Annotated in this window: 90 protein-coding genes (1 of these 90 running past the window's edge); 33 read left to right on the top strand and 57 right to left on the bottom strand. The window is 34.4% G+C overall.

Annotation, left to right across the window (positions count from 1 at the left end; genetic code table 11):
• The 3 genes from J7574_RS09295 to J7574_RS09285 all read left to right on the top strand — a co-directional run.
• Positions 1-319 carry the 3' portion of an NAD(P)-dependent alcohol dehydrogenase gene (locus J7574_RS09295; RefSeq protein ID WP_290967339.1) on the top strand. It extends 707 nt beyond the left edge of the window, so only the last 319 of its 1,026 coding nucleotides appear in the window; its start codon lies beyond the left edge, outside the window; the stop codon is at positions 317-319.
• Positions 320-724: 405 nt separating this feature from the next.
• A complete protein-coding gene (gene ilvN / locus J7574_RS09290) occupies positions 725-1,231 on the top strand; it encodes an acetolactate synthase small subunit (protein ID WP_290967337.1) in 507 nt (168 codons plus the stop codon).
• A 78-nt stretch (positions 1,232-1,309) separates the two neighbouring features.
• A complete protein-coding gene (locus J7574_RS09285) occupies positions 1,310-3,094 on the top strand; it encodes a mechanosensitive ion channel family protein (RefSeq protein ID WP_290967335.1) in 1,785 nt (594 codons plus the stop codon).
• Between the two features lie 71 nt (positions 3,095-3,165).
• Here the strand turns inward: J7574_RS09285 and J7574_RS09280 are convergent, their stop codons facing one another.
• From J7574_RS09280 to J7574_RS09245, 8 genes are all read right to left on the bottom strand, one after another.
• Positions 3,166-4,515 (bottom strand): hypothetical protein, encoded by a 1,350-nt coding sequence (locus J7574_RS09280; RefSeq protein WP_290967333.1) that lies wholly within the window; start codon positions 4,513-4,515, stop codon positions 3,166-3,168.
• Positions 4,516-4,597: 82 nt separating this feature from the next.
• On the bottom strand, positions 4,598-5,671 hold the full coding sequence (locus J7574_RS09275; RefSeq protein ID WP_290967331.1) for a response regulator transcription factor: 1,074 nt from the start codon (positions 5,669-5,671) through the stop codon (positions 4,598-4,600).
• Positions 5,672-5,836: 165 nt separating this feature from the next.
• Positions 5,837-9,052: a TonB-dependent receptor gene (locus J7574_RS09270; protein WP_290967329.1), complete on the bottom strand. Its 3,216-nt coding sequence runs from the start codon at positions 9,050-9,052 to the stop codon at positions 5,837-5,839.
• Between the two features lie 299 nt (positions 9,053-9,351).
• Positions 9,352-10,719: a HAMP domain-containing sensor histidine kinase gene (locus J7574_RS09265; RefSeq protein WP_290967327.1), complete on the bottom strand. Its 1,368-nt coding sequence runs from the start codon at positions 10,717-10,719 to the stop codon at positions 9,352-9,354.
• On the bottom strand, positions 10,709-11,401 hold the full coding sequence (locus tag J7574_RS09260) for a response regulator transcription factor (RefSeq protein ID WP_290967325.1): 693 nt from the start codon (positions 11,399-11,401) through the stop codon (positions 10,709-10,711). Before J7574_RS09260 ends, J7574_RS09265 begins: the two co-directional genes overlap by 11 nt.
• An 87-nt stretch (positions 11,402-11,488) precedes the next feature.
• A complete protein-coding gene (locus tag J7574_RS09255) occupies positions 11,489-12,616 on the bottom strand; it encodes a hypothetical protein (protein ID WP_290967323.1) in 1,128 nt (375 codons plus the stop codon).
• Between the two features lie 37 nt (positions 12,617-12,653).
• The gene (locus tag J7574_RS09250; protein WP_290967322.1) at positions 12,654-13,781 is read right to left on the bottom strand and encodes a serine hydrolase; all 1,128 of its coding nucleotides are present in this window, start codon (positions 13,779-13,781) and stop codon (positions 12,654-12,656) included.
• A gap of 43 nt (positions 13,782-13,824) precedes the next feature.
• Positions 13,825-14,610, bottom strand: a complete 786-nt coding sequence (locus J7574_RS09245; RefSeq protein WP_290967320.1) for a polysaccharide deacetylase family protein — start codon at positions 14,608-14,610, stop codon at positions 13,825-13,827.
• A gap of 189 nt (positions 14,611-14,799) precedes the next feature.
• Between J7574_RS09245 and mprF the strand changes: the two genes are divergently transcribed.
• Genes mprF through J7574_RS09230 form a run of 3 tightly spaced genes read left to right on the top strand, consistent with a single transcriptional unit; the run spans position 14,800 to position 19,544 of the window.
• Positions 14,800-17,427: a bifunctional lysylphosphatidylglycerol flippase/synthetase MprF gene (gene mprF, locus J7574_RS09240; RefSeq protein ID WP_290967318.1), complete on the top strand. Its 2,628-nt coding sequence runs from the start codon at positions 14,800-14,802 to the stop codon at positions 17,425-17,427.
• Positions 17,428-17,437: 10 nt separating this feature from the next.
• Positions 17,438-18,085 carry a DUF998 domain-containing protein gene (locus J7574_RS09235; protein ID WP_290967316.1) on the top strand — a complete coding sequence of 216 codons (648 nt, stop codon included), beginning with the start codon at positions 17,438-17,440 and terminating at the stop codon, positions 18,083-18,085.
• A 25-nt stretch (positions 18,086-18,110) separates the two neighbouring features.
• Positions 18,111-19,544 carry an AcvB/VirJ family lysyl-phosphatidylglycerol hydrolase gene (locus J7574_RS09230; protein ID WP_290967314.1) on the top strand — a complete coding sequence of 478 codons (1,434 nt, stop codon included), beginning with the start codon at positions 18,111-18,113 and terminating at the stop codon, positions 19,542-19,544.
• Here J7574_RS09230 and J7574_RS09225 read toward each other — a convergent pair whose 3' ends face one another.
• The 7 genes from J7574_RS09225 to J7574_RS09195 are packed head-to-tail and all read right to left on the bottom strand — an operon-like array spanning position 19,545 to position 24,898.
• Entirely contained in the window at positions 19,545-20,042 is a 498-nt protein-coding gene (locus J7574_RS09225) for a 4'-phosphopantetheinyl transferase superfamily protein (RefSeq protein WP_290967312.1), read from the bottom strand. It abuts the gene before it with no gap.
• The gene (locus tag J7574_RS09220; protein ID WP_290967311.1) at positions 20,039-20,293 is read right to left on the bottom strand and encodes an acyl carrier protein; all 255 of its coding nucleotides are present in this window, start codon (positions 20,291-20,293) and stop codon (positions 20,039-20,041) included. Before J7574_RS09220 ends, J7574_RS09225 begins: the two co-directional genes overlap by 4 nt.
• Position 20,294: 1 nt before the next feature.
• The gene (locus J7574_RS09215) at positions 20,295-21,563 is read right to left on the bottom strand and encodes a beta-ketoacyl synthase (RefSeq protein WP_290967309.1); all 1,269 of its coding nucleotides are present in this window, start codon (positions 21,561-21,563) and stop codon (positions 20,295-20,297) included.
• Positions 21,560-21,997, bottom strand: a complete 438-nt coding sequence (locus tag J7574_RS09210; RefSeq protein WP_290967307.1) for a hydroxymyristoyl-ACP dehydratase — start codon at positions 21,995-21,997, stop codon at positions 21,560-21,562. Before J7574_RS09210 ends, J7574_RS09215 begins: the two co-directional genes overlap by 4 nt.
• A gap of 11 nt (positions 21,998-22,008) precedes the next feature.
• The gene (locus tag J7574_RS09205; protein ID WP_290967305.1) at positions 22,009-23,061 is read right to left on the bottom strand and encodes a type III polyketide synthase; all 1,053 of its coding nucleotides are present in this window, start codon (positions 23,059-23,061) and stop codon (positions 22,009-22,011) included.
• Positions 23,058-23,771, bottom strand: coding sequence for a methyltransferase domain-containing protein (locus tag J7574_RS09200; RefSeq protein ID WP_290967303.1), 714 nt, complete (start codon positions 23,769-23,771; stop codon positions 23,058-23,060). The genes J7574_RS09205 and J7574_RS09200 overlap by 4 nt, the downstream gene beginning before the upstream one ends.
• On the bottom strand, positions 23,771-24,898 hold the full coding sequence (locus J7574_RS09195; protein WP_290967301.1) for an NAD(P)/FAD-dependent oxidoreductase: 1,128 nt from the start codon (positions 24,896-24,898) through the stop codon (positions 23,771-23,773). The genes J7574_RS09200 and J7574_RS09195 overlap by 1 nt, the downstream gene beginning before the upstream one ends.
• Before the next feature lie 169 nt (positions 24,899-25,067).
• Here J7574_RS09195 and J7574_RS09190 point away from each other — a divergent pair, with 169 nt between their 5' ends.
• Entirely contained in the window at positions 25,068-25,424 is a 357-nt protein-coding gene (locus tag J7574_RS09190) for a hypothetical protein (protein ID WP_290967298.1), read from the top strand.
• Positions 25,425-25,856: 432 nt separating this feature from the next.
• On the opposite strand, the gene J7574_RS09185 is transcribed toward J7574_RS09190, so the two are convergent.
• The 5 genes from J7574_RS09185 to J7574_RS09165 all read right to left on the bottom strand — a co-directional run bounded on the left by J7574_RS09185 (position 25,857) and on the right by J7574_RS09165 (position 33,096).
• Positions 25,857-26,549, bottom strand: coding sequence for a CPBP family intramembrane glutamic endopeptidase (locus J7574_RS09185; RefSeq protein ID WP_290967296.1), 693 nt, complete (start codon positions 26,547-26,549; stop codon positions 25,857-25,859).
• A 73-nt stretch (positions 26,550-26,622) separates the two neighbouring features.
• Positions 26,623-27,213, bottom strand: a complete 591-nt coding sequence (locus tag J7574_RS09180) for a cyclic nucleotide-binding domain-containing protein (RefSeq protein WP_290967295.1) — start codon at positions 27,211-27,213, stop codon at positions 26,623-26,625.
• Between the two features lie 497 nt (positions 27,214-27,710).
• Positions 27,711-29,234 carry a glycosyl hydrolase family 32 gene (locus J7574_RS09175; protein ID WP_290967293.1) on the bottom strand — a complete coding sequence of 508 codons (1,524 nt, stop codon included), beginning with the start codon at positions 29,232-29,234 and terminating at the stop codon, positions 27,711-27,713.
• A 345-nt stretch (positions 29,235-29,579) separates the two neighbouring features.
• Positions 29,580-31,757 (bottom strand): HAD-IIB family hydrolase, encoded by a 2,178-nt coding sequence (locus J7574_RS09170; protein WP_290967291.1) that lies wholly within the window; start codon positions 31,755-31,757, stop codon positions 29,580-29,582.
• 439 nt (positions 31,758-32,196) lie between these two features.
• A complete protein-coding gene (locus J7574_RS09165; RefSeq protein ID WP_290967289.1) occupies positions 32,197-33,096 on the bottom strand; it encodes a carbohydrate kinase in 900 nt (299 codons plus the stop codon).
• 431 nt (positions 33,097-33,527) lie between these two features.
• Between J7574_RS09165 and J7574_RS09160 the strand changes: the two genes are divergently transcribed.
• The 4 genes from J7574_RS09160 (at position 33,528) to J7574_RS09145 (ending at position 39,979) form a co-directional block, all read left to right on the top strand.
• Entirely contained in the window at positions 33,528-35,921 is a 2,394-nt protein-coding gene (locus J7574_RS09160) for an arylsulfatase (protein ID WP_290967288.1), read from the top strand.
• A gap of 237 nt (positions 35,922-36,158) precedes the next feature.
• Entirely contained in the window at positions 36,159-38,540 is a 2,382-nt protein-coding gene (locus tag J7574_RS09155; RefSeq protein WP_290967286.1) for a TonB-dependent receptor, read from the top strand.
• Between the two features lie 57 nt (positions 38,541-38,597).
• A complete protein-coding gene (locus J7574_RS09150) occupies positions 38,598-39,698 on the top strand; it encodes a PepSY domain-containing protein (RefSeq protein WP_290967284.1) in 1,101 nt (366 codons plus the stop codon).
• A gap of 41 nt (positions 39,699-39,739) precedes the next feature.
• Complete coding sequence (locus tag J7574_RS09145) at positions 39,740-39,979, top strand: hypothetical protein (RefSeq protein ID WP_290967282.1); 240 nt, start codon at positions 39,740-39,742, stop codon at positions 39,977-39,979.
• Between the two features lie 151 nt (positions 39,980-40,130).
• Here the strand turns inward: J7574_RS09145 and J7574_RS09140 are convergent, their stop codons facing one another.
• Both J7574_RS09140 and J7574_RS09135 read right to left on the bottom strand, forming a co-directional pair.
• On the bottom strand, positions 40,131-40,940 hold the full coding sequence (locus tag J7574_RS09140; RefSeq protein WP_290967280.1) for an SDR family NAD(P)-dependent oxidoreductase: 810 nt from the start codon (positions 40,938-40,940) through the stop codon (positions 40,131-40,133).
• A 61-nt stretch (positions 40,941-41,001) separates the two neighbouring features.
• Entirely contained in the window at positions 41,002-41,589 is a 588-nt protein-coding gene (locus J7574_RS09135) for a TetR/AcrR family transcriptional regulator (protein ID WP_290967278.1), read from the bottom strand.
• A 163-nt stretch (positions 41,590-41,752) separates the two neighbouring features.
• Here J7574_RS09135 and J7574_RS09130 point away from each other — a divergent pair, with 163 nt between their 5' ends.
• The gene (locus tag J7574_RS09130) at positions 41,753-42,136 is read left to right on the top strand and encodes a hypothetical protein (protein ID WP_290967276.1); all 384 of its coding nucleotides are present in this window, start codon (positions 41,753-41,755) and stop codon (positions 42,134-42,136) included.
• 27 nt (positions 42,137-42,163) lie between these two features.
• Here the strand turns inward: J7574_RS09130 and J7574_RS09125 are convergent, their stop codons facing one another.
• Positions 42,164-44,551 carry a TonB-dependent receptor gene (locus J7574_RS09125; protein WP_290967274.1) on the bottom strand — a complete coding sequence of 796 codons (2,388 nt, stop codon included), beginning with the start codon at positions 44,549-44,551 and terminating at the stop codon, positions 42,164-42,166.
• Between the two features lie 141 nt (positions 44,552-44,692).
• On the opposite strand from J7574_RS09125, the gene J7574_RS09120 reads away from it, so the two are divergent.
• The 3 genes from J7574_RS09120 (at position 44,693) to J7574_RS09110 (ending at position 47,590) form a co-directional block, all read left to right on the top strand.
• Entirely contained in the window at positions 44,693-45,718 is a 1,026-nt protein-coding gene (locus J7574_RS09120; protein ID WP_290967272.1) for a sensor histidine kinase, read from the top strand.
• Positions 45,715-46,413, top strand: coding sequence for a LytTR family DNA-binding domain-containing protein (locus J7574_RS09115; RefSeq protein ID WP_290967270.1), 699 nt, complete (start codon positions 45,715-45,717; stop codon positions 46,411-46,413). Before J7574_RS09120 ends, J7574_RS09115 begins: the two co-directional genes overlap by 4 nt.
• 133 nt (positions 46,414-46,546) lie before the next feature.
• A complete protein-coding gene (locus J7574_RS09110) occupies positions 46,547-47,590 on the top strand; it encodes a hypothetical protein (protein WP_290967269.1) in 1,044 nt (347 codons plus the stop codon).
• A gap of 15 nt (positions 47,591-47,605) precedes the next feature.
• Here the strand turns inward: J7574_RS09110 and J7574_RS09105 are convergent, their stop codons facing one another.
• The 6 genes from J7574_RS09105 to J7574_RS09080 all read right to left on the bottom strand — a co-directional run bounded on the left by J7574_RS09105 (position 47,606) and on the right by J7574_RS09080 (position 60,153).
• Positions 47,606-47,893, bottom strand: coding sequence for a hypothetical protein (locus tag J7574_RS09105; RefSeq protein WP_290967267.1), 288 nt, complete (start codon positions 47,891-47,893; stop codon positions 47,606-47,608).
• 846 nt (positions 47,894-48,739) lie between these two features.
• Complete coding sequence (gene ric, locus J7574_RS09100; RefSeq protein ID WP_290967265.1) at positions 48,740-49,471, bottom strand: iron-sulfur cluster repair di-iron protein; 732 nt, start codon at positions 49,469-49,471, stop codon at positions 48,740-48,742.
• A 30-nt stretch (positions 49,472-49,501) separates the two neighbouring features.
• A complete protein-coding gene (gene nadB, locus J7574_RS09095) occupies positions 49,502-51,016 on the bottom strand; it encodes an L-aspartate oxidase (protein WP_290967264.1) in 1,515 nt (504 codons plus the stop codon).
• A gap of 26 nt (positions 51,017-51,042) precedes the next feature.
• A complete protein-coding gene (nadA, locus tag J7574_RS09090; protein ID WP_290967262.1) occupies positions 51,043-51,975 on the bottom strand; it encodes a quinolinate synthase NadA in 933 nt (310 codons plus the stop codon).
• 274 nt (positions 51,976-52,249) lie between these two features.
• Positions 52,250-53,572: an OmpA family protein gene (locus J7574_RS09085; protein WP_290967260.1), complete on the bottom strand. Its 1,323-nt coding sequence runs from the start codon at positions 53,570-53,572 to the stop codon at positions 52,250-52,252.
• 29 nt (positions 53,573-53,601) lie between these two features.
• Positions 53,602-60,153 carry an MBG domain-containing protein gene (locus tag J7574_RS09080; RefSeq protein ID WP_290967259.1) on the bottom strand — a complete coding sequence of 2,184 codons (6,552 nt, stop codon included), beginning with the start codon at positions 60,151-60,153 and terminating at the stop codon, positions 53,602-53,604.
• 83 nt (positions 60,154-60,236) lie between these two features.
• On the opposite strand from J7574_RS09080, the gene J7574_RS09075 reads away from it, so the two are divergent.
• Positions 60,237-61,247, top strand: coding sequence for a hypothetical protein (locus J7574_RS09075; RefSeq protein WP_290967257.1), 1,011 nt, complete (start codon positions 60,237-60,239; stop codon positions 61,245-61,247).
• Positions 61,248-61,251: 4 nt separating this feature from the next.
• On the opposite strand, the gene J7574_RS09070 is transcribed toward J7574_RS09075, so the two are convergent.
• The 3 genes from J7574_RS09070 to J7574_RS09060 form a co-directional block, all read right to left on the bottom strand.
• On the bottom strand, positions 61,252-61,809 hold the full coding sequence (locus tag J7574_RS09070; protein ID WP_290967255.1) for a phage tail protein: 558 nt from the start codon (positions 61,807-61,809) through the stop codon (positions 61,252-61,254).
• A 271-nt stretch (positions 61,810-62,080) separates the two neighbouring features.
• Positions 62,081-64,435 (bottom strand): mechanosensitive ion channel domain-containing protein, encoded by a 2,355-nt coding sequence (locus tag J7574_RS09065; RefSeq protein ID WP_290967254.1) that lies wholly within the window; start codon positions 64,433-64,435, stop codon positions 62,081-62,083.
• Between the two features lie 106 nt (positions 64,436-64,541).
• Positions 64,542-64,790 carry a redox-active disulfide protein 2 gene (locus J7574_RS09060; RefSeq protein WP_290967252.1) on the bottom strand — a complete coding sequence of 83 codons (249 nt, stop codon included), beginning with the start codon at positions 64,788-64,790 and terminating at the stop codon, positions 64,542-64,544.
• Positions 64,791-64,881: 91 nt separating this feature from the next.
• Between J7574_RS09060 and J7574_RS09055 the strand changes: the two genes are divergently transcribed.
• A complete protein-coding gene (locus tag J7574_RS09055) occupies positions 64,882-65,175 on the top strand; it encodes a helix-turn-helix domain-containing protein (RefSeq protein ID WP_290967249.1) in 294 nt (97 codons plus the stop codon).
• Here the strand turns inward: J7574_RS09055 and J7574_RS09050 are convergent.
• Genes J7574_RS09050 through J7574_RS09030 form a run of 5 tightly spaced genes read right to left on the bottom strand, consistent with a single transcriptional unit; the run spans position 65,170 to position 69,461 of the window.
• The gene (locus J7574_RS09050) at positions 65,170-66,810 is read right to left on the bottom strand and encodes an ATP-binding protein (RefSeq protein ID WP_290967247.1); all 1,641 of its coding nucleotides are present in this window, start codon (positions 66,808-66,810) and stop codon (positions 65,170-65,172) included. The genes J7574_RS09055 and J7574_RS09050 overlap by 6 nt on opposite strands.
• 2 nt (positions 66,811-66,812) lie before the next feature.
• The gene (locus tag J7574_RS09045) at positions 66,813-67,826 is read right to left on the bottom strand and encodes a SpoIIE family protein phosphatase (RefSeq protein WP_290967245.1); all 1,014 of its coding nucleotides are present in this window, start codon (positions 67,824-67,826) and stop codon (positions 66,813-66,815) included.
• Positions 67,819-68,235 carry an anti-sigma regulatory factor gene (locus tag J7574_RS09040; RefSeq protein ID WP_290967243.1) on the bottom strand — a complete coding sequence of 139 codons (417 nt, stop codon included), beginning with the start codon at positions 68,233-68,235 and terminating at the stop codon, positions 67,819-67,821. The genes J7574_RS09045 and J7574_RS09040 overlap by 8 nt, the downstream gene beginning before the upstream one ends.
• Positions 68,216-68,614 (bottom strand): STAS domain-containing protein, encoded by a 399-nt coding sequence (locus J7574_RS09035; protein ID WP_290967241.1) that lies wholly within the window; start codon positions 68,612-68,614, stop codon positions 68,216-68,218. Before J7574_RS09035 ends, J7574_RS09040 begins: the two co-directional genes overlap by 20 nt.
• Positions 68,615-68,630: 16 nt before the next feature.
• On the bottom strand, positions 68,631-69,461 hold the full coding sequence (locus tag J7574_RS09030) for an STAS domain-containing protein (protein ID WP_290967239.1): 831 nt from the start codon (positions 69,459-69,461) through the stop codon (positions 68,631-68,633).
• A gap of 560 nt (positions 69,462-70,021) precedes the next feature.
• On the opposite strand from J7574_RS09030, the gene J7574_RS09025 reads away from it, so the two are divergent.
• The 7 genes from J7574_RS09025 to J7574_RS08995 all read left to right on the top strand — a co-directional run bounded on the left by J7574_RS09025 (position 70,022) and on the right by J7574_RS08995 (position 84,749).
• On the top strand, positions 70,022-71,359 hold the full coding sequence (locus tag J7574_RS09025) for a hypothetical protein (RefSeq protein ID WP_290967237.1): 1,338 nt from the start codon (positions 70,022-70,024) through the stop codon (positions 71,357-71,359).
• Positions 71,360-71,529: 170 nt separating this feature from the next.
• On the top strand, positions 71,530-71,667 hold the full coding sequence (locus J7574_RS09020; protein ID WP_290967235.1) for a hypothetical protein: 138 nt from the start codon (positions 71,530-71,532) through the stop codon (positions 71,665-71,667).
• Positions 71,668-71,757: 90 nt separating this feature from the next.
• On the top strand, positions 71,758-77,892 hold the full coding sequence (locus J7574_RS09015; protein ID WP_290967233.1) for a M4 family metallopeptidase: 6,135 nt from the start codon (positions 71,758-71,760) through the stop codon (positions 77,890-77,892).
• Between the two features lie 58 nt (positions 77,893-77,950).
• Positions 77,951-78,589: a porin family protein gene (locus tag J7574_RS09010; RefSeq protein ID WP_290967232.1), complete on the top strand. Its 639-nt coding sequence runs from the start codon at positions 77,951-77,953 to the stop codon at positions 78,587-78,589.
• Positions 78,590-78,855: 266 nt separating this feature from the next.
• Positions 78,856-79,158 (top strand): hypothetical protein, encoded by a 303-nt coding sequence (locus J7574_RS09005; protein WP_290967230.1) that lies wholly within the window; start codon positions 78,856-78,858, stop codon positions 79,156-79,158.
• Positions 79,159-79,243: 85 nt separating this feature from the next.
• A complete protein-coding gene (locus J7574_RS09000) occupies positions 79,244-83,620 on the top strand; it encodes a CusA/CzcA family heavy metal efflux RND transporter (RefSeq protein ID WP_290967228.1) in 4,377 nt (1,458 codons plus the stop codon).
• Position 83,621: 1 nt separating this feature from the next.
• Positions 83,622-84,749 (top strand): efflux RND transporter periplasmic adaptor subunit, encoded by a 1,128-nt coding sequence (locus tag J7574_RS08995; protein WP_290967226.1) that lies wholly within the window; start codon positions 83,622-83,624, stop codon positions 84,747-84,749.
• A gap of 554 nt (positions 84,750-85,303) precedes the next feature.
• Here J7574_RS08995 and pdeM read toward each other — a convergent pair.
• The 6 genes from pdeM to J7574_RS08965 form a co-directional block, all read right to left on the bottom strand.
• The gene (pdeM, locus tag J7574_RS08990; protein WP_290967224.1) at positions 85,304-85,942 is read right to left on the bottom strand and encodes a ligase-associated DNA damage response endonuclease PdeM; all 639 of its coding nucleotides are present in this window, start codon (positions 85,940-85,942) and stop codon (positions 85,304-85,306) included.
• 6 nt (positions 85,943-85,948) lie between these two features.
• A complete protein-coding gene (locus J7574_RS08985; RefSeq protein WP_290967222.1) occupies positions 85,949-88,408 on the bottom strand; it encodes a ligase-associated DNA damage response DEXH box helicase in 2,460 nt (819 codons plus the stop codon).
• On the bottom strand, positions 88,409-90,010 hold the full coding sequence (locus J7574_RS08980) for an ATP-dependent DNA ligase (RefSeq protein ID WP_290967220.1): 1,602 nt from the start codon (positions 90,008-90,010) through the stop codon (positions 88,409-88,411).
• Positions 90,011-90,111: 101 nt separating this feature from the next.
• Positions 90,112-91,116, bottom strand: coding sequence for a ligase-associated DNA damage response exonuclease (locus tag J7574_RS08975; protein WP_290967219.1), 1,005 nt, complete (start codon positions 91,114-91,116; stop codon positions 90,112-90,114).
• A gap of 43 nt (positions 91,117-91,159) precedes the next feature.
• A complete protein-coding gene (locus J7574_RS08970; protein ID WP_290967216.1) occupies positions 91,160-91,546 on the bottom strand; it encodes a DUF202 domain-containing protein in 387 nt (128 codons plus the stop codon).
• Positions 91,547-91,567: 21 nt separating this feature from the next.
• On the bottom strand, positions 91,568-91,882 hold the full coding sequence (locus tag J7574_RS08965; protein ID WP_290967215.1) for a hypothetical protein: 315 nt from the start codon (positions 91,880-91,882) through the stop codon (positions 91,568-91,570).
• 225 nt (positions 91,883-92,107) lie between these two features.
• Here J7574_RS08965 and J7574_RS08960 point away from each other — a divergent pair, with 225 nt between their 5' ends.
• A complete protein-coding gene (locus J7574_RS08960; protein ID WP_290967213.1) occupies positions 92,108-92,236 on the top strand; it encodes a hypothetical protein in 129 nt (42 codons plus the stop codon).
• 86 nt (positions 92,237-92,322) lie between these two features.
• Here J7574_RS08960 and J7574_RS08955 read toward each other — a convergent pair whose 3' ends face one another.
• From J7574_RS08955 to J7574_RS08925, 7 genes are all read right to left on the bottom strand, one after another.
• On the bottom strand, positions 92,323-92,952 hold the full coding sequence (locus tag J7574_RS08955) for a DsbA family oxidoreductase (RefSeq protein ID WP_290967211.1): 630 nt from the start codon (positions 92,950-92,952) through the stop codon (positions 92,323-92,325).
• Between the two features lie 357 nt (positions 92,953-93,309).
• Positions 93,310-94,428, bottom strand: a complete 1,119-nt coding sequence (gene dnaN / locus J7574_RS08950; RefSeq protein WP_111283020.1) for a DNA polymerase III subunit beta — start codon at positions 94,426-94,428, stop codon at positions 93,310-93,312.
• Between the two features lie 107 nt (positions 94,429-94,535).
• Positions 94,536-96,221 (bottom strand): gliding motility-associated ABC transporter substrate-binding protein GldG, encoded by a 1,686-nt coding sequence (gene gldG, locus J7574_RS08945; RefSeq protein ID WP_290967207.1) that lies wholly within the window; start codon positions 96,219-96,221, stop codon positions 94,536-94,538.
• Positions 96,221-96,946 (bottom strand): gliding motility-associated ABC transporter permease subunit GldF, encoded by a 726-nt coding sequence (gene gldF / locus J7574_RS08940; protein ID WP_290967205.1) that lies wholly within the window; start codon positions 96,944-96,946, stop codon positions 96,221-96,223. Before gldF ends, gldG begins: the two co-directional genes overlap by 1 nt.
• 176 nt (positions 96,947-97,122) lie before the next feature.
• Positions 97,123-97,419, bottom strand: a complete 297-nt coding sequence (locus tag J7574_RS08935) for a putative quinol monooxygenase (RefSeq protein ID WP_290967203.1) — start codon at positions 97,417-97,419, stop codon at positions 97,123-97,125.
• 119 nt (positions 97,420-97,538) lie between these two features.
• Positions 97,539-98,024 carry a hypothetical protein gene (locus tag J7574_RS08930; RefSeq protein ID WP_290967201.1) on the bottom strand — a complete coding sequence of 162 codons (486 nt, stop codon included), beginning with the start codon at positions 98,022-98,024 and terminating at the stop codon, positions 97,539-97,541.
• 4 nt (positions 98,025-98,028) lie between these two features.
• A complete protein-coding gene (locus tag J7574_RS08925) occupies positions 98,029-98,856 on the bottom strand; it encodes an SAM-dependent chlorinase/fluorinase (protein ID WP_290967199.1) in 828 nt (275 codons plus the stop codon).
• Positions 98,857-99,118: 262 nt separating this feature from the next.
• Between J7574_RS08925 and J7574_RS08920 the strand changes: the two genes are divergently transcribed.
• The 6 genes from J7574_RS08920 (at position 99,119) to J7574_RS08895 (ending at position 104,172) form a co-directional block, all read left to right on the top strand.
• Positions 99,119-100,069, top strand: coding sequence for a PhoH family protein (locus J7574_RS08920; protein ID WP_144212431.1), 951 nt, complete (start codon positions 99,119-99,121; stop codon positions 100,067-100,069).
• Between the two features lie 145 nt (positions 100,070-100,214).
• Complete coding sequence (locus tag J7574_RS08915; protein ID WP_290967195.1) at positions 100,215-100,907, top strand: hypothetical protein; 693 nt, start codon at positions 100,215-100,217, stop codon at positions 100,905-100,907.
• Positions 100,908-101,030: 123 nt separating this feature from the next.
• Positions 101,031-101,861 carry a Cof-type HAD-IIB family hydrolase gene (locus J7574_RS08910; RefSeq protein ID WP_290967193.1) on the top strand — a complete coding sequence of 277 codons (831 nt, stop codon included), beginning with the start codon at positions 101,031-101,033 and terminating at the stop codon, positions 101,859-101,861.
• A gap of 112 nt (positions 101,862-101,973) precedes the next feature.
• The gene (locus J7574_RS08905; RefSeq protein WP_290967191.1) at positions 101,974-102,567 is read left to right on the top strand and encodes a hypothetical protein; all 594 of its coding nucleotides are present in this window, start codon (positions 101,974-101,976) and stop codon (positions 102,565-102,567) included.
• Between the two features lie 95 nt (positions 102,568-102,662).
• On the top strand, positions 102,663-103,616 hold the full coding sequence (locus tag J7574_RS08900; RefSeq protein WP_290967189.1) for a phosphoribosylaminoimidazolesuccinocarboxamide synthase: 954 nt from the start codon (positions 102,663-102,665) through the stop codon (positions 103,614-103,616).
• 175 nt (positions 103,617-103,791) lie between these two features.
• Positions 103,792-104,172 carry an ankyrin repeat domain-containing protein gene (locus J7574_RS08895; RefSeq protein ID WP_290967187.1) on the top strand — a complete coding sequence of 127 codons (381 nt, stop codon included), beginning with the start codon at positions 103,792-103,794 and terminating at the stop codon, positions 104,170-104,172.
• Between the two features lie 60 nt (positions 104,173-104,232).
• On the opposite strand, the gene J7574_RS08890 is transcribed toward J7574_RS08895, so the two are convergent.
• The gene (locus J7574_RS08890; protein WP_290967186.1) at positions 104,233-104,775 is read right to left on the bottom strand and encodes an SRPBCC family protein; all 543 of its coding nucleotides are present in this window, start codon (positions 104,773-104,775) and stop codon (positions 104,233-104,235) included.
• Between the two features lie 384 nt (positions 104,776-105,159).
• On the opposite strand from J7574_RS08890, the gene J7574_RS08885 reads away from it, so the two are divergent.
• A complete protein-coding gene (locus J7574_RS08885) occupies positions 105,160-105,540 on the top strand; it encodes an ankyrin repeat domain-containing protein (protein ID WP_290967185.1) in 381 nt (126 codons plus the stop codon).
• 166 nt (positions 105,541-105,706) lie between these two features.
• Here the strand turns inward: J7574_RS08885 and J7574_RS08880 are convergent, their stop codons facing one another.
• The 6 genes from J7574_RS08880 to J7574_RS08855 all read right to left on the bottom strand — a co-directional run bounded on the left by J7574_RS08880 (position 105,707) and on the right by J7574_RS08855 (position 114,431).
• Positions 105,707-108,805 (bottom strand): CusA/CzcA family heavy metal efflux RND transporter, encoded by a 3,099-nt coding sequence (locus J7574_RS08880; RefSeq protein WP_290967182.1) that lies wholly within the window; start codon positions 108,803-108,805, stop codon positions 105,707-105,709.
• A gap of 3 nt (positions 108,806-108,808) precedes the next feature.
• On the bottom strand, positions 108,809-109,894 hold the full coding sequence (locus J7574_RS08875; RefSeq protein ID WP_290967180.1) for an efflux RND transporter periplasmic adaptor subunit: 1,086 nt from the start codon (positions 109,892-109,894) through the stop codon (positions 108,809-108,811).
• A 12-nt stretch (positions 109,895-109,906) separates the two neighbouring features.
• Positions 109,907-111,154, bottom strand: a complete 1,248-nt coding sequence (locus tag J7574_RS08870; RefSeq protein ID WP_290967179.1) for a TolC family protein — start codon at positions 111,152-111,154, stop codon at positions 109,907-109,909.
• A gap of 84 nt (positions 111,155-111,238) precedes the next feature.
• A complete protein-coding gene (locus tag J7574_RS08865) occupies positions 111,239-112,600 on the bottom strand; it encodes a HAMP domain-containing sensor histidine kinase (RefSeq protein WP_290967178.1) in 1,362 nt (453 codons plus the stop codon).
• A complete protein-coding gene (locus J7574_RS08860) occupies positions 112,597-113,277 on the bottom strand; it encodes a response regulator transcription factor (RefSeq protein WP_290967176.1) in 681 nt (226 codons plus the stop codon). The genes J7574_RS08865 and J7574_RS08860 overlap by 4 nt, the downstream gene beginning before the upstream one ends.
• A 65-nt stretch (positions 113,278-113,342) precedes the next feature.
• Positions 113,343-114,431 (bottom strand): M42 family metallopeptidase, encoded by a 1,089-nt coding sequence (locus J7574_RS08855; RefSeq protein WP_290967174.1) that lies wholly within the window; start codon positions 114,429-114,431, stop codon positions 113,343-113,345.
• 81 nt (positions 114,432-114,512) lie between these two features.
• On the opposite strand from J7574_RS08855, the gene J7574_RS08850 reads away from it, so the two are divergent.
• Positions 114,513-115,193 (top strand): DUF4294 domain-containing protein, encoded by a 681-nt coding sequence (locus J7574_RS08850; protein WP_290967173.1) that lies wholly within the window; start codon positions 114,513-114,515, stop codon positions 115,191-115,193.
• Positions 115,194-115,343 lie beyond the last annotated feature (150 nt).

The following is a 115,343-nucleotide window of genomic DNA, read 5'->3' as shown; positions in this document are numbered from 1 at the left end:
AGCCAAAGTGGTTATAGATTTTGTTGGAGCAACCTCTACAATAGATTTAGGCACAAAAGTAGTAAGTCTTGACGGAGACCTGACAATTGTTGGTCTTGGTGGCGGACATTATCAATACAGTATGAATGTTTTGCCATTTGGAGTAAGCATGACCAACCCTTATTGGGGATCAAGAACCGAATTGATGGAAGTGGTGGGTCTGGCGAGACAAAAGAAAATTCATATCGAAATTGAAAAACATAAACTAGACGATGCCAACGAAGTTTATGATAGAATGAGACAAGGAAAAATAAAAGGCAGAGCCGTTTTGATTCCTTAAAATTTAAAAACAAAGAAATCTGTCGCAATAGAGATGGATTTTTTGTTTATTGTTTGCAGTTTAAAAAATATCAATATATTTGCGCATCCAATCCAACAAATGAGAAATACAATTAACATCGCTGCTATTATTATCATGATTATCATTCGATAGTGGTGAAGGGATGTTATATAAATAAGTAAAAAAAATACAATTTAGAAAACCTCCCCGCAACGGGAGGTTTTTTTGTTTATATCAGTTATGAAAAATTCAGTTCAGAATAGCATTATTATTTCTATTATCATTATTCGTATCACATGACGAGTCAGGATTCTATTGTCTATTCAACAAAGCCTTTCTCAGCCCAAATGTGAAAGGCTTTTTTTATTTCCTCTCTTAAAAAAAAGTACCCTATAAAATCAAACAATGAAAAACGAATTTACCCTTACCATCTATTCTGAAGATCAATTAAGATTAATCAATAAACTAAGCTCGATGTTTATAAGAAAACAAGTAGCTATTTTGAGTCTTAATATGTCTCTTTGCGAAATTGAAAATATGTACAGGCATACCATTGTAGTAAATGAAACGCTTGACACAGTTACCAATTTAAGTGCACAGATTGAGAAAATTATTGAAGTTTATAAATGCTTTTATTCTACTAAGGAGCAAATTGTTTCCAGAGAGGTAGCATTATTTAAAATTCCAACAGTTGTGTTTATGGCTAATACGACAATAGAAAGTTTGCTTCAAGAAAACAGCATCAAAATTTCAGAAATTCAAAAAGAATATACCATCTTGGAAGCTACAGGAACAGATGAAGAAATAATAAGTTTGACGGAAAAATTAAACAATTTCGGATTGATTGAATATGTAAAAAGCTCTAGAATTGCGCTGATGCAATCTCCTGAAGGTTTCTGTGCAGAGAATTAAAAAAATCTGATAAGAAGCAAGTGCTATTTCTTCTATATTTCTTATTTTTAATAGTCTAAGTTACTAAAGCAAAAAAGTATGATTTTAGGTACTAAACGTTTATTGTCTTTTTTACTGTTTATGGCAGTATTAATGATAGCACCTTGTAAGATGCAAGCTCAGCTTTTAGGTGCGGCAAAAACTCCCACCGAAGAGCCTGTAAAAACTCCTGATGATTCATTAGGAAGAAGGACTCCGCAGGGAACTGTCAACGGTTTTATAAAAGCAATTGGCGATCAGAATTATCTTCGTGCTAGTCAGTATTTTATGCTAAGTAAACGCTCGTATCGTAAAACATCCGAAAGAATACAAATTGCTAAGACATTTCAGCAGCTTTTGGATCAGGGGGGAAGTTTTTCGCCATCATCCATTCTTAGCAATAAAGAGTTAGGGCGTATAGACGATAATCTGGCAACTGGAGTAGATTTGGTTGGAAATATATCTACAGATAAAATAAATATACAGCTTTATCTAGAAAACCAGTCAGATGATAGCGAGCCTGCTTTATGGCTTTTTTCTGCAGAAACCATAGAAGCAATTTTATCAGCAGATGTTAGCGGTGATCAAACTTTTTTAGACAGAGTCTTGCCAAAAGCCTTAAAAGAAAGAAAACTAGGAAATGTTCCTATTGGACATTGGGGAGTAGTAGTTATAATGGCGGTTGTTACTTACTTGCTTTCCAGATTATTGATTTTTGTTTTTATATTTCTGCTTCAAAAAATATGGAAAAAGGCTGATAGTGAGAAGGGCAATGCCGTTATAGACGCTTTTACGCTTCCTATTCAAATGTATCTCACCGTTATTTTATTTGTGGCTTCTACCCAGCGAATGGGAATTTCTATAATTGTCCGTCAGAGGTTTAGCATTATAATCATTACAATTGGAGTTTTAGCTTTTTTAATTCTGCTTTGGCGAATGACCGATTTTGTAAGTATGTTTACCAGAAGCAGAATGAACAATCGTGGGCGCGCTTCTGCTGTATCTGCCGTATTGTTTTTAAGCCGTACCATGAAAGCGGCCATCGTCGTAATCGGAATTATTGCCATTTTAGGAATTATAGGAGTAGATGTTACTGCTGGACTTGCCGCACTAGGAATAGGAGGGATTGCGTTGGCGCTTGGAGCTCAAAAAACAATCGAAAATTTTGTGGGAAGCGTTAGTCTTATCGCCGATCAGCCCTTACGTGTTGGCGATTATTGCCGTGTAGATGATATCAAAGGAACTGTAGAATCTATCGGGATGCGTTCTACAACGCTTCGAACTCCAGCGCGCAGTATTGTTACAATTCCGAATGGCCAATTGTCTGCCAGTAAAATAGAAAATTATGCACATCGCGACCGTTTTATATTCAATCCGATTTTGGGTTTTAGAATGGAAACCACTCCAGATCAATTGCGTTATTTGCTTGTAGAAATAAAATCGTTGCTGTTTGCACATCCTGCCGTTTTAAATACACCTCCAATAGTTCGTTTTACAGGTATTACGGCCGATGCTTTAAAAGTAGAAATTACCGCTTATATCGAAGCAATAAATTTTGAAACCTCACAAGAAGTGCAAGAAGACCTTTTGTTGCGAATGTTGGACATTATAGAAAAAAGCGGAACTTCTCTGGCTTATCCTTCGCAAACGCTTTATATGACTAGAGATACTCCAATTTCTGACGAAAAAGCTAAAGAAGCTGCTAAAACAGTTAAGAAATGGAAAGAAAATAACGAATTGCAATTGCCTAAGTTTGATCCAAAACGAGTAGAAGAACTTAAAGACAGTATTGAATATCCACCTAAAGGCAGTTTTAATCCTGATGAAGAAAATACGATGTTCTAAATTTAAGAATCCTTTGATGAAATATATAACCAAATTTCAGCCCATTGTTTTTTCAATGGGCTGATTTTGTTTTAAAGCTCTTTTACAATTTCCATATTTCCATCGTTTTGTTTTACAACTTTCCAATCTGGATTTAATTCTATTTCGTAAAATTCGCTTGTAATTTTTTTGCCTTCAATTTTGGTTGGAAGCGGAAATACAAAATAAGTTTTTCCGTCTTTATCGAAACTTAAAATCCCAGCTTTGCCCAATTGGTTTTTTCCTTCAACTGTCGCAAAATTGCCAAAGTTTTTTCCTGATTTGTCTCGTCCTTTAATACTCGAATAAATAATTCCTTTATTGTTTAAAGTCAAAGTTCCGTTCATATTGAAAGTTCGGCCATAGTGCTCAATATCGGCAAGTGCGACTTTTAAAGTGGATTTGTTGAGGAACAAATCGGTGTAATAGGAAATTAGTTTCTTTTGTTCTGATTCTCGCTCCATTTCTTGCTTATTTATTTCATTGAAATTGTTTCTAGATTTGGCCGATTTTAAGCTGTTTTTACTAATAGTTAATTTTGATTTTAAAATCATAACTTCATATATTTTAGCGAAATTATATGTTTTATCTAAACCTTTTCTCCAAGATATATTTAAGTAGTCAAATAGCAATCCGTAGGCTGGGCCAGTGGCATAAGGGAAAGGTCTCGTATAAGTTTTGGCTTCTTCTCTTTGGTTAATTTCTTCTATAGCTTTTTCGTATTTATTCTCATAAGAAGACAGCGCAAAACCGGTATAATTGGCTAAGCCTTCTAAAGTTTCAATTTCAAGTTCATCGTTGAGATATTTTGCGTATTGTTTTTGCCTTTCTTTTCTAAAAGTTATTGCGTCTTTCAGATAACTTTTTACTTCGTCTGTTTTTCTTTTTTCACCAATCGATTTTAGAGCATTTTTTAAAGCTTGATATTCCAATCGCAATAAAATACGAGCGTTGGTTTCATCCAGATATTCAATCGGATTTCCTTTCAATTTTCTGGATTTCATTTGCAGCAGATGAAATAATTCATGAATTACAGTAGCACTCTTATCGTCGAGATAATTGTTCAAAACCGTTGCATATTCTCCACCTTCATACTTTTGTGTAGTATTTACAAATACCAATGAATTAGGCTCCATTGTTTTGTAATGCAAAGTATCGTTTTCCGTTTTGCTGTTGGGTAATTTTATAAAACTATAAATAGCATTATCAAAATCCATTACAATAATGCTGTCGTTCCAGATTGGTTTTCCCCAAAGTTTTCCGTTGTCTTTTTCTAAAAGAGCTTTGGCTTCTAAAAGTTTAGATTGAATGTTCTGCCTGTTTTTTAATGACTTTTCTGTTTCTTGTGCAAAGGCAAATTGCAGAATAGTGGTAAAGAGGAGCAATAAAAATTTCTTTTTCATTTCCGATTGATGTTTAAGATTTCGGAAACAAAATTAGAATGGGGATTCTTGAAAATCAGCTATAAAGAGGCTGAAATTGGGACTAATTCCAAGGATGATTTTTTAATTTCTCAACCAATTCGTGTCGGTTTGCGACATCCAGTTTAGCATAAAGATTTCGGATATGCGTTTTTACCGTGCTTAGCGAAATAAAAAGTTCGCTGGCAATTTCTTTATTTGATTTCTCTGCTAAAATCAGTTTGGTGATTTTCTCTTCCTGATTGGTTAGAGTTAAATTGGAAAGTTCTTGCGGATTAGCTTTAGGTTGAAGCGATTTCAGTTTTTTAAATTGAAAAATTGAAATTAAAGCCAAAGCCAAAAGGAGAAAACCCAGAAAATAATTTAGCTTTTTATGAAAGGCATATTTTTGCTGTAAAATAACATTGGATATTTTTGAAATTTCGTCTTGGTATTGTAAAAAATAGGAGGTTTCGCCGTAATAATCTTTTAGCGAATTTGAAATGGCATCGTAATAATCCAAATCCTTTTCAAAATCGGTTTTAATATCAAAATCGCTTTTCTTGATGTCTGAGAACGCTAAAAGTTTCAATAACGGGTTCTTAATATTCTTTTCGCTATACGATTTCACTTTTTCAGCAAAATCATTTACGGCCTGCTGCTGTGCTTCTTTGTTTTTTATTTGACTCTTATTTTTTTCTAATTGTTCTTCAAACGATTTTAGTTTTTTCCATTCTTTATCAGTCAGATTGCTGTTGGTTGATTTGCCAAACCAATTGCTTCCAGATTTAGAAAAGGAAATTGTATCGTTGTTGGAGAAAATAAAATTATGGTAATTGCTTTTCTCATTATCCGTGACCAATTGCAGACCTTTGATATTGTTTATGTTCGAGTGAATGCGATAAAGTTTGTCCTTTTCAGATAAGAGTTGTCCTTTAAATTCAAAATACCCAGAACTGTCTGTTTGGGTCGAAAAAAGAATCTGATTTTCGGTAATCATGGTTTCTTCATCGTACTTCAGCAAACTTAAATAAACAGTTTTGTTTTTCTGTTCGGCATCAATGTATCCTGAAATCTTGTATTGCGCGAAACAAGTCGGAATTGAAGAACCGATAATGATTAGCAAGAATAAAATTTGGATTGTTTTTTCTTTTCGCATTTTAAATCAAATACTTGAAAACTTATAAAGGATTAAAAATACAAAAAAGATTAATGCTTAAGAATGCTATTATTTTGAAACTTATTGCACTAAATAAAAAGAAAAATCTCCCAGTTTCCTAAAGTAGAAACGGGGAGATAATCAAAAATAAAAAAAACACAATTTTTAGAACGAGTATCTCAAGCCAAGCTGTCCTTGGAATCTTGAAGCTAATTGATCTACAGTATAAGGTGCAGAAGTTGGTTTTTGGAAAGTATAAGTAGGGTCGCCTGTTGCCACTCCACCTAAGTTTCCTGATTTTGTTAAACCAAGACTTGCTGTTGAATTGTAAGTGTTTGGAACGAAATAACTTCTTCCCCAATCTTTGTTGATAAGGTTTCCGATATTAGCCATGCTGAAAGAAACTTGAAAAGTTCCCACTTTAGCAACCTTAATTTCGTCCATTAATTTTAAATCGGCTTGAATGTTCCAAGGAGTAGTATCTCCATTTCTTTGTGTGAAAGTTCCTCTACGGCTTTTTAAATAATCATTTCCGTTAATGAAAGCTTCGTAATCTGCTACTTGCTGTGCTGCTGTTGCAGATGGAACTCCTGCTGCATTTACTCCAATATATTTAGCTGCTTCTGCTGCATCTTTAAAGATGTAAGCTAAACCTGCCGCTTGTCCAGTTCCTGCAATAGTTGAGTTAACAAATCCCCATGAAAAAGGATTTCCAGATTGAGCATTAAAGTACACATTTGCAGATAACGTATTATTTGGAGCAAGTTTTACGCCATAACCAACATTAGAAACAATTCTATGTTTGATGTTAAAGTTTGAAGTTGCTAATTGCGGGTTATTTGGAGTCAAAGATTGGTTCATCTGGAAGTTACTTTCCATAGAGTTACGAATTCCGTTTGTGATATCGCGAGAATCTCCATACGTATAAGCCACCATAAAGTTGAAACCAAAATCGTAAGTTTTAGAAATCATTTCTGTAATGCTGTAACGGTATCCTTTATTGGTGTTTGATAACAAATAAGCATTAGAAAAAGCTGGATTTATGTTGGTAGCATAAATTGGCATTTCGTGTTTAGTATCGTAAGAGAAATAAGTAGGATTATCTGTTTTATTTACTTGTTGGAATTCTAAATCACGAATTACTTTTGTGTACATGCCTTCAACTGTAAATTTGTATCCGTCAACTGTTTTGTCAAAAGCCAATGAGTTTCTTAAAACAGCTGGCATTTTAAATTTATTGTCAATTAAATCGGCCTGCACTTTTGGAGTAGCATCATGATAACCGTTTAGACCTCCTGGAGCTAAAGGATCTCCAGCAGCCGCAACCTGAGCAGCAGTTAGATTGTTTTTATCATAACTTCCGTATCCAACACCATCATTGTAATAGGCATAACCTAACCAAGCAAATGGAATTCTTCCTGTAAATACTCCCGATCCACCTCTAATTACAAATGTTTTATCTTCGTCTACATTGTAAGTAAATCCAATTCTTGGAGAAACCAATGCCGAACTAAAGAAGTTGTTTTTAATTTGGTTTAACGGAGTATAGGTATATGTTGTACCGTAGTTTGGATCTGCAGGAGAGTTTTGCACCTGTTGGCTTAATTTTGGTTTATTAGGCAAGTCGGTATAATCTACACGAACACCAGGAACAACTTTCAGTTTATCTCCAACTCTAATTTCGTCTTGAACGTAAGCGCTATACATGTTTATTTTGAATTTAGCATACGGATTATTGAAGATTTCGTCTCTAGTAGAACCATCAAAAGGATACGTTCCGCGAACACGAGTAGGAAGTTTATTGTAGAAATCTGCAAGAGATTTGTACGAAACTCTTCCGTTAAGTGCATTTACAAAACCATAGTTGATGTCGTAAAATTCATTGTGTGTACCAAATAATAAAGTATGGTTTCCTGTTTTATAAGTAAGGTTGTCTGTAATCTCAGCAGTGTTTTGCTTCATGTTGAAAACAGTTGCTTCACGATCGTTTCCTAAGAAAATAGTTCCTCCATTGTAACCAATTTCTGTTTGAGGAAACATGATATTGTTTGATTTCGGATCGCGATAATCTTTTATAGCAGAATAGCTTGCAATAAAGGAGTTTGACCACTGGCTATTAAAATGTGTCTTTAATTCTAAAACTGTACTGATCGCTTGGTTTTTCTGTGTAAAATCCATACTTGCAAATCTGAAGTTTGCAGCATCGCGCTCTAAGTTTGTGGCTTGAGAAACTACTGTATTGTTTCGTAACGAAAGCGAGTTTTTCTCGTTGATCTTCCAATCAATCTTATTGAAGAATTTTTGGCTTTTAGAAAAGTTATTGTAAGAACCGTAAGTTCCTGGATCAAATCCGTAGTTTGATTTCACGAATTGCGAAATCTGTTCTGCCGTTGGATTATCTACTAAAGAAGTCAGTTTTCCGTTAGCATCTGTTGAGCCTGCATTGTAAAAAACAGGATCTGTTCTTTCTGCATATTCCATATTAGTAAAGAAGAACAGTTTATCTTTAATAATGGGCAATCCTAATCTAAAGCCTACTTGGTAATCGCCAAACGAACTTGGCATTTTAGAACCGTCGCCAGCATTGTTGGGCCCTGTGATCGCGGCACTTCTTCCGTAGCTGTAAATAGATCCGCTCACTGTATTTGTACCGCTTCTTGTCACGGCATTTACACTTCCTCCTAAAAAGTTTCCTAATTTAATATCGTAAGGAGCAATGTAAACCTGAATATCTTGAATCGCATCTAAACTGATAGAATTAGAGCGTGTACTGCTTCCTGGCATTCCAGAAGTTCCAGATTGTCCTCCTAAAGACGGACTAAATCCGATTGCATCATTATTGATAGAACCGTCAATGGTAACGTTGTTGTATCTGAAATTGGTTCCGGCAAAAGAGTTGTTTGAGCTTTGAGGAACAAGCTTGGTAACATCCTGAATTCCTCTATTGATTAAAGGAAGCGCGTTTACTTGTTTTTCATTAATACTTGTGCCATTGTTTTTAGAGGAAGGTTTAGAACTTGTAATTACTACTTCTTCCAAAACATTATTATCTGCTTTTCCAACTACAATTGTTGGCAGATCATTTTCACCAAGATTTAAATAAATTTGAGCATTAGAGTAATCTTTGGTGTCGTTGCTTTTTATTTCTAATTCGTACGGACCACCAGCATTTAAGTTTTCGAAGCTAAAACGACCTTGTTTGTCTGTTTTGCCTTTATAAACTGCATTTGTAGGCAGATGTGTTAGGGTAACTTCCGCATCTATAACTGCAGCTGTTCCATCATTGACTTTTGCAGACAAAGATGAAGTTGTAATCTGGGCAAAAATACTTCCTGCGGTAAGGAGCATTAAAGCCGAAAAAAAGAGTTTTAGTTTTGTCATGTTGTTTATTATTTTTTTACAGGACAAATAAAATCTCTTTGTTTCGATTCGATTTAAGGCTTATGTTAACGAAAAATCAAAAAACAATTCTTTGTTAATTTAAGATAATGAAGATGTTATTTGATGAAAAAACGGCTATCGCTTTAAAATCAGGCAGTTTGTGTCATGTCCCATAAAATAAAGGATTAGAGATGGATTTAAACAACATTAGAGATAGATTAGAGTATTATGTAAATGTTATCGATTTGAAAAAATCAGTTTTTGAGAACAAGGAAAAGTGCTTATTTTTTGCTTAAAAATTAAGGAAATAGGAGAGAGAAAACAGTGCCTTTTTCGAGTTCCGAATCGACTTTTAAAGTAATGTTATGGCGCTTAAGAATCTGCATGGTAATAAAAAGTCCTAATCCTTGCCCTTGGATATGTCTTGTGCGATCGCTTCTAAAAAACAAATCGAAAATAGACTCGATATCTTTCTCAGCAATTCCAGAACCTTGGTCTATTATTTTTAGCAGCAATTTTCCTTGTTCTTCATGCGCTACGACATTAACTTTTGAAGGAAAAGAAAATTTAATCGCATTGTCTATAATATTATACAAAGCAATAAAAAGCATGTGTCGGTTGGCATTTACAGACAATAAATCTTCATTATTGGCAATGGCATCCAAATTAAGCGCAACTTTTACTTCGGGATATTCTATAGATTTCTTTTCTAATATATTCCATAAAATTTCATCTATTCGCACCATTTCCATCTGATCGGGTTCTGAAAGTTCTAGACCTGACAGAATAAGCAATCCGTCTAGAGTCGACTTCAAATGAAAAGTATCTTTTCTGAGTGATTTTAAAACTTCTTCATATTGTTCGTTGGTTCTAGGGTGCTGTAACGAAACGTCGATATCGCCAATTATAAAAGTAAGAGGCGTTTTTAATTCGTGAGAAGCATTTTTAAGAAAGTTTCTTTGTATGGCAACACCATTCTCAAGACGCTCCAAAAGATAATTAAAAGTTGTAATGAGTTCTTTTATTTCATCTTTTCCGCTTGCAGTTGGCATTTCAAGTCTTGAGTGAAGATTTTCTGTCGTAATGGTATTTACTTTTGAAATGACATCTGCAAAAGGTCTGAAAGTTTGTCTCGCCAAGAAACGCCCCAAAAGATAATTAAGAGCAATTCCTGCCAAGTAAAAAATAAAGAATACAAGACCGAGCATTTCGAGCTGCTGAATTCCAACATCGTCAACTCCAGAAACCACTATAATAAAGGTTCCTTGATTGTCTTTGTAATACAAGCCGCTAAATTGTCTTTTGTCTATGGTAAAGTGTAGAATTCGATCGTGAGAAATAGCATTTAATTGTCGATCATTTAAGACAACTGGAACATCATCGCGTAAATACAGTTTCTTGGTTTTGGCATTGTAAATACGAATGGACTGATTGGCAATTTTATTGAACTGCGTTTCGATTTCTTTATAACTGATACTGTCTATTTTTCTAATTTCGTCTTTTTCAAAATAGAAAAAAGCAGTAATTAAAGCATTGTCTTCCAGTTTTTCATAATACAAATCTTGTCGGTGGCTTTTAAAGAGCAAAAAAGATCCAATAAGAACAAGGCCTAAAATAAAGGCAAACAGGAGAGTAGAATTTCTGGCAAGTTTACTCTTAAGATTCATGAGATTTATCTTTAAGCATATATCCTGTACCTTTTACAGTGTGTATAAGCGGAAAAGGGAAATTCTTGTCGATTTTATTTCTTAAATAATTAATGTAAACATCAACGGTATTGATGCTCATATCAAGGTCCATGTGCCAAACGGCTTCTGCAATAGCAATTCTGGATAAAGCTGTTTCTCGGTTTTTCATAAAAAAGATCAGCAACTTTAATTCGCGGGCAGAAAGATTCAACTCTTTACCGTCTCTGCTAGCGCTTTGTTCTTTCATATTGATTTTGATTCCAGCATACGACTGAAAATCTAAAATACCGCTGCTAAATTCAGAACGACGAAGCTGCGCATTTATTCTAGCCAAAAGTTCTTCAAACAAAAAAGGTTTTGCCAAGTAGTCATCGGCTCCGGCTTTTAATCCTCGTACTTTTTCTTGCGGCGTATCGAGTGCACTTAAAATAAGGATTGGAACAATTATTTTTCGATTTCTTAAAACTTCGCAGACTTCAAAACCAGAAATATCAGAAAGCATAATGTCGAGAATAATAATGTCATACGTGTTTTCCATTACTTCATTAATGGCATCAAAACCTTTGCTGACATTTTTTACTTGATACAATTGCTCTTCAAGACCTCTTGTAATAAAAGAAGCAACTCTCGGATCGTCTTCGACCAATAATACTTTATTCATTTTGATAAATGAGTTTTAAAAGAGATAAAAGTAATTAAAAGTAACTGTATTCTCTGAAAAAAAGGTACTCTAAGTATATACTTTCTTTTACGAACCTTCAGTATAAGGATCGTTCCATAAAGAATTGGGTTTTAAGTAAACTTTGTTTTCCTGAAAATCCAGAATTGTATTAAACCTTTTTAAAACTTCGTTGCCCAAAATATGGGTTTTAAATTGGGCAGGATTGTCTGTGGCTAACAACTGTACAGGCACGTCATTCAGGCATAAATTTCCTAAATAAAGCTTTTCGTTTTTAACCGTCAGCACTGGAATTTCTTCTCCCTTTCCGTTCTTTAAAATGGCTTTTTTCACGATAGGCAAGCTCTCTTTTGGATAATGCTGTTCTTGCACAATTTCCTTATCAAGCATTACCGTACGCTGATAGCCATTATCAAAAAGGAAACGACCTTTGTAAGCGGTATTTTTTATCTGAAGTTCGCCTCGAATGCAAAACAAAGTGCGAACATATTCCATATCAAGTTTTGTATACTCTTTGTTTCGTTTTGATACTTTAGAATGTATTATAAATATCTTTTTATCATAATCGATTTCTACAATTTTGCCATCAAACAGATTCCAGCCAAAACGCCCGACAGTTCCCTGTCCCGATAATTCTACTGGAAAAATCTCCTGATTCTTCCAAAGCTGATTTCCCAATTTAAAACTATGTCCTTTCAAACTGCTTAATTTTAATCGATTAAGTTCGTTGTTGGTTAAAAGAAAATCGCTGGTTCCCGAATCAAATTTTAAGTCGAGTGTTTCTTTATCGTTTAAGGTAACTTTAAAAATAATGTTATTGTATTCTGAAAGCACAAAAGGAATGGTATCGTGTATTTCAGGTTGGAGTTTTGAAAAGTTTTGTAATGAAGGACATTGCATACGCGTGTAGCAACTGTCGGTTTTATTTAAAAGTACTGTAAAATCAAACTTTTTTCCAGGTTTTAATTTTATGCTGATAGAATCTTCATTGGTATAAAAAGCAACGGTTTTCTCTTTCGGGCTTTTATTGGTGACGTATAAATCTGGTTTTGCCTTCGGATCTAAATACCATTTCGTTTTTTCTTCGTTATCTTCTTTTATGTAACAGATTTTCGAAGAAGCTTTGATTACACGGTTTTTTACTTGAGCTTGACAAACTGTTACCGCAGCCAGTATAAAAATGAGAGATGCCTTCATGATTAGAAAAATATTGATAGACGAAAAGTAATTAATTTTAATTAAACAAGATCGTTTCTGCCAATTTTATAAGTTCATTTTGTGTTTTCATATCAGAATCGTTGGCAAACAGAATAATTCCCGAATGTGATTCTGGAGCAAAAACGACATAAGAGTTAAAGCCTAAACTTCCACCCGTATGTGAAATCCTCACAGCGCCATTTTCTGGTTTTATTATTTTCCAGTTTAAACCAATTGCTCCTTTAGTAAGATCTCCAAAAGTAGGCTGATGCGTTAGTTTTGCATCTGCATTTTTTTCATTCAAATGATATTTAATGTATTGTAGCATATCTGAAGTCGAAGAAGCAATAGACGCCGCAACCTGCATGTCTTCCCAATCTATAAAGGGCATTTTTCTTCCTTTTGCATCATATCCAAATGCCATGGAAGCGGGGATTTTTGCATCGCCCAATAAAACGGTATTTTTCATTTTAAGCGGAGCTGTAAATTCTTTTTTGATCAATGTTCCAAATTTTTCTCCATACACTGTTTCCATAATATGCCCCAACAATTGCGCCGCGGTATTGCAATGTTTTGAAATTGCGCCAGGAACGGTATCTAGTTTTACATTATGCAAATCGGTATAAAACTGCTTTCTGCTGTATTTTCTGTGTACAGCATCTAAGATATAAGCAATAGAATCTGGATTGGCTTTCGCAAAAATCTCTCTGCTGTCAGGCATCCAGTTGGGTAGGGCAGAAGTGAGGTTGGCAAGATTTAATAAGGTTATTGGCGTTCCTTTGTATTGAAGATTTGAATAATCTTCTTTCAGATATTTTCGAATATCATCTGTCAGCTTTACTTTTTTGTTCAAAACAGCTCTTGCTAATAACGTTGAAGAAAACGTTTTACTGTTAGAAGCCAATTCGTAAAGTGTGTTTGATGTTGGAAGAACTTGCTTTTCTTTTTGAGTAGAACCATAATTATAGAAATATTCTTTCCCGTTTTTTATAATTCCGATAGAAAGGCCAACTCTAGAATTTTCTGCCATAAACGGAAGAGCGGATTTATTGACTAAAGAATCTAATTTGGTTTTAAGCTGATTATCATTAGGAATTGCATTTTTTTGAGAATAAGCCATTGCATTACATAGAATTAGGCTTATTGTAATTAGAATTTGTTTCATTTTAAAAAGCTGTTTTTATGTTGATGGTGATTCTTTATTCGGACTATAGCTTCGGCGGAACCAAATTATCTAAATCTGAAAGTTTATAGAATTTAAGGTCGTTCAGTTTCATGTATTTGCAGATGAATTCTAGAGTTTCAATTTTCACCTGATAATTTTGAGTGATTTCTTTTACGGGTTTATGACCGCAAAGAAGCAGAATCTTATTGTGCTTTTTGGCATAATCTAACAATTCAAGCAGATACGGAATACTAAAATGAATGTGGCTATTGTCTATATCAAAAGCAAAAACAATTTTAGAATTGTTAAAATAGCTGTTTTGTTTTTCTGGAATTTGACCGCCAAATGCTCTTCCTCTAATAATTTTAAACAAAGGAGATAAGGCTTGATCTAATGAATCTGATCTTTCTCCATACGGATAAGCAAAAGAAGTAACGTTGAATCCTTTTTTCTTCATAGAAACAATCATTGGATCGATTTCCTGCTTTAAGTATTCTTTGACGTTGTATTTCTTGGTAAACTTAACCGCATTGTAATGATGATAGCCATGTCCGGCAATCTCGTGACCGTATTTTTGCATTTCTAAAAGCGTTTTAATTTCAGGTGCGCCAATAGAATCGATTCGGCAGACATTAAAAGTGGCTTTCCAATTGTATTTTCTTAAAGCCTTGTCAGCTTCAGACCATTCGTCTACATAAGCGTCATCAAAAGATAAAAGAACACCGGCTTTATATGCTGGTTTAGCAACTGGTTTTGGTTTTTTATTTTCGCAAGAAAATAAAGTGAAGAATAGTAAAAGCAATACCGATTTTGTAAAAAGTGTCTTCATAGAATTTAGATTACTAGCGTATAAAGTATAGAATGTAATTACATTCAAATATAAAGAAACTTCTTAATAATTGGTTCGCTAATGTTTTAAAAAAGATTTCTCTAAAATTATAACCAATAGATAATTATCGTAAATTTATACGACCACAAGACCTTTATTTTCGTTACTAAATTATTCGGTAGTATCCATATGAAAGTACAATCCATTTCTAATAGATTTCTTGTTTTTTTTAAGAATAAAAAAGGAATCTCTTTTATACGCGAAAATGATAAAATTATAAGACAATCTATTTTTACCATTTTCTTTCTCGGAATCGGAATATGGTTTATCAAACATGAAAATTCGGAATTAAAAGAAGTCAAAAACGTTATTGCAGATGCCAGTAGTTTTTGGGTTTTGTCTGGTATTCTTCTGGCGGCAATTTATATCGCTTTGCAAGCCTTGGTGTATTACGCTTCTTTTCAGGCAGTGCAAAGCAAAATTGATTTTACAGATGCCGTTGTGCTCTTTTTAAAACGAAATTTTGTTAGTGTTTTCCTGCCCGCTGGCGGAATTTCTTCTTTAGCTTTTTTTACAAAACCTATAGAAAAGAAAGGCGTAAAAACCACTCAAATTCATTTTGCATCAATCGTTTATGGTTTTGTCGGAATCCTTTCTGTCATTATAGTCGCGATTCCTGCTTTAATCTATTCCTTTTTTCAAGGCACCACAGGCTCTGGCGAATGCTATGCATTGGCAGCTATTTTAGGATTAAGCATTGTGCTATATCTCGTTTATGTTTCGGTTTTAGAACAAGGATTTGTCTATAAAGCCATCATTCGGTTTTTTCCTTCTGCCGAAGTATTTGTGGAGGACTTGAGAAATAACAGAATCATAAAAAATAAATTCCTTCTCGTTGTTGCATATTCTACCATTATTGAGTTTGTCGGAATAGCGCATTTGTATGTGGCAATGATTGCTTTAGGATTTACTCCGTCGTTAACCGCAGCAATAATGGGTTATATTGTATCGGTGATATTTTTGGTGGTTTCGCCTTTTCTTCGCGGACTTGGAGCTATAGAAATATCTATGAGTTTTATTTTGATACAATTTGGCTTTCAAAATGTCAACGCCATAGCCATCACTTTTTTGTATCGATTTTTTGAATTTTGGATTCCGCTTTTGGCAGGAGGAGCTTTATTTTTATTTAGCGCCAACAAATTATTAATGCGCATTATTCCTTCCTTTCTGATTTTCATTTTAGGACTTATCAATATAATCTCTGTTTTAACGCCTGCAATTTCAGAACGTTTGCATGTTTTAGAAGATTTAATTCCGATTTCGGCCATCAAAGTTTCCAATTATTTTGTCATCACCGCTGGACTTTTTATGCTTGTCAATGCGGCTTTTATGCTCAAAGGATTGCGAACTGCTTGGTGGTTTTCGGTTTTCTTGACTGGGATTTCGGTTATCGGGCACCTTACCAAAGCAATTGATTATGAAGAAGCTGTAATTGCCTTTATCGTTTTAATCAGTTTAATTGTAACTCGAAAAGAATATTATATCAAAAGCAATTCGCATTTGCAGAGTTTGGGTTTAAAAACCGTTTTAATCAGTATTTCAGCTGTTTTAGTGTATGGTATTCTCGGTTTTTATTTCTTAGACAAAAAACATTTTAATATCGATTTTAATTGGCTTCAATCGGTGCGATATACGTTGCAGAATTATTTTTTAGTAGGAAGTTCAGATTTAGTGCCTTTAGATCATTTTGCAAGACGTTTTATTTTATCTATAAATATTTGCGGCTTTTTATCTTTAGGGTTTTTAATTTATGCATTAATTCGTCCGTATACCATTAAAAAAGAAGCCGTTGAAGATGATTTCGCTCTAGCGAATGCTATTCTGAAACAGTACGGATCTTCTGCATTAGATTATTTTAAAACTTATGAAGATAAGACGATTTTCATAACCAATAATCAAAAAAGCTTTTTAGCCTATCGAGTTGCCGATAATTTTGCTGTTGTACTAGAAAATCCAGTTGCAGAATCGCTTACCGAAATGAAACAATGCATCATAGAATTTGACGATTACTGTTATGAAAACGGATTGAGAAGCCTTTATTATCGAGTCTCAGAAGAAAATCTAGATTTGTTTACTTCGCTGCAAAAAAAGAGTTTGTTTATTGGCCAAGAAGGAGTTGTAGATTTATCGGAATTTACGCTTGAAGGCGGAGCTAAAAAATCGTTGCGAAATGCGATAAGCAAAGTCAGAGAAAAAGGATTTAAAACCACTATTTATGCACCGCCCATAAAAGATGGATTGCTTCAAAAAATTAAAGCCGTAAGCGATGAATGGCTCCAAGAAACAGGAAGAAGTGAAATCATTTTTTCTCAAGGAAAATTTGATTGGGACGAACTCAAACAGCAAACGATTATTACCGTTGATAATGCCGAAGAAAAAGTGGTCGCTTTTCTAAACGTGATTCCCGATTATGCCGAGAACGAAGGAACTTACGATTTAATTCGTAAAACCAGCGATGCGCCAAACGGTATAATGGATTTTATTCTCATTGAACTTTTTACGCATTTGAAATCACAGGGCTATACTTCTGTAAACCTCGGCCTAGCGGCCATGAGCGGAATTGAGGAAGCGAATACTTTTCCAGAAAAATCAATGAAGTTTGCTTACGAAAGAATCAAATTCTTCTCCCATTATAAAGGTTTGCGAGATTTTAAAGAAAAATTTTCTCCTGTTTGGCACAACAAATACTTAGTGTATTCTCATGATTACGATTTGCTGCAAGCTCCAATCGTTTTGAACAAAGTTGTAAAACCATAATTGGGGCAATATGAAAGCAGTACAATTAAATTGGGCAAAAATAATGGCAGTGCTTTGCATTATGGCTTGTGTCTCCGATTTTATTGTTGTGTTTGTATTAGGAAGCCATTATGAAGGATACAGCCAGCTAAAAAGCACTATGAGTTCTTTAGGAGCCAGCATTAGTCCGGTTTCGAACATAATCTCAACTTGGTGGATCTGTATTGGAATCGTATTTATCTGCTTTGGAATTGTTTTTAGAAAAGCATTTAACAGCGATTCTAAAAACATAAAATTAGGCTCGCTATTCATCATCCTTTACGGTTTAGGAGAAGGAATTGGTTCTGGTTTGTTTAAAGCCGATAGAATTGACGGAAAAATGACAGCTTCTTTTGTAGTGCACGATATCTTTGGAGGTATCGGTCTTCTTGCCGCATTGTTGCTTCCATTGGTATTGCGAAAGGAAATTGCAACCAAAAGCAAGCGTGCGTTTTATATTTTTTCTTGGACTGTTTTTCTTTTAGGATGCATTACGACATTGCTTTTTTCATTTCGTTTTTCTTCAGATCAAAACAATTTCATTCCTCTTTACAAAGGCTTGTGGCAAAGGCTCTTTATGCTAAACCTCTATGCTTATTTGGTTGCACTTTCTATAATCATGTATACTAAAGAAACGTAATTTTTAATGTAATGCTAAAAATATTATGATGAATAAAACAGCGCTAATTTCTCTTCTGTTTTTTGTTTTTGGGCAAAGTGTTTTTGCTTCGGTAACAGACACCATAAAAGTGGGCTCTTTTGGAAAAGTTACCATTTATACGCCAAAAACAGCTCCAAATGCAGTTGTACTATTTATTTCAGGCGACGGAGGATGGAACAGTGGAGTGGTAGATATGGCAAAAAATATAGTAGATCAAGGTGCTTTGGTAGCGGGGATTGATATTCGGCATTATTTTAAAAGCATTAAAAAAGAAAAAGCAAAATGTTATTATCCCGCAGGTGATTTTGAAGAACTGAGTTTGATTTTGCAAAAGAAACTAAAACTTAAACAATATTTTAAACCCATATTGGTAGGATATTCTTCTGGAGCTACTTTAGTTTATGGCATGTTGGCGCAAGCTCCTGCCAACACTTTTAGTGGCGCTATTGGTTTAGGATTTTGTCCCGACATAGAAACAGACCGAACTTTATGTGATGGTTCTGGACTGACCTCTCATGTTTTAAAAGAAGGAAAAGCCTATTATCTTGAAAAAACAGAAAAGCTAACAGCGCCTTTTATTGCACTGCAAGGCACAACGGATCAGGTTTGCAATTATGCCGATACTAAAAAATTCATGGATGGACTTAAGATGGGAAAACTAATTGTGCTTCCGAAAGTGGGACACGGATTTTCGGTTACAAAAAACTGGCTGCCACAATTTATAGAAGCTTACAAAGAAATTAGAAATACGCCAAATTATGCGAAACAAAAATCAGAGCAAAATAGTTTATTGAAAGAACAGCATTTAGCGCCTCTTCCTTTTGAAATGCCTTTAACTTTGATTCCGACAAAAAATAAAGAAGAAAATCTTCCTATTGCTTTTGTAATTTCAGGCGATGGCGGATGGACGAGTTTTGATCAATCAGTGGGTGAAGCTTTGGCCGAAAAAGGAATTGCCGTTATCGGACTCGATGCCCAGAAATATTTTTGGAATGCCAAAACGCCATTAGACACTTCCATTTCGATTTCAAAAGCTGTCGAACATTATTTACAGCAATGGAACAAAAAGTCGTTTATTTTGGTTGGTTATTCGTTTGGCGCATCTGTTGTTCCGTTTGCGGCGGCTAGTTTTCCAGAAACTTTAAAAGAAAAACTAAAAGGAGTTTATTCGTTATCGCCAGATGTAAAAGCCGATTTTGAAATTCACATTGCCGATATGCTGAGTTTAGAAAGTTCAAATGACAACTACGATGTAATTTCAGAAATGAAGAAAATAAAAGCCTATAATCCAGTTTGTTTTTTTGGAAGCGAAGAAGATCAAGAAACCAGAAAACGTTTTGCAGAAGCAGATATAAAAACCATAGAAATTCCAGGTTCACACCATTTTAACGATGATTATGCTAAAATAGCAGAAAGTATTTTGAAGGAAATGAAGTAATCAATACTTTAAAATTACCTGTTTCTCAAAACATCCATGATGGCTGATTGAAATTTCTCGAAGCATATTGGATGTTTTGAAAAACGGAATACCGTTTTCGTCTTTTACAATTTCTTGGTTTTCTACTTCAATTACTTTATTGATATTCTCGAAGTTGTCTACTGCAATAGTATGAATACTTTCTAATGAAAATATACTTTTGGTATAATATTTATTTTCATTACAAATTACTTTACCAAATGCGAAATTACAATCGATAGAATCTAAGGAACAAGAAAGTTTCTTGGGACTGAATTCCCTTATTTTAGTCTGACGATTATAGATTTTATACGCAGCTTCTTTCATGCTCCATAAAAGCCAAACCATGGTTTCGGGTTCGGGATATTCTTTTATGAGGAGCTGTTCATGAGCTGTAAAAAGCTTTTCTACAAAACCTTTCCGTTGCCAATTGCTTTCTTTGCGTGACTGCGCAAGATCTATAATGTCATTGCCAATCATTTTTCGGCGAGTTTGGTTTCAATAATTTCCACAGCTGTTTTTACGTCAAGCATACGTTCCATGTCGGCATTGTCAATTACGACGTTGAAGTTTTCTTCAATATCGAGAACAATATCAACCAAATTTGCCGAATTGATATTCAAATCTTTAATAAAATCGGTTTCTTCGGTGAGATTGTCGTAAGCTTCTGTATTGGTTACAAAAGGCTTAATAATTACTTTTAGTCTTGCGATAAGTTCTTGTCTGTCCATTTTAGTTTTCGAATTTTTTAAATAGTATACATGCATTTACATCGCCAAAACCAAAACTGGCTTTTGCAATTATTTTGGGATTGGTTTTAATAGTTTCCAAAAGCACTTTTGACGGATCAATAAGCGCCGCAATTTCAGGATGAAGATCTTCACAGTTTTTATTTCCAAACAGAAAACCTTCATGAAGCTGTAGTATTGTTGCAATACTTTCTATACTTCCAGAAGCGCTTAAACAATGTCCAGTTAAGCTTTTCAACGAATTAATATACGGAAAATCAGAACCGTTTCTTCCCAATGCTTTTGTCCAGTTTTCAATTTCAAGACTATCTTTTGTCGTAGCTGTTAAATGGCCGTTTATAGCATCAATTTCATTCGGATCGATTCCTGCATTTTCTATAGCGGTTTTAATGCATCTCTGCACAGCTGTGCTGTTTGGAGCTGTCATAGTTCCGCCATCTCGCTGTCCGCCCGAATTGATATTTCCGCCAAGAATTTCAGCATAAATTGTAGCATTGCGTGCTAGAGCAGTTTCTAAATCTTCTATAACAAAAGCTCCGGCACCACTTCCGGGAACAAACCCCGAGGCCGAAGCGCTCATGGGTCTTGAACCTGCTTCGGGACTGTCATTAAATTTGGATGAACAGACACGAAGCGCATCAAAACCTCCCCAAATATAAGGGCCGCTGTCAGAAGTGCTTCCTGCCAGAATTCGTTTCGCCTGTCCTGATTGTATTCGGTCGTAAGCCATTAAAATGGATTCTGCACCAGTCGTGCAAGCAGAAGAATTTGTTGTAACCTGATTTCCCAGTCCGATTTTGCCGCCGAGATACGCGCTCACACCACTATTCATAGTTTGGGCGACAACGGTACTTCCTAATCTTCGAACTTGCAGTTCATCAATTTTATAAATGCTTTCGCGAAATTTATCAATTCCAGAGGTTCCAGAACCGAAAATGGCTCCGCTGTCCCAGTCTGGATTTTCATTTATTGGTAAGCCAGCGTTATGCCAAGCTTCCATACCCGCAATAACACCATATAAAATTCCTGTGCTATTGAATCCGCGGAGTTCGAGTTCTGTAAAATACTGCGCTTTTAATTCTTCAGATATTTGTGGCTGACCTGCAATTTGACAAGAAAACTGCAATTCTTCCAGCTGAGCGTCATGCCGAATGCCCGAAATGCCTTTTTGCAAGGCATCATTAAACGCAGGAATTCCAATGCCATTTGGCGCAGCAACTCCCATACCTGTTATTACTACTCGTTTTTTCATAATCTCTTGGTTATCATTCCGGCTAAAACACCTCGGCAAACTTCTTGTCCAACTTCATTTTTCATGACTGCATTGCATTTTAATTTTCCGAAACGGAAAAATAGTTTCTCCGAAGTTACGGTAACTTTTTCATTTGGATAAACAGGTTTTAAAAATTCCATATCGGCAGATGTAAAGGCAATTACGATGTTTTCTCCCAATTCATTTCCCAACAGAAATATTCCCAAACAAACCATTCCAATCTGCGCCATGGTTTCGGTTAAAATAACGCCTGGCGTAACGGGATTGTCTTTAAAATGCCCTTTGTAAAAATCAAGATTTTCTTTGAAGGTGTACGTTCCTGTTACGCCATTTTCATCTGCGTGAAGCAATTCATCTACAAACAAAAAAGGTTCCCTATACGGAAGCTGTGCGATAATATCAGTTAGTTTCATAAGCTCTTAGATTACCATTGCAATAAAACTCTTTGTGCCGAAAATCCTGGACCAAAACTTAGCATCAAACCTTTTTCTCCTTTTTTCGGATTTCGATTCATAATATTTTCTAAAACATACAAAACTGTTGCACTTGACATGTTTCCATATTGTTTTAGAATTTCTTTAGTATCGTCAATATTTTTCTCCAATCCAGCGAAAAGTGCTTCAACCGTGGTTACGATTTTTTTCCCTCCAGGGTGAAAAATCATATGATCGATATCTTTAATTTCCAGATTATTCTGTTTTAAAAAAGGATGGATAATAGCTCCAAAATGAGAAGCAATCGTATCTGGAACTTCAATATCCAGAACCATTTGCAGTCCGCCATTGGTTAATTTAAACCCCATCATGTGCTCGGCATCATAAAAATGATACATCTGTTCGTCTAGAATTTCAGGACCAGCATCTTCTTCTTTTGATGATAATAGACAGCATGCAGCTCCATCGCCAAAAATAGCGGCACTGACAATATTTGGCATTGAGAAATCATCTAATTGAAAAGTCGCAGTTGGCGATTCTACCGCAATTACAGCCGCACGTTTTCCTGGATTTGATTTCAGGAAATTTTTCGCATAAATAATTCCAGATATTCCAGCAGCACAGCCCATTTCAGTTACAGGAAGACGTACAATATCTTGTCTTAATTTCATTTTGTTAATCAAATAAGCATCAAGCGAAGGAATCATAATTCCCGTGCAGCTTACGGTGATAATATAATCCAAACTCTGCGGATCCCAACCTGTTTTTTCTAATGCTTTTTCGAGAACCTGATGGCCAAGAACAATCATTTCTCGACTATAAATATCATTTTTTTCTTCGAATGAAGTGGCAGTAAAAACCTCCGTCGGTTCCATAATAGAATAACGTTTGTCTACAGAAGCGCCTTCAAATATTTTTTTTACTTTTTTGACAAAACGTTCTTCCTGACCTTTAAGCCATAGATCTAAAAACGGAAGTATTTCTTCTGTTGTTCTAGAATATTGCGGAAGCTGCTTGACAGCTGTAACTATCTTTACACTCATATTTTAATTATTATCCACTGGTAGCGAAAAGCCCATTTCCAGTTTATGGAATAGTTTTTTAGATTTAGTTTTTTGGAGAAATGCTCTAATTCGTTCTTTTTGAATCCTTTTAAAATAGAAATCAAACCATCGTTGCGCGACATTTTATTGAGATTGAAAACAACGCTTACCAATTCAAATAATCGATAAGCAATTTTGCTTCGATGAAGATCGTTTACGACAATTCCAATTGAAGCATTTTTGTTTAGAACATTCATTAATTCATCAATCTGATGGGTTGTAAAATGATGCAGCGTAAGTGTGCACAAAACAATATCATATTGCAACTCTTTGAAATCTTCGCTAAAAATATCCATCGTGAGATATTCTATATTCGGATAATCTTTTGAGAGTTTCTTGGCATATTCAATTGTAAAAGCATTGGCGTCAATACCGATCAGTTTAAAATTCAGTTTTTGCTTTTTGCCATATTTAGAAAGCATTCGCAACATATCGCCATTTCCGCAGCCAATATCAGCAATAGTAATAGTTTTAGAAATATCGATTTTTTTTAAAAGTTCTTTTATACCATGCAGCGTCAGTTTGTTTCCTCCAAGCAATTGGTTTATAGAAGCAATCTGATCCAACGCGCCAATCAATTCTTCGCTTTGAAGCGAAAAATCATCCATTATTTCAATTTCTTCAGTTCTATATTTGGTATTTACACTCATTATTCAATTGTTATTGGTCGGCCATGCGTTTGTTTTATGACAACCGAAAGTATTGCAGGAATCGATGCTGCAACGGTTGTCATGACATGAGTCAAATTTTTATGCGTTAAGGCTTTGGCTAAGATTCTCCCAAAGAATAATCGTTTGCTAAAATGCTTTTTCCATTCCTTCGTATATTTCTTTTCAAATTCGCTTCTGGTTTCAATCTTTCCATAATAAAAATCCAGAACTAATTCAGAAGCAATTTTGGCACTATGAATCGCCATTGCCATTCCGTTGCCACAAATGGGATGAATTAGTCCTGCAGTATCTCCAATCATTAAAATATGATTTTCTACCGGTTCTTTTTTATCGAATGAAATTTGACTGATCGTTAAAGGTTTTTCAAATAGGGAAGTGCTGTTTTCAAAAATGGCTTTTAGTTTTTTGTTTTTATAAAGCACCGCTTTTTGATACTCCTCGATGTTTTTGTATTTTTTAAAAGTTTCAAAATCGGCGAGATAGCAAATGTTTATCACATCGTTTTCTACTTTTGAAACACCGCAATAACCGCCTTGAAAATTATACAAAGCGACAAGACTTTCATCAAAATTTCCTTTGTAATGCCCTTTTACAGCAAGCCAAGGTGATTTTTTAGAAATAAAAGCTCTTGACAAAACTTGATCAATATTCGATCTTTTGCCGTAAGCGCCCAAAACTATTTTTGCAGAAAGCATTTCTTCTGAAGTTGTTACGGTAAAAATGTCATTTTGAAAAGAAGTGTTGGTAACGGTTTCTGTTATAATTGTACAGCCATTTTCGACTGCTTTTTCGAACAGAAAATTATCCAATTCATAACGGCTGATTCCGAAACCGCCGAGCGGAAGTTTTGTTTTTGCCGTTTGACCGTTTTGTGCTGTGAATTCAAAATTTGAAATGCTTGTTGGCTGAAGTTTTCTAACATCGATATCCAGCCAGAATAAATAGGGCAGGATTTCATTGGAGATGTATTCGCCGCAGACTTTATGTTTCGGATAGGTATTTTTTTCGATAAGAATAACCTTCAATCCTTTTTTGGATAAGTGCAAAGCGCTTGCCAAGCCAGCAAGACCTCCTCCAATAATAAGTACGTCAGGATTTGTTCTCATACTACCAATTTAGTTATAAAATCTCAAACCAAGTTTACTTAATTCGATAAGAAATTAACAAAATTTCAACTTTTATTTTAAAACGTTAAAAGAGTTTTTACTGGAAAAGAGAAAGAAATTCATTTAATAGATAATTTTTACTTTTGCCGTAAAATAGAACATTCAATAAATGACGATAGAAGATTTAGTAGGGACTTATTCCATTTCAGGAAGCAATCAGGACGAAAGCAATGAGATAAGTTACAAAGGCGTTTTGACTTTAACCTTAGATCACAATAACCGAATAAAAGCAGATTGGCTTATCAATTCGCATAAACAGAAAGGAACGGGTTTCTTTAAAGATAATATCTTGGTAATTAATTTCAGTTACAAAGGTGACGACCATAAAACCTACAAAGGCGTAGTGGTTTACAGATGCATCACAAAAGATGTCTTAGATGGATTTTGGTCGGAGAAACATGGAAATCCATTGTATTTGGGAAGCGAACATTGTTTGAGGATGGAAACTACAGAACGATTAAATTAAAATAGTTTTTGTATAAAATAATTTTAAACACATAGAAACATAGATTTTTTCGCTCTAAAAAAGGGTATAGAAAGAAACTAGTTTCTAACACATAGTTTTGTGTCAAGCTAACTTTGTCAAAGTTTATTTTCTGCGACTGATTAAAGAATTTTCACAGATTAAAAATACTCTTTGAAAAAATTTACTCTCGCAGATTAAGCAGATTTTAAAGATTTTTTCTGCTCAATCGGCCTAATCTGCGGGAAAAAAATAATCTCGCAGATTGGATCTATTATATTTTGACAAAAAAATTTCGCGCTAATTGTTGGCATAACTTTGTCAAAGTTCGAAACTTTGACAAAGTTTAACGCATAGTGTGCTATGTGAAATATTATAAGTGAAACGCCTTTACACACAATCTAGAAACTATGTTTCTATGTGTTTTAAAAAAAATTAAACTGGGTTTGCTACAGTTTTATATTTTCTGTTGTAAAGAATAATAAAACCAACCCATATTACTAATAAAATTAGGATTAAAGTAAGTTCTGTGTCGTGAAGTCCATTACGAAAGAAATTGTTTAGAGAATGCACTCCAGCAACCGCTAAAAGCGATCCAGTTGAAGTATATACTTTTCCAATTCCCCAAGTTCCAAAGAAAATGATTCCGAAGAAAATGATGTTACTTGTTGTCATTTCGAAGTTTAAATGCCATGCAAACCAAAGAACTGCAATAATCAAGATTGAAGTAAATTTAGGAAGCGATTTTAATTGTTCTTGCAAAAAGCCTCGCCATCCAATTTCTTCTAAAAGTCCGTAAGCTAAAACCGTAAACATCAATAAAACTGGAAATTTACCAATTGTAAAATAATAAACACTTGCAATTAAAACAGCTGGAAGAATCCAATAAACAGCAAATGGAACAAGTGCATTTTTATAAATTCCTTTTAATGACATTGGATTGTTTAGTGAAAATATTTTGATTGTAGCCAAAGCGCCCAAAGCAGGACCAACTCCACGAAGCAAAATCACTAAATATGGATTTTCTACTGAAGATAATAAATTAGTTTTAGTAGCTGCATATCTACAGATTACAGCAATTATGTAATAAACTATTATAGCGCCAAAGTTGATTTTATTTTTCATCATTTTAAATTTGTTTGGTTTAGTGAAGCAAACTTAGCGAGCCAAAATGAGAATAAAATTGACTTTGGGTAAGAAATCATTTTTCCATGACTCTTTTTCGAATACGGCTTAAACTTTCAGCCGTTAATCCCAAATAGGAAGCTATGATTTTAAGAGGCGTTCTTTGAAAAATTTCGGGACGTGCTTCTATCAGTTTTAAATAACGTTCTTGCGGAGAAAGCGTCAAAAGATTAATCTGTTCTTGCTGTTTGCGTACATACAGCATTTCAGAAATGGCTTTTCCAATTCGTAAACCTGTTTCTGACCTTTGATACAATTCGTTTAAATCCTGATGTGAAATAGACCAAAGAGTCAAATCCTCCAAAGCTTCTGTTTTAATAACGGACGGCTGTTGGTTTAGAAAAGACATGTAATCGCTGATAAAACTATTTTCGTAAAGAAGATTGATGCAAATATCTCTTTTGCCATCCCAAACAAATAATCCTGCCGATCCTTTTATGATGATATTGAGATATTTTTCGACTCCGTGATAATCTTTTATGATTTCAGATTTGTCAAATTTACGGACTTTTATTTTCTCCGAAAATCCTTTCCAGATATTTATATCGGCAGTAAAATAATTTTGAAAAACTCGTTTTACATCTTCTGGTGACGGACTTTGTGGCATTTTATAAAATTATAGGTTCGGAACGCCAATATAAGTTTTATCTTTCAAAGTAAAAACAACTCTATTTGCTATTCCAATTTTTTAAACACATAGAAATATAGATTTTTTTGATCTAAAAAAGGTATAGAAAGAAACTAGTTTCTAACACATAGCTTTGCGTCAAGCTAACTTTGTCAAAGTTCGAAACTTTGACAAAGTTTATTTAAAAATGCTTTTGAGAAAAATTTACTCTCGCAGATTAAGCAGATTTTAAAGATTTTTTCTGCTCAATCTGCTCAATCTGCGGGAAAAATAATTTCGCAGATTGAGCTGATCATATTTTGATTTAAAAGTTTTGCGCTAATTGTTGGCATAACTTTGTCAAAGTTCGAAACTTTGACAAAGTTTAACGCATAGTATGCTATGTGAAATATTATAAGTGAAACGCCTTTTAAGAGTTAGTAAAACTATGTTTCTATGTGTTTAAATAATTTTAAATAACATATTAAAAGACTAATTTAGTTTTTTGCGTCAATCTGAACAATCCTACTGTAATCATTCAAATATTTTTCAGGATCTGAAGCTGCGTATTCATTTTCTGGTTCTGGAATGACATGAATTTTAGAATCGCTTATCGAGATTACAGCCGAACAAACGTAAATACCGACTTTTCCTTCGCTGTATTTAAAATCTAATAAAGTCAGTTTTACAATGTCATTGATAGAGAGTTCGTAATAATTTCCGTAGCGGATGATTTTAAAGTAAATCTGTTTTTCTTCACTAATCTCAAATTGATTGGTTTGAATGTTTTCAAAGATGAAATTATTTTTCACGTCTTTTTCGTTAAAACCCCAAGCTCTGAACTGTACGAAGCCATTCATGAAATCAATAGAAATATAATACCCTGTTCCTTCTTTATCGCATTCGATTACAAATCCTGTTTTTCCCATTCCTTCAACTGCAAGTGTTCCTTCCCAAACAAAATCCATTGAGGGTTTTTCGAAGCAGTAAATTTCGTAACCGCTTCTACAGCCAAAACGCCATTTGTTTTCATTTTCTAAAACAAAGTCAGCTGTTGGATTTCCTAGAATCGGCAAGGGGTGAGGCAAATCTTTCTGGTGTATCGTTTTTTGATACAGTTTTTCCCAGTAATAATAACTTTTCAGCAATAGTCTTCCGCTTTTATCGACATCTAATTCTTTTGGTGGCGGAATCACGCGATGCGTATTGACATTTCCGTCTGCGAAATAAAAATTGTAAACTAGAAAGTGTTTGCCTTCTTTGACCACTCTTGCCGCATAGTTTCCTTGAGGCATTAAAACATTGTTGTGAAAAGCACAGTATTCGCCTCTAAATTCGGGTGCCGACCAATAACGGACTTTAATATCTTCTCTAATTGATCCTAAAAGATAATGTGTTCCTTTAATTTCAATTACGCACGGACACTCGACATCATCATACACATACGGGATATGCAATGGCTTTTGCAAAACATAACCTTCTTTTTCTCTTTTTGCAACACCAATACAGCCTCTGCGGTATGTTGGTCCAGAGGCGCTTCGGGCACAGATTAACAGATAATCTTCGCCTTTGTATTGGTATTTAAAAGGATCTCTAAAACTAATCCATTGGCGTGGATTATTGTTTTTGCCTTCATAATGCGGTGCTTCGCTTTTAAAAGGAAGTCCGTACAAATTTTCTTTTTTCCAAGTAAGCAAATCCGTCGAAACCGCTCTTCCTACTTTTTGTTCAATTCCTTTATCTTGGCGTTTTAAGCCAGTATAATACATTTCATAACCCTCACCATCCGATTTTTTGCTGACATGCATGGTCCATAACATATCATCGTCCCATTCTCCTGGATCGCCTACAAAAAGAGCATTTTTTACTCGTTTCCACGAAAGGCCATCTTTTGAAACTGCGTGCGCTATATAATCGTGATTTGGAATAATTAAATGAAATAAATGATGAATTCCTTTTTCATCAATAAATACATCAACATCTCCAATTTCCCAATTGCTAAATCCTGAACCTGAATACATTTTATTATTTATTTTAAACTGTTAGTATATTTTTTTTGCCGCGAATTACACCAATTTTCCCAAATTCTAATTTGATGAACTTTGGCAAAGTTTTAAACTTTGCCAAAGTTGTTGTTCAGCTATGTTTTTTATTTTGAATGAAATGTCTTTCCCTCACAAATAAGCCTATGCTTCTATGTGTTTATTTTTTTTGCCACGAATTGCACCAATTTTCTCGAATTCTAATTTGAGGAACTTTGTCAAAGTTTGAAACTTTGACAAAGTTGTAGTGATATTTCTGTATTAATTTTTTGCCTGTATTAGAAATTTGTGAGAATTCGTGCAATTCGTGGCTTTTACTTTCTTTTATTTTATGATTTTATAATATTTCAATCCTTCCAAAATTCCTTCTGAAGCAGAAGTTTTCGCAACGTAAATACTTTTTGTCGTTTCATAAGCCAAAAGTTCTGCGCTTCGGTTTCCCACAATAATTCCTTTTACAGGACCTCGAAACATATCAACATCATTTCCAGAATCTCCAGCGGCAATTACGTTTCCTAGTGGAATAGACCATTTTCTGCATAAAAACTTGATGGCATTTCCTTTAGAGGCTCTTTTCGGAATAAAATCTAAAAACTGGCCATGACTCGGAATAATATTGACTTTGTACCAGCCTGTTCCTAAAACGGCAATTAATTCGTCGTGATTGTATTGTTCTTTGTCATAGTAATAAGAAATTTTATACGGGTTTTGAGCTTCTTCTTCCTGAAGTCTTATCCATTTTACGGCTTTTAATCTATTGACAATATCCTCTCTTTTCCATCTTCCAGAAAGAAATTTTGCCCAACCTTTATCTAAAATGTAATCCTTTCCGTTGGTATAATAAATTTCAGTTCCGACTGAACAAATAATAAAGTCGGGTAGGGGAAACTCTTCTTCATCAATTACTTTTTTAACTAAATCCAAGTTTCGTCCAGAAGCCATTGCAAAAGCCATTTTATCGGTACGATTGGTTAAATGCGTTTTTAATTCTTTTAAACCGGGATTCGCCAATTTTGGTTCAATCAAAGTTCCATCGATGTCGGAAACCAATAAATGATCAATTTTTCGTTTTAAACGGCTAACATTAATATTGGGATAATGCTGTTTTTTGATTCCAGTTGCAGAAACGGATAGATTTTCTTGAATTAAATCCACATAATGATTGACATGGCTAACCCAACTGTAATATTTCTGAATATTGATGGCTCCGTTATTAGAGTAATATTTCCATTGATTTTCGTCGGTTAGAATATTTCGGAGCGCTTTTTTAATCTGGCTTTCTTCTTGCGGATTTACCAATTCTCCGTTTTGGCAAATTGGAATAATTTCTGAAGGTCCGCCGTTTTTAGTCACAACCACAGGAAGTCCTGAACTAGCTGATTCGATAACGGTTAAGCCGAAGTTTTCATGCAGCGCTAAATTCACAAAAACACCTCTTTTTTCTGCGGCATAACGATAAATAATGGAAACCTCATTTTCAACATCATGTTTCTTCGGAATTGCCATTTTTCCGTACAAATCATATTTGTCCATTAAAAGAAGCAAATCGGTTAAAACGTTCTTTTCAGATTCAGGCATTTTAGCAATGTCTTTTCTGATACCCGCAAAAATGACCAGATTGGCCATGCTTTGCAGCTCTTTGTCTTTTCCGTAAACTTCAATTAAAGTATTCAAGTTTTTGTGGCGGTCAGGCCGTGAAAGTGCCAGAATAATAGGCTTGTGTGGATTGGTTAAGAATTTTGAAATGGTTTCGGCAACCCAATATTTTCGTTGCGCTTCTTCCATATGTTTATCCGAATCGTTTTCTTGATAGTAATAAGGAACAAATTTTCTGGTGTCGATTCCAGGTGAAATGGCGTGGTATTTTCCTAGTTCGAAATTTTTGTACACTTTGTAAGTTTCAATTTCCTGCTCGGTAGAAGTAACAATAAATTCCGCGAGTTCTAAGGTTTTTTCTTCGGCGGCAATTCTGGCTTTAAATTTGAACTTTTTTTCGAGTTCTTCTTCGATTTCCCCACTTTCGATTAGTTTCTTCTTTTTGTAAAATCCTAAAGAATGTCCTGTGTGGGCAAAAGGAATATTTAAAACGGCTGATAATTCGGCTGCTGCATATCCCGCATCCGCATAATGGGAGTGAATCCAATCGGGAAAAATATTGTGCTGTTTGATGTGCTGCATCGTACCATTTACAAAAGTATCTAATCCTTCCCACAGCTGTTCTTTTGCTTTATACTTTTTCCCCAGAAACGGAATTCGCCTTATGTCCAGTTTATCATTGATGATTTCGATAGGAACTGCGTATTCTGCTGAAAGTGCAGGATCATCAATTAATCTGGTAAAAAGATGAACGTGTTCTACATCTTCGTGTTGTGATAAAAATTCTGCTAATTCGTATATGTATTTGGTCTGACCTCCATTGTCGGCATCTCGTCCAATTTCGAGACCAGAACCTTTTAAAAGTCCGTGTATATTGATAAGTGCAATTCGTAATTTTTTCATCATTCTTCATTAATAATATTGAAAATGCAATTTACATTGCCTGTATCGATTAAGAAGAAATAATTACACTTTAAATTTACATAGTTCCCATGTTTGTTAGGGATGTAGAATGTTTTAATTGTAAAAAAGCTTGATTGTTGCTTTAAAACCTGTCAGGTTTCTGATTTACAACGAGATTTTTTTGTAGTCTCAAAGGATTCATTCCGCTAGGAATGTTTCGTCGGTAAAAAATCGGATTGAGTTATGCTGTGTCCTGTAGGGACACTTGATTTTGCGTACAGATTTCCTTTATTGATCAAACGTTCCTACGGAACGTATATCTGTAAACGAATATTTTTTTACCGACGAGATATTCCTAGCGGAATATTAAACCCGACAGGTTTTTAAAACCTGTCGGGTTTCTAAACGCTATCTTACCGACAAAATGTTTCGATCATGCCCTTCAATTTCTATTGATTAGATTTTCAATATCAAAAATTGAAATTTGAGGATTTCCGCCTGCTGATCCTGCGACCAAAGCTCCGGTTGCGCAGGCAAAATTTAAAGCGGCTTGCGGTTCTTTTCCATTTAAAAGCGAAGTGACCAAAGCGCCCAAGAAAGAATCTCCAGCACCAACAGTATCTTCAACTTTTACGGTGTAGCCTTCGTTTTCATAAAGATGTTTGTCCCATAAAAGTAAAGCGCCATCTTTTCCTCTGGTCACACAAATTGCAGTGGCATTGGTGAGAGAGCAGATGAAGTTCATGTTTTCTTCTAAAGTGTTATAAGGAGAATCTAGAGCTGCACTGATTTCTATTAGCTCTTCATCGTTAAATTTTATAAAATTGGCTGATTGCATTAAGTGCTGTAGAATTTCGTAATCATAATGCGGTTTTCGAAGATTGACATCAAAAACTTTATAAGTATGTGTGTTGAGCAGTTCGTTTAAGGCTTCTCTTGAAACCACATCTCTGCAAACCAAGCTTCCGTAGATTAAGACATCTGAATTAACAACAAGTTCTCGTGCTTCTTCATTTAAAATAATTTTATCCCAAGCCGCAGGATAAAGAATTTCGTAAGTTGCCGATTTGCTTTCGTCTAATGTCACATTTACTAATCCTGTTGGAAAATCATCAGATTTTAGAATGGTATTGGTTTCAAGACCCAATTTATTGACTTCATTTATAATGGCTTCTCCATCAGCATCATTTCCTACGCAGCTAATCATATTAGAATCAATGCCTAAGGCTTTCATTCGAAGGGCTACATTTAAAGGCGCTCCGCCAATTTTTTTCTGATTGTCAAAAATATCCCAAAGTACTTCTCCGAAAGCTACAGCTTTTAGTTTTTTGTCGTGGCTCATTTAATTTGCTCTTATTTTTATAACATTAAGTCTAATGATTGGAGTTCATCAGTTTCTATAAAAATAGAAAACATAAACCGTCTTTGCAACCTCATCTTAAATTAAGCTATTTGAAAACGCATCAAAATTACTAGAACTATTTTATAGAAGTAAAGAAAATAAAGTATGAAAATAATATCGTTTTAATATAAAAGATGTATTTACTTATTTTAAAATTAATATATGTAAGTTTTTTATTATTTTAATTCCTATATTTAAAAATTATTTCGTGTTTGTTGTAAGTTCAGATTTAATTGGATTTGATGGATTTTTATTTGTCATAAAAACAAAATGGTTTCATTTTATAATTTGCAACCATTTATCATGAGCTCTATTTACGCATAATTTTATTTTCATTGTAATTTAACAGTATCTAAATAATTCCCATTTATATGAAAAAACTACTCGTAAGTTTCAGCTTGCTACTTTTACTTGCTACAGGTTGTAAAAAGGAAAGTGACGCCACTAATGAATCTGGTAATTTAGCATCAAACGATGGTTTGGATAGAACTTCTCTACCCATCAAAGAACCAGATGCTCCTACGTATGACGAACTCGATGTTCGAGACGCCAAACCTCCAAAACCTTTTAAAGCCGACGCGCCAAAAGGAGCTCCAAACGTTTTGGTTATTCTAATTGATGATATGGGATTTGGTATGCCAAGTGCCTTTGGTGGACCGGTAAATATGCCTACAGCAGAAAAACTGGCAGCGACTGGTTTACGATACAACCGTTTCCATACTACAGGTTTATGTTCTCCTAGCCGAATTGCTCTCTTAACTGGACGCAATCATCATTCTAATAATATGGGAACAATAGCAGAAACCGCTACTGCTTATCCTGGAAATTCAGGTTTACGCCCGCAGAACATAACACCTTTGGCGGAAATATTAAAGCTAAATGGATATAATACAGCTCAGTTCGGAAAATGTCACGAAACTGCCGCTTGGGAAATTAGCGAATCGGGTCCGTTTGATCGTTGGCCTACAGGTGCTGGTTTCGAGAAATTTTATGGTTTTATGGGAGCAGAAACCAATCAGTGGTATCCTGGACTTTATGATGGAACCACTCGTATTGATCCTCCGAAAGATCCTAATTACCATTTAATGCCTGATTTGGCTAATCATGCTATTGATTATATAAAGGCGCAGAAAGCGTTAACTCCTGACAAACCCTTTTTTATTTATTTTGCTCCTGGTGCAACACATACGCCGCATCATGTTCCTAAAGAATGGATTGCTAAGTACAAAGGCAAGTTTGATATGGGATGGGATAAAATGCGTGAACAAACTTTAGAAAGACAGAAAAAGTTGGGTCTTGTGCCTCAAAATACCAAATTAGCAGCCAAACATCCAGATATTAAAGATTGGGACAAACTTACGGATGTGGAAAAGAAAGTGTATGCCAGACAAATGGAAATTTATGCAGCATTTGGCGAGTATGCCGATTATTATATTGGAAAAGTGTATGAGGCTTTAGAAGAAATGAATATCGCCGATAATACAATCGTATATTATATTTTGGGTGATAATGGAGACAGCCCAGAAGGTGGATTAGGCGGTGGTAGTGAATTGGCGTTTTTAAATGGTTCGCCAACCACAGTGCAAGAATACTATAAAGATCTAGATTTGCAGGGAAGTCCGTTTAGTGTACCGCATTATTCAGCAGCTTGGGCTGTTGCTGGTGATGCACCTTTTGCGTGGACAAAAGAAATTGCAGCCAATTTTGGAGGTACCCGAAACGGAATGATTGTACATTGGCCAAAAGGAATTAAGGAAAAAGGTGGTTTGAGAACCCAGTTTACTCACGTAATAGATATTGCGCCGACTGTTCTGGAAGCAAGCGGCCTTCCTCAGCCTAAAACTGTCAATGGTATTCAGCAGCATCCTATTGAAGGAACTAGTATGGTTTATTCTTTTAATGATGCTAAAGCGAAAGAAAAACACGATACGCAGTATTTTGAACTTACAGGTTCTAGAGCTATTTATCATGACGGATGGGTAGCCGCAGCGCTTCATAAAGTGCCTTGGGATTTTGGTAAACCCGTGGCTTTAAAAGATGATGTTTGGCAGTTATATAATACAAATGAAGATTTTAGCGAGTCGACTGATCTTTCTAAAAAGTATCCTGAGAAACTGAAAGAACTTCAAGATTTATTTATGTCTGAAGCCAAAAAATACCATGTATTGCCAATCGATGACCGCTCTTTTGAAAGGTTAAATGCTAAAATTGCGGGAAGACCAGATCTTATGGCAGGAAGAACTTCTTTGACACTTTACAATGGAGCGCCTGGAATGGTGGAAAATGCTTTTATAAATGTCAAGAATACTTCGTTTACCATAACAGCAAATGTCGATAAATCAAATACAGCTAATGGTGTGATTATTTGCCAAGGCGGTAGGTTTGGCGGATGGTCTCTGTATGTTAAAAACGGTAAACCAATATTTCATTATAATTGGCTTGGTAAAGAAAGATTTACCATTGCTTCCAAAGAAGCGATACCTGCTGGAAATGCGGTTATAAAACTGAAATTTGATTATAGCGGAGGCGGTTTAGGAAAAAGCGGAATCGCTACTATATTTATCAATGATAAGCAAGTAGGGCAAGGCAATGTTGCCAAAACGCATCCTGTTATTTTCTGTACAGATGAAACAGCCGATGTTGGGCGCGATGATGCCACTCCAGTTACAGAAGATTACAAAGCTTGGGATAACAAGTTTACAGGTCAGCTCAAAAAAGTTACTATTGATTTGCAAGCTAAGGAAGACAGCAAACAATCAATTTAAATATTTTTGTGAATATAGAAAAGGGCGGGGTTTAGAAAACTCCGCCCTTTTTTGTATAAATTAAAGAAAGAAGAATTTCCTTTTATGTTTTAAATTATTCTCCGTTTTGCTAAAATTTGCTAATTCTATTTATGTGTATTAATTATTTTTTAAGAAAGTTTTAATCTTTTTCTAAGAAGTCCGTTCTCATTTATATATTTGTAATCAGTCTAAATAAAAATAAATTACAAATTTTATATGAAAACAACTTTTACGACACTTAAAAACAATGTTTTATATCAAGTGTTTGTTGCCTTTTTGATGGTTTTCTCCTGTTCAGAAACGGCTTTTTCTCAATCAACTGTTGGTACAATTTCTGGTAAGACTGTTCTTAAAGACGGAAATTCTTTACAAGGTGCAACAGTAAAAATTTCAGAATTAAATAAAACGACAACAACTGATTCTGATGGTGCTTACCAATTAAAAAATATTCCTTTCGGAACTTATTTGGTTGAAATAAAATTAAATGGTTACGAATCTTCTCCAGCTTCAGTTATCATTGATCAGAATAACACAGAAGTTACTCTTGATTTTGAAATGGCATATACTTCGCAAAAATTAGAGGAGGTAATTGTAAGTTCTGGAGGAAACCGATTTGCAAGAAAAGAAAGTGAAGAGGTTTCTAAAATGAAACTGAAAAACATGGAGAATCCGCAGGTGTACACTATCGTGAGCAAGGAGTTGATGAAAGAGCAAGTAATTACAGATTACAACAGCGCTTTCAAAAATGTTCCAGGTGCAGGTATTGCCGAAGTAAGAAACCAAGGAAGAACAACCAATATTTCTAGAGGATTTGCAACGCCACAATTAGTAAGAAACGGTGTTGGAAGTTTTACCTATAATACCATTGATCCATCAAATTTAGAGCGTATCGAGGTGATAAAAGGTCCATCGGCAACGTTGTTTGGAAGTACAATTTCTTCTTTTGGTGGATTGTTTAATAGAGTGACCAAAAAGCCTTTTAATTTCTTTAAAGGTGAAGTTTCTTATTCGGCAGGTGATTGGGACTTGAATCGTTTAACAGCTGATATCAACACGCCTCTTAACGAAGATAAAACGGCTCTTTTTAGAATTAATACGGCTTTGCATAGCGAAAGAAGTTTTCAGGATGCAGGTTTTAACAAAAGCTTTTTCATTGCGCCAAGTTTTTCTTATGAAGTTAGCGATAGATTGACTTTATTAATTGATGCTGAATTTAGTGTTTCTAAAGGAACATCTCCAATGAGATTAGCGCCTTATACAAAAGCAGATGCGACTGCCCACAGCGTTAAAGAATTAGGAATTCCGTACAATCTTTCTTTTGCCAATAATACAGTAAATTATACCGGTCAGCAGTATAATATTTTTGCACAGTTGAAATATAAAATTTCTGATGAATGGACTTCACAAACTATCGTTTCACGCACAAGATCTTCGTCTGAGGGATATGTTGTGGCTTTGACTATGTTAAGCAATGAGACTTTACGACAACAAGTAACAAATCAAAATTATCCTTATTATGGAACTGATATTCAGCAGAACTTCAACGGAGATTTTAAAATTGGAAAATTACGCAATAGAGTAGTAGCGGGTTTAGATTTTTACAGCCTTCGCGCAGTACGTAACGATGCAAATGTAAACATGCCAGCGCTTAATTTCAGAAAGCCTGGAGATGCTTACAACAATTTTACAATCAATAAAATAGAGCCTTTATTTGCAACAGCAACGTACACTAATATGGTTTCTAATAATGAAAGAACCTACAGCGCTTATGTTTCTGATGTATTGAATGTTACTGATAAATTATTGGTAATGGCCGGTCTTAGAGCCGATCGTTATATCAATAAAGGCGTATACTATCCAAGCCGTGATTCTATTGCAGGAAATTACAATCAGACGGCATTTTCTCCTAGATTGGGAGCGGTTTATCAAGTGGTTAGGGATAAAGTTTCTGTTTTCGCAAATTACATGAACGGATTTAATAATGTGGGAGGATCCGATTTTTATGGAAATACTTTCAAACCAAATCAAGCGAATCAGTTAGAAGGCGGAGTTAAATTTGACTTTAATAAAATTAGCGCGACTTTCAGCTATTATGATATTAAAGTAACCAATGTTACTCGTGATGATCCAGATCACGTAAACTTTCAAATTCAAGACGGAACTCAATTAAGCAAAGGTTTTGAAGCTGAGTTAATTGCAAATCCGATTAAAGGTTTAAATATCGTTGCAGGTTATACTTACAATGATAGTGAATATACAAAAGCAAACCCAAGCATTAATGGTCTAAGACCTACAACTGCTGGTTCGCCCACAACTGCCAATCTTTGGGCAAGTTATAGATTGACAGAAGGTGCTGCATCTGGCCTAGGATTTGGTTTTGGTGGAATTTACGGAAGCGAATACTATCAAACGAATACGGCAACTTTTAAATTTACAATTCCTTCTTATACTGTTTTGGATGCTTCTGTATTTTACGACAGACCAAAATTTAGATTAGGTTTAAAAGTGGATAATGTTACCAATGAAAAATATTGGTCTTATCGTTTAGCCGCTCAAAACCCGACAAGAGTTACAGGAAATATTACCTTCAAATTCTAAGGATTTCAATTCGTCAATTACAATGATATTATCTACATTTGGATTTTATTGCAAATTATGACCAAAGGTTTTAAACATACAATTAGACAAATACATTTGTGGCTCGGTTTAGCATCGGGCCTCATTGTTTTTATAGTGAGCATTACTGGATTTCTTTATGTTTTTGAAGAAGAAATTCGTGATTTTTCACAGAAAGAATATCTACATGTTCCAGTTCAAGAAAAGCCATTTATAGGATTAAAAACTATAATTGAAAATTATGAACGTCTGGAACCAAAACAGAAAATTACGGCTTTAAAAATTGAGAAATCAGAACCAAACGCCACTGTTCAAATTTCGACCAAAAAGAAAAAGACGTATTATTTCAATCCCTACGATGGAACTTTAGTAAACCAGCAAGGTTCAGATTGGCTAAATACTGTACTAGAAATACATCGTACTTTACTATTAGGTGAGTTCGGCGAATTTATTCAAGGCTGGTCGGTTGTGATTTTCATCATTATGCTGATTACGGGATTAATTTTATGGTTTCCAAAACATAGACGGCAACTTAAACAGTCTTTAAAGATAAAATGGAGCGGTTCTTTTAAAAGAGTCAATTTTGATTTGCATCAAGTTTTAGGATTTTACGCTTCTATTTTCTTGCTTTTAATTGCTTTTTCGGGTACGTATTTTAAATATGACGCTGTAAAAAAAGGCGTAAACATAGTTACAGGAAGTAAGGTTAGAAAAGGAGATGAAGTGGTTTCTAACGCCAAAATAGATTCGACTACAATTCCTGTTCGTTACAATACTATCTACCAAACCGCTAATACAAAATATCCTGGAGCAACCTCAGTTTCATTTTCGATAAGAAAAACGGGCGAATTGCGATTAAGAATGACCTATCCAAATGATTGGGCAAGAAATCAGAACACGATTTTCTTTGACGGAAAAACAGGGCAGATGCTGAGAACCAAATTATACAAAGACAACAACGCAGCAGATGTTTATGAAGCAAGCAATCACGATCTGCATACAGGAATTTTCTTTGGACTTACAGGAAAAATAATCTGGAGTTTGGTCAGTTTAATTGGAGCTTCTTTGCCAATTACCGGATTTATTATTTGGTGGAAGAAAGGGAAGAAGAAGGCTAAGACTAAAAAGATTAAGACATAAAATTATAAGGTCCTAATAGATAAGTTAAAGGTTTAAAAATTATGGAAGAAATATTTATTAAAAAGTATTGGTCTGAAGATGATATAATATTTTTTATTCATTTTAGTAATTCGGTCGCAGTTAGACAAATTGAAATATCTGACGGCAACAAAATTCTCTTATCTCAAGATAATCCTTTTTTTAATGAATCTATGCTTTATGATCAGAGCATTGAAGATCTAGAATTAAGCGAAACTGATTTTATTTCAAAAGAAGAGTTTGAAAAAGTTTGGAAAGTTTAAACATTCTTTTCTTATCAAATAAAGATTTGTCCAAAACTGTGATGGATAAAAATCTAAATATATTTGGTTGTTTTGATTCGATATTAAAGCAAATAAAATAAGAAAGGCAACCATATTAGATTGCCTTTCTTATTCTAAACTCGAAAATTAATTAACCATGTGCTTCAACAGAAACATCATTCCATTTTTCCCAGTTTTCTAATTTTTGCTCGTAGCTTTGTTTTACAAATGGAAGCGCAACTTTTCCTAATAGCAATCGCAATGGTGGATTTTCATTTTCTACCAAATTGACAACTGCTGGAGCTGTTGCTTCTACTTTTCCAAATATGTTTTCTCTTTCAGCCAAAGCTTTCTTGATTTCGTCATAATAAGGTAGACTTTCGCTGGTAATTCCGGTGTGCCAAATGTTAGACTCGTATCCGTTTGGTTCTAATAGAGTAACTTTGATTCCGAATTGTTTTACTTCTGATGCTAAAGTTTCGCTCAAACCTTCAACGGCAAATTTAGAAGCACTGTAAAGTCCCATTGCAGTTGGTAAAGTAGCCAATCCTAAAATAGAAGAAACTTGAATGATATGACCGCTTTTTTGTTCTCTCATGATTGGAAGAGCAGCTTGAGTTAACCATAAAGTTCCGAAGAAATTCGTTTCAAATTGTTCTCTCGCTTCTTGTTCGCTTGCTTCTTCTACGGCACCAGTAAGTGCATAACCTGCATTATTGATTAAGACGTCGATTGTTCCAAAATGCTGTTTTACTTTTTGAATTGTTTCAAGAGATTCTTGACGGTTATTTACATCTAATTTTAAAGGTAAAATTGAGTTTCCGTATTTTTCTTTTAAATCGTTTAAAGTTTCAAGATTTCTAGCTGTAGCAGCTACGTTGTATCCTTTAGCTAAAAATGCTTCTGTCCAAGCTCTTCCAAATCCTTTTGAAGCTCCTGTAATTAAAATTGTTTTTGACATGGTAATTGTTTTTATAATTAATTAATTTATGACCAATTGGTCATTTTTGTGGTAAAAAAAATTATATCCTTTTTTCGGATATATTTTTTCTAAGTGTTTGCACTATTGTTTTCATGTTGTCATTATTTCCAGACATTCTCGACATCAAATGTCCGCCTTCTAACATAGCGAAAAGAACAGTCGAAAATGCTGCAGCATCCCATTTTGGATCAAATTCTCCGTCAGCAATTCCTTTTTCTATAATCGAAGTCAAAAGTTGTTGTCCGCGCTTAATGGCGATGTTTACTTTTTCTTTTACAATCGGATTCGTGTCATCAGCTTCTGTTCCGAAATTCAATAACGGACAACCACCAGTAAGCGGTGGATTTATCGGATTACTGAAAAAATCGATGTAAGCATAAAGCTGTTCTTCGGCGCTTTTTCCTTGAGAAAGCTCCATTTGAAGTTTACTGCTCAATACTTTCATATTGTGATCTACAGCAGCACAAGCCAAAACATCTTTATTGTCAAAATGAACATACATACTTCCTTTAGACAATTTGGTTGCCTCCATAATATCGCTCATAGAAGTAGCTGCAATTCCTTTTGTGTTAAAAATAGGAGCGGCTTTCTCTATAATAAATTGTCTGGTTTCTTCACCTTTTGTCATGATAGATTGTATTTACGATGCAAATATATGACCGATTGGTCATATATGCAAATTTTAATTGTTTTTTTTAATTTAGAATACAGAAATCTTTTGAATAGCGTTATAAATAAGGAAGTCATTTCTCTATATTTGTTTAGTAATTCTCATAATTAAAAGCGAAGAAATGAAAAAGTTTGAATTGTACTGGAGAGAAGTTAATATTGGATCGATTGTCGAGACCAACTGGGATATGAGGAGTTCTGGAGATATTTCATTTAAATTTGATTATTTGGCCAAACCATCTGATAATGAACATTTGGCTGACTTTATAAAATTTTCTATAGAAGATAGTATTTTATTAGGTGAAGGAGTTGATGATGATGATCTTATTCTTGCTCAAGAAGAAAAAGAAAAAAAGTTTCTAGATTTAATAGTTGATACTGCTGCAGATTGGTATATTCTCAATGAGAAAGGTGAGAAAAACATAATTCTTTGTCCAATATTTCATGAAGATGATGAAATAACTTGGATGATGGACATAGAAGCTACAGAATCCTTAAGTTCTTAAGGATTCTGTAGTTTTAGTTTTGTCTAATTAATTCGCGCGATTCCTTTCGTCTTCATTTCCAAAGTTTCGTTCTTTAGATTTTACACTTTGGTTTCCGAATTTGTAACTCAAAGCAATTCTGAAAGCTCTCGAATCATTATAATTTCTCATGGTATTTTTAATTCCGTTTGAGTAATAAGAAATTAAAGGTTTTTGCGCATTCAATAAATCTTCTCCAGTTAAAGTGATTGAAAGGTTCTTTTTTAAAGCCAGAAACTTTACAGAAGCATCCAAAATGTTTAAAGTCGAAATATTAAAAACCTGATAGCGTCCTGGCAATTGCAAACCATAATTTAAACCAAAAAAAAGAGTTTTCGACTCGTTTACTGTAAAATCATTATTGCTGTAAAGATAGCCGTTGTAACCATCTACAGAAGTGATTAGATTGGTTTTTGATTTTACATTTTGATAGTTTAAATTAAATCCCATAAAGCTGTTCCACCAAGCATATTTGTTGAAATTGTAATACGTTGAAAGTCCAATTTGGTAAGTATCTGCGTAATTAATTGGTGTACTTTTCGTGATATTCGCTTCTGGATCTATAATTGCTAATTCTTGTCCGAAATCTGAAACTTGAGAAAAATAAACTGTATTTACCCATTTTTGATTTCTGATATAGGAAAACTCAAAATTGTTTATAATTGAGGGCTTCAGAAACGGATTTCCTTCAGAATAATAAAACGGACTATTTCTAATGATAAACGGATTCAAATAATCAAAATCTGGACGACGGATTCTTCTGCTGTAGTTTAAAGAATACGAATTGTTATCGTTTGCATTATAAGTCACATAAGCTGTTGGGAACCATTTGATATAATTATTTTTATTGGTTTGATTTAGGTTTTCAGAATAACCTTCAGTTTGCGTAGCTTCGGTTCTTAAACCGATTTGCGTTTCCCATTTTTCGTTCAGTTTTTTATTCGCAGAAAAATATAAAGCTTCGTTGTATTCTTTGTAAGTGAATATATTTGAATAATTTGCGTCAAGAATTGGAGTTCCAGTTTCGTTATCAAAAACGTTTAGATTGTTTTTGGTATTGGTATAAAATCCTTTTCCGCCAAAACTAATATTCGCCCAAGAATAAGGAAACGAAAAATCAATTTTTGCCGAGTAATTTTTCAACTGGTTTAAGTTAGAATTGATTGCTGCGAAATAAGTTCCTGGAATATCTTCTTTTTTATCATCCATTTCATTTCCTGAAAATGCTCGAGAATCGTCTTTTTGATAATTGAAGTAATCCAAATCTACGGTAATATTTTTGCCTTCATTATTCAAACTAAAAACGTTATTCCAGTTTACAGAATTCATTTGCGGTTTGTTTTCCGAATTCACATCAGACAAAATATAAGAATTGATTTCTCCCGTAGTATTGTAACGAGTCGTCAACGGATTATTGGCTGCATTTCTATCATTAAAACTCCCTAAATATTTTATACCAGAAGTCCATTTTTCGGTCAGTTTATAATCGGCACCAAAACCAATGCTCAATAAATTGGTTTTTGATTTGGTTGTAATATTTTGTTTCCAAAGTTCATTTGGATAATAAATTCGATTCTCAGAAGTCGTACGAAATTGATCTATTCCTTTATTGATTGAAGCTTGAAGCGAAAGTTTGTTGTAATTGTAAATAAACAATCCGTTTATGTTTCCGCTTGCATAACTTCTTTGAACATAAGTAGTTCCAAGATTTGCAGTCCAAGAATTCGCTTTAGCAGTTTTCAATTTGATATTGATTAATCCGCTATTTCCTTCCGCTTCATATTTTGCTGGAGGCGTTGTAATCACTTCAATGCTTTTAATATTGTCAGCAGGAATCGATCTTAAAAAAGCAACCAAATCTTCTTGCTTCATTTTATTCAAGCGATCATCAATCATTACTAAAACTTCTCCTTTTCCAACAATAGAAATCGTTTCGTTCTGAACTCTAACGGTTGGAGTTGATTTTAAAGCATCCAAAGCCGATCCGCCAGTCGTCGCAACAGAATTTTCTACGTTAAAAACCAAACGATCTACTTTTTGTTCTACGAGTTTTTTTCTTGATTTAACCGTAATGCCATCAAGCTGAATCTGTTCTTTTACTTCCAAGCTTCCTAAATCCATATTTTGATCGATAAAAATTGGTTTATTGCTGAATTCAGTTCCAAACTGTTCTATTATCAATTGGTAGTTTCCTTTTTCGGCATTTAATGTAAAATTTCCCAAACTATCTGTTGAAGTTTGTTTATACAAGGTTTTATCTACTTTTAATAAAGTTGCTGTGGCAAATTCCAGTGCTATTTTATTTTGATTGATAATTTTTCCTTTTACAGAAAATTGTTGGGCAAATACGTTAATTTGAAATAGAAATAAGACTGATACTAAAATGATTCTGTTCATGGTTTAAAAATTAATTACAGGACAAAACTGTTAGAATTAAAAGCTAAAAACCACTTTTATCGACAAACCCCTTCGATTAATCTGCAAACCCGTTGAAATGCTTTTTCTTGAATGTATATCTTTGTTTTAAAATCAAACCGAATGTACAAAGGCACCATTACCAAAAAGCTCGAAGGCGTAATTCATCTTATTTATTGGCTTCTAATTTCTTATTTCACTTTCGTGAAAAATCCGATAGGAGCAAAGTCTTTTTCTGTTCCAGATTTATTCATTTGCACTTATTTTATTGTTTTTATACTTACTTTTTATTTTCATTATTTGATTGTAATGAAACAGGTTTTTAAAGCTTTTACATGGAAAAAACTTTTGGCAGGGGCTTTTGTTTCTTATTTGATTTTTACTTTTTTAAGATGGATAATTGAGCAGGTTATAACTAAAGTTTTATTTAATCGCGTAAATTATACTACAACTGATTTTGCTAATTATATGCTCGATAATCTTCATTACAGCAGTATGAGTGTTATCTTGAGTTCGTTTCTTTGGTTTGTGATTTATTCAATCCGCCTTTTAGAATACAACAAGCTCATTTTGGAAGAAAACAAGAATACAGAAATCAAATTTTTGAAAGCTCAGATTAATCCGCATTTTGTATTTAATACTTTAAATAATATTTACTCAATGGTTTATTTTCAGTCGGATAAGTCGTTGACGGCAATTGATAAATTGAGTCAGATTATGCGTTTTACGACTTACGAATCGCAGAAAGAAAAGATTAAATTAACTGACGAAGTTGATTATATAAAAGCGTATATTGAACTCGAAGAATTAAGACATCAGGAGAATTTTTCTGTTGATTTTAATGTTGAAATCAAAAATGAATTTGAAGAAATTCCGCCTTTTATTTTATCACCTTTGGTTGAAAATGCTTTAAAACATGGAGAAGTTTCGAATGCCGAACCGATAAATATCGAATTGAAAGTTTCAGAAAGCCAATTGAATTTTAAAGTGCGAAATAAAATTGGAACGCAGAAAAAAGATAAATTGGGCGGCATTGGATTGGATAATTTGCAGAAACGTCTTGAGATTCATTATCCTAAAAAACATCAGCTAAAAATAGCAAACGACGAAAACCATTTTACAGCCGAACTTGAAATAGATTTAAAATGAATAAAAAAATAAACTGTATTATTCTAGACGACGAACCGTTTGCTGTAAAATTAATTGCCGATTATGCTTCTAAAATTTCCAGATTAAATGTCTTATATGCTGACAGCGATGTATTTAAAGCAATAGAAGTTTTAAATTCCGAATCGGTTGATTTGATTTTTATTGATATTCAAATGCCGCAATTAACGGGAATTGAATTGATGCAGATGTTCAATCAGAAATATAATTTCATCATTACCTCAGCGTATCCGCAATATGCTTTAGAAGCGTTTCAGTTTCATGTAATTGATTATTTGTTGAAACCGATAACCTTTAACCGATTTTATCAGAGTGTCGAGAAATTCATTCGCTGGCAAGAAACTTTTCAAACCAATGAAAAAGTTGGAGATGATTTTCTATTTGTAAAAGCAGACCGAAAGCATTATAAAATTGCGATTAACGACATTTTGTATATTGAAGGTTTACGAGATTATATTCGCATTCATACGAATGACGAAAAAATCATGGCTTTAGAAAATATGAAAGATATTTTGGAAAAACTGCCGTCCAATCAGTTTATTAGAATTCATCGTTCGTATATTATTCCAAAAAATAAAATAAAAGTGATTGATGGAAATCAGATTGTAATGACGAGTGGTGCGACTTTGCCAATTGGGGAAACATATCGGAAATTGGTTAGTGAGTGGTTGGTTTGATCAAATTTTAGCGAATCAGTATAATTGAATAATTATTTAGTATGTTTATTTTTTAAAATTTGATCTGAAAAACATAGTGTTTTGGGAGATAATTATAATAATTTTGGATAATACTTTATATATATGAATTTAAATGAAAAAACTATTTTTCGTAATTAGCTTTCTTTTTTTTGGTAAAAATTATAGTCAAATTAGCCTTTCAAGGATACAAGGATATTGGATAAAATATCAAGGAGAAATGAAAGATGGAAGCGATCTATCTGATCGATTTACAGAAGATTCGGGTTATACAGAATATAGGATTAATCAAAATAGGTTATGCATGAATTCAGATCCGGTTCACAATATAAATCAGAGTTGTTTTGACTTTACATTGATTAATAATTTTATAAAAACCTCTCAATATTCAGGATATATAATTGAAAAAGTTACTAACGATTCTTTAGTGTTGTGTGAGAAAATTGATGGATTGGCTGATGATAAGCTTAAGAGATCGTATTTCGTTAAACAAGAAGTTATAATTTCAAAATTTAGAGAAGAGAATAAAAATGAAAAGAATATAATTGCTTCAAAATTATTCTCACCAAAAACAAATGGAACTATTGAACTAGATTTGAATAAAGCGTTTAAGAATAATTACTCAAATTTTGAGTTAATTGGAAATTTGAAAATTTATCCAGGTAAGAAAAGAATAAAGACAGCAATTACGTCTTCAACACAAAAAGATTCGTCAAGAATAAGAACAGTAAAAAAAGTTATTGATGGTTCTTTTGAAAAATGGAATTTAAATGGTTTTGAAGATTATGAATCGGTTGAAATTCCATTTGTTCTAAAAAGTGAAATTACAAGAACATATTGGGGAATAGATGTTATATTTTTTACTTCAGACTTAACTGAATTTAAAAGAATTTATGGGATAAATCTACAAGATGCTAGAAAATCTTCAGATTACTATAAATTAGGATTAATATCTTATGAGAAAAAAAATTATTTAGAAGCTATTTCGTATTTTTCTGAATCGTTTAAGTTTAATCCAGAAAATATTGATGCATTGTATAATATGGCAGCTATCTATTTTGAATCTGGTGACAAGGAAAATGCTTGTAAAGTTTGGTTGGAACTGTCTGTACTAGGTCAGACAGAAGGAAAACAATTGTTTATAGAGAAATGTAATTGATTATTTGAATCATTCTTAAATTCCGCCATAATGCAATGTCGATCCTAAAATTAGCATTGCAACTCCAATTGATGTAACCGTTAGATTGATTATGGCAATTCTGTAAATATTGTTTTTATTGAGATTTGGAATAACAACAAATTGAGCATAGAGTACACAGATAAAAGTACAGAAAAGTAAAATCAGTTTTAATGAAACTACTGTTTCAAATCCGCTATAAAAACGGAACCAGGTTTTCATTGTTGCTCCAAAATCATACGCCATCCAAGTTCCGGACATTATATGTAAAATAAGAGATAACATTCCGAGCGTTTCGAATTTCTTTTCAAAATTTAAAATAATCTTAGGATCTCTTTTTTAAATGCGGTTGGAAGATAACAAATGGTAAGAAGCAAATGACCACCAACCCAAATTGTAGATGCTAAAAGATGAACTATAAGTACGCAATGATGTAAAGTCATAAACATTCTTTTAAAGTTATTACTCCCTAAAAGTAACTTTTATTTTTGGGTTGAGAAGTCTTTAAGCCATACTTTTTTTGTTTGAATTGTCTAATTTTTAAAGTGTTGTAGCATTATTCATAAAATGTTTCTTTAAAATTCTTTGTTTTCAAATATTCGGTCATCTTTATAAAATCATTTTCTGAAATTAAAAAAGAATGAAAGCCGTGCGAACTTCAAACAGAATATTCGACCGAATTAAAAGCAATAGATTTTTTCAAATTCTAAAAATAAGCCTGATTGCGTTAGTTTTTTAAAGGTATGAGGAAGACTTTTATAATCTGACGCGACATAATCAAAATTGATTACGAATCAGGCTGTTCAATATTTTAGAATTAGAACGTTTGATGTTTATTTTGACTGCATTTGCTTTTTAAATCCAATGGAAATTGGACTTTGATCTAATGCTTCTTTAAAAATTAGAAGAAGATCTGCTCTCGACATGGCTTCGCACGTCATTAAAACCTTCATTTAACAGCGCACGTAAGCTCTTACCAGCGCAGTATTTGGTGAGACAATCCAATTATGGATGTGCATGTCGCCATTCCTATGAGCAGAACCTTCTTCTGTGTCATGTATTTTAATTTTTCTGTTATGTGCTTATTAATGAAGTATCTAACCGATTCGATTGGATACTGTTTGCTTCTATTTATAATACTCTTTCAAATGTTTTTTCAAGCTCGATTGCTTTTGGAAATAAGATATTGTTCTCTAGATGAATATGCTTTTTTAAATCTTTATCAAATTCTTCCAGCATGGCAAAAGCGGCTTTGTAGGTGTTGCAAGATTCAATTGGTGGCGTATAATTGTTGGTTAAAGCCGCAATTCTTTTAAAACGTTCTCTTTCGGTAATGTGATCATCTTTTAGAGTTGAAATAGGATTTTCGATAGATAAAAAAGGCGGTGTTTCCAGCTCTGTACCTTTGCTGTGTGCAATTTTCATTTTTTTAATAAAAGGAAAAATAACCAACTCTTCTCTTTTCATATGAGCTGTTAGATCCAGTATCGATTTTGAAAAAATAATATGAATCTCGTGAAGCTCAGGATGAATAGCACCATGAACACCGCATAATTTATCCAAATATTGAAGAATAATGGGGGATTTTTCTTCAACATATTTATGATGGGTTTTGGCAATATAATCGGCAATCATGTCTGCAGTCCAGCTTTTGTAATCAAAAGACTGGTTAGCAGAACTGCTTCTTGCTTTTTGGATATGTTCTATAAGAACACTTTCTTCAATATCTCTTTTTCTGCACACTTCTTCGATTGTACGATGCCCTTTGCAGCAAAAATCAATATGGAGTTTTGTAAAAATGGCTGCTGTTCTAAAATCATCTGCGACAATTTCACCAATGGTGGTTTTGCTTGTTAGTTTCATAATAGTGGGGGTATAGATTAAACTTTGGTTTCAGCACATTTGTTTGTTTGCCGCCGTTTGACATTGCTTTATAATAAGCAGTGAGGCTGCAATCATGTTCGAAAATTCTATAAACGGAATCGTAATTTCGTGTGTTTTTGTAAGCAAAGCCGCCTCATCATGCAGGGCTTTAATTTTGACAAAAGCCAACTCGGCATCACGTTCTTCACTAGTGTAAAATGAGGTTAGCAGTTTTTGCAGTTCTTTTTTTAGTGCTTCAAAAGCAAGATAGTCATCGACCCGATGTGCTTTCGGAAATTTGGGGATTAATATTTGGGATGAAAAAACAAATTCTGCAATTGTCTTGTCTACATTTTCTGAAGCTTGATGAGCAAATACTACAGCTTCAAGAAGTGAATTTGATGCTAGACGATTCTTTCCATGAAGTCCTGTTCTAGCGCATTCGCCAATAGCATATAAATTTTTGAGAGAAGTAGCACCGTTTCGATCTACTTTAATTCCGCCACATTGATAATGAGCAGCAGGAACAACTGGAATTAAATCTTTTTCTGGTTTTATTCCCAACTCATTGCAATGCGCAGCAATTACGGGAAATTGAGCATAGAATTTTTGAGCATTTAAATGTCTGCAGTCTAAGTAAACATGGTGCTTTCCGCTTATTTGAAGCTCTTTGCTTATAGCATTTGAAACCATATCTCTTGTAGCCAATTCGCCTCTGATATCATATTTAAATAAAAATCTTTTTCCTTCTTCATTTATAACATGAGCGCCAAATCCACGTACAGTTTCTGAAATTAAGAACAATGGGTTTTCATTTCCCGAAAATAAAGCCGTTGGATGAAACTGAATATACTCCATATCTGTAATTTCTGCTCCCGCACGAGCCGCCATGGCCAAGCCATCTCCTGTTGCAATTTTAGGATTGGTTGTATTTTCAAAAAGTTGTCCGCATCCGCCTGTACTTAAGACAATAGTTCGAGTTCTCATGTATTTGATGCGGTTATGTTTTTTTTCATAAAAGAAAACTCCGGTACAAGTAGTTTTAGCTTTTTTTGTTTCGGTATTCAAATCAAGAACCATATGATTCTGTAAGAGCTCAATATTGGGCATCTTTTTGATAATTTTGAGCAGTTTACGCTCAATTTCCTGTCCGGAGCTATCTTTATGATGTAGTATTCTATGTTGAGAATGTCCGCCTTCTAGACCTAAATCCCATTGGCCTTTTTCATCTTTGTCAAAAGAAGTTCCAATTTCGATTAATTCTTGTAGTCTTTCGGGAGCTTGCTTAATAACCATATTCACAATTTCTTTATCACAGAGACCGCCTCCTGAACGAAGCGTATCATGAATATGTTTGTTAAAACTGTCTTTTAAATGATCTGTAACGACAGCAATGCCGCCTTGTGCCAAACGGGTATTAGTATTTTTTGCTGCTTCTTTGGTCATTATAACAATAGATAAATCGGGACGTTTTTTTGCTATTTTCATCGCAAAAAATAATCCTGAAATACCAGAACCTATGATCAATATATCGGTTTGAAGCATGTTATTTTGATTTAGCGTTATTGTTTCTATGAGAGTTCAAGCATCCTTTGTATGGGTTTTAGAGCTTGTGTTCTCAGGTCTTCTTTTACCAGCATTTCTGGTCTTTCATTTTTAAGGCACAAATACAGTTTTTCGAGTGTATTCATTTTCATAAAAGCACATTCGCTGCAGGCACAGCTGTTGTTTTCTGTGGTAGGAGCCGGGATCAGTGTTTTCTCGGGTACTGCTTTTGCAAGCTCATGTAGGATACCGGCTTCTGTGGCCACAATGAAAACGGCAGTAGGATCCGTTTTAATGAAATTAATAATTCCCGAAGTCGAGCCAATATAATGTGCTGCTTTTAAAATAGGGCTTTCAGATTCTGGATGTGCTGCGATTTTTGCAGTCGGATTTTTGTTATATATCTCAATTAGTTTGTCTAATGAAAAGGCTTCGTGCACAATGCAAGAGCCTTTCCATAAGACGAGTTCGCGTTTGGTTTCTTTTTGAAGATATTTGCCTAAATTTTCATCTGGAGCAAATAGAATCTTTTGTTCTGCAGGAATGGATTCAATTATTTTTTTGGCATTTGCCGAAGTGCACACTATATCGCTCATGGCTTTTACTTCGGCAGAACAGTTAATATAAGTAACCACAACATGATCAGGATACTGTTCTTTAAAAATTTTGAAATCTTCTGAAAGGCAGCCATCAGCGAGAGAACATCCAGCGTTCCAATCGGGCAATAGTACTTTTTTATTTGGGTTTAAAATTTTTGCTGTTTGTGCCATAAAATGAACTCCAGCAAAAACAATAATATCGGCATTCGTATTTTGAGCTTTTTTAGCCAATTCTAGACTGTCTCCAATAAAATCTGCTATTTCCTGTATCTCCTCATTTTGATAATAATGAGCTAGGATAATAGCATTTTTTTCCTTTTTCAATCGGGTTATTTCCTGTATTAAAAAGTTCTTGTCCATTGGTTGGTCTTTTTTTGCTTCTAAATGCGTGAAGTAAATTTTAGGTTTTGATTTTAGTTTAATCTGAAATGCTTTAAGCACATCATTTTAATAGGGTAAATGTATTATCATCATTTTTTTTAAAACATGATTCTAATCATACTGTTTTATATTTGTTTTTATATGTTATGCGGTTAAACTGTTTTTGTTTACATGCATTTGGAATAAAGAAAAAAGCCTGAAAGAAAAGATTTGTTCTCTTCTTTCAAGCTTAATTTTTGAAAATTTTCGGGTTTTATTTTGCGTCTATCAGCGTAAGCGAAACTCTTCTGTTTTGCGGTTTGTTTTCTGCTGGAGTATTGGGAACCAAAGGTTCGCTTTCCCCTTTTGAAAATAAATGCATGCGGTTAGATTCTATGCCTTTATTCTGTAAATAATCTGAAACAGCTTGTGCTCTCTTCATTCCGATTTCAAGATTACGTTCTTTGGTGCCGATATCGCAAGTATATCCTGTGATATTTAAGTCTGTATCTTTATTCGATTTTAGAATTTCAGCAATTTGGTCTAATCTTGTTGCTAGCTCCGGAGTTACGTTTGTATTTCCAATTTCTTGGAATGACAGAGGCTTCTCGATGTATGTTCGTTCCGTTTGCGTTAGTTCTTTTTTAGCAGGCGGAGTTTCGACAATTTTTTGCTGAACTGGAGGTGCTTCCTGAACAGGTTCTCCTTGAGTTGCCGTTTCTGTTTTTTCTTGTTCCGGTTTTGGTTCCGGTTCTGGTTTATTTTTGCCTAACATAAAGCCTAATTTCAGCTGAACGCCCGCAGAAAAATAACGGCTTTCTTGAACAATTTTTCTGTTTCCGCTTGTGCCATTTGCTTGAATATTATCAAGTCCGTTCGGATTATACGCAACGATATTGACATCTGTAGTCTCTTTTGCCAGTTCTGTCAAACCATAATCGAGATATAAACCCGTGTAAAGCTGCGTTTTTTCTTTTAATTTGAAAGTAAGGCCCGTTTCAACACTCAAAAGAAAAGAAGGATCTAAGTTTACTGTTGTTTTATCCTGCCAGTTGGTGACTTTACCAAATCCATGAGAAGGCAGATCATCAACTAAAAGATTCACGTCAGGGTAGTAGCCGCTCAATTGCAGTTCAGACGCTGAGGCTTTTACAGTTTGTTTTCCTGGAAACAGAATTTTTCCCCCAAATCCAAAATACAATTGTGTCTGAGGTGCAATTAAAGTTCTGTATTGCAGCATAAGCGGAATTGCAGCAGAAATAAAATGCTGGTCTTCTTTGTAATTGGTCGGAGTTACCTGATATTCAAATGCAGATGTCTGATCGTCAACTTCATAAGTTGAAATTGTTGTTCCATTGTCCAATTCAAAACGGTTTTGATTGTACATGACATCAACTCCAGTCGAAATACCCCAATGGCTGCTGAAGAAATAGGTGTATCCAATACCTATCCCTCCGCCAAATTTGAGTTTGCCATCTCCAAGATTGCTATCGTAAAGGATTCCCGATGGACCTCCATTAATCTTAACATTAATTTCTTGTGCTTTTATCGTGACATTAAATAATAGTAGTATCGCTATCGTCGTTTTAATTTTCATTTGCTTGTAATTTTAAATTAAATCTCATTTTACTTAACCAATAAGTTGATCGTTTTTAATTGACCGTCAGCCAGTTTAAGAACTACAATATATAAGGCTGTTTGCGATGGAGCGATAATTTGATTGATAGGTTTTACATTCGAAATAGTCTGAACTAATTTTCCTGTAATGTCATAAATAAAAACCTCAGATCCGTTTAATTGAGATTCGCTAAAACCACACTCTAAAGTAAATTCGCCACCAGGTTTAACTGGGTTTGGATAGATTTTGATTTGCTTAGTAAAAACGATTCCAGTAGCCTCGATTGGACAAGATTTGATTGAGTTTCCATTTTTATCTTTTGCAATCACGTAATAACTGCCGTTTAAAGGCTGGATTTCGCTATAATATTGGCGTGTTGCACCAGAAACAGCCGCTCCGTTTTTATACCATTGCCATGCCACAAAGTTGTTTGATCTGTTATCAAAAAACAGCGTATTTGCCCATTGTTGAACCACAAGTCCAGACTGGCTTATTTCAATTGGCTTAACAACGGCTATAGCAGGATTATGGTTTTGATCACCGTTTTGTAAAGCTGTAACTGTCGTGTTTCCAGATCCAGATATGGTTAATGTTGTTCCCGAAATTGTACCCAAAGCTGTATTTGCAATGGTATAAGAAATCGGTAAGCCGCTGTCTGCAGTTGCTGTTAGATTTACGGTATTAGAAGTGGAACAGCCAAATTCTAATGTCTGATTCCAAGTGATCGTTTGGTTGGCTTTAATAATTTCAAACTCTGCGCCAGTAAATACAATTATATAATCTGAACCAGCATTAATTGTTCCTAGCTTGATGTTATATTTTCCAACATTTTCACCAGAATCTCTCGTAAGGAGACCAGTAATGATAGAATTTGTATCTCCGTTGGCAAATCCTAGAGCAGTATAATTAAACACGGGATCTGCTGTGCCATATACTTTAGTACGTCCTGCTGTCGCAGTTATAGTAAGAGTATATTTTTGTGTTGTAAAACTAACTTCGTTTCCATAATTGATAACGCCATTACTATTTACGGCATAAGTTCTAACATAATAGGTTCTGTTTCCTCTAAGTCCAGATAAAGTATTTGTAAATGTTCCTAACGCAGCCGTAACATTTATTTTAGTATCTGCTGTAGTAGGATTTGCATGCTGGGCATATACAAAACCAACTTCTGTTAGACATTCTCCCTTATCTGAATTAATTCCATTAGAAGATGCTGTGCCAGATAGCGATGCTCCATTAACAGTTACTCCAGATACAGCTAAAGTATTTAAAGTAACAGGATTTGCAGGTTGGGATATTTCAACTGTTGCCGTAGCTGTACAAGAATTGGCATCTGTAACGGTTACAGTATAGCTTCCAGCTGTTAAGCCAGTTGCAGTTGCAGCAGCTCCTCCAGAAGGAGACCAAGAGTATGAATATGGAGTTGTACCGCCAGTTGCGTTTACAGTTGCCGATCCGTTATTACCGTTAAGGCAAGAAACATTTACCGATGATGTGGTTAAAGATAAAATAGCTGGCTCTGTAATTATAATAGTATTTGTAGAAGAACACAAATTTTGATCGGTAACCGTTACGGTATAAGTTCCAGCAGTAAGTCCAGTTGCAGTTGCGGCAGTTCCTCCAGAAGGCGCCCATAAATAGGTGTAGCTGCCTGTTCCTCCAGAAACAACTACATTAGCAGTACCGTTACTGCCTCCGTTACAGCTTACATTGGTATGAGAATCTGTTACTGAAAGGGCAGAAGGTTCTGTTATTATGATTGTTTTTGTAATGAAACATCCATTTGTATCGGTAACCGTTACGGTATAAGTTCCAGCAATGAGTCCAGTTGCAGTTGCGGCAGTTCCTCCAGAAGGTGCCCACAAATAGGTGTAACCGCCTGTTCCTCCAGAAGCAACCACAGTAGCAGTACCGTTACTGCCTCCGTTACAGCTTACGTTGGTATGAGAATCTGTTACTGAAAGGGCAGAAGGTTCTGTTATCTGAACAGTTTTTGTAATAGTACATCCGTTTGCATCGGTAACTGTAGCGATATAAGTTCCAGCAGCAAGTCCAGTTGCAGTTGCAGCAGTCCCTCCATAAGGTGCCCATGAATAGGTATAGCTGCCTGTTCCTCCAGAAGCAACTACAGTAGCAGTACCGTTATTGCTTCCATTGCACGTTGCATTGGTATGAGAATCTGTTGCTGAAAGAGCAGAAGGTTCTGTTATTACAATCGTTTTTGTAATAAAACATCCATTCGCATCTGTAATTGTAACGGTATAGGTATCTGGACCTAATCCAGTTGCTGTTGCTAAAGTTCCGCCCGAAGGAGACCAAGAATAAGTATAATTTCCAGTTCCCCCAGAAGGAGTTACCGTTGCTGTACCATTATTTGCCTGATTGCATAAAACATCAGTTTTTGATATTGTTGCCGTAAGTAAAGCTGGTTCTTGTATAAGTACTGTTGCAGTGGTCTGACATAAGTTAGCATCTTTTATCGTAACTGTGTAATTTCCAGCAGTAAGACCAGTTGCAGTTGCGGCAGTTCCTCCAGTAGGAGACCATAAATACGTGTATGAACCTGTTCCTCCTGTAACGCTTACAGTTGCAGATCCGTTTGAGCCGCCATTACAAGAAACATCGGTTTTGGATATTGACGTAGTTATAGCGTTTGGTTGTATAATAGTAAAATTTTGTGTTTTTGTACACTGGTTTGCATCAGTTACTGTAAGCGTATATGTTCCAGCTGTTAAGCCAGTTGCTGTTGCGTTTGTTCCTCCATAAGGTGCCCATGAATAGGAATAAGCTCCAGTTCCTCCAGTTACATTGACTGCTAAAGATCCGTTAGAGCCACCAGGACAAGTCACATCTGTTTGTGAAGTTTTAGTTATTACAATTGCTGGCGGTTCTGTAATTGTAAAGTTTTTTACAATAGAGCATCCATTACTAGCTGTAATAGTAACTGAATAACTTCCAGCAGTAAGATTATTTGCAGTATCGCTATTTCCTCCAGAAGGAGACCATGCATAAGTAAATGGGCCTGATGCTCCAGATGGAATTACAGTCGCAGATCCTGTGTTGTCACCATTACATTTTACATTTACTTGTGCAGAAGCGGCAACTAAGGTATTGGTTGTGTTTATTGTAAAATTTTTGGTAATAGAACAGCCATTAGTATCGGTAATGACACAACTGTAATTGCCAGCGGCCAAATCTGTTACTGTTTGCGTAGTGCTTCCTTGGCTCCATAAATAGCTATAACCTCCAACACCTCCAAATGGTGTAACAGTAGCTTGACCACCAGTAGAGCAAGTAGCATTTATTTGAGATGTGGTTGCGCCTAATGCCGAAGGTTGATTAATAGTGAAATTTTTAGTAATATTACAACCATTAGAATCCGTAATTATGCAACTGTAATTACCCGCTGCAAGTCCTGTAGCTTCATTAGCGGTTCCTCCAGATGGAGACCATAAGTAAGTATATGTACCACTTCCTCCGCTAGGGTTTACAGTAGCTTTTCCTGTCGCACTGCCATTACAAAGAACATCTGTGCTTGATGTAGTAGCATCTAAAATAGCTGGTTCTGAAATAGTATAACTTCTAGTTGTTTGGCAATTATTAGCATCTGTTACTGTTACGGTATAAGTTCCGGCTGCGAGACCTGTTGCAGTAGCAGTAGTTTGAACAGGATTTGTATTCCAAGAATAAGTATAAGAAGGAGTTCCTCCAGTTGGTGCAACTGTTGCAGTACCGTTAGAACCTCCATTGCAGGACACATCCGTTTTGCCTCCTCCAGTTAATGCGCTTAAAGGTGCAGTCGGCTCTGCAATAGTATAGCTTCTAGTTGTTTGGCAAGCATTAGAATCTGTTACCGTTACGGTATAAGTTCCAGCAGCAAGACCTGTTGCAGTAGCAGTAGTTTGAACAGGAGTTGTATTCCAAGAATAAGTATAAGAAGGGGTTCCTCCAGTTGGCACAACTGTTGCAGTACCGTTAGCGCCTCCATAGCAAGATACATTGGTTTGACCTCCTCCAGTTGCTGCACTTAATACTGATGCAGGCTGGTTAATAGCAAAGGTTCTAAATGCTTGGCATCCATTAGCATCTGTTACCGTTACAGTGTATACTCCCGCTGCAAGACCTGTTGCTGTTGCTGCAGTTCCTCCAGAAGGCGCCCACGAATACGTATAGCCAGGAGTTCCTCCAGTTGGTGCAACCGTTGCACTACCATTACTGCCTCCTCTGCAGGATACGTCGGTTTTACCTCCTCCAGTTAATGCGCTTAATGCTGATGCAGGCTCTCCAATAGTAAAGCTTCTAGTTGCTTGGCAATTATTAGCATCCGTTACAGTTACGGTATATGTGCCTGCTATAAGGCCAGTTGCCGTAGCAGTTGTTTGAACAGGAGTCGTACTCCACGAATAGGTATAACCAGGAGTTCCTCCAGTTGGTGCAACTGTTGCAGTTCCATTACCGCCTCCCTTACATGACACATCTGTTTGGCCTCCTCCAGTTAATAGGTTTAAGGCTGTAGTTGGCTGACCAATAGTAATATTGCTTATTGTGAAACTGCAGTTATTGGCATCTCTTATTGTCACAGCATACGTTCCTGCAACTAGTCCTGTTCTATCTTGAGTTGTTGGTCCATCACTCCAGTTGTAAGTATATCCTGGTGTACCTCCAGTAGGCGTGAGATCAATAGAACCATTAGATCCTCCATTGCAAGAAACATTGTTTATAACTGTGGTTCCGCCTAGTGCAAAAGAAGACTGATTAATGGTAAAGGCAAAAGGTTTTGTACATCCATTAGCATCAGTAACAACAAGGTTATATCCACCAGCAGGAAGTCCCGTTCTATCTTCAGTAGTTGGTCCATCATTCCATGAGTAAGTGTAAGGGCTAGCTCCACCAGAGGGAGTAAAGTTTATTGCTCCTGTACTTTCTCCATAACAGGCAATATGAGTTATAGATGCAGTTCCATTTATTATTGGTGGTTGTGTTACAGAAATCGCGTTTATAGTTTTTGTACAGCTATTAGCGTCGGTAATTGTAACAGAATAAGAACCTGCTATAAGTCCCGTTCTATCTTCAGTAGTTACTCCATCATTCCATGAGTAAGTATAAGGGCCAGTTCCTCCAGAAGGAGTAAGGTTTATTGCTCCTGTATTACCTCCATTACAGGATACATTGGTTATAAATGTTGTTCCGTTAAGTGCTGCGGAAGGCTGACCAACCACAATATTATTTATTGTTGCACTACAATTATTAGAGTCGGTAATAGTAACAGAGTAAGTGCCAGCTACAAGTCCTGTTCTATCTTGCGTCGTTATTCCACCGCCCCAATTATACGTGTAAGTTCCGGTTCCTCCAGTAGGAGTAAGATCTATTGCACCATTATTACCTCCATTACAAGATACATTTGTAATATTAGTTGTTCCAGATATTACAGTATTTTGAACTGTTACAAAGTTTTTTGTAATCGATGTTCCTTCATTATCAGTTATTAAAACAGAATAATTATTTGGAGCTAAACCGGTAGCTGTAGCTCCTGTAGCGCCGTTAGACCATGTATAATTATAAGGAGGTTTACCACCTGAAGGAGTCACTGTTGCTGTTGCATTATTAGCACCATTGCAAGCAGCTGTTTGCGATTGTGTAGCAGATAAAGCTGCATTAGTCAAAAATGAAACAGTATTTCCATAACCGAATCCAACTGAATTTTGCGCATATGCTCTATAATATATTATTGTTCCAGGAGGGAGTCCCGTTGTATTTACAGTAAACGCCCCTGTACCATTAGTTACAGCTGTTGATAAACGTGTTACACCAGCGCCATTAATTACAGGATTTGTTGTTAATGACCATACAATACCTCTATCTGCAATACTAGTATCACCGCCATTATCGTTGTTGCCTCCTAATGCGGCTGTAATTGCTCCATAGTCGCTTACGGGGGTATTTGTGGTTACTGTTGGAGTGGTAACTCCATTTGAAAATGTAAAATTGTCAATTGCAAAATAATCGTAGTTACTACTCAATTGAATTTCTAATTGATCAATAACTTGATTTGTATTATCAGAACCACCTTCATTGGCGAAATTTACGTAGGTAAATCCATTTCCGGGTAATGAAGTGCCTGTATTTGCTCCAGATGTATTTCTAACTACTGTAAACACGGTGCTTCCTGCGAGTTTTCCTCTGAAAGTTATAGAACCTGGTGCAGAGTTGAAAGTTACACCAGGATTTTGTGCAGAATTACCACTTACATATATCCAAAAATTGTTTATCTTAAAATTTCCTGATGAACAGCTAATAATTCCAGTTTGCCCCATTGTTTCTTGATTTAGGCCGTCATTTACTTGTATGTATTTCGCGCTTCCATTATAACCATAATTACCAGCGGGACTTGCAGTTACAAATCCATATGTAGTCGAAGATGTTAGAACAAAAGTCTTTCCATTACTAGAAAAGCTTGAAATACCTGTCTGTATGCTTTCAAATGTTTCGGTTGTCTGCGAATATATCTTTGGTATCGCAAAAATTAGAAACATCAATGATAAGTAGAGTTTTTTCATAAATTTTATTATATTAAATTGTCAAACACTATTCTTGAATGATATTTTAGCTTATATTTCAAACATTAAACTATGTTATAAATATGTATAAGCACGAACTTACAGTTATTGTCAATTCTATCATTGCATCAATAAGTAATGACGAACAAATACATTGGGCAAAAGAACTTTCTCTTTTTTATCAGAGAATCCTTGAAGGAAAGCATCTGAGTGATAATGAGGTTATTGTAAAAGGAGGTGTCGCATTATCAAGTTCTAGTGCAGCAGATTGTGTAGATGATTATCTGCGTACGACTAATTTTATAAAAGGTGTTTTTAAGGCTTTAAATAGTCTTGATGTTCTTTTTCCCGAAAGAAATATTAATATACTTTATGCAGGTTGTGGTCCTTATGCAACATTAATATTGCCTTTGCTTCCTTTGTTTAATAAGGAGAGGATAAAAGCCGTTTTAATTGATATTAATAAAACTTCGATTGAATCGGTACAGCAAATCATTTCTATAATCGGTCTTGAAAGCTATAATCTTCGATTAATAGAAGCAGATGCAACCACCTATATAATTCCAAAGGATTTTGAAGTTGATCTTGCTGTTTCTGAGACTATGCATTATGCCTTAACCAGAGAACCTCAAGTAGCCATTAGTAGAAATATAATTAAACAATTACCTCAGCATGGAATATTTATTCCACAGGAAATTAAAATTGATTTAGTTTATACTTTCTTTGATTATGAACCATCTTTAAAAGTGGATATAAACGGAATAAAGGGCTACAAAAATATGCAGCCCTATATTTACAATGTATTTGTTGATAGATTATTAACAATAAACAAAGAACATTTTGTTGGAGATAACCTAGTTTCGAAAATTGAAACGGATTATTATTCACTCCCTATTGAATTTAGTAATTTTCCTGATATATGTCTTTTTACTGAAATAAAAATATTTGAAGACATCGAATTAAAAACAGCGGAATCTTACATTACTAATCCTTATTGTATAGTTTCAATGTATAGTATTAAGGATTATCCACAGATTCAATTTATATATGATTTTAGCGAAATGCCTAAATGGACATATAAATTTAAAAAATGATTTATTAATTTCTTGAAGGATATAGTCCTTGAACGCAAATTATATAATTTATCGCTAAATAGGGTTGCATATTATTTACCGGAATATTGCTTCCAACATTAACTGTTGTAATCGCACTTGTTAATTTAACACTTGGTGTTGAAGTTGCAAAACCTAACGTTGGTGTAAAGACTCTTGACACTACAGATCCAGGTGTCGCAATAGATGAGCCATCTATAGGTGTTGAGTCGGTAGCTTGAGCGCTAGTTACGGCCACCGTAGCAGGACCAGAATGATTGTGAGCTGGTAAGTTATTTACTAATAGTGTATTATTTGTAGTACCTCCTGTTTCTCCAAGAGTAAAATTAGTTCCAGACGGACTAGTTCCTTGTCCAATAGGCACAATTCCTTGTAAATTAGGCAAAGCAAAGGTAGTAGTTCCATTTCCTCCATAAGTTGTGCCTAGAAGCGAAAACAAAGCCTGGTTTTGTGCAATAGACAATATTTGACCTGCACAAAACATGTAGTTTTTAGGGGCAAAATTTCCCGCAAAAATTTTAATTACACCAAGATACTCATCCATGATTTTAAGATTTAAATGGTTAATGTTAGTTTTTAGTTTGTAAATAATTTGACAGATTTTAATTTTTTACATGATTAGATCTGACAGCTTTTTTTTACATTGCTAAATTACTGTATATAAATCATTTAAAAATAAGGGTTTTTACGGGTTTTCGTAAAAATGTGCTTTTTGTGGCGTTTTGAGAATTATATTTTTAAAGCGAAATCAAAATTCTTTTGATTTTGTGCATAAAAAAATGCGGTAATCCATTACCGCATTTTCTAATCTAAATTTAACTTGAGAAAGTTAAACCTTTGTTTTTGAAACTGATATAAAGTTCCTGTCGTGCTGAACTTATTGTTTCTTCGGTTCTGTAGATACTGCACCAAAACTTGATTAAAAGTTTATATTTTCCATCAGAAATTGAGCTGTAGTATATTTGTGATGGTTTTGAATTGTTTACTAACGGAAGATTAGCAAGTGTTTCATTCACCACCAAATTAATTTCCTCTGGAATGGTTTCGCCATTGATTTCAAAAGTTACTTCGACCAATTTGAAATTATCAGTATACGTCCAGTTGGTAATATTTTGAGATAATAAGTTACCATTCGGAATAATAATCTCTGCACCATTTGGAGCATTGATTTTAGTCGTACGCAATCCCATAGATTTGATACGGCCAGATTCTGAACTAATTTCTACAACATCGCCAACTTGAATAGGTTTGTCGAAAATCAAGATAATACCTGATACGAAATTGTTCACCACATTCTGGAGTCCAAGTCCAACACCGACACCTAAAGCGCCCAAAAGAATACTCAGTTTGTCTAAAGGCATTCCAGAAGCTGCGACTGCCAGCAGATAACCGCTTATTAAAACAACTAATCTCGTAATTAGTAATTTTGAATGCTGCCTTTTATTGATATTTTCTTCATTTTCATCATCAATTTCTCCAAAGAAATAAGCAACATATTTTTGGAGTAAATGAGCTGCCCATATAATGATAAAGAATAAAACGATATTGCCTAGGGTAAATGTAATGCTTCCAATCGTATTTGGATGGCTTAACAACTTCGCTAAAGAACCGCGAAGCGACTCCCAGATATTCAAATTTGAAGCAATTACAATCAGCCACATATAACTGATTACAATGATAAAGGGCTTTTTTAAAGTGTCTGATAAATTTTCATAATCAAACATTTTTTCAATTCCTCTTTTAACCCTAGTAGTGTAAATTTGAAGCAGAATAATTTCTAAAATAATCTTCAAAAGTACACTTAAAGCAACAATTTGAGTAAGCGATATAAAAGCTGTTAAACTTAACATGTTAGAAAGTGAAACTCTTCCAAATAAATTGTAAAGTATAGACAAGATATTCAATCCAATAAAAAGGATACTTGCCCATTTAAAAAAGCCTTTTATATAAAGTTCTTCTTTAAGTGTTTTAATCTGAACCAAACCGTAACGAATTCCTAAAATATTAATTGCCACAAAAGCAAAACGCTGTAATAATCCGATTGTGATAAACAAGTCCAAAAAGCAAAGCGCAAAGAATAATCCGAGAAGAAAAAGCCAGTTTCTCATAGCAACTCCAGACCATTGGTTTTTGAAAAGAAAAATTAAAACTCCTAAAAGAAAAAGCTGAATCAATTCTAAAAATAGAGCAGGAGCATATAAATTGGTAACCACTGCAATGTTTAATGCAATCACTAAAACAGGCAATAAAACACCTCGATTTAAGTATTTAAAATTTAAAAGCTTCAAGTTTTCGGCATAACCATTTGTCTTAAGATATTTGATATTTCGAGAGATATACCAAAACAAAAGTCCCATAAAGAAGCAAAGTGTAATAAGTCCGCCAGCCTTGTAACTTAAGTAGTAAGCCGCAACATTTTCTTCAATTATAATCTTGGCTCCAATATTATGCGTTACTCTTTTCTTTGCGACAGAATCGGTAATCTGCCATAGAGATGGATATTCTTTCTTAAAAATGCTAATTCCAGATTTTTCTAAATTGCTTTCAACAGTAGCCAAAGCATTAGAAACTGAAATTTTTCGTTGTACAGTTAGTCTTTTTTTATTGTTTAAAGTAGTTTGGTTTGTGGTCATCAAACTATCAGTGGCAACGTATCTTTTTCTAAGACTGCCAAATTCTTTCTTAAACTGTTTGCGACGAATGGTGTCTTTTAATAAAGTAATTAAAGTCTTGTCTTTGCGCAGGTCAATTACACGTTTCTTAATATTTTCAAGATTCAGATTTCGCTCATTGATCGCTTTGTTCTGTTCTTCCAGTTCCTGCTGGATTTCCTGCAATACAATGCGATACATCTGTTGGTTTCGCACATTCGGATTTGCCCCTTTTAAACTGGCTAAAATTAAGTCCAATTTACTTTCTGTGCGTTTCATTTCGCCAAAAAGATGGCGCGTATCTCCTGCAAAATCAATATCGTTATAGGCAGATTCTAATACCTCTCCGGCTTTCTCAATAGCCATTAAGTAGTCGCTGTCTGTTGCTGTAGTGTCGTTAAATAGTCTTCCGCGGCTTTCTTTTTTGGAGACTTTTTGTTGTTGGGAGTAATTAAACTGAGAGGATAAGAGAAGTAAAAATAGGGATAAAAAATAAAAGTTTTTTTTGCTAATAATCATAATTTAAGGGCTTATTAAAGGAGCCCAAATTTAATTTTTTTTAAAGGACTTTACCGTTAAGAAAAATTAATTTTATAAAAAATGAAGGCCATTTTATTCGAAAATTTTAATCCAGATTTCGGGATGAAATTTCGTGCTTAATTTCTTTTAGTGAATTGGAATTGGTAATAACAACAGATGCTAGAGAGAAAGGAAATATCATTAGAGAGAAAAAACCTTTTTTTAAGAATAGGAATGCAATAATGATAAGGAGCAAAATGGCAACTAGAATCAAGATCTTAATGGTAGCCTGAATTGTTTTCTGTGTTTTTAACAGTTCTTGAATGCTCATTTCGCTTGGTTTCTTTGCTTTCATTTTATATTTTTACTTTAGAATTACAACAAATTTTAATTAAAAAACATTCCAAAACAATAGGTCAATTTTTTTTGACTACTCTGCAATAATTATGGAAGAAACAGAAACTTGCCCAGCACAAAGACTTTTAAAAATGCTATCTGGTAAATGGAAGGCAGAAATTTTTCGATTAGCTACCGAATCGCCTTTGCGTTTTAATAACTTATTACGTCAAATTCAGGGCTCAAACAAGCAATCTTTGGCTACAGCCTTGAAAGAGTTAGAAGAAGAAGGTCTTTTGGAAAAAGTGACAATTAAATTGAAACCTTTACATATCGAATACAATTTGACAGAAAAGGGAAAGGCTTTAATTCCTGTTTTCCTGCAATTGGAAGGATTGTCATAAAAGAACAGGAATTGTTTTTTTAGGAAGATAAATCCAGAAAGTAGTGCCTTCGCCTGGTTTACTGCTAAAATGTATTATTCCGTTGTGATTTTCAATAATGCGTCTGCAGAGTGCCAATCCAATGCCATTTCCTCCATATTGATCTCTTTCATGGAGACGCTGAAACATGTCAAAAATTCTATTTGAATATTGGCTGTCCATTCCAATTCCGTTGTCCGAAATTGTAATAGCCTCGTAATTTTCAGCACCTACTGGCAAGTTTTCGTCGTTAGGTATATCTTGATAAGAGACCGTTACACAAGGTTCTGCTGTATTAAATTTAAGCGAATTGTTGATTAAATTATAGAATAGCTGACGAAGCTGTGTATCGAGACCTAAAACTTTCGGAAGCGGATTTATATTAATTATGGCATTTTTTTCTTCAATAACGAGACTTAAATCTCCTAGAACATCGATCAGGATTTGATTAAGGTCAACCTCTTTAGAATATTGCTCCTGATTGTCAATTCTGGAGTAATTAAGGACATCGGTAATTAAATTGGACAATCTTCCTGCTGCGAGTGTAATTCGGTCAAAATAATATTTTTTCTTCTGATCTTCACTTAAATGTTCTCCCGCACGAGAAAGCATAATCATGATTTTTCTAAGTGGTTCTTGAAGGTCATGACTGGCAATATAGGCAAATTGTTCCAGTTCTTTGTTTTTAAAACGCAGTTTAGAGTTGGCACTTTCTAGCTCACCTTGAATTAATTTTAATTCGGTATTGTCTTTTAATGTCTCCACCATCATTTTCTGCGCGTTGATGTCTACAAAGTAAACTAGCCAGCTGTTGAAGCTTCCATCTTCAGCCTTATTTGGAACAATAGAAACTAGGTGCCAAATATAGTTTGAGCCACTCTTAATTCTAGTTTCTCCCAGAAAATCAGAGCGGTTTTGTTTGGCTTTGTTCCAGCCTTCTAAAATGGCATCAATATCTTGAGGATGTATAAAATTGATTAAAGTTTTACGATCAAAAGTAAGTAAAGGCAGTTCTAGATAATTTTCTAGAGATTCGTTAACCAATAAGACATTATTGCGTTCATTTAAAACACAAATTAAAATCGGAATCGTATTGGCTAATTGTTTGTATTTGTTTTCACTTTCAGCCAGTTTCTCAGAAAGGGCAATTAATTCAATATTTTTTTTCCTAATCTCATCATACGGAGATAAAGGTGGCTCAAATTTAAAATAATCTATAATGCTTTTTATCTTCGTTTCAGATAAAAGGCCTGGAGCCGCAATAGGCTGACTGATTTTTGTTGTCGATTGATTGTTTGAATAATCGTATTGTATGTTTCCTGAGATTTTAGAAGCATAGATAAAAGCTTCAGGACTGTTGCTTTTCAGATCTGCATCGTCTGTAATGATAGCAATAATTTCTTTTTGAGTCGCTTTTATAATATTTAAACCTAAGACCAATAAAGAGTTTGTTCCTTTTGCAATGGCAGATCGGGCAACCTCAGATACAGCAGTCGAAAATCGGGTTTGAAATGAAGAGGCCATACCGCACATTTCTGCAATTTTCATACAACGTTTATGAGCCAATATAAGGTCCATTTCGTTGTCTAGATTTATTTGTATGATCTCTTTTATCATTTTCAATTTATTTTACCAACCAAAATTGTTGCATCATCAGTCCCTCTAATGTTTTCCTTAAAAAGTGCCGATGCTATTATGCCAGGACTTTGCTTAAAAATAGAAGTTAGTTCATTTAAATTCCATCTCGTTCGCAAACCATCACTGTGCATAACAACAATCTGATGCTTTTTATAAGGCACAATTGTATTATTCAAAGTACGCGGAATATTATGCCCAATAATTCCATTATAAGGAGTATAGGTTTTGTTTTCTAATCCGTTATAAATACGGGTGTTAATATTGCCTATACCACAAATATTCCACACATTTGACTTATAATCTACTGAGGCTATTGTAGCAACCAATCCTCTGGTTTTTTTTACTTTTAAATGTATGTCTCTTAAAATAGCTGTTGGATCTTCATCTACAGTTTGTCTAAAAGCCTTAATTGCGGCTTCGACTGCTTCATTGGCACTTTCCCCATGCCCTAATCCGTCGCCTACAAATATCTGAAAACCTTTGCTGTTTTGTTTTATATAATACCCATCTCCGCAAAGTTTTTCACCTGGATAATTGACAGCTATAGTTGCATAATTTAAACCATTTTTTGTTTGAGGAATAATGAGGTCGGGTTTTTCGCAGATTTTTACATACTGTACGCACCCCCAATTTTTCATGGAATAAATCTGAAACTCGTTGCTCAATCTTTTGATCGAGCCTAAACCGTGGCCAAGAGTGTTAGTAGACGAATAGCCATCATTCATAATTTTGGCAACATTATCAAAACCTACACCTTTGTCTAGACAGTAGATTTCGATTTCATTGTACTCTCCATTCAGATGTGCGCGGTAAAGCAGTTCGCCACCATTTGCAAATTTCATTAAGTTTGAGGTCAGTTCTGCTACAATAATATCTGTTTCGGCAGCTCTATGTGGGGTAAAGCCCAATTGAAGGGCAAGATTGTGTATTTCTCTTTTTATAAAAGCAATGAGACTTCTGTCATCTATTTTATAAGTGGAAAACGTATTATCCATTTTTCCATTTTGTTATAGTAACGGTGGTTCCGTTTCCTAGTTCTGATTTAATGTCAAATTCATTGACAAGTCTTTTTGTTCCTGGCAACCCCAATCCGAGACTTTTTCCTGTACTGTATCCATCTTTCATTGCCAGTGATATATCGGCTATTCCGGGGCCATTATCAATAAAAGTGACTCTTACGCCATTCTCTCGTCCGTTGCTAACAGATTCAATAATGACTTTACCGCCGCCGCCATATTTCAAAAGATTACGCACAAGTTCGCTTGTAGCCGTTATAAGTTTGGTCTGATTTAAAATGCTCATTCCAATCTTTACGCCATATTCCTTTACACGATTACGCAGCGGTACAACATCCTGCTCTTTTAAGATGAGGGCTTCTTCTTTACTATTCGTTATCGTCGTCATACTCCAGCTCTTCGTTATCGCTTATGTGCATTTTTGAGCGAAGTAAATCCATGCCTCTTTCTACGTTTAAGGCACTTATAACTCCATTTAAAGATAATCCAAGTTCTACTAACGTAATAGCAACTGCAGGCTGCATTCCTACTACAACGGTCTGTGCATCTAATATTTTTGACATCACAGCAATATTTCCAAGAATTCTTCCCATAAAAGAATCAATAATAGAAACTGCCGAAATATCGATTAGCACACCTTTTGAACTATGTTTACTAATGGTATTTATTAAATCTGATTCAAGATTTTCTGCCAGCTGATCATACAAATCTACTTGTATGGTAACAAGCAGAAAATCTCCCATTTTTAGTATAGGAATTCTTTCCATATAAATCTTAAATTCTTTATTCTACAATTCTCTTTCTTTTCACAACAGTTAATTGAAGCATTTCGAAAGCTGTCTGTAAGGCACTTGCCAATGATGCTTTGGTAGTAATTCCGCTAAGGTCAATTCCTAAGTGCACTACAGTTTGTGCAATTTCTGGGCGAATACCGCTAATAATACACTCAGCTCCCATTAAACGAGTTGCGCTTACCGTTTTAATAAGGTGTTGTGCAACCAAAGAATCTACAGCAGGAACGCCCGAAATATCCAAAATAGCAATAGAACTTCCCGTGTCAACGATTTGTTGTAGAAGGCTTTCCATTACAGTTTGTGTTCTTGAGCTGTCTAAAGTTCCAATAATAGGCAAAGCAACGATACCGTCCCAAACTGTAATTACAGGAGTAGAAATTTCACTAATCTCATCTATTTGTCTAGAAATCACATCTTCTCTTCCTTTCATAAAAGCTTCAAAAGTCATGATCATCATATTGTCTAAGATTGCGTTCAATTTTAGATTGGCATCATACAATACGGCAGGCTCTTTAATTAATTCAGAAAGAATTTGAGAGGCAGCTTCTTTAAACGAAAGCAAATATTGCCCATTTTCTCTCGGTGAGAAACCTCGTTTTCCTCTAGAAGAAGCGATTCCTACAATAAGATCCTCAACTTTTTCAAACTCTTTAGAGTCTTCAGATTTGGCCAATGCATTTAAAAAGAGAGAAGCAAATTCTTTAGACTCTTCTTCTTCCATCGCTCCATCCTCAGATCCATTACTCAAAAGAATTTGAGACCATATCGTTAATAATTTGTTTTCGTGCTCTTTTAAGACACCTAGTACGTTGTTTTGCATTTGCTTTTTGCTTTAAAATTGGAATTTTCTCTCTCAAATATATAACTTTAAATTGTATAAGAAAGAAATTATTAAATTGAAAATTATTAATAAAAGTTATTTTTTCTTTTATAATGTTCTCTTTCTGAGCTTTTATTCACAGTTACTTAAATTTTTGATAAGAAAAATAATTATGTAAATAAAACATTAAATTTAAAATTTGAAAGTTTTATCTTGTGTTTTTTAAAATATTTGTAATATTAAATTTAATTATTTAGACATCGTAATTATTTAACAAAATGAATATAAGATTTGTAAAATTTTCTCTGCTATTTGTTCTTCCATTTTTTTTTCAATCCTTTTCAAAAGAACCGATTCATAATTTAATTGAAACTAACGATTCCGATAAAAAAGTCGAAATATACCGCAAAAGGGCTTTGGAATTGAAAGATTCAGATTGGAACAGTGCCATAAAATATATTGAGCTTGCCGAATATGAGGCCAAAAAAACAAAAGAGCCTGATTTTACTTTAGCTTCTATTTATGTTACTGCGGGAAAAATGTACAGTTCAAAAGATGTTTTGGACATTGCTTTGCAGTACTATATTAAAGCTCATGAAATTTATAAGGATAAAAAAAAGGGAGATGAAATTTCAAAATTAGAAAATAATCTTGCTATTATTTATTCGCAAAGCAATGATAAGAAAAAGGCTTTACAGTACTTTTTTAATGTTCTGAGCTATCAAAGAGCCAAAAAAGATTCTATAAAACTAGTGAAGGTTTTAAATAATATAGGAACAATTTATCAAAAAAGAAATCTTGACTCTTCAATATATTATTACAAAGAAGCTTATGCTTTAAATAAACAGCTAAAAGACAATAACCTAAAAATTTATGTTTGTACCAATCTAGCGCAGGTCTATGGTTTGAAAAAAGATCAAAATAAAGCTCATTTATATTATGACGAGGCTTTTTCTCTGGTATCTAAAACAACCGACAATGCAGTAAAGGCTTTTTTATATGAATCTTTTGCAGAATACAGCCTTAAAGAAAAAAACTTTGATGCAGTAATCCAAAATGCCCAAATAGCATTAGAATTAAATAAAAATAAAATATTTAGTTTTTCAGGTTTAAAACTTAATAAGATCTTGTCTGAAGCCTATATCAATAAGCAAGATTACAAAAGCGCAGTTCGTTATTTTCAGAAATACAATAGTATAAATGATAGTTTAGATATCGAACAAAAAGCTGTAAATCTGGAAAGAATCAGGCTGGAACAGGATTATAAAGTTCGTACACAAATAAAGGAACTAGTAGAAGAGCAAAAGCGTTCGAGATTATATGTAATTGGTTTGGTACTGGTTATTGGCATTTTAATTTTAGCCATTCTGCTAATTAAATACCGAAATCGAAACATTAGCAACCAGCTTGAAAAAGAGATTTTAAAAAGAAAAGAACAAGAACTCAAACAAAATCTTGATGCTAAAAACATGGTGCTTATAGGTAAGGCCATGTCTGAAATACATCGAACAGACAATATCAATGAAATTTTAGTTGATCTTAAAAAGATTAAACTTAAAACCCCCAATAAAGAACTTCAGCAAGCTATTGATATTGTTTTGAAACGATTAGAAAAAAATCTCAATGTCGATATATGGAAAGAATTTGAAATTAGCTTTGAGCAGGTTCATAAATCTTTTTTTGATAAACTGTCACAAGATTATCCTTTGCTGACTCCAAAGGATAGAAGATTGTGTGCTCTTTTATATCTCGATTTAACTACAAAAGAGATATCTCAAATTACAGGGCAATCATTCAAATCTATCGAAAATGCCCGAACAAGACTCCGAAAAAAGTTCGATTTAACCAACGAGAAAGTAAATCTATCTACTTATTTAAACTCCTTTAAGCCTGATTAAGTTTAAAATTAGTTTTGGATTAATTTGTTGATAATCTTTATTTTAAAATAAAATGAGTGTTTTTTTAGAAGGCTTTTTTTCCTGATGAGTGTTTTTGCAATAGTCCATTTTTATTGACGATTAGAGGGCTGTTCTACATTTACCAAACTATTACAAAAAAATAAGTTTGGATGAACGCAAAGGAAAAAAAAGAAATGGTAAAGACTTTGGAACAGCTTTTAGAAGAAACTGAAACCAAAAAGAAGGCACTTTTAAAAATTGTCCAAAAATTAAGCAAAGCAGCTGCTAAAAATCAAAAGCCAAAATGATTTTTAGCAGCTGCTTTTGCAATTAGCTATCAGCCACTCATACTATTAAGTACCAAGTAAACTTTAATATTAATTTTAAAATTCAGAAAAATGAACCAGATTTACTTCAAAGCGAGGTATTTATATTTTTTACTGGGATTCTTTGTTTGTTCCATAGGACTGGCACAATCGCCCTTTCAAAAAATACAAAATACCAATGTACCGACAGCAGTAGGTAATCCTTCTAAAAATCAGACTGCAGATCCGATTTTTAAAAAGAACAATAGTTCGAAGCAGGATGACACAGCGAATGCTCTTTTTGGAAAAAGAGAAGAAACTAAAGGAATAGAACTTTCTCAGGAAGAAAGCGAGTCAATTAAAAGACAGATAGCTGAAAGCCAGAAAATTTTAGGACAAAATTTGAGTGAAGAAAAAAAGACTCAGGATTCTACAAAAGTGAGATCTTTTGCAAAATCGGCAAATTTGACAGCAAAGAATATTTTTGAAGTTAAAAAAGCTGATTTTGAGTTGTCTAAATCAGATCAAATGGAGCTAAAATCTATATCTGAAAATCACGGCAGAATCTTAGTAACTTATCAGCAATTGCATAATTCAATTCCGGTTGAAGGAGCTATTTTTAAGGTTAGGGAAAATAAAACAAAAATTGATGCATTTGGTCAAACAAGCAAGAAAATTACTGCTGCTAGTACTTACAAAGTAAATGAAAATGCGGCATTAGAAAATGCGCTTAAATCGGTAAATGCAAAAGAGTATGTATGGGAAAGTAAAAAAATAAGCGCTTTAGTAAACAAAAAGATAAGCGGGAAACCAAAAGGAGAGCTAGTATATGTTGGACCTAATTTTTCTTCGGAGCTAAAAGAATATTTATTGGCTTGGAAATTTGATGTTTTTGCAATCAATCCACAATCTAGCCAAACGATTTATGTCGATGCCAATACAGGAAGAATAATTTTGACAATAGACTTAAATCGAGATGTTCATGTAAAGTCAGATAGAATTGAAGGCAACACGCAAAGATTAGGCAGCGGGAAATCGAGATATTCTGGAGATGTTACTTTTAATACCAAACAATATGCAGATGGTTTCAAACTTGAGGCTGATCAGGGAAAATTTGGAGTGCCAATTTATACTTTAAATATGAACCATTACAATTCTCCATCTGACGAAATAATCACAGAATTTGTAGATGAAGATAATGTTTGGAACGAGCTTCATAATAAAGACCATGATGAAGTAGCCATTGATATTCATTGGGGAATGCAGAAAACCATAGATTATTTTGCCGAAAAATTCAATCGAAACAGTGTCGACAATAAAGGAATGACTGTTTTTGGCTTGGCACATTTAGGTAAAAACGTAGACAATGCATCTTGGACAGGAGGATGGGCTCAATTTGGAGATGGTGTCGATAATGCGCCTTATGTAGGCTTAGGTATTACAGCACATGAGCTTACTCACGCTGTAACGCAATTCTCTGCCGGATTAATTTATAGAGGAGAATCTGGCGCTATGAATGAGTCATTTAGTGACATATTTGGTATTTCTACAGAGTTTTATGTTGGAAAAGATTCGAAAGAAAAGATCTGGCTTTTAGGAGATGAATTGTACAAACATGGGAGCATGCGTAATATGGCCAATCCGAAAGCACAAAACCAGCCAGACACTTATGGCGGAAAAAATTGGGCAAATCCAACAGTTCTTACGTTTGATAATGGTGGAGTGCATATTAATAGTGGCATTACCAATTATTGGTTTTACCTTTTATGCGAAGGAGGAAAAGGAACAAATGATAACAATCAAAGCTATGATGTTAAACCAATTGGTTTGGCCAAAGCCGAAAAAATTGCTTATCTGACGCTTACAGAATATTTATCACCATCCTCAAATTTTTATGCCATGCGCCAAGCATCTCTGATGGCCGTCGAGGATTTATATGGATTAAATTCTGAAGAGTATAAACAAGTAACCAATGCTTGGTATGCAATTGGAGTTGGCTCCTCTTTTTCAGATAAGCAAATCTCGATTGTTTCTATTGAAAATCCAACAGTCGAATGCGGTTCTTTAAATGGAAATGAGCCTTTTTATGTAAAAGTAAAAAATACAGGAAGTGCTATTATCAAAGCTGATGAGATTTTGAATTATAAATTGCGATCAATGATTGAAGGGTTTGGTGGCCGATATAGCACTCTTTACACTCATGATGGCTCATTAAAATTTACGAAAGACCTTGCCGTAGGAGAAGAATCGATAATTAAGATTCAAGATAATATAGTTTATAATCAAAGTTTGACCGCTCCAACTTTTGTAGAGGTGAAATTTGATTTTAAACCAATTCAAGCATTTGGCACAAAAGACGGCACTTCGTTTATTACGAGCCTTTTGGTGAAGCCTTCTCAAAAAGATTATGACATAACAGCTGTTGGACTAAATTTTCCAGTATATACAGGTCAGATTTTATCAGCGAATCACCCGCTAGCCATAAATCTATATAATCTAGGCTGTATAGATATTCCAGCAGGAGCACAGTTAAAAATTGGGTACTTAAACAAATCGGACGGAAGTCAAACTGTTTGGAAAGATATTACTTTAGAAACTGCTTTTAAGAAGAATTCAGAAATGACAATTCCATTTAATGCGAACATCGATTTATCTGCACAGGGATTGCATACTTACGAGTGTTTTGTTGTGTACAATCAAGACGTCGTTACAGCAAACAATAACGCAATAAGTGCCGTTTACAGTGGCGTGGTAAATCAATTTCCATACAATCAGGATTTTGAAATAACACCAGGTGGCTGGTATTCTAATGCATTAAAAGGAAATCAAAAATTTAAATGGCAACCTTCTTCAGTATCATTTCGAGATTTAAAATCGAAATATGCTTGGGTTGATGTTGATTTAAGCATTTCACAAAAACTCCCTGCAAATTCAGATTTTACATTAGAATCGCCAATATTTGATTTCTCTAATGTTGTCTCTCCATATATTGAATTTGATATGGCTTATCTGTTTGCAAAAGGTGCAGAGGGATTAATTATAGAATATTCAGATGAAAATGGCCAAAATTGGAAAAAAGCAGCTGATGTTAATTATTCTGAAACAGTTCACACTAATGATTTAGCCCAAGGACCTTGGTTTACAGGAGTTAATACTCTTTATAGCAAAGATCCTTATCAGATACGCCTAAATGAACTAAAAGGGAAAAAAGCAGCTATTCGTTTTCGTGTATTGACCGACAAGGTCGAGTACGGTTATATTGGAGCAGTAATAGATAATATTATGGTAAGTGATGCTCCATTTGACTTAGAAGTTCTAACAGCATCATTGGATGCAGGAAAATGTACAATTGACAATAATAGAGTTACAATAAATACAAAAATCACAAATAATTTTATCACCCAAAATCAAAATGTGGTAGTTGAATTAAAAATTCTTGACAGCATGAACAAGGAAGTTTTTTCTAAAAGTGAAAAAACAACTTTAGCATTTGCTAAGTTTAAGGATACGATAAGTTATTCAATTTCTAATATTGATTTAAAGAGTATTGGCGCAAACACTATAATAGTTTCTGTATTTCCAGAAGACATTACTAAAGAAGCCAAACCAAAAAACAACAGTTTTGCATTTGGTTATGACAATTGGAAAAATGAAGATATGAAAGTATCTGTACTTCCTTATACTATGGATTTTGAAGACGATACAAAGTACAAAGGATGGCGAACTTCTGAAAATAAAAATAGTACAGGTTGGCAGCACGGAACAAGTGATGAATTGCGTTCACCAGGCTGGCCTGTGAGCGAGCATACACATTTTATGGCTAGCAATGATGATAAATGCAATTGCGATGCGTCTAACGATATGTTGATTTCACCCGTTTTTGATTTAAGCAATTATAAAACGGCGCATTTAACATTTGATGGTTTTGGTGATAGTCAAGGACTTTCTGACGGTTTTGTGAAAATAAGTACTGATGGAGGCGTAACTTGGGAAACTAAATTTAAGATGCCTTATTTGAGCAGATGGTTCGAATATTATGTTGATTTAAGTGCCTATGCAGGAAAATCTTGCGTTCAGGTAGCTTTTCAGCACAATGATAACGGACTTTTTGCGAATGGTTTTGCAGTTGATAATATTAGAATCAAAGAAGTTAAAGATCGTTTAGAACTGTCTAACTTAAGTGTTCCTGAAAAAGTTTATGAAGATGCAACATCGCATGAATTTTTTATCAGTGTAAAAAATATATTTTACAATTCCACCAATAAAATCAACATAGAATATCAAATCACGCAAAATGGAAATCCAATTGGAGAACCTATTGTTCTGGAAAAAGAAGGGGAGCTGTTGGTGTATCAGACTTTGGTTTATAAAATAGATGGCATTCCGCACCTTCCTGTTGGGAAATATGAAATTAATGTAAAAGTTACCTCAGAAGGGCAACCGAAATCAGAAGCACAAAATCTTAAAGGAGCTTTTGAAGTTATTGCTAATGCGCCTACATTAGATATTGAAAATTTTTCGAATGTAGCGCAAGGTTCGCTTTTCGGATCGAATGGCTACACATCTAACCAAAGCGATGAAAATTATCCTTGGAGAAATGTTGTGGCGCCAGATAACATCTATTTATCTTTTCCTAAAAAAGACCATACAGGCGATGTAGCTGCAAAAATGCTTTACAATCAGTTAGAAGGTTATGCTCGATACGGAGAATTAATTTCTCCTGTTTATAAATTATCTGATAAGGCAGCCGCTTTAGAGTTCTTTTATGCTCTTCAAAGCAATTATCTAAATGCCTTTATTATCGATATTAAAACATTGGGAGGAGAGTGGAAAGAATTGTGGAGAGATTCTAAACAAGGTACTTATGGCGATACAAATTGGCAGAAAGGAACAATAAACATAAAAGAGTATGCTGGAAAATCTGTTATGCTGAGATTCAGACATGCTAAAGCAGGAGGTTTCTCTTATATGATTTTTGATGATTTAAAAGTAATAAATGCACCTATTTTAGATGTTTCATTACAGCTTTTATCGCCAAAAGATGTTTGTGGTGGAGATCAGGTAAAAGTGAAATTAATTAATGAAGGTCAAGTTGCAATAGTAGCAAATGCAGTTCAGGTAAATTTAGAGTATACAAACACAAAGGAAACTATATCAGAAGTAGTTGAAAATGAAATACCAGTTGGAGGAAATATAGAATATACCTTCAAAAAGCAGCCTAAACAAGACCAGTCTGGAGATTCTCATGTTTATAATCTTATTGCAAAATTAGAGAATGACGTGGTTCCGTCTAACAATGAAGTGAAAAATTACACCTATCAAAATGTTGGATCCGATTTTAGAATATTTGATAATCCTGCAGTTTATGGGTACCAAGGCACAAGCTTGTATGTTGATGCGGCAACCAATTTTAATTTTAGAAAATTAGACGTCGCTTCATACAAATGGAATACTGGTGAAGTTTCTAATAATATTGAAATCCGCGAGCCCGGAAACTACACGGTAACGGCAGTATTGAAAAATGGCTGTACACTTACAGAAACGGTAAAGGCTGTTTTCAGCACTTTTGTTTCAGAATTGCCAAGCGGAAATGTATGCGGACCAGAAGTAGTTTTAAACCCAGGAAATTATGCCTCTTATGTATGGTTTGACGGTTCTACAGATCCAACATTTGTAACTAAAGAAAATGGCGAATACTATGTAACTGTTTATAATGAAAATGGCATTGGAAAAACATTCAGCACAAAAATTTCTATACTAGAAAACAAAGTGCCAGAAATCAAAGTTACGGGCGATAAAAAGCTTACAGCTTCAATTGAAGCAACTTCGTACCAATGGTTTTTAAACGAAAGGCCAATTCCAAATGCAAATGAAAAATCGATTATAACAATTTGGGAAGGAAATTATAGTCTGCAGACAACTAATGAAGGCGGATGTAGTAATATGTCAGAATTATTCGATTCTAGAGGTATGCTTATCGGAAAAATTACAAATGCCTTTAGAGTTTTTCCAAATCCGATAGTTGATAATGTAAACCTTTTTCTGGCTGATCGAGTAGAAGGAGGAACGCAAATTAAGATTTATGCAATGGATGGTAAAGAGGTTTGGAGTAAGTCTTTTAACGCTTTTCCAACAAACATAAATGTAAGCGGATTAATTAAAGGAGTTTATATTTTGGAATGTGTACTGCAGAACAAGAAATATACAACCAAGATAATCAAGAATTAAAAAATAGACAAAATAGGTAACTCTAATTTTTAGAGTTACCATTTTAAAATCAATACAAATGAAAAAATCCATATTAATTTTTTGTGCACTATTTTCTGGTGCCACCATTTTGGCTCAGTCTGAAAAGGTAAAGCTTGGTGTAAAAGGAGGTGTAAATATCTCGAGTTTGACATTTGATGAAAGCGAATTGAATTCATCTGCAAAATACGGTTTTACAGCTGGACTTATGGCTGAAATTCCGTTGGCGAAAAAATTGTCAATTCAACCTGAAATCTTATACAGTCAGCAGGGAGTTAAAATGACTTTCTCTGATCCGGAAGTAACCAATTCAAATTACAGAAGCACTATAAGCTTAAATTATTTGAATATTCCGGTAATGCTCAAGTATTACGTAGCGAACGGTTTGAGTCTGCAAGCTGGACCGCAAATAGGAATACTCCTAAAAGCCAATAACAAATCTCAAGACAATTTTTTAGGTTATGAGAACCATGAAAACTATAATTTATCTGAGTATTCAAATGGAGTGGACACTTCGATAAATCTGGGATTAGGATATCAGTTTAAGAATAAATTTTATGCCGATGCAAGATATAATATCTCTTATTCTAATGTTTTTAAAGATCCGAATGATACTTATATTATCCATAATGATATGAAGAATAGAGTTTTCCAAATAACGGTTGGCTATTTTTTTTGAATTAAATTTGTAGAGCTTCATATCAAATCAAGAACCACTCTTTAAAAGAGTGGTTTTTTATTAAAATTATAGTTGTAATTTTTGTTTTTTAAGAAACTTACAGTAAGTTTTACAGACAAAAAAAGCGGTCTTATGATAATATTTAACAAATAAGGTTTGTCGCAAAAGGTCAATCTTAATATTTTTGTACTGTGCGAAAAATTTCCCTGTACATATTAATCCTTTTAATCAACTTTAATAATTGCTTTTTTGGGCAGTTATCAAAAGTGCCAGTACTTGTACAGCATTATATGGAGCATCAGCAAAGATCAAATGGACTGGCTTTCACTGATTTTATAGCGATGCATTACCTAGGACAAGACATTAATGACAACGATGATGAACGAGATATGCAGCTTCCATTCAAAAAAGTCGATCCACATTCACAACATCTTGTTTTTATTCCTAGTCGTATTTATACTTCTTCATTACACATTATCCCTTCAGATTCGGCGTTTATAAACAATTATAAACGAAATCTTCATATCAATCCCTATTTAGGAAGTCTGTTCAGACCTCCAATTGCATAATTCTTTTTTATTGAAAGTATAACAATGCCATGCTGTTTTAAACTGCGTGAGTATTGCATTTTATTATTTCTCAAAAAAAGAAATTATGCTTAATAAAGTAATTCAGTTCTCAGTTAAGAACAAACTGGCAATTGGAATCTTTACACTGCTTTGGATTGTCTATGGTGTGTATGAGGTTACCCAATTGCCAATTGATGCTGTGCCCGACATCACTAATAATCAGGTGCAAATTATCACAACTGCTCCTTCGCTTGGCGCAGAAGATGTAGAAAGGTTAATTACTTTCCCGATCGAACAAGCGATCAGTAATATTCCAAATTTAAAAGAAAGCAGAAGTATTTCCCGTTTCGGACTTTCGCTTGTAAGTGTAGTTTTTGAAGATGATGCCGATGTGTATTGGGCGCGTCAGCAAATAGCAGAAAGACTCCAGCAGGTAGAAATAGACCGAAATGCCAATAGGCCTGAAATGGCGCCAGTGACAACTGGTTTGGGAGAAATTTACCAGTATGTTTTAAAGCCAAAGCCAGGTTACGAAGAAAAATATTCTTTAGAAGATTTACGAACCATTCAGGATTGGACGATTAGAAGACAGCTTCTCGGTACGCAAGGAATTGCCGATGTTTCTACTTTTGGAGGCAAATTAAAACAGTATGAAATCGCTGTTAATCCAACCCGATTAAAAGCTCAAAATTTAACCATTAGTGAAGTTTTTACGGCTTTAAATAGCAGTAACGAAAACACGGGAGGCGCTTATATTGAGAAAGGGCCAACCGTTTCTTATATTAGAAGTACTGGTTTAGCTAAAAGCATTAAAGATATTGAAAACATTGTAGTTAAAAGTACACAAGGCGGGCTTCCGATTCTAGTGAAAGACGTTGCTGATGTTAAGATTTCTTCAGCAATTCGTTACGGTGCTTTAACAACTGATGAATACGGAGAATCGGTTGGTGGAATTGTAATGATGTTGAAAGGTGAAAACGCCAACAATGTTATCGTCAATGTAAAAGACAAAATTGCTCAAATCGAAAAGATTCTCCCCGAAGGATTAAAAATTGAGCCTTTCTTAGACAGGACCAAAATGGTGGATAACGCCATTGGAACAGTTGAAAAAAACTTAATTGAAGGTGCTTTAATTGTGGTTCTTATTCTGGTTTTGTTTTTAGGAAATCTTAGAGCTGGTTTTATTGTAGCTTCAGTAATTCCATTGGCTATGCTTTTTGCCATTATTATGATGAATACTTTTGGCGTAAGCGGCAATTTAATGAGTTTGGGAGCATTAGATTTCGGATTGATTGTAGATGGAGCTGTAATTATTGTAGAAGCCATTCTGCATCATCTTCACAGTTCTAAAAAATATCAGGCTATAGATTCGATTTCGCAAGACGAGATGGATAAAGAAGTCACAGGTTCGGCGGCGCGTATGATGAATGCAGCCGTTTTTGGACAAATCATTATTCTGATTGTGTATTTGCCAATTCTTTCTTTACAAGGAATTGAAGGAAAAATGTTCAAACCAATGGCGCAGACCGTTGCCTTTGCCATTTTGGGAGCTTTCATTTTATCATTGACTTATGTGCCAATGGTTAGCGCTTTGTTTTTAAGCAAAAAAATCAGCCATAAAAAGAATCTTTCTGATCGCATAATGGAAAAGTTAGAAAATGCTTATGAAGGCTGGCTAACAAAAGCTTTAGGCGTTAGAAAAGCAATTGTTGCAGCAGCATTTGTACTTTTCGGAATCGCGGTTGTTTTGTTCGGACGAATGGGAGGAGAGTTTATTCCGCAATTGGAAGAAGGAGATTTTGCTGTTGAAACTCGATTATTGTTAGGAACAAATCTTTCTACTACAACCAAAACAATTGAGAAAATTTCAGCAGAATTAAAGAAAGAATATCCAGAAGTAGAACAAGTCGTTTCTAGAATTGGAAGTGCTGAAATTCCAACCGACCCGATGCCTATTGAGGGTGGAGATATGATTATTGTTTTGAAAGACAAATCAGAATGGACAAGTGCCTCCTCGTTTCCTGAACTCGCTGATAAAATGACGAAAACCGTGAAACGAATTGCACCTGGAGTCACAACTGGATTTCAGTTTCCTGTTCAGATGCGTTTTAACGAATTAATGACGGGAGCAAAACAGGATTTGGTTTGCAAAATTTACGGAGAAGATCTTCAAAAACTTTCCGAATATGCTGAAAAACTGGGAGCAATCAGTAAAACAGTTGAAGGCGCTGCCGATTTATACGTAGAAAAAGTTACTGGAATGCCACAAATCGTAATTGATTACAACTGGGCAGAAATGGCTAAATACGGACTTCGTGTTGTGGATATCAATAGAACCATTAATGCTGCATTTGCAGGAGCAGTTGCTGGAAGTATTTATGAAGGAGAAAAACGTTTTGATATGGTTGTTCGTGTAGAAGATAGTGGACGAAAAGGAATAGAAGATGTTAGAAATCTTTTGATTGCAACACCTTCAGGAATGCAGATTCCGCTTTATCAAGTGGCAAGTGTTGAAGAAATAGAAGGTCCAAATCAGATTCAGCGTGAAAATGCCAAAAGAAGAATCATCGTCGGATTTAATGTTCGTGGAAGAGACGTTCAGTCAATTGTACAAGAATTGCAACAAAAAGTAAATCAGCAGATTAAATTTGATCCAGGTTATTATGTGACTTACGGAGGCGCTTTCGAAAACCTTCAGCAGGCAAAAGCAAGATTAGGAGTTGCGGTTCCTGCGGCTTTATTAATGATTTTCGCTTTACTGTATTTTGCTTTCCGATCTTTTAAAGAAGGAATTATCATTTTTACAGCGATTCCGTTATCAGCTATCGGAGGAGTTTTTGCTTTAATGTTAAGAGATATGCCTTTTAGCATTTCTGCCGGAGTCGGATTTATTGCCCTGTTTGGTGTCGCAGTTTTAAACGGAATTGTTTTAATCTCCGAGTTCAATCGAATTCAGAAACAAGGAGAAATTACAGATCCTTTCCAAATTATTTTATTAGGAACCAAAAACAGGTTGCGTCCCGTATTAATGACGGCGGCTGTGGCATCTTTAGGTTTCCTTCCTATGGCTTTAAGTAATGGTGCAGGTGCAGAGGTGCAACGTCCTTTAGCAACAGTAGTTATTGGTGGATTAGTAACAGCGACTCTTCTAACGCTTTTCGTGCTTCCAGCGATTTATTTAATGACGTATCACACTAAAGTTTTCACTAAAAAAAATAAAAAGCACATGAATAATCTAACCATTTTGTTGAGTGTTCTTTTTATTGGTAATATGGCAAAAGCGCAAGAATTACCAATTTCGCTTGACGAATCTATTTCAATTGCGATTCAAAATAACCGAATAGTTAAATCGGCTAAACTGAACGAACAATCGAAAAGTTATTTGCAGAAAACGGCTTACAATATTCCGCAAACTCAAATAGATGCCGATTACGGACAGTTTAATAGCGCGCAGAATGACACACGATTTGGAATCAGCCAGACTTTTGCTTTTCCGACTGTATATAGCAATCAGAAAAAAGCTTTAAAAGCCGATTTCAATAAAGCAAAAGCTGAAGTGCAATTGACTTCGCAAGAAATAAAAACGCGTGTTCGCAATATCTACTACGATTATTTGTGGTTGAATAGCAAAAAAGAACTTCTCGTTTATGCTGATTCTATCTACAGAATTATGGAAAAAAAATCAGATTTAAGGTTTAAAGCCGGAGAAGCTAATGTTTTAGAAAAGAGCGCTTCACAATCTGCGAGACAATTCTATAGCAATCAATTGGTGATGGTAAATCGTGATATCGAAATTGCGTTGAATTCGTTTAATGCTATTCTTCAGGATAAAGTAGAACACACTCCGAAGAAAATGAATTTGAAAGCCGTTTTAATTCGTTCGTCTATTGAAAACCTAAAAGCAGAAAATCTTCCAGCAGTGCAGCGTTCGCAGTTTGAGTCGGAAGCGGCCAAGTACAGATGGAAAACAGAAGGCGCTAAATTGCTTCCTGAAATTACTTTAGGATACAATAATTTGAGCATTATAGAAAGTCAAACTAACACTTCAGGTCAAGAAGTTTATTATGGTAGTGGACAAAGATTTAATTATGTAAATGCAGGACTTTCAATTCCGATATTCTTTACTAGCCAATCCGAACGAAAGAGAGCGGCAAAAGCAGAATACGAAAGCTTTGTGGAGCTTTCTGAAGCTGCTAAAATTGAAGTAAAAACGAACATTGAAAACGCAGATCGCGAGCTGAAAAAATATCAAGAAAGTTTACAGTATTATGAAACTGACGGATTAAAAAATGCGCAAACGATTATCGAAGCTTCAAGCAGTCAGCTGCAAAACGGAGATATCGATTATCTGCAATGGGTTTTGGTAGTCAATCAGGCTATTACAATCAAAAGTGAATATTTAGATGCGCTTAATGCTTATAACAAAGCAGTTGTGACACTGCAAAATCTTAACAATATTTAAAATGAAAAAATATATTGCAGCGTGCATTAGCGCTATGTTTTTAATTTCCTGTGGGAATAAGAAAAACGAAGAAAATAAAACGGATGAGACTAAAAGTATTCATATAATTAAACTTAGTCCCGAACAGGTTAAAAATGCTGGTGTGGTATCGGGTAATCCAACGGTGCGAAATGTAAAAGAGATTTTACAGCTTCAAGGTACAGTAACAGTTCCGCCAAAAAGTGTAATCAGCATCAGTATTCCGTTGGGAGGTTATGTAAAGAGCACCAATCTAATTGCGGGAATGAATGTGCAGAAAGGACAAGTTTTGGCTGTTTTAGAAGATATGCAGTTTATTGAGTTGCAGCAAAATTACTTAATGGCTAAAGAAAAGTTTGAATTGGCTCAAAATGAACACAGAAGACAAAAGGAACTTAATTTGAACAAAGCAGCAAGTGATAAGGTTTTGGAACAGATTACAACCGAAATGAGAACAGAACGTATTATAATGTCTTCATTAGAACAAAAATTAAACTTATTAGGTATTAATGCCAAAACGTTGAATGTAGGAAACATTAGTAAAACCATAAAGGTGGTTTCTCCAATAAATGGTTTGGTTTCGAAAGTAAACATCAACATCGGAAAATATGTAAATCCGACGGATATGCTTTTTGAATTGATTGATAAAAAAGATATCGTTCTGACTTTAAACGCGTTCGAAAAAGATGTGGCTTCGCTTTCTATTGGACAAACGGTTATGGCTTACACCAATGCCTCGGATGCTAAAAAATATGCGGCCAAAATTGCTTTTATCAATCAAAGTTTAAATGGTGATCGTGCCGCGGAAATCATTTGCAAACTGAATTCCTATAATTCTGCTTTACTGCCAGGTTTATTTGTAAATGCTGAAGTTGAAATCGAAAATCAAAAAGCATTAACAGTTCCAGAAGATGCAGTTGTACGTTGGGAAGGTAAATTTTATGTATTTACAGATCTTGGAAACAATCAATTCCAGATGAATGAAGTAAAATCTGGTGTGAATAATGAAGGTTATTCTCAAATCGTTTCCGATGCAATTTCAAGTTCTTCAAAAGTGATTGTCAAAAATGCTTACACGCTTTTGATGTCGGCTATGAATAATGATGAATAGCAATTTTTTCATTATAGAATAAAAGCAACCCAGTAAATTTAGTTTTACTGGGTTTTTAATTTTTATTGGTTTCTAATTTTAATATGCTTTTTAGACTTGAATTGCCTCCTGCTTTAGCTGGAGGATTTAAAATTAAATTACTAAAGGCTTTAGCCAAAATTGCGATTTGGCTAAAGCCTTTTTGAGCGACAATCATATAACCTCCAGCTAAAGCAGGAGGCAATTCAAATATAACGTAATAGTCTGCTAAACCCGACAGGTTTTTAAAACCTGTCGGGTTTTGGTTATAAGAGAAATTAAATCTATGTTCCGTAGGATCGTTTGGTCGGTAGACCCAAAAAATTAGATTGATACGTTATGTTCCAGAGGAACGTTTGATTTACGGCTTAGATTTGCGATTAGACATGATCAGGTGTCCCTACAGGACACATTGCCACTGCACATTTTTTTTTCTTTACCGACCAGATATTCCTAGCGAAATATATTTTTAGATAGCTAATAAAAACTTTAAATAATAAACCTTAATAAAATGTAATCGAATCGAATAGGTGTTTTTAATTGTTTTTATTTATCAAAACAACTTCATTTCCCGCAATCGCATAAACAAGATGATTTTCTTCAGGTTTCAAGATAAATTTTCCAGTAAATTCTCCAAAAGCAGGAAGAATCATTTGATTCGGTCTATGAAAGAAACAGCGCAATTTTAAGCTTTGCATTCCTAATCCGCGCAAGGTGATTCCGGGATGAATATGTCCGGAAAAGTTGAAAGAATTGTATTTTTCTGTTGGATGATGCGTGAAGAAGAAACCATCAATTTCTAAAGCATCGACAACAAGAACACCGATTTCGTAATAATGTTTCTGATCAATTATATCATGATTTCCTGCAACTAAATAAGTCTCTTGATTGTGGTTTGAAATCCATTCTTCAAATATATCCCATTCTGCGTTTTTCGAACTATGAAATAAATCGCCGAGAAAAATGATTTTCTCAGGCATAAATTCATCCAAAACAGCTGTGATTTTATTAAAGTTTTCTGAAACCGCACTTTGTGGAATGGCGATTCCGTGTTTTCTAAAGTGAGTCACTTTTCCTAAATGCACATCAGAAATAATGATGATTTTTTTAGATTCCCAAAAAACAGCTCCGCTTGGATGAAGTATAAAGTTTTCGTCTTGTATTTGAATTTTCATAAGCTGTTATTTCATATAAGAAGCAGTCATTTTCTGAATCCTTTCAGCCAAAGTTTCACTCGAAAGCTTCTCTCGCAATCGATCAGTAATGATCGGAAAACTAAAGGGAGTTGGTTTTAAACATTGTTTCCATATAATTTTCTGATGAGCAATTCTTTCCAAAGCCAAAATCAAACGTCCTTCTTCCAATTGATGTTCGAATGTTTCGCGATAAGCTTGATGCAATAATAAATTATCGGGCTCAAAATCTCTAAAAACTTCAAATAACAATTGAGAACCGCTTTGAAGATGTTTCGTTTTGACCATTTTTCCTGGAAAACCTGTAAAAACCAATCCCGAAATTACAGCAATATCTCTAAACTTTCTTCTTGCCATTTCGGTCGAATTTAGACTTTTCTGTAAATCATGATGAACATATTCCGTTGAAAATAAATTATTGTCTAAAACTGCCTCAATATCAATTTCCTGATCGGAAAGCAATTCGAAACCGTAATCATTATACGCCAAGGAAAAAGTGATCGATTGCAATAAACTAATTCTGAAAGCCAATAAACTAGCTAAGGCTTCATGCACAAAACGGCCTTCAAAAGGATAAAAAATAGCGTGAAATCCTTCTCGGGTTTTAAAAGTCTCAATTAGAAATTCATCAGAACTCGGGACAATAGATTCTTTTCTTTGCCTTTGAAATAAGGGTTGTAAAGCTTTTAACTCTGGAGAAAGATTATCTGTATTTGCACGATACAATTCTTTTCGAAGCAATTCACTCATTTGAGAAGAAAGTGCCAAACGTCCGCCCATCCAGCTTGCAATTTTAGATTCTTTCTTCGGACTCGCTTTCTTAACCAAAACCTGCATATTCCTGATTTTGAACAATTCGAGTTTTTTTCCTGCGAAAATAAAAGTATCGCCTGGCTTTAATTTCGAAATAAACCATTCTTCAATCGTTCCAATATAGCCACCACTCACGTACTTTACATTCATAACGGCATCTCCCACAATCGTTCCAATCTGCATTCTATGGTGCATGGCAATCATTCGGCTGTTGATTTTGTAACAGCCGTTTTCGTCGATTTCTACTTTTTTGAATTCGTCATAAGCATGAAGACTTTGACTGCCTTGCGTAATGAAGTTTAAAATCCAATTCCAATTTTCTGCTGAAATAGTTTGATAGCTAAAGGTGCCTTGAATTTCTTTGAAAATTTCGTTTGGATAAAATCCATCAGAAACGGCTAAAGTATTGAGATACTGAACCAAAACATCCCAGCTGTTTAAATACGGAACTCGATCTTCGATAACGCTATTTTCAACCGCTTTTTTTAAAGCAGAAGCCTCGATAAGTTCGATAGCGTGAGTGGCTAGAAAATAAATAACACTTTCTTTTCCTGGCTGATGTCCGCTTCGTCCAGCGCGTTGCATAAAGCGTGCAACACCTTTTGGTCCGCCGACTTGAATAATCGATTCGACAGGAGCAAAGTCAACACCCAAATCTAAACTCGAAGTGCAAACCACGACTTTTAATTCTTCATTTCGAATGGCATTTTCTACCCAAATTCTAGTTTCTCGGTCAATACTTCCGTGATGCATCGCCATTTCTCCTGCAAATTCAGGATATTTTTCCAATAATCGCTGATACCAGATTTCGCAAGCAGAACGAACATTCGTAAAAATTAAAGTCGTTTTGCTGGATTTTATAATTTTAGCGGCTTCATCAATTAAATGCAGTCCCATGTGCCCACGCCAAGGATAAGTATCCATTTTTTCAGGAATGATAGAAACAACTTTTATTTTTTTATTGATTACAGCTTTTATTAAAACAGAATTATGAAAGGCTTCAGAATCAACGCCTAATAAAACTTCCTGGGCTTGCTGTAAATTTCCAATTGTGGCTGAAATTCCCCAAATACGCATGTTTTTGGTAATTGTTTTTAATCGGGATAACGCCAATTCAATTTGAACGCCACGTTTAGTCCCCAAAAGTTCATGCCATTCATCGATTACAATCGAACTGCAGTTTTTGAACGTACTCGCATAACCTTTGGTTGCCAAAAGTAATTGAAGACTTTCTGGGGTCGTAATCAGCAGATCTGGCATTTTGTTTTTTTGTTTGGCTCTTTCTGCCGAAGAAGTATCTCCAGAACGAATCCCGACGGTCATAGGAATGTCTAAATCGGTTAAAACGCGTTCTGCTGCTTGTTTGATTTCGACCGATAAAGAACGAAGCGGTGTAATCCAAATCGCTTTTAAACCCGAATTGTGTTTAGTTTTATAATTAGGATTTTCTTTGATATAATTTAAAATGATCGGAAGCCAAAGCGCATAGGTTTTCCCACTTCCTGTTGGGGCATTTAGCAAACCATTTTTGCCTTGCAGAAAAGCAGTCCACGTTTGCGTCTGAAACGGAAAAGGTTTCCATCCCTGACTGGTGAACCAATTATTGGCGATTGTAAATAACTGCTCTCTGTTCATTTATAAAATCATGTTTTTTAAATCTTCTATGGAGTTGGCTTCGTCTATTTTTTTATCGTGACGCCATCTTAAAATTCGTGGAAAACGGGTTGCAACTCCGCTTTTATGTCTTTTGGAAAGCGCAATTCCTTCAAAACCAATTTCAAAAACCAATTGCGGAGTGACACTTCTAACTGGGCCAAATCGCTCTAATGTATTTTTCTTAATCCAATCATCGACCATTCTAAACTCTGCATCGGTTAAGCCAGAATACGCTTTCGCGAAAGTGACAAGTTCACGTTCGTTATTTTCATTTTCTTGCCAAAGGGCAAAAGTATAATCGGTAAACAGATTAGATCGTCGCCCGTGGCCGCGCATAGCGTAGGTGAGGACGGCATCAATTACTAAAGGTTCGATTTTCCATTTCCACCAATCGCCTTTTTTTCTTCCAACGAGATAAGGAGAATCTTTCCGCTTTAGCATCAGCCCTTCGCTTCTCATTTCTCGAGATCTTAACCTTTCATTGGTAATTTCTTCCCAACTTGAAAAATTAATTCGTTCAGAAAGCTGTAGCGGAATATTTTGCTCTTTTATATCCAAGAATAATTGTTCTAATAATTTACGACGTTCTTCGTAAGGCAGATTTCGAATATCATTTCCTTGCCATTCCAATAAATCGTAAGCTTTAATGATTACAGGAGTATTTTTTAAAACGGAAGCAGAGACATTTTTGCGTCCAATTCTGGTTTGCAGATCATTAAAACTGCCAATTTGATGGTCTATAAAAGGAAGAATTTCGCCGTCAATTACAGTTCCGTTTGGAATGACTCCTATGAAAGAATTGAACTCTGGATATTTATCGGTTACTAATTCTTCGCCACGGCTCCAGACATAAATTTCGTTTTCACGGATAATAGTTTGCGAACGAATTCCGTCCCATTTATGTTCGGCGCTCCAATCTTCTGGATTTCCTAAATTTTCCAATTCGCTTTCTATCGGATAAGCTAAGTAAAACGGATAAGGTTTCGACAAATAGTCGCTGCTTCTTTCGTCCAAAATCAATTCCTGAAACGTAACGGTATTCGGATTCCAATCGCCCATTAGTTTATAAGCCAATGTGTCTTCATCAATATTTTCAGCTTTAGAAAGTGCTCGTGTCATGAGTTTCTGACTCAAACCAATTCTGAAACTTCCTGTAATTAATTTAGTGAAAACAAACCTTTCGTAATAATTCAAATTCAGCCAATTGGTCTGTAAATATTCTTTTTTTTCTGAATCTGTTTTCTTTTTTAAGGCGATAATTTCTTGTAGAAACTCGGTCAGACTTTTATCGGAATGTTCTTTCGTGGTTGGAATTATAAGCGCAATGGTTTCAGCCAAATCTCCAACAATATGATAACTTTCTTCAAACAGCCAAAGCGGAATATCGGCCAGCTCATTTGCCCATAAACGCAATAAAGTCGTGTTAACCGGTCGGGGCGGGCGACGATGCGAAAGTATAGCAATCGTCCAGACTTTGTCTTCGTCGCTTGCTTTCAAGAAATAATTTGTCAACGCATCAACTTTTAGCGATGTTTTATTAGAACTATCTAAGGTTTTTATAAGCTCGGCAAAATTTTTCATTTGATTTTTAGTTGATAGTTGATAGTTGATAGTTGATAGTTGATAGTTGATAGTTGATAGTTGATGGTTTTAGAACATGAAACATGAAACTTGAAACTTTTTTAACCTTCTTCAGAATCATTCGTTTCTCCTTCGTATTGTGTGTGGGCGGTTCTGGCGTCGTAACCTAATTCTCTTAAATATCTTGAGAATATATCTGAATATCCGTGAGTGCAGATGACTTTTTCGGCTCCAGTTGCTTTTATGCTTTCTAATAATCCTGTCCAGTCGCAATGATCACTTAAAACAAATCCGCGGTCAACAGCTCGTCTGCGTCTCGCGCCTCGAAAAGCCATCCATCCGCTTGCTGTTCCTGTTACAAAAGGAGTCATTCGTCTAATCCATGTACTTCCATGCGCGCTTGGTGGTGCGATGACTATATTGCCTAGTAAATCTTCTTTTTTGGTTTCTAAAGTGACTCTAGTAGTTTGCGGCAGATCGATTTGAGGACGAACAATATTGGTCATATTTTCAATCGCTCCATGCGTGTAAATTTTCCCAATGCTGGTATCTAGATTTTTGAGTAATCGCTGTGCTTTTCCTAAAGAATAACCAAATAGGATTGAGGTTTTGCCTTCTGCGCGATTTTCTGCCCACCAATTGTTTATATCGGTCATAACATCAGCTTGCGGTTCCCATTTGAAAGCAGGAAGTCCGAAAGTACATTCGGTTATGAACGAATGGCATTTTACAACTTCGTAAGGAACAGAGATGCCGTCGTCTTCTGTTTTATAATCTCCAGTAAAAACCCAAACCTCGCCTTTATATTCGACTCTAATCTGTGCAGAACCTATAATATGTCCTGCGGGATGAAAAGAGAATTTTACGCCGTTTATGGTAAAAGTTTCATTCCAATTTTTGCCCGAAACATTCATTTCGCCCAAACGATGTTTTATAATTGGAATATTAGAATAATGTGTAATGTAATTTTGGTGTCCCCATCGAGCATGATCGGAATGTCCGTGTGTAATTATCGCATTTTTTACTGGCCGCCAAGGATCCAGATATACATCGGCTTGCTGGCAGTAAATTCCTTTATCGTTAAATTGTAATAATGGTGGATTCATTTCAATTACATAATTAGATAATGTGGCAATTAGATAATTATTTTTATACGTTTGCCGCTATGATTAAATAGGCGATAAGTGAAATACTTAGCACAAAAAGCATCATAGTAATAAAGGTAAGCATTGCTGTTGAATATTGATACTTTCCTTTTCTCAATAATTTGATAGTATGAGTGTAACGTAAATAGGATAGCAAAATCGTTAGTGCTCCCGCAATCAATAATCCAATTCCTAAGTATATTGTAAAATTGCTATTTGGCGCCACTGTCTCTGCTAAATATTTAGCAGGAAGCTGTTTTAAAAACAAGGAAAACTTGACTGCAACAAAACCAAAAACCATTATGCCAATCCCCGTACGAATCCAAGCTAACAAAGTTCTTTCGTTAGACAAGTATTCGTTCATAATTTCCTGATCATTTTTTGGCGACATCGTTTTTACGAATTATTAATATTAAAAATTGCGATACGGAGGACAGTTGTATTTATCATCTTCATGATCCAAATTATAACTGTCATACGGATTAGACTCGTCATGTGAAGAAAAAGGAGTATTATCTTCGGCTAGATTTAGTCCGCTTTCTATGATTTCATACGCATCATCAGAAAAATGATCACATTGTTTTCTGTAATTCGTGTCTTGGTTTTGTCCCGAAGTAAATTCGTCGTCCATTGCTTCATTTTCATGCGCAGTATCAATATGATCAGGTTTACTGCATTTAAAATCATTTAAGTTTGCAGTGTATCGGCTGTTGGCATCTTTTCTCATGGCAGCTATTTTTTAAATTAGTAAGTATTCAAAAAGTTATACATACAAATTTGAAAATTAGACGTTTAAAAAAATTATAGGATTTACTTGTAATCTTACATGATTTAATTGTTGGATTATTTTTACCTGCTTCTCATTTTGTAAAACCCAAGTATAATTCTGTAAAATAAGCACTTACGTATTTTGCAAATTTGTATAACTAATAATTTAAAAAATTATAACATTATGGAAACTTCAAGAAAAGATTCGAAATCTGGAACAAAAGATTCTGGAAAAACTCAAAAATCAACTTCTGGTTCAAGAGGAAAAAGCACTACTACAAAATCTAACGATTCAAAAGGTAGAGGCCATTAATTTTTTTAGTTTCTTATAGAACTAAATAATAAAAGCGTGCTGTTTAAATATAAACAGCACGCTTTTAAATTTTTATAAGATTAGTTTTACTTTAAGACTTCCTGAATTGTTTTTACAAAAGTTTCAATTGGCTGTGCGCCAGAAACAGCATATTTACGATCAAAAACAAAGAAAGGAACTCCTTGTACGCCAATTTCTGCCGCTTCTTTAATATCTGCCTGAACTTCTTTAATAAACAAATCGTCGCTTTCTAAAACCTCTCTAATTTCATTTTCAGCTAAACCAGCTTGGATTCCTAATTTAATCAAGGTTTGACCATTGTTTAAATCCTGTCCGTCAGTAAAATAAGCTTTAAAGAAAATTTCTTCCATTCGATCGCCAATATTTTTAGTTTTAGCCAATTGAATGATTCTATGCGCATTTAAAGAATTTGAGATGACGGCTTTGTCAAAATTATAATCTAAACCAACACTTTTAGCGCGTTCTGCGACACCTTTGTGCATTTCTTTAGATTGCTCAATGGACATGCCTTTTCTTTCTGCTAAAAACGTATAAACGTCCATATCAGGCTGAGAAGTTATGGTTGGATCAAGCTGAAAGCTTTTCCATTCAATTTCAAATTCATCATTAGGAAATACTGAAAGTGCAGTTTCCAATTGTCTTTTTCCGATATAACAAAACGGACACATGATGTCCGACCAAATTTCTATTTTCATATGGTAAAGATAAGGAAAATTTGTTTCAGGTTATTTTTGTTTCAAGTTTCAAGTTCATGGCTTGTGTAGTTTTTACCGCAAAGTTCGCAAAGTTTTAAGAAAAAAACTTGGCGAACTTTGCGTAAACCTTAGCGTCTTTGCGGTTAAAAAATCAAGACAAAGTATATCAACTTGAAACTTGAAACTTGAAACAAAACCAACAAAGAAGAGTTTAAATAAAAAACCGCAACTCTTTATGGGAATTGCGGTTTCTAGGTATAAAAAATGGTTGGTTAATAGCGATATCTTTTTTTTTACAATGATATATCTTTTATTTAAAACTAAAAAATATCCCTGTAACAGAAAGAAACTTTAATGTTAACTATTTAACATTACAGGCATTACCAACATCGTAACTGTTTCTCCTTCTTCTAAACCATCTACTGGAGTTAAAATTCCAGCTCTATTTGGTAAAGACATTTCAAGCATAATCATATCTGACTGAAGGTTGGTAAGCATCTCTGTTAAGAAACGAGAGTTGAAACCAATTTGCAAATCATCACCTTGATAATCGCAAGTCAATCTTTCTTCTGCTTTGTTTGAGTAATCGATATCTTCTGCAGAAACGTTTAATTCAGCTCCAGCAATTTTCAATCGAATTTGGTGTGTCGTTTTGTTAGAGAAAATCGCAACACGACGAACAGAGCTTAAGAATAAAGAACGATCAATCATTAACTTGTTTGGATTCTCTTTTGGAATTACCGCTTCGTAATTCGGGTATTTTCCGTCGATTAAACGACACATTAAGATATAATTGTCAAATGAGAAAGTCGCATTTGAGTCGTTGTATTCAATTTTTACTTCTGCATCAGAACTTCCTAAAATGCTTTTTAAAATGTTTAAAGGTTTTTTAGGCATGATAAAATCTGCTACCTGAGACGCCTTTACATCTGTACGAGCATATTTTACTAATTTGTGAGCGTCTGTAGCTACGAAAATTAAACCTTCTGGTGAAAACTGAAAGAATACTCCAGACATTACCGGACGTAAATCGTCGTTTCCAGCAGCGAAAATAGTTTTGCTTACCGCAGTTGCCAAAACTTCTGCAGGAACAAGCGTTACAGATGGATCTTCAAGACTTACTGCTTTCGGGAATTCTTCTCCAGCTGCATAAGCCAATGCATATTTACCAGAATTAGAGCTAATTTCTACTGTGTTGTTATCTTCAACAGTAAAAGTTAACGGCTGCTCTGGGAAAGTTTTTAAAATTTCAAGCAAAAGTTTTGCAGGAACTGCAACGCTTCCTTTACTTGTAGAATCGATCGATAATGTAGCCGACATAGTCGTTTCAAGATCTGAAGCCGAAACGGTCAACTCATTGTTGTTTAGTTCAAATAAGAAGTTGTCTAAAATAGGCAACGTATTATTGCTATTGATTACACTACCTAAAACTTGTAATTGTTTTAATAAGTACGAACTCGATACTATAAATTTCATCTGTTTTATTTTATTTTTTGATGGATGCTTTAGCAAATAAAGGGCTAAATATACGGATTACAAATATATCTTAAACTATCCAAAGTATTACAATTTTTTATTAACATCTATTTGCTGTATTTTCTTTTTCTTACAAATGTAAATACAACTCCAAAAACCAATAAAATTAGAATTGGAACTCCGATAGTTATGAATTGGGTCAAAGTATAGCTTTCATAAACTTTTTCTTTATCCAATAAAGGCAGTTCGACATCCTTGCTTCTAATGTTAATAAGTCCAGTGTCATCCAAAAGATAATTGATGCAATTCATGATAAAATCTTTGTTATCGTATAACTGACCTGTTCTTTGGTCGTAGCCCAATTCCACTGGCATCATGTTTTTGTCCAATTGGTTTCTGGCTAAATCTCCGTCAGCAACTACGATCATTTTGTTTGCTTTTCCTTGTGCTGTAAAAGAATTGTCTTTGAAAGGCAAAACTCTATTCTCAAATGCGGAATGGAAAGAACCTTCTAGTAAAACAGCAAGCGGTTTGTTTCCTTTATTCAAATAATCTTGTGGAGACGTTTTTTCGGTAACCATGTTCAGGTTAATTTCAGTTGGCGTCCCTATAGTTTTAGAATATTGAGAAGATTGCAGTAAAACCGTTTTTTTGATTCCGTTTTTCAAAGTATCAATCGGGTTCGCAAAATCAAATTTGATTCCGCCCAGATTTTTAACGATTGGATGTTGGCCTGTTGGATACACTTGCGGCGCAAATTTCCAGATAAAATCTTGGTATTGTGTTGCACTCCCTTGTTCGCCAGTTGCCAATTTTATTGGAGTTCCTTGCTCGTCTTTAATCAAATCAGGATTAATTCTAAATCCGTATTTAAAGAACATATCGTTCAAATTTAAATCTCTCGGATAAGCCAAAGTCGCGCCCATGTCATTGTACAAACTGTCCATATCTGCAGCCGCTTGGTCGATTAGCCAAATGGTTTTTCCGCCATTCATAATAAACTGATCCAGAACTTCTTTTTCTTCGTCAGAGAATTTTTCTGTAGGTTTTGCAATAATGGCTAAATCGTATTTTTTAAGTGCATTTAAAGTTCCGTTTGGATCTTTTGCGACAGAATCTAAAGTGAAAGGTCCTATATAATAACTTTCCTTAATCTGCATCAGCATTTTAGCAATGTGAACCTCTTTTAATTCACCATTTCCTTTAATGATTGCTACCTTTTTCTGTTTGCTTTTGGTTACTTTATTAATGGCATCTGCAATAGAATATTCTAAATGCTGAACCGATCCGATTACTTTCTGAGTAGTTGAAGCGCCCATTATGTTTTTCAATAATGGAATATTGACTTCTTTGTTATTATAAACGGCAACTGCCCAAGGAAAAACCATTGCTTGAGATTGTTTTCCTTTATCGTCAACAGTAATGTTTATAGGTGTTAAGCCTTTTTGAAAAAGTGATTTTGTTAGTTCTTCGCTTTCGTCTTCATTTTCTAACGGATCAACAAATTCAAAGACAATATTTTTATTATAAGCTTGAAATTCTTCTAATAATTGTTTGGTTTCTTGCTGTAAACGTCTAAAATCTGCCGGAAGATCTCCTTCCATATAAATCTTGATAGAAAGTGGATTCTGAACTTGTTTTAAAATTCCTAATGAAGTTGGAGATAATGTATAACGCTTGTCTTTTGTTAAATCAAAACGATGAAAAAAGATTGTTCCAAGTACATTTAAAACAACTAAAATGAAAATAGTGATGCCTAACGTCTTTAAATTATGTTTGGTAGATAGTTTCATTAAGCTTTATAAGATTTTAATTGATAAACAGTAAAAGACAAGAAAGCGATTGCAATGCTCAAAAAGTAAATAATATCGCGAGTATCGATCACACCACGACTCATGCTTTTAAAGTGATTTTGCATTCCTAAAGCAGAAATAAAACCATTTGAACCTGAAATTAATGTACTCAATCCTTCAAAACCAAAATAGAAGAAAAAGCACAAGAAAACCGCTATAATAAAAGCTACAATTTGATTTTCTGAAAGGGTAGAAGTAAAGATTCCGATTGCTGAATAAGAAGCAATTAGAAACAATAATCCGAAGTAAGAACCAATTGTGCTTCCCATATCGATATTGCCTTCTGGCGAACCTAAATCTGAAATTACTTTTACATATATTAAGGTTGGAATAATGGCTAAAATGATTAGCAAAAATGAACCGAAAAATTTACCGTTTACGATTTCCCAGATGGATAAAGGTTTTGTCAGTAACAATTCTAAAGTTCCTTGTTTTTTTTCGTCAGAGAAACTTCTCATGGTTACGGCTGGAATTAAGAAAATCAGAATCCAAGGCGCTAATGTAAAAAACGGAGTTAAATCGGCATATCCTGTTTTTAGAATATTGTAATCTCCTTCAAAAACCCATAAAAATAGTCCGTTGCTAATTAAGAAAATCGCAATGACCAAATAGCCGATAGGAGAGCCAAAAAAGGATTTTATTTCTCGTAAAATGATTGATTTCATTCTTGTTTTTTGTTATTTATTGTTTCATGTTGCTTTACTTTGTGTTTTTTTAACCGCAAAGGCGCAAGGTTTACGCAAGGTTCGCAAAGTTTATTTATATAAAGCTTTGCGAACTTTGCGGTTAAAATCGTTCCAATTCTCCGTTCCAATATTAACTTGAAACCTTAAACTTGAAACTATTTTAGACTTACTAATTTGTCAACGCTCCAAGCTTCTGGTTTTGCATTGAATAATTTCTTTGTAAAATTCCAAACTGAATTAAAAAGCTCAGAATTTCTATAATTTTCTAAATCTTCTTCCGTTTCCCAATAGCTGTAAGTGAAAAAGATGCATTTATCATTTTTATCCTGATACAATTCTAAAAAACGATTTCCGTCTGCATTTCGTATTTTCTCTTTCACAGATTCAAAATTCTCAAGAAAGTCTGGAATTTTTTCTTCATGAAAACTCATTTTTACTATTCTTACGAACATCTTAATTATTTTAGATTTTAGATTGCAGATTTTAGATTTTTGAAATGTCTAAAGTCTTACAGGTGCGCAAAAATACCAAAATAGATTATCTTTTGAAGAAAAAAATTATTGAGAGACATTTATTTTTCTAATATTTTTTTTACTCGATTATAGTTGAGGATATCTTTGAAAAAAGTAAAAAAAGCCCGACCATTTGGTTGGGTGTTTATTAATACTTTTTCTTTTGTTACTCTCATAATTGTAACGGTTTGACCTGGGTCTAAAGAAGAAGAGCTTGTGTTTAGTTTGATAATTCCGTCAGCATTAGAATTTGCCATTAAAGTCCATCCGTTTGACTCTATCAATTTTCCAATTTCACTTGTGGATAAATCCTTGTCGAAAACTAATTCTTTGAATCTTCTCTCACTTTCTATTCTGAAAATTATATAAAGCAAAACCAATATTCCAATGATGATTAATGTTGATGCCGAATCATCTTCGCCATATTTACTTAAACCAGCGTAAATTAAAATAAAGGGGAAAAATAAAGCAAAATAATGTGATACGTATTGACGTAGAGGAAGTCGTAAATTATCTACAATATATTTTTTTGTTTTAGAATCCATCTAATCAAGAAAACTTAATCGTAATCACATCACGATAATTCAAACCGAGCAGACTATTTGCAGAACCAACTTTAGAAGGATTGCTTCTGAAAATAGCAATCTCTAGGAATCCGGCTTCATTAAAAATGGCCAGTTTTTCTCCTTCATAAGTTTTGATAGGATATTTGTCAGAAGTTGCAATTGCCGAATAATTTGGCAGAATTGTTTTGATGCTTTTAGGTTTCATCACGATTTCATACGGACGCCCGCGTGAAACTTCTAAGAACTGCTTTTTAGAAATATTGGTAACAACGTTTCCGAAATGATCAATGTAAATAATGTTTCCTTTTATAGAATTACCATCATCGGCTACAAGGGCTTGCAGTTCGGTAGCTTCTTTAATAGACGAAATTTCTTTTCCGATAACATTCAGTAAACCGCCTCTTGATAAGTGCGAAGCAACTTGAATAAAAATATCTAAATCTGTCGCTTCAATCGGGAAACGATCGTGAATATTAATGGCTACAATTTTCTGCGGAACGATTTTTTGCGTAAGCATACTCAAAATTCCGTTATCGGCGCAGATAAAGTAGTGGTCGTTCCATTGCATAGCAATGTGCTGGTTCTCTTTATTGCGTTCAATATCGACACCAATTAAGTGTACTGTTCCTTTTGGGAAACTCAAATAAGCAGCTCCAATAATGTAACTTGCCTCGGCAGTATTAAAGGGATCAATGTCATGAGAAATGTCAACGATTTGAATCTCTGGATTTTCAGAAAGTATTTTACCCTTCAGCGACCCCACAAAGTGATCTTTCAAGCCGTAGTCTGTGGTAAGGGTAATTATTGACATAATTTTGTTTATAACTAATGATAGTATTTAAATCTAAATTTCATTAAATTTGAGATATGCAAAGCTAATAATAGTAAACACAAATTGAAAGAAAGAAAAGACAATTTGTATTTTTTAAAGCATTTGCAAGTTACAATATTCAGTAACACGGATTTATGTTTGGAAAAGAAAAACTGGAAACCGCTACCGAATACTGTGACGTAAAAAAGACCCGACAACCACTAAATATTAAAAGGAATTTTTAATTTAAAAACAACTTCATTTGAACGAAAGAATAATCGAGCTAGTAGATATTGCACCAAAAGAATTTTGGGGCGCGCAGGATAGCCATTTAGAAATCATTAAAAAGTATTACCCAAAGCTTAAAATCGTAGCGCGAGGGACAACTTTAAAAGCATTTGGCGAAAAAGAAGTTTTAGACGAATTCGAAAAAAGATTTCAAAGATTAATGCTTCACTTTACACGTTACAATAATATCGACGATAATGTGATTGAGCGTGTAATTATGAGTGATGGTCAGGAAGAAAAAAGAGCTTACGATCATGACAAAATCTTAGTTCATGGTGTTGGCGGTAAGATTATCAAAGCAATGACACCGAATCAGCAATTGCTGGTTGATACGATCAAGAAAAACGATATGGTCTTTGCTATTGGTCCTGCTGGAACCGGAAAAACATATACCGGTGTTGCTATGGCGGTTAAAATGTTAAAAGATAAAGAAGTAAAAAGGATTATTCTGACGCGTCCTGCGGTAGAAGCCGGTGAAAATCTTGGTTTTCTTCCTGGGGATATGAAAGAAAAACTGGATCCTTATATGCAACCATTGTATGATGCGTTGCGTGACATGCTTCCGAACGAAAAATTAGAGGATTATATTTTGAAAGGAATTATTCAGATTGCGCCGCTTGCCTTCATGCGTGGACGTACTTTGGACAATGCTTTTGTAATCCTTGATGAAGCGCAAAACACCACACATTCACAAATGAAAATGTTTTTGACCCGTATGGGAAAAAACGCCAAATTTATGATTACGGGTGATCCTGGACAGGTCGATTTGCCAAGAAGAACAATTTCTGGTCTTAAAGAAGCGATTTTGGTTCTGAAGGACATTGAAGGCATCGGAATTATTTATCTGGATGATAAAGATATCGTTCGCCACAGATTGGTTAAAAAGGTAATCGATGCTTACAAGCAAATTGAGAATCACGATTAATACTATTTTTTAGTGAAATGTTAAATGTAAATCGTGAACTGTGTTTTAACATTTATTAATATTCGTTTTGTACGTTTTTATATAAAGGTACAAAACGAATATTTTTTTGAAATAAGTGTGGATAAATATTATTATCAATTAATAAATGGAAAGTAAAATTATTTTAATTGTGGGTTTATTGTTTTTTGCTTTCAGATTTTATGCACAAAACAAAGAAAAAAGTAACTCAAAAATTATTAAAAACAAACCAACAGGAAAGGAAATAGTTTTACAGTTAAATGCTTTGAATTTTTTCAATTTAACAGATAAAAAAGATTTAAAAATTACAAAAGATGAATTTGAAAAATCTTATGATGAATTAAATTTTTTCGAAGGGCATATGAAAGAAGATTTGAGTTTTACCGATAATAGGTTTTACTTTATTGATAGTGAAGCTTTATTTGAAGGAGGAGGATTAATTCAATATTTGGAAACTGTAAAAGTTTCATTTGATAAATTAAATTTGAAGCTTTTAATATCAGATGAATTTAATGATATGACTGATAAATATTGGTTACACAGAATAAAACTAAACGGAAAGGAGTATGTAGCTTTTAATGATAATTTTGGTAATTATGATTGGACAATAGCATATTTAAATTTTATTGAAATGCTAAATGATCAGTTGAAAATACAAGGAAGTACAGAACAATTCTATCCGATTAATTCTGGTAATGATGGAAAAATAGTGCTATTAACTAAAGAACAATTTGAATTTGTAAAGCAGAATTATCCAAATGATGCAGAGCATCCTAGAGAGATAAATAGTTGGAAAAACGGTTTTGATTTTAAAAACTAAAATTTTAACGAAATAGTTAAATAAATAATAAACTTGCCTTATTTTAAGCTTTCAAAGCTTCAAAACTTTGGTCTTCCGAGCTTAAAGCCGTAAATTTGCCATTCTAAATATTGGAATATTAATATGACAAAACTTAAAAATATAAAAGTTGTAGTAAGTGACCTTGACGGAACTTTACTTAATCCACAACACCGAATATCAGATTATACCAAAACCATTTTTCAAGAACTTCACAATCAAGGTTATTTAATTGTTGTAGCTACAGGTCGTCATCATCTTGATGCGATGGGAATTATTGATAAACTGGAAGTTCCTGTTTATCTAGTAAGTTCAAACGGAGCTAGAATTCATTCTCCAAATAAAGAAGAACTTTTTTCATTCAATTTGGATAGTGATGTCGTGAAAGCGGCTTTGAATGTAGAAATCGATCCCGAAATTACGGTGGTTTTATTTAAAGAAAATGTTTGGCAAACCAATAAATGGAATGAAAAATTAAACGCTTTTCAAGAGGAATTAAAATATCATCCAGAATTGGTAGACTACAAACAACTAGATGATTTTGCGGCTATTAAAATTTTCTTCTCTTGCAGTGACCACGAAAAATTAGTGAAATTGAAAGATGAAATTTTAGCCAATTCTTCAGAGCATTTGCATCATGCTTTTAGTTTGCCGACTTGTCTGGAATTTATGGATAAATCTATTGACAAAGCAGTTTCTATTGAAAGAGTTTTAGAAAAAGAAGGTTTCACTTTGCAAGAAGCGGTTGCTTTTGGAGATGGTTACAACGATGTTCAAATGCTGTCTGCTTCTGGAAAAGGACTTATTATGGGCAATGCACCAGCTTCGCTTAAAGAAGAGCTTTCTCATTTGGAAGTAATTGAAACCAATGCCGAAGATGGAGTGGCGAGATATATTGCTTCTAAAATCTTAGACAAAGAGTTTGCAACGACTTAATTTGTAAGTTTTATACTCAGTTTTATTGCTGAGTAATAAATTATAGTTATTTTTATAAGAGCTAATTCACAGAGAGTTAGCTCTTATTTTTTTTAACCTTAATTCGTAAAACATGAAAAAATTTTTACTTCAAGCTGAACGCAATTTGATTTCGGGAGCATTGGTTTTATTACCGCTTTTAGTTTTTTTTATTTTGTTAGGGAAAGTCTGGAAGTTTTTTCAGAATTACGGAGAAAAATTTGCTCACTTTCTTCGTCTAGATTTGGTTTTAGGAAAATATGCAACAGATATTGCAGGAGGAATTATTTTGTTGGTTTTAATTTATTTTAGCGGTTTCTTAATGCGTTTGTCTATTCTAAAGCGATTTACCAATTGGGTAGACGAGAAGTTGATGATTTTTTTGCCAGGTTATGAAAAGAACAAAAAAGAAGCTGAAGAAAAATTATTGAAAAGAAATCAGGAACCCAAACCGATTACCGATTTGCCAATTTTATTTAAAAACGGAAATTTTTGGCAGCCTGCACACTTAATCGAAGAAAATGAAAACGGAACGGCTGTAATTTTTGTGCCAATCGCACCAGCACATGATCAAGGGCAAATATTGATTGTGCAATCACAAGATTTTAAAAAATTAACAGAGACAACAATTGCCAGTTTAGATAATACTGTAAAATCATTTGGCAAAGGAATTTTGAGCTTAAAATAATTTGCAAAAATTGAACTGATATTTTCTTTGTTTGCTCTGTCAAATAGTTTTAAATTTGCAATCATTAAAAACAACACAACACAACCAAAAGGATAATGAGCAATACAATCACAACTACAAATTTTAGTTTCCCGAACCAGAAATCAGTTTACCGCGGAAAAGTTAGAGAAGTTTATAATATTAACGATGAACTTTTGGTAATGGTAGCAACCGATAGACTTTCGGCTTTTGATGTAGTTTTACCAAAAGGAATTCCCTACAAAGGACAAATCCTTAATCAGATTGCAACAAAATTTATGGAATTGACGCAAGATATCGTTCCAAACTGGTTGATTGCAACTCCAGATCCAAACGTTGCTGTTGGGCATTTATGCGAGCCTTTTAAAGTAGAAATGGTTATTCGCGGTTATTTGTCTGGACACGCTGCTCGTGAATATGCTGCTGGAAGAAAACAAATCTGCGGTGTAACAATGGCAGAAGGTTTAAAAGAAAACGATAAATTTCCAGAACCGATTATTACGCCAACTACAAAAGCAGATAATGGCTCTCATGATGAAGATATTTCTCGCGAAGACATTCTGGCAAAAGGAATCGTTTCTGAGGAAGATTATTTAGTTTTAGAAAAATATACTCGTGCTTTGTTTCAAAGAGGTACCGAAATTGCTGCAAAACGCGGATTGATTTTAGTAGATACTAAATACGAATTCGGAAAAACAAAAGAAGGTGTTATTGTTTTAATTGACGAAATTCATACACCAGATTCTTCTCGTTATTTCTACGCTGACGGATATGCAGAAAGACAAGAAAAAGGAGAGGAGCAAAAACAATTATCTAAAGAGTTTGTTCGCCGCTGGTTGATCGAAAATGGTTTTCAAGGAAAAGACGGACAGCAGATTCCTAATATGACAGACGAATATATCGAATCTGTTTCTGAAAGATATATCGAATTGTACGAGAATATTTTAGGAGAGAAATTTGTAAAAGCTGATATTGATAATATTGATCAGCGTATTGAAAAAAACGTATTGGATTACCTTTCTTCGAAATAATATCTAAGGGTTTTAAACCTTAAAATTCATAACAAAGAGTGCTCTGCTATTGGCTGGGCATTTTTTTTTATAAAGAAAAATAACATTTTTTTCATTTTTAATGCAACGTTTTATGCCTAGTGTGCGTCTAATAGACAAATCATCAATCATTAATCATTTAACAAGCAATCAAATCATGAAAAAGACAGTAATTATTTTCGGAACGGCTTTGGTCGTATTTACCAATTTTTTAACCGCTTCCAATCAGAAGTTAGAAAGTAAAAATCAAATTGAGATTCCCATTGATTTAGCATCTCCTTTGCATGAAGCTGTATGCAATGGAGATATTGAAAGTGTAAAAAAGAGCATTGAATATGGTGCAGATGTCAACAAAATTGTTCGAAATATGACTCCTTTAATGCTTGCCGCTCGTTTTAACAAAGTTGAAATTGTAAAAATTTTACTGGCAAATGGAGCCAAACCTTCTATCGAGAACGGACATGGTTTAAGAGCGTTAGATTATGCCAGATATGCAAAAGCAACAGAGTCTGAAGCTATTTTAAAAGGATTGAAATAAGAACCTTTCAATGCCAAAAAGAAAAGCATCATCTTTTAAGATGATGCTTTTTTATTTTGTCTATTTTTGCTCCAGTTTTGTTTTTAAATTTTCTAGACCTTTTTGCAAATCGTTTCCAATCATTTGATCCATTCTTAACATTGGAAGCATAATGTTTGTGGGATACGGAATCACACCGCTAATTCCCCATTTTACTTTGGTCTGATTTCCAGAAACAGGTTCGGTAGACATAAAGCCAACAGCAGTATCGTCCATTGGTTTTTTAAAGCGCAGCGCAAAATCCAGACGTCTGTTTTCTGTTATTTTTGTAATTTCTTGTTCGCCAACACCAACTTCTTTAACCTGACTTTCCCAAGAAGAAATAGAACCAACGGCGCCGTCTGTTCCTTTGTAATTGACTTTCATTTTCGGATCCATATTGGCCCAAACACTAAACTCATTCTGATTTTTTAATGACCTGACATATTTAAAAATGCTATCGACAGGTTTGTCAATCGTAATTTTTCTTTCAACCGAATATTCTTTTGGCATAAAGTACGCCACAATTAAAACAATTGAAATAAATAATATTAAAATGACGAGTATTCTTTTAATAAAAATCATGCTTTTTGTTTTAAGGTTATTATTTTCTTGATTTGATTTTTTCTTCCAAATGGAGTCATAAGGGGCTATTAAACTATGCTGTTATATTTTTGATTTTTAATCTGATAGTAAATTTAAATAAAATAATTGTGAGTTGGAGTTGGTGGTGTTTTTAAAAAGATTGAAAAAAAATAAGATTTATTGTAACATTTTTCCTTTTTGGTAGTCTATTATAGTAAATCAAATAATTTGGTAATGTTTAAGTTCTTTATTTACCGTTTTATTAAGTAACTGTTAAGAATTGGTTAAAACATGGTACTTTGTAATGCATAATACGATAAAATAAATTACTTTTACATCAGAATTAAAATCATCATCAATCATTTAATTAAACAATCAATCATTATGAAAAAATCAGTTATTTATTTAGGATTAGCCTTGGTGACATTTGGAAATGTAGCAATGGCTTCAAACGAAGTTTCAACTGTTAAAAATCCAGTTGTACGTACAGGTTATGCAGCAAATCCGTTGAATGTTGCAATTAGTAAAGGAGATCTTGAAACGGTTAAAAAATTTATTGAATATGGTGCAGACGTTAACCAAATGTCTGAAGATCTTACTCCTTTAATGATCGCTGCACTTTATAATAAACACGAAATTATTAAAGTTTTATTGGCTAGTGGAGCAAATCCTAAAGTTAAAAATGATAAGGGATATACTGCATTGAAATATGCAGAAGGATCAAATGCTTCAGAAGCTATTGCACTTTTGAAAGATTTGAAATAAAAGTTAAAAAAGTTTTGAGTTAGTAAAAAAAAGACCTTTCTGAGCAAAAGGTCTTTTTTTTGCTTTAGAATGAAAGCTATCAAAACAAAAAAGCATCATTACGAGAATGATGCTTCTTCTTTTTTAAATCCCAACAAATTGATTTAAAACTAAAAAAAATTATTTGCTACTCTATTGGCACATGTTTCTTTCTGTTGAATATCCAGAACAAAATTGGGAATACCAATAGAGTAAGAACAGTTGCGGTCATTAGTCCGCCAATAATTACAATTGCCAGCGGTTTTTGGGACTCTGAACCAATTCCAGTAGAGATTGCAGCAGGCATAAGTCCGATAGAAGCCATCAATGCGGTCATCACTACTGCTCTCGTTCTGGCCTTGACTCCTCTAAATATAGATTCTTCAAGCGAATGTTTGGCTTTTAGATTGTGATGAAATTCAGATATTAGAATAACTCCATTCTGAATACAAATTCCAAGAAGCGCTATGAATCCAACTCCAGCAGAAATCCCGAAATTCATTCCTGTAATATGAAGCGCAATAATTCCTCCGATGATGGCAAACGGAACATTGGCTAAAACAAGCAAAGAATCTTTAATATTTCCGAACAGAATAAATAAAAGGACAAAAATTCCAATTAAACTGATTGGGACAACTTGCGCCAATCGTGCACTAGCTCTTACCTGATTTTCAAACTCTCCTGTCCAGCCTGTTGTATAGCCTGGAGGAAGTTTCAGCTCATTTACTTTTGATTGCGCTTCGGCAATAGTACTTCCTAAATCTCGATCACGCACAGAGAATTTTACTCCAATAAAACGTTTGGTATTATCTCTGTAAATAAATGCTGGACCTGTAATAGTCTTGATATCGCAGATTTCTTTTAAAGGAATTTTGATTCCGCTAATGGTTGGAACTTTAATTTCTTCTAAATCTTTTTCGTCTTTTCTATATTCTTTTGAAAAACGAACACGAACATCAAATTTCTTTTCATCTTCGTATTTCTCAGTAGCTGTTTTTCCTCCAAAAGCCAATTCTAGAACAGCTTGCGCATCGCTTAAAGTTACTCCGTAAGCAGCCATTTTTTCACGATCTAGAATAACGCTGATTTCGGGCTGACCAACATTTCTTAAAATACCAGCATCTTTGATACCCGGAATATTTTTAATTTTTGCTAAAACTTCATTAGCCAATTGATCTAATTTATTCAGATCATCACCATAAATTTTAACCGCATTAGAAGCCTTGAATCCCGCTACCGATTCGGCAACGTTATCAATTACGGGTTGCGAATAATTATAGGTAATTCCCTGATGAACTTTCAGTTTATTATCCATTTCATTAATTAGGTCGTCCATAGAAATTTTACGTTTCCATTCCTTCTTTGGCAGTAAATCAACTTGCAGCTGAATAAAGCCAAAACCATTTGGATCGGTTCCATCATTGCTTCGGCCTGTTTGAGACAAAACTTTTTTTACCTCAGGAAAACTTTCTAAGTCTTTTCTAATTATTGCAGCCGTTTTAACGCTTTCAGGAAGAGAAGTACTCATAGGCAATTCGGCTGTAACCCATAATGCGCCTTCATTTAATTGAGGCAAAAACTCTGTTCCTAAGAAGCCAGCAGAAAAGAAAACCGCCGCCAGTATTCCGATAGAGGCAATTAATGTTTTTACTTTATGTTTAAATGTCCATTTAAAACCTTTGCTTACAATTCGATCCCAGAAATTCACAAACGGATTGTGTTTTTCCTTTACATTTTTATTTAATAAAATATGAGAAAGCACCGGAACTAAAGTCAGCGTAAAGATAAGTGCTCCCAATAAAGCAAAACCTAATGTAAAGGCAAGGGGAGAGAACATTTTTCCTTCTACTTTCTGAAAGGAGAAAATTGGAAGTAAAGCGGTAATGATAATTAATTTGGAGAAAAAGATGGCTTTACCCATTTCCGTTCCAGTTCTTTTAATCAAGCTTCCTTTGGCAATTTTATTGAATTTCTCCATTCCCAACTGATGCGCTCGATGATCGAGAACTACAAATAAACCTTCGACCATTACCACGGCCCCATCAATGATAATCCCGAAATCGACAGCACCTAAACTCAATAAATTGGCGCTCATTCCCATCATTTTAAGACATAAAAAAGCAAATAATAAGGAAAGCGGAATTACAATAGAAACGGTAAAAGTAGTTCTCCAATCGGCCATAAAAAGAAATACGACACAGGTAACCAGAATAATACCTTCAAATAAATTGTGCATTACGGTTTCGGTCGTAAAATTCATTAGATTATCACGATCGTAAAAAGTTTCAATCTTAATGTCTTTTGGAAGAACATTGTCGTTCAGATCTTTAATTTTGGCTTTAATCAAAGCGAGTGTTTCCTGCGGATTTTCTCCTTTTCGCATTACCACAATCCCTTCAACAGCATCGTCGTTATCTCCAAGCCCTGTTTGACCAACTCTTGGCATCGAACTTTCGTAAACATCAGCCAGATTTTTAACCAAAATAGGATTTCCTCCAGCATCGTCAACAATAATATTTCCAATGTCTTCTTTCGATTTTAATAAACCAACTCCACGAACGACAAAAGCTTGTCCGTTTTTCTCAATAACATCACCGCCAACGTTTAAGTTTCCAGCATTTACGGCATTATAAACTTGTAATGGAGTAATATTGTATTTAGCCAATTTAATTGGATCAACTCCAACTTCATACGTTTTAGTCTGTCCACCAAACACATTCAAATCGGCAACACCTGGAAGAGAACGAAGCTGTTTGTCTATAACCCAGTTTTGGTACGTCAACAATTCTCTACTATCTCTACTGTTACTTTTTACGATATACCTGAAAATTTCTCCTGTTGGACCATAAGGAGGCTGTACGTCTGGCTCTACATCATCGGGAAGAGAAACATTTTTTAATAGATTATTTACCTGAAAACGAGCAAAAGTATCGTCTACACCATCATCAAATATGATTTTGATAACCGATAATCCAAACATAGTAATGCTTCGCACGCTTGTTTTCTTCTGAACAGAGTTCATAGAAATTTCGATTGGAGAAGTCACGAAGCGCTCTACTTCTTCGGCACTTTTTCCGTTCCATTGCGTAATGATGATGATTTGCGTATTGGTAACATCAGGAAAGGCATCGATAGGCATGTTTTTGAACGAAATAAATCCCGCAACAGCCAACAATCCAACCCAAAAGAAGGTAAATGCTTTATTCTTTAAAGAGAAAGCAATAATATTTTTTATGAATTTGTTCATGTCTTAATTATTTAAAGCACCATAAATAAATAGCTGATTGTTTGTGATTACTTTTTCATTCTCTTTTAATCCGTTAGAGATGTAAGTTGTATCGCCAACAACTCTATAAACTTCTACTTGTCTTGTTTCTATATTATTACGGTCTTTAAATACCACAACAAAGTTTTTACTTTTGTCAAAAACAATGGCTTTACTTGGTACGGCTATCATAGACTGGCTTTCGTTGAAAGAAAGCTTGATGTTTGCATTCATATCAGGTTTAAGCATGTAATCAGGATTGCTCAATTTTATTCTTGCCTGCATTGCTTTGGTTTCAGGATCGATTACGTTGTAGATTTTATCTACTTTTCCATGAAATGTTTTGTCTGGATAACTTAAAGTGGTAATAGCAGCAGGAGTTCCTAATTTTACTTTATTGATGTCGATCTCATTAATATTTGCCATTGCCCAAACTTCGCTGATTTCTGCAATATCAAATATGTTTTCAGAACGATCATTACGTAAAAGCATATCTTGATTAATACTTTTTTGAATAATAAAACCGCTTATCGGAGCTGTTACTTCATAAATAGATCCTGCTTTAATGTTGTAAATTTTATAAGTTTCCTGAATTTTGCTTAATTGCGATTGTGCTTTATTTACTTCAGATTTTGCTTGAAGAACATCGCTTTCAGAATTTAATTTCCCATCAAATAGTTCTTGCGCTACTTTTAAATTGTTTTTCGCAACAAGCAAATCACTTTTGGCATCTATAGATTGTTTTTCAAAATCGGCAACATCGGTACTTTTTATCGTAGCTAGAACTTGTCCTTTTTTAACATAATCACCAAGCTCAACATTTACCTTCATCACATTTCCGCCAACTAATGGGTAAACATCAATCATTTTATTGTTGTCTGCTGTAATTTTACCGTAAAAACTAAGTTCATTTTTCAATGGCTGTGTTGTAGCTTCGGCTGTTGTAGTGGTTTTTAACATAGCATCACTTAAAACAAAAGAAGTATTTGTTTCAGGATTTTCAACTTCTTTTTTGCAGCTTGCTAAAGATAGACTTGCAATTGCGATTCCTATGAATAATGTATGTTTCATTTCTTTCCTTTTTTAAAATAAATCTTTGTTGATGGTACTATTTAGTTCTTCGCCTGCGATTACTACTTTTTTCTTTAATTCGTTTAGTTGAATTATCGCTTGATTGTAGCTTTCCATAAAATCGGTAAACTCTAAAAGGCTTACATTTCGTTTTTGAAAGTTGGTTAGCATTCCGTTGTAAACTGCTTCAAAATCTGAGTTTACTGTTGGTTTAATCACACTGTAGTTTTGTCTGGATTCATCCCACTTTGTCCAAGCAGAAGTAATTTCGGTTTGCAGCTGCAGTTCAAAATTCTGTTTTTCTACTTTTGATTGCTCTAAAATAGTCTGGGCATATTTAATGTTTCCTTTGTTTTTGTTCCATAATGGCAACGGAATTCCCAAACTAAGATTAGATTCTTTATTAAAAGCGCCACTTCGCTGATCGTAGTTGACGCCCAAAGTAAGATCTGGAACCGAAAGTGATTTTTGCCATTTTATATTGAGTTCGTTAGCTTCAATCTCTTTTTGTTTGGCTAAATAATCAGGACGGTTTGCTATCGCTTGCTCTTCAAAGCCTTTAAGATCAAAAGGGATAATTTTTAAGTATTTGTTAGAATCGTCTTTGCTAACAGAAGGAATTACATTTTCAGTTTCATTAAGAAGCAGTTTTAGATTGGCTTGTTCTTCTATATTATTATTGACAACTTCCAATCGTTCGTTCTTAAAATTTAGATATAGCGATTGTAGACGGACAACATCTTTAAGCGGAATATTTCCTTTTTGAGCCTGGACAGAATAAGAATTAATTAAATCTTCGATGTGAGCCAGTTGCTTATCGGTATTTTCAAGATTTTTTGTGTTGTAGTATACTGTATAAAAACTTTTGCGAAGCTGAAGCTTTAAAGTACGCAATAAATCATTAAATGAAAGTTCTGCCAATTGCGCATTAGTTTGCGCTAGTTTTACTTCGTTACGTTTTTTACCACCAAGATAAATAAGCTGTTCGATGCTAAAAGCTTTTTGCCCATCTTTACCAATGTCAAAAAACTTATCCCGTTCTGGGTTATATGCATTCAATTCCGCGGTTATGACGGGGTTTTCCCAAATACGAGCTTGAATCGTTAGCGCTTTAGAAGCATCTATGTTATATTGCGATGCCAGTAAGAATAAATTCTTTTTTAAGAATTGGCTTTCACAGTCTTGGAGGGTCACTGTTTTTTGTGCTATTGCAGTTTGATTTAAGACTGCAAAAAACAGCAATGCGAATAACTTTTTCATTGTATTATTTTTGGATTATACAAATATGCTATCAACAGGCTTTAGGGAAGCTTAAAATCTACCTTAAAAATAGCTTAAAAAAGTTTATAAATCGAAAAATAATTGAAATAAATTCGTGTTAATATTTGGAATAGAGTAGGTTATGTTTGCTTTGTGAACAGTCAAAATGCGATGGACAATTCTTAAGCCAAGTCCAAAACCAGAAGTGCCTTTTGAATTTTGCCCTCGCATAAAAGGCTGAAAAAGATTTTTTTGTTCTTCTTCGTTTAAAGTATATCCAGTATTAGAAACAGATACGATAAGATGATAATGATCGGTGCTTATTTTTACTTTTGCCTGCTTGTTGTCTGAATAAACACAGGCATTCTTTAAAATATTGGTTAAGGCAATCTCCAAAAGATTTTTATTTCCTTTAATTTCTAAAGCAGTGTCCAGATCGTCGCTTTCTTCCATTTCAAAAAGAATGACAAAATCTGGAAAGGCTTTATTGATTTTTTCGATTGAAGAAAATAAAATTTCATCAATGCGTTGAATTTCATTGTTTTCTGATCTTCTATTATCAATTTTTGAAAGAATAAGCAATGAATTAATTAATTCGCTTAAATGATTAACATCGGCCAATATTGTATTTAAGAAAGTGTTGCTTTTCGTATTATTGTTAGGATCAGAAATGGCATTTTCTATTTGAGAAGTTATTCTAGAAAGCGGTGTACGCAATTCATGCGAAGCATGCGCGGTAAATTCCTTTTGTTTTTGATACGAAACCTCAATTCGATCCATCATAAAATTGAACTCATCAGCAATAAGATCAACTTCATTTTTACTGCTATTGGATGCAATTCGGGTATCGAGATTATTTTCGTTAATGTTTTTTATTTTCTGATGAAAAGCAAGAAGCGGATTCATCGCTTTTCTAACCATAAAAGAAGTTAATAGCCAGCAGATGGTCGTAAAAAAGATATAGGAAATAACTAAGGTATATCTTAGAAAAAGCAGTTTTCTATTGCCATAATCATCTGTTGCAGAAATTAAGGCATAGAAGTCTTTATCATTGGTATCGTAAAAAACGCCATAAACTTCATGTTTGCCTTGTCTTTTAAAAAAGGTTTTGTTTTTCTTCAGATACTTTAAATCCTCAACAGACCAATTGATTTTACTATCATCGATACTGCTGTAGATTAACTTAAAATTAGAATCAAAAACTAAAGTTTTCTCATCATATAGTTTATTAATAGAGTTCTGGTCTATTATTTTCAAAAGCTGATTATCGACCTGTTTAACATTAACCAATAATTTAATGTTCGACAAGGCCTTAATTTCCAATCGGTCTCTAAACTCTTCCTTTCGATAATTAGAATACAAAATGAATATCACTGTAGAGGCCAATCCGAAAAGGATGGTAAACAGCAAACTGACTAAAAGTGATATTCTATTTTTTAATGTCATTCTTGGTCGCTTAAATAGTAGCCATAACCAACCTTTGTACGAATAAGTTTTATATCGTGATCCTTATCGATTTTCTTTCTTAAGAAATTAATGTAAACTTCAATCGTATTCTGATTGGTTTCAATATGATAATCCCAAAGTTTTTCGGCAATAAACTGTTTCGAAAGCACTTTTCCTTTGGCATGAGCTAGAATCGAAATAAGTTTGAACTCTTTTGGCGTAAGCTTAATCTCTTCGCTAGATCTGAAAACTTTCATTTCTTCTTCAAAAATTTCCAAATCCTTCACTACGATTTTGCTTTCTACCTGTTGCGGAACTTCTTTTCGTCTCAAGAGCGATTGCACTCTGGCATATAATTCTTCAAAATGAAAAGGTTTTACCAAGTAATCATCTGCGCCATTATCAAAAGAAGATAATTTATCCTCAATTTCGCTAAAAGCAGTCAGCATAATAATAGGTGTTTTATTATCGATCTTACGAATGCCTTTGCAAACCTCTATTCCGTTTATTCCAGGAACATTAATGTCGAGAATAATCAAATCGTATTCGTACGGGAAGTACTTTTTGAGCAATAAAGAGCCATCATAATAAGGAATACACTCGAACTTCTTGGATACAAAGAATGCTGAGATTTCTTTAGACAAAGTAAAATCGTCTTCGAGTAGTAGTATTTTCATTCTTGGGAGTAATTTAAAATTCGGCTATTTTATAAAATAGCCGAATTTAATATGTGGTATTGTTTTTAATTGAAATAAGAGAATGTTTCGTTATCCTCAATTTTCAGTAATGATTCATAAATCAATCGAATAACATTTTCAACATCATCTCTATGAACCATTTCTACAGTTGTATGCATATAACGCAAAGGCAGCGAAATTAATGCAGAAGGAACACCACCATTGCTATATGCAAATGCATCAGTGTCTGTTCCCGTTGCGCGAGAAGTTGCATGTCTTTGAAACGGAATTTCGTTTTCTGAAGCAGTATCTACAATCAAATCACGTAATTTATTCTGAATAGCTGGAGAATAGCCAATAACAGGTCCTTTACCCATTTTAAGATCGCCTTCTACCTTTTTATCAATCATTGGAGTAGTGGTATCATGGCAAACATCAGTAACGATAGCCACATTTGGTTTTATTCTATGCGCAATCATCTCGGCTCCACGTAGGCCAATTTCTTCCTGAACAGAATTCACGATATACAAACCAAAAGGAAGCTTTTTATTGTTTTCTTTTAATAAACGTGCCACTTCAGCAATCATAAAACCACCCATTCTATTATCGATAGCGCGGCAGACAAATTTATTTTCGTTAAGAATCATAAATTCGTCTGGATAAGTAATTACGCATCCAACGTGAACGCCCAATGCTTCAACTTGCTCTTTGGTTTCGCAACCTAAATCGATAAAAATATTACTCAGTTTAGGAACTTCTTCCTTGTCGCGTAAACGAGTATGAATTGCTGGCCATCCAAAAACACCCTTTACGATCCCGTTTTTAGTATGAATGTTTACTCTTTTAGAAGGAGCAATCTGATGATCTGAGCCACCATTTCGGATTACATATATTAAACCATCTTCTGTAATGTAGTTTACATACCATGAAATTTCATCTGCATGTCCTTCAATAACAACTTTATATGGAGCATCAGGATTAATTACCCCAACAGCAGTTCCATAAGTATCAGTAATAAAAGTGTCGACATAAGGTTTTAAATAATCCATCCAAAGTTTTTGGCCTTCACTTTCGTAACCAGTGGGAGAAGCGTTATTTAGGTAGCTTTCTAAGAATGCTATAGAAGTATCGTTTAAGATAGAATTTGTGCTCATAAAAATATTTTTCCGCTAAAATATAAATTTGGTATTAGAGTTGTGTATAAATATATAATTTTACACTTAAATTATGATTCAATGAGACTAACCACCTTTTTATTTATACTATTAGTTTGTTTTTCTTCCAAAGCCCAAGTTACTCCAAAAGAGAACGAACAAATGGGATATATCCTAACAGAAAAGGATTCTATTTTAAGTGATACGATTCAACTTCCCGAAATAATTATTTCAAAAGGGAAGAAGATGAGTCCTGAAGAGATGAAGCAATTCCAAATTCTTCAAAACAGAGTGTATAAAGTATATCCTTATGCAAAACTTGCAGCCGAACGATTAACGGCACTCAATAACGGAATGGCACGTTTGAAAACTAGCCGTGAGAAAAAGAAATATTTTAAAATAGTAGAAGACTATTTAAATAACGAATTTGAAGAAAGGCTTAAAAAGCTTTCTAGGAAACAAGGGCAGATTTTGGTAAAGCTAATTCATCGTCAAACTGGAATCACAACCTACGAACTTATAAAAACCCTAAAAAGTGGTTTCAAAGCTTTTGTTTCTAATACAACTGCCAACTTATTTGATATAAGTCTAAAAGAAGAATATAAGCCATACGATGTAAACGAGGACTATTTAATAGAAACAATTCTAGTAAGAGCGTTCGAATCTGGCCGACTCGTAAATCAAAAACCAGCCAATCCTGTAGATTATGAAGATCTAGCCGAAAAATGGCAGCAAAGAGCAAAAGAGCTTAATAAAAAATAATACGACATATATATAGTATACAACCCGGCGGTTTTCCAAAACCAGTCGGGTTTGTTTTTGTTACATATATATAAGTATAAAATACAGGTTTAAATATAGCAAAGCAGAATCTAGGCGCCATAAAACCCGACAGGTTTTCAAAACCTGTCG

The sequence above is a fragment of the Flavobacterium sp. genome, from assembly GCF_017744675.1.
Classification (GTDB): domain Bacteria; phylum Bacteroidota; class Bacteroidia; order Flavobacteriales; family Flavobacteriaceae; genus Flavobacterium.
This window is presented reverse-complemented; position numbering and strand designations above follow the sequence as displayed.

What these genes read in the sequence shown, in the direction of transcription:
- J7574_RS08930 (WP_290967201.1), bottom strand. Translation starts at nt 98,024, where the DNA reads ATGGATTCTAAAACAAAAAAATATATTGTAGATAATTTACGACTTCCT.
- J7574_RS08860 (WP_290967176.1), bottom strand. Translation starts at nt 113,277, where the DNA reads ATGAAAATACTACTACTCGAAGACGATTTTACTTTGTCTAAAGAAATC.
- J7574_RS09285 (WP_290967335.1), top strand. Translation starts at nt 1,310, where the DNA reads ATGATTTTAGGTACTAAACGTTTATTGTCTTTTTTACTGTTTATGGCA.
- J7574_RS09015 (WP_290967233.1), top strand. Translation starts at nt 71,758, where the DNA reads ATGAACCAGATTTACTTCAAAGCGAGGTATTTATATTTTTTACTGGGA.
- J7574_RS09180 (WP_290967295.1), bottom strand. Translation starts at nt 27,213, where the DNA reads ATGCCACAAAGTCCGTCACCAGAAGATGTAAAACGAGTTTTTCAAAAT.
- J7574_RS08960 (WP_290967213.1), top strand. Translation starts at nt 92,108, where the DNA reads ATGGAAACTTCAAGAAAAGATTCGAAATCTGGAACAAAAGATTCTGGA.
- J7574_RS08910 (WP_290967193.1), top strand. Translation starts at nt 101,031, where the DNA reads ATGACAAAACTTAAAAATATAAAAGTTGTAGTAAGTGACCTTGACGGA.
- J7574_RS08935 (WP_290967203.1), bottom strand. Translation starts at nt 97,419, where the DNA reads ATGTTCGTAAGAATAGTAAAAATGAGTTTTCATGAAGAAAAAATTCCA.
- J7574_RS09225 (WP_290967312.1), bottom strand. Translation starts at nt 20,042, where the DNA reads ATGATTGGCAATGACATTATAGATCTTGCGCAGTCACGCAAAGAAAGC.
- nadA (WP_290967262.1), bottom strand. Translation starts at nt 51,975, where the DNA reads ATGGACAAGAACTTTTTAATACAGGAAATAACCCGATTGAAAAAGGAA.
- J7574_RS08885 (WP_290967185.1), top strand. Translation starts at nt 105,160, where the DNA reads ATGAAAAAATCAGTTATTTATTTAGGATTAGCCTTGGTGACATTTGGA.
- J7574_RS09085 (WP_290967260.1), bottom strand. Translation starts at nt 53,572, where the DNA reads ATGAAAATTAAAACGACGATAGCGATACTACTATTATTTAATGTCACG.
- J7574_RS09070 (WP_290967255.1), bottom strand. Translation starts at nt 61,809, where the DNA reads ATGGATGAGTATCTTGGTGTAATTAAAATTTTTGCGGGAAATTTTGCC.
- J7574_RS09120 (WP_290967272.1), top strand. Translation starts at nt 44,693, where the DNA reads ATGTACAAAGGCACCATTACCAAAAAGCTCGAAGGCGTAATTCATCTT.
- J7574_RS09165 (WP_290967289.1), bottom strand. Translation starts at nt 33,096, where the DNA reads ATGAGCCACGACAAAAAACTAAAAGCTGTAGCTTTCGGAGAAGTACTT.
- J7574_RS09145 (WP_290967282.1), top strand. Translation starts at nt 39,740, where the DNA reads ATGGAAGAAATATTTATTAAAAAGTATTGGTCTGAAGATGATATAATA.
- J7574_RS09235 (WP_290967316.1), top strand. Translation starts at nt 17,438, where the DNA reads ATGAAAGCAGTACAATTAAATTGGGCAAAAATAATGGCAGTGCTTTGC.
- ilvN (WP_290967337.1), top strand. Translation starts at nt 725, where the DNA reads ATGAAAAACGAATTTACCCTTACCATCTATTCTGAAGATCAATTAAGA.
- J7574_RS08985 (WP_290967222.1), bottom strand. Translation starts at nt 88,408, where the DNA reads ATGAACAGAGAGCAGTTATTTACAATCGCCAATAATTGGTTCACCAGT.
- J7574_RS09075 (WP_290967257.1), top strand. Translation starts at nt 60,237, where the DNA reads ATGTATAAGCACGAACTTACAGTTATTGTCAATTCTATCATTGCATCA.
- J7574_RS08895 (WP_290967187.1), top strand. Translation starts at nt 103,792, where the DNA reads ATGAAAAAGACAGTAATTATTTTCGGAACGGCTTTGGTCGTATTTACC.
- J7574_RS08875 (WP_290967180.1), bottom strand. Translation starts at nt 109,894, where the DNA reads ATGAAACATACATTATTCATAGGAATCGCAATTGCAAGTCTATCTTTA.
- J7574_RS09170 (WP_290967291.1), bottom strand. Translation starts at nt 31,757, where the DNA reads ATGATGAAAAAATTACGAATTGCACTTATCAATATACACGGACTTTTA.
- J7574_RS08870 (WP_290967179.1), bottom strand. Translation starts at nt 111,154, where the DNA reads ATGAAAAAGTTATTCGCATTGCTGTTTTTTGCAGTCTTAAATCAAACT.
- J7574_RS08915 (WP_290967195.1), top strand. Translation starts at nt 100,215, where the DNA reads ATGGAAAGTAAAATTATTTTAATTGTGGGTTTATTGTTTTTTGCTTTC.
- dnaN (WP_111283020.1), bottom strand. Translation starts at nt 94,428, where the DNA reads ATGAAATTTATAGTATCGAGTTCGTACTTATTAAAACAATTACAAGTT.
- J7574_RS09060 (WP_290967252.1), bottom strand. Translation starts at nt 64,790, where the DNA reads ATGAAAGCAAAGAAACCAAGCGAAATGAGCATTCAAGAACTGTTAAAA.
- J7574_RS08980 (WP_290967220.1), bottom strand. Translation starts at nt 90,010, where the DNA reads ATGAAAAATTTTGCCGAGCTTATAAAAACCTTAGATAGTTCTAATAAA.
- J7574_RS09010 (WP_290967232.1), top strand. Translation starts at nt 77,951, where the DNA reads ATGAAAAAATCCATATTAATTTTTTGTGCACTATTTTCTGGTGCCACC.
- J7574_RS09275 (WP_290967331.1), bottom strand. Translation starts at nt 5,671, where the DNA reads ATGCGAAAAGAAAAAACAATCCAAATTTTATTCTTGCTAATCATTATC.
- J7574_RS09280 (WP_290967333.1), bottom strand. Translation starts at nt 4,515, where the DNA reads ATGAAAAAGAAATTTTTATTGCTCCTCTTTACCACTATTCTGCAATTT.
- J7574_RS09195 (WP_290967301.1), bottom strand. Translation starts at nt 24,898, where the DNA reads ATGAGAACAAATCCTGACGTACTTATTATTGGAGGAGGTCTTGCTGGC.
- J7574_RS09040 (WP_290967243.1), bottom strand. Translation starts at nt 68,235, where the DNA reads ATGACGACGATAACGAATAGTAAAGAAGAAGCCCTCATCTTAAAAGAG.
- J7574_RS09115 (WP_290967270.1), top strand. Translation starts at nt 45,715, where the DNA reads ATGAATAAAAAAATAAACTGTATTATTCTAGACGACGAACCGTTTGCT.
- J7574_RS09000 (WP_290967228.1), top strand. Translation starts at nt 79,244, where the DNA reads ATGCTTAATAAAGTAATTCAGTTCTCAGTTAAGAACAAACTGGCAATT.
- J7574_RS08850 (WP_290967173.1), top strand. Translation starts at nt 114,513, where the DNA reads ATGAGACTAACCACCTTTTTATTTATACTATTAGTTTGTTTTTCTTCC.
- J7574_RS09150 (WP_290967284.1), top strand. Translation starts at nt 38,598, where the DNA reads ATGACCAAAGGTTTTAAACATACAATTAGACAAATACATTTGTGGCTC.
- gldG (WP_290967207.1), bottom strand. Translation starts at nt 96,221, where the DNA reads ATGAAACTATCTACCAAACATAATTTAAAGACGTTAGGCATCACTATT.
- J7574_RS08970 (WP_290967216.1), bottom strand. Translation starts at nt 91,546, where the DNA reads ATGTCGCCAAAAAATGATCAGGAAATTATGAACGAATACTTGTCTAAC.
- J7574_RS08955 (WP_290967211.1), bottom strand. Translation starts at nt 92,952, where the DNA reads ATGAAAATAGAAATTTGGTCGGACATCATGTGTCCGTTTTGTTATATC.
- J7574_RS09260 (WP_290967325.1), bottom strand. Translation starts at nt 11,401, where the DNA reads ATGAATAAAGTATTATTGGTCGAAGACGATCCGAGAGTTGCTTCTTTT.
- J7574_RS09065 (WP_290967254.1), bottom strand. Translation starts at nt 64,435, where the DNA reads ATGATTATTAGCAAAAAAAACTTTTATTTTTTATCCCTATTTTTACTT.
- J7574_RS09210 (WP_290967307.1), bottom strand. Translation starts at nt 21,997, where the DNA reads ATGAAACTAACTGATATTATCGCACAGCTTCCGTATAGGGAACCTTTT.
- J7574_RS09055 (WP_290967249.1), top strand. Translation starts at nt 64,882, where the DNA reads ATGGAAGAAACAGAAACTTGCCCAGCACAAAGACTTTTAAAAATGCTA.
- J7574_RS09030 (WP_290967239.1), bottom strand. Translation starts at nt 69,461, where the DNA reads ATGCAAAACAACGTACTAGGTGTCTTAAAAGAGCACGAAAACAAATTA.
- J7574_RS08975 (WP_290967219.1), bottom strand. Translation starts at nt 91,116, where the DNA reads ATGAATCCACCATTATTACAATTTAACGATAAAGGAATTTACTGCCAG.
- J7574_RS09110 (WP_290967269.1), top strand. Translation starts at nt 46,547, where the DNA reads ATGAAAAAACTATTTTTCGTAATTAGCTTTCTTTTTTTTGGTAAAAAT.
- J7574_RS09080 (WP_290967259.1), bottom strand. Translation starts at nt 60,153, where the DNA reads ATGAAAAAACTCTACTTATCATTGATGTTTCTAATTTTTGCGATACCA.
- J7574_RS08865 (WP_290967178.1), bottom strand. Translation starts at nt 112,600, where the DNA reads ATGACATTAAAAAATAGAATATCACTTTTAGTCAGTTTGCTGTTTACC.
- J7574_RS09185 (WP_290967296.1), bottom strand. Translation starts at nt 26,549, where the DNA reads ATGATGAAAAATAAAATCAACTTTGGCGCTATAATAGTTTATTACATA.
- J7574_RS08890 (WP_290967186.1), bottom strand. Translation starts at nt 104,775, where the DNA reads ATGATTTTTATTAAAAGAATACTCGTCATTTTAATATTATTTATTTCA.
- gldF (WP_290967205.1), bottom strand. Translation starts at nt 96,946, where the DNA reads ATGAAATCAATCATTTTACGAGAAATAAAATCCTTTTTTGGCTCTCCT.
- J7574_RS09140 (WP_290967280.1), bottom strand. Translation starts at nt 40,940, where the DNA reads ATGTCAAAAACAATTTTAATTACAGGAGCTTCAAAAGGATTTGGAAGA.
- J7574_RS09245 (WP_290967320.1), bottom strand. Translation starts at nt 14,610, where the DNA reads ATGAAGACACTTTTTACAAAATCGGTATTGCTTTTACTATTCTTCACT.
- J7574_RS08880 (WP_290967182.1), bottom strand. Translation starts at nt 108,805, where the DNA reads ATGAACAAATTCATAAAAAATATTATTGCTTTCTCTTTAAAGAATAAA.
- J7574_RS08995 (WP_290967226.1), top strand. Translation starts at nt 83,622, where the DNA reads ATGAAAAAATATATTGCAGCGTGCATTAGCGCTATGTTTTTAATTTCC.
- J7574_RS09200 (WP_290967303.1), bottom strand. Translation starts at nt 23,771, where the DNA reads ATGAGTGTAAATACCAAATATAGAACTGAAGAAATTGAAATAATGGAT.
- J7574_RS09255 (WP_290967323.1), bottom strand. Translation starts at nt 12,616, where the DNA reads ATGAAGGCATCTCTCATTTTTATACTGGCTGCGGTAACAGTTTGTCAA.
- J7574_RS09250 (WP_290967322.1), bottom strand. Translation starts at nt 13,781, where the DNA reads ATGAAACAAATTCTAATTACAATAAGCCTAATTCTATGTAATGCAATG.
- J7574_RS09135 (WP_290967278.1), bottom strand. Translation starts at nt 41,589, where the DNA reads ATGACAAAAGGTGAAGAAACCAGACAATTTATTATAGAGAAAGCCGCT.
- J7574_RS09130 (WP_290967276.1), top strand. Translation starts at nt 41,753, where the DNA reads ATGAAAAAGTTTGAATTGTACTGGAGAGAAGTTAATATTGGATCGATT.
- J7574_RS09215 (WP_290967309.1), bottom strand. Translation starts at nt 21,563, where the DNA reads ATGAAAAAACGAGTAGTAATAACAGGTATGGGAGTTGCTGCGCCAAAT.
- J7574_RS08905 (WP_290967191.1), top strand. Translation starts at nt 101,974, where the DNA reads ATGAAAAAATTTTTACTTCAAGCTGAACGCAATTTGATTTCGGGAGCA.
- pdeM (WP_290967224.1), bottom strand. Translation starts at nt 85,942, where the DNA reads ATGAAAATTCAAATACAAGACGAAAACTTTATACTTCATCCAAGCGGA.
- J7574_RS09160 (WP_290967288.1), top strand. Translation starts at nt 33,528, where the DNA reads ATGAAAAAACTACTCGTAAGTTTCAGCTTGCTACTTTTACTTGCTACA.
- mprF (WP_290967318.1), top strand. Translation starts at nt 14,800, where the DNA reads ATGAAAGTACAATCCATTTCTAATAGATTTCTTGTTTTTTTTAAGAAT.
- J7574_RS09230 (WP_290967314.1), top strand. Translation starts at nt 18,111, where the DNA reads ATGATGAATAAAACAGCGCTAATTTCTCTTCTGTTTTTTGTTTTTGGG.
- nadB (WP_290967264.1), bottom strand. Translation starts at nt 51,016, where the DNA reads ATGCTTCAAACCGATATATTGATCATAGGTTCTGGTATTTCAGGATTA.
- J7574_RS08855 (WP_290967174.1), bottom strand. Translation starts at nt 114,431, where the DNA reads ATGAGCACAAATTCTATCTTAAACGATACTTCTATAGCATTCTTAGAA.
- J7574_RS09205 (WP_290967305.1), bottom strand. Translation starts at nt 23,061, where the DNA reads ATGAGTGTAAAGATAGTTACAGCTGTCAAGCAGCTTCCGCAATATTCT.
- J7574_RS09035 (WP_290967241.1), bottom strand. Translation starts at nt 68,614, where the DNA reads ATGGAAAGAATTCCTATACTAAAAATGGGAGATTTTCTGCTTGTTACC.
- J7574_RS09155 (WP_290967286.1), top strand. Translation starts at nt 36,159, where the DNA reads ATGAAAACAACTTTTACGACACTTAAAAACAATGTTTTATATCAAGTG.
- J7574_RS09220 (WP_290967311.1), bottom strand. Translation starts at nt 20,293, where the DNA reads ATGGACAGACAAGAACTTATCGCAAGACTAAAAGTAATTATTAAGCCT.
- J7574_RS09265 (WP_290967327.1), bottom strand. Translation starts at nt 10,719, where the DNA reads ATGAATCTTAAGAGTAAACTTGCCAGAAATTCTACTCTCCTGTTTGCC.
- J7574_RS09050 (WP_290967247.1), bottom strand. Translation starts at nt 66,810, where the DNA reads ATGATAAAAGAGATCATACAAATAAATCTAGACAACGAAATGGACCTT.
- J7574_RS09125 (WP_290967274.1), bottom strand. Translation starts at nt 44,551, where the DNA reads ATGAACAGAATCATTTTAGTATCAGTCTTATTTCTATTTCAAATTAAC.
- J7574_RS08900 (WP_290967189.1), top strand. Translation starts at nt 102,663, where the DNA reads ATGAGCAATACAATCACAACTACAAATTTTAGTTTCCCGAACCAGAAA.
- J7574_RS09190 (WP_290967298.1), top strand. Translation starts at nt 25,068, where the DNA reads ATGACGATAGAAGATTTAGTAGGGACTTATTCCATTTCAGGAAGCAAT.
- J7574_RS08925 (WP_290967199.1), bottom strand. Translation starts at nt 98,856, where the DNA reads ATGTCAATAATTACCCTTACCACAGACTACGGCTTGAAAGATCACTTT.
- J7574_RS09175 (WP_290967293.1), bottom strand. Translation starts at nt 29,234, where the DNA reads ATGTATTCAGGTTCAGGATTTAGCAATTGGGAAATTGGAGATGTTGAT.
- J7574_RS09020 (WP_290967235.1), top strand. Translation starts at nt 71,530, where the DNA reads ATGAACGCAAAGGAAAAAAAAGAAATGGTAAAGACTTTGGAACAGCTT.
- ric (WP_290967265.1), bottom strand. Translation starts at nt 49,471, where the DNA reads ATGAAACTAACAAGCAAAACCACCATTGGTGAAATTGTCGCAGATGAT.
- J7574_RS09045 (WP_290967245.1), bottom strand. Translation starts at nt 67,826, where the DNA reads ATGGATAATACGTTTTCCACTTATAAAATAGATGACAGAAGTCTCATT.
- J7574_RS09270 (WP_290967329.1), bottom strand. Translation starts at nt 9,052, where the DNA reads ATGACAAAACTAAAACTCTTTTTTTCGGCTTTAATGCTCCTTACCGCA.
- J7574_RS08965 (WP_290967215.1), bottom strand. Translation starts at nt 91,882, where the DNA reads ATGAGAAAAGATGCCAACAGCCGATACACTGCAAACTTAAATGATTTT.
- J7574_RS09105 (WP_290967267.1), bottom strand. Translation starts at nt 47,893, where the DNA reads ATGTTATCTCTTATTTTACATATAATGTCCGGAACTTGGATGGCGTAT.